The 111,933-nt window shown below is 70.9% G+C and carries 105 protein-coding genes, 4 pseudogenes and 2 riboswitches (1 of these 111 only partly in view); of the genes and pseudogenes, 66 read left to right on the top strand and 43 right to left on the bottom strand.

Going from position 1 to position 111,933, the window contains the following annotated elements:
• Positions 1 to 266, bottom strand: partial view of a DMT family transporter gene (locus AC07EJ_RS11065; RefSeq protein WP_478884088.1) — the 5' end (the start) only. Its footprint begins 787 nt before the window's first position; only the first 266 of its 1,053 coding nucleotides appear in the window; the start codon lies at positions 264 to 266; its stop codon lies beyond the left edge, outside the window.
• 221 nt (positions 267 to 487) lie between these two features.
• Between AC07EJ_RS11065 and AC07EJ_RS11060 the strand changes: the two genes are divergently transcribed.
• The 6 genes from AC07EJ_RS11060 to AC07EJ_RS11035 all read left to right on the top strand — a co-directional run bounded on the left by AC07EJ_RS11060 (position 488) and on the right by AC07EJ_RS11035 (position 9,530).
• Entirely contained in the window at positions 488 to 1,222 is a 735-nt protein-coding gene (locus tag AC07EJ_RS11060) for a (2Fe-2S)-binding protein (RefSeq protein ID WP_478884087.1), read from the top strand.
• Between the two features lie 47 nt (positions 1,223 to 1,269).
• The gene (glgA, locus tag AC07EJ_RS11055) at positions 1,270 to 2,430 is read left to right on the top strand and encodes a glycogen synthase (protein ID WP_478884086.1); all 1,161 of its coding nucleotides are present in this window, start codon (positions 1,270 to 1,272) and stop codon (positions 2,428 to 2,430) included.
• A gap of 87 nt (positions 2,431 to 2,517) precedes the next feature.
• Complete coding sequence (gene glgC, locus AC07EJ_RS11050) at positions 2,518 to 3,738, top strand: glucose-1-phosphate adenylyltransferase (protein ID WP_389484465.1); 1,221 nt, start codon at positions 2,518 to 2,520, stop codon at positions 3,736 to 3,738.
• A 164-nt stretch (positions 3,739 to 3,902) separates the two neighbouring features.
• Positions 3,903 to 6,248, top strand: coding sequence for a GH92 family glycosyl hydrolase (locus tag AC07EJ_RS11045; protein ID WP_478884085.1), 2,346 nt, complete (start codon positions 3,903 to 3,905; stop codon positions 6,246 to 6,248).
• A 159-nt stretch (positions 6,249 to 6,407) separates the two neighbouring features.
• Positions 6,408 to 7,814, top strand: a complete 1,407-nt coding sequence (locus tag AC07EJ_RS11040) for a wax ester/triacylglycerol synthase family O-acyltransferase (protein WP_478884084.1) — start codon at positions 6,408 to 6,410, stop codon at positions 7,812 to 7,814.
• 204 nt (positions 7,815 to 8,018) lie between these two features.
• Positions 8,019 to 9,530 (top strand): SDR family NAD(P)-dependent oxidoreductase, encoded by a 1,512-nt coding sequence (locus AC07EJ_RS11035; RefSeq protein WP_389484473.1) that lies wholly within the window; start codon positions 8,019 to 8,021, stop codon positions 9,528 to 9,530.
• A gap of 12 nt (positions 9,531 to 9,542) precedes the next feature.
• On the opposite strand, the gene AC07EJ_RS11030 is transcribed toward AC07EJ_RS11035, so the two are convergent.
• Both AC07EJ_RS11030 and AC07EJ_RS11025 read right to left on the bottom strand, forming a co-directional pair.
• Positions 9,543 to 10,364, bottom strand: coding sequence for an SDR family oxidoreductase (locus AC07EJ_RS11030; protein WP_389484475.1), 822 nt, complete (start codon positions 10,362 to 10,364; stop codon positions 9,543 to 9,545).
• Positions 10,365 to 10,403: 39 nt separating this feature from the next.
• Positions 10,404 to 10,985, bottom strand: a complete 582-nt coding sequence (locus AC07EJ_RS11025; protein ID WP_393581529.1) for an inositol oxygenase family protein — start codon at positions 10,983 to 10,985, stop codon at positions 10,404 to 10,406.
• Positions 10,986 to 11,154: 169 nt separating this feature from the next.
• On the opposite strand from AC07EJ_RS11025, the gene crcB (AC07EJ_RS11020) reads away from it, so the two are divergent.
• From crcB (AC07EJ_RS11020) to AC07EJ_RS10975, 10 genes are all read left to right on the top strand, one after another.
• Positions 11,155 to 11,640, top strand: coding sequence for a fluoride efflux transporter CrcB (gene crcB / locus AC07EJ_RS11020; protein WP_389484480.1), 486 nt, complete (start codon positions 11,155 to 11,157; stop codon positions 11,638 to 11,640).
• Positions 11,637 to 11,993: a DUF190 domain-containing protein gene (locus AC07EJ_RS11015; RefSeq protein WP_478884083.1), complete on the top strand. Its 357-nt coding sequence runs from the start codon at positions 11,637 to 11,639 to the stop codon at positions 11,991 to 11,993. The genes crcB (AC07EJ_RS11020) and AC07EJ_RS11015 overlap by 4 nt, the downstream gene beginning before the upstream one ends.
• Positions 11,990 to 12,364, top strand: coding sequence for a fluoride efflux transporter CrcB (crcB, locus tag AC07EJ_RS11010; RefSeq protein ID WP_389484485.1), 375 nt, complete (start codon positions 11,990 to 11,992; stop codon positions 12,362 to 12,364). Before AC07EJ_RS11015 ends, crcB (AC07EJ_RS11010) begins: the two co-directional genes overlap by 4 nt.
• 122 nt (positions 12,365 to 12,486) lie before the next feature.
• The gene (locus tag AC07EJ_RS11005; RefSeq protein WP_389484487.1) at positions 12,487 to 13,272 is read left to right on the top strand and encodes a DUF4142 domain-containing protein; all 786 of its coding nucleotides are present in this window, start codon (positions 12,487 to 12,489) and stop codon (positions 13,270 to 13,272) included.
• A 318-nt stretch (positions 13,273 to 13,590) separates the two neighbouring features.
• Complete coding sequence (locus tag AC07EJ_RS11000) at positions 13,591 to 13,764, top strand: hypothetical protein (protein WP_100592955.1); 174 nt, start codon at positions 13,591 to 13,593, stop codon at positions 13,762 to 13,764.
• Positions 13,765 to 13,817: 53 nt separating this feature from the next.
• Positions 13,818 to 14,297 (top strand): GNAT family N-acetyltransferase, encoded by a 480-nt coding sequence (locus AC07EJ_RS10995; protein ID WP_389484489.1) that lies wholly within the window; start codon positions 13,818 to 13,820, stop codon positions 14,295 to 14,297.
• A gap of 247 nt (positions 14,298 to 14,544) precedes the next feature.
• Positions 14,545 to 16,908 carry an alpha-L-fucosidase gene (locus AC07EJ_RS10990; protein WP_478884082.1) on the top strand — a complete coding sequence of 788 codons (2,364 nt, stop codon included), beginning with the start codon at positions 14,545 to 14,547 and terminating at the stop codon, positions 16,906 to 16,908.
• 197 nt (positions 16,909 to 17,105) lie between these two features.
• Complete coding sequence (locus tag AC07EJ_RS10985; protein ID WP_389484494.1) at positions 17,106 to 18,992, top strand: family 20 glycosylhydrolase; 1,887 nt, start codon at positions 17,106 to 17,108, stop codon at positions 18,990 to 18,992.
• Positions 18,993 to 19,025: 33 nt separating this feature from the next.
• Complete coding sequence (locus AC07EJ_RS10980) at positions 19,026 to 20,591, top strand: alpha-L-fucosidase (RefSeq protein ID WP_478884081.1); 1,566 nt, start codon at positions 19,026 to 19,028, stop codon at positions 20,589 to 20,591.
• Positions 20,592 to 20,803: 212 nt separating this feature from the next.
• On the top strand, positions 20,804 to 21,643 hold the full coding sequence (locus tag AC07EJ_RS10975; RefSeq protein WP_478884259.1) for a formylglycine-generating enzyme family protein: 840 nt from the start codon (positions 20,804 to 20,806) through the stop codon (positions 21,641 to 21,643).
• Between the two features lie 24 nt (positions 21,644 to 21,667).
• Here AC07EJ_RS10975 and AC07EJ_RS10970 read toward each other — a convergent pair whose 3' ends face one another.
• Both AC07EJ_RS10970 and AC07EJ_RS10965 read right to left on the bottom strand, forming a co-directional pair.
• Positions 21,668 to 23,320 carry an amidohydrolase gene (locus AC07EJ_RS10970; protein ID WP_389484500.1) on the bottom strand — a complete coding sequence of 551 codons (1,653 nt, stop codon included), beginning with the start codon at positions 23,318 to 23,320 and terminating at the stop codon, positions 21,668 to 21,670.
• Positions 23,321 to 23,361: 41 nt separating this feature from the next.
• Positions 23,362 to 24,840: an APC family permease gene (locus AC07EJ_RS10965; RefSeq protein WP_389484503.1), complete on the bottom strand. Its 1,479-nt coding sequence runs from the start codon at positions 24,838 to 24,840 to the stop codon at positions 23,362 to 23,364.
• A gap of 118 nt (positions 24,841 to 24,958) precedes the next feature.
• On the opposite strand from AC07EJ_RS10965, the gene AC07EJ_RS10960 reads away from it, so the two are divergent.
• Positions 24,959 to 25,651, top strand: coding sequence for a TetR/AcrR family transcriptional regulator (locus AC07EJ_RS10960; protein WP_389484505.1), 693 nt, complete (start codon positions 24,959 to 24,961; stop codon positions 25,649 to 25,651).
• 37 nt (positions 25,652 to 25,688) lie between these two features.
• On the opposite strand, the gene AC07EJ_RS10955 is transcribed toward AC07EJ_RS10960, so the two are convergent.
• The gene (locus AC07EJ_RS10955; protein ID WP_389484507.1) at positions 25,689 to 26,399 is read right to left on the bottom strand and encodes a FadR/GntR family transcriptional regulator; all 711 of its coding nucleotides are present in this window, start codon (positions 26,397 to 26,399) and stop codon (positions 25,689 to 25,691) included.
• Between the two features lie 179 nt (positions 26,400 to 26,578).
• Between AC07EJ_RS10955 and AC07EJ_RS10950 the strand changes: the two genes are divergently transcribed.
• From AC07EJ_RS10950 to AC07EJ_RS10915, 8 genes are read left to right on the top strand one after another with little or no spacing between them, the layout of a single operon-like run.
• Complete coding sequence (locus AC07EJ_RS10950) at positions 26,579 to 27,655, top strand: sugar ABC transporter substrate-binding protein (protein ID WP_100592964.1); 1,077 nt, start codon at positions 26,579 to 26,581, stop codon at positions 27,653 to 27,655.
• Positions 27,652 to 29,181: a sugar ABC transporter ATP-binding protein gene (locus tag AC07EJ_RS10945; protein ID WP_478884080.1), complete on the top strand. Its 1,530-nt coding sequence runs from the start codon at positions 27,652 to 27,654 to the stop codon at positions 29,179 to 29,181. The genes AC07EJ_RS10950 and AC07EJ_RS10945 overlap by 4 nt, the downstream gene beginning before the upstream one ends.
• Entirely contained in the window at positions 29,174 to 30,208 is a 1,035-nt protein-coding gene (locus AC07EJ_RS10940) for an ABC transporter permease (protein WP_389484511.1), read from the top strand. Before AC07EJ_RS10945 ends, AC07EJ_RS10940 begins: the two co-directional genes overlap by 8 nt.
• Before the next feature lie 27 nt (positions 30,209 to 30,235).
• The gene (locus tag AC07EJ_RS10935) at positions 30,236 to 31,591 is read left to right on the top strand and encodes an L-fuconate dehydratase (protein WP_389484514.1); all 1,356 of its coding nucleotides are present in this window, start codon (positions 30,236 to 30,238) and stop codon (positions 31,589 to 31,591) included.
• Positions 31,592 to 31,605: 14 nt separating this feature from the next.
• On the top strand, positions 31,606 to 32,361 hold the full coding sequence (locus AC07EJ_RS10930) for an SDR family NAD(P)-dependent oxidoreductase (protein ID WP_478884258.1): 756 nt from the start codon (positions 31,606 to 31,608) through the stop codon (positions 32,359 to 32,361).
• Positions 32,362 to 32,366: 5 nt separating this feature from the next.
• Positions 32,367 to 33,362: an aldo/keto reductase gene (locus AC07EJ_RS10925; RefSeq protein ID WP_389484516.1), complete on the top strand. Its 996-nt coding sequence runs from the start codon at positions 32,367 to 32,369 to the stop codon at positions 33,360 to 33,362.
• Positions 33,359 to 33,670 carry an L-rhamnose mutarotase gene (locus tag AC07EJ_RS10920; RefSeq protein ID WP_389484518.1) on the top strand — a complete coding sequence of 104 codons (312 nt, stop codon included), beginning with the start codon at positions 33,359 to 33,361 and terminating at the stop codon, positions 33,668 to 33,670. Before AC07EJ_RS10925 ends, AC07EJ_RS10920 begins: the two co-directional genes overlap by 4 nt.
• Positions 33,670 to 34,515, top strand: a complete 846-nt coding sequence (locus AC07EJ_RS10915; RefSeq protein WP_393581519.1) for an amidohydrolase family protein — start codon at positions 33,670 to 33,672, stop codon at positions 34,513 to 34,515. Before AC07EJ_RS10920 ends, AC07EJ_RS10915 begins: the two co-directional genes overlap by 1 nt.
• A gap of 13 nt (positions 34,516 to 34,528) precedes the next feature.
• Here the strand turns inward: AC07EJ_RS10915 and AC07EJ_RS10910 are convergent, their stop codons facing one another.
• Positions 34,529 to 35,959, bottom strand: a complete 1,431-nt coding sequence (locus AC07EJ_RS10910; protein ID WP_478884079.1) for a lipase maturation factor family protein — start codon at positions 35,957 to 35,959, stop codon at positions 34,529 to 34,531.
• Between the two features lie 133 nt (positions 35,960 to 36,092).
• On the opposite strand from AC07EJ_RS10910, the gene AC07EJ_RS10905 reads away from it, so the two are divergent.
• The 3 genes from AC07EJ_RS10905 (at position 36,093) to AC07EJ_RS10895 (ending at position 40,369) form a co-directional block, all read left to right on the top strand.
• The gene (locus tag AC07EJ_RS10905; RefSeq protein WP_389484525.1) at positions 36,093 to 37,220 is read left to right on the top strand and encodes a DUF6777 domain-containing protein; all 1,128 of its coding nucleotides are present in this window, start codon (positions 36,093 to 36,095) and stop codon (positions 37,218 to 37,220) included.
• Between the two features lie 136 nt (positions 37,221 to 37,356).
• On the top strand, positions 37,357 to 39,450 hold the full coding sequence (locus AC07EJ_RS10900) for a SpoIIE family protein phosphatase (protein WP_389484527.1): 2,094 nt from the start codon (positions 37,357 to 37,359) through the stop codon (positions 39,448 to 39,450).
• Positions 39,451 to 39,508: 58 nt separating this feature from the next.
• Complete coding sequence (locus AC07EJ_RS10895) at positions 39,509 to 40,369, top strand: Fpg/Nei family DNA glycosylase (protein ID WP_389484529.1); 861 nt, start codon at positions 39,509 to 39,511, stop codon at positions 40,367 to 40,369.
• Between the two features lie 47 nt (positions 40,370 to 40,416).
• Here the strand turns inward: AC07EJ_RS10895 and AC07EJ_RS10890 are convergent, their stop codons facing one another.
• On the bottom strand, positions 40,417 to 41,067 hold the full coding sequence (locus AC07EJ_RS10890) for a zf-HC2 domain-containing protein (protein ID WP_478884078.1): 651 nt from the start codon (positions 41,065 to 41,067) through the stop codon (positions 40,417 to 40,419).
• A gap of 139 nt (positions 41,068 to 41,206) precedes the next feature.
• On the opposite strand from AC07EJ_RS10890, the gene AC07EJ_RS10885 reads away from it, so the two are divergent.
• The 4 genes from AC07EJ_RS10885 (at position 41,207) to AC07EJ_RS10870 (ending at position 45,146) form a co-directional block, all read left to right on the top strand.
• Positions 41,207 to 41,956: a LytR/AlgR family response regulator transcription factor gene (locus AC07EJ_RS10885; RefSeq protein WP_389484533.1), complete on the top strand. Its 750-nt coding sequence runs from the start codon at positions 41,207 to 41,209 to the stop codon at positions 41,954 to 41,956.
• Positions 41,957 to 42,070: 114 nt separating this feature from the next.
• Positions 42,071 to 42,418 carry a DUF485 domain-containing protein gene (locus AC07EJ_RS10880; RefSeq protein ID WP_389484673.1) on the top strand — a complete coding sequence of 116 codons (348 nt, stop codon included), beginning with the start codon at positions 42,071 to 42,073 and terminating at the stop codon, positions 42,416 to 42,418.
• On the top strand, positions 42,415 to 43,950 hold the full coding sequence (locus tag AC07EJ_RS10875; protein ID WP_389484536.1) for a sodium/solute symporter: 1,536 nt from the start codon (positions 42,415 to 42,417) through the stop codon (positions 43,948 to 43,950). The genes AC07EJ_RS10880 and AC07EJ_RS10875 overlap by 4 nt, the downstream gene beginning before the upstream one ends.
• Positions 43,947 to 45,146 (top strand): sensor histidine kinase, encoded by a 1,200-nt coding sequence (locus AC07EJ_RS10870; protein ID WP_389484538.1) that lies wholly within the window; start codon positions 43,947 to 43,949, stop codon positions 45,144 to 45,146. Before AC07EJ_RS10875 ends, AC07EJ_RS10870 begins: the two co-directional genes overlap by 4 nt.
• Before the next feature lie 37 nt (positions 45,147 to 45,183).
• Here the strand turns inward: AC07EJ_RS10870 and AC07EJ_RS10865 are convergent, their stop codons facing one another.
• Both AC07EJ_RS10865 and AC07EJ_RS10860 read right to left on the bottom strand, forming a co-directional pair.
• Positions 45,184 to 45,702: a hypothetical protein gene (locus tag AC07EJ_RS10865; RefSeq protein ID WP_389484540.1), complete on the bottom strand. Its 519-nt coding sequence runs from the start codon at positions 45,700 to 45,702 to the stop codon at positions 45,184 to 45,186.
• A 145-nt stretch (positions 45,703 to 45,847) separates the two neighbouring features.
• Complete coding sequence (locus AC07EJ_RS10860) at positions 45,848 to 46,402, bottom strand: sigma-70 family RNA polymerase sigma factor (protein WP_389484541.1); 555 nt, start codon at positions 46,400 to 46,402, stop codon at positions 45,848 to 45,850.
• Positions 46,403 to 46,628: 226 nt separating this feature from the next.
• On the opposite strand from AC07EJ_RS10860, the gene AC07EJ_RS10855 reads away from it, so the two are divergent.
• Positions 46,629 to 47,879: a CapA family protein gene (locus AC07EJ_RS10855; RefSeq protein WP_389484543.1), complete on the top strand. Its 1,251-nt coding sequence runs from the start codon at positions 46,629 to 46,631 to the stop codon at positions 47,877 to 47,879.
• 18 nt (positions 47,880 to 47,897) lie between these two features.
• Here the strand turns inward: AC07EJ_RS10855 and AC07EJ_RS10850 are convergent, their stop codons facing one another.
• Together AC07EJ_RS10850 and AC07EJ_RS10845 are read right to left on the bottom strand one after the other, a co-directional pair.
• A complete protein-coding gene (locus AC07EJ_RS10850; protein WP_478884077.1) occupies positions 47,898 to 49,337 on the bottom strand; it encodes an amino acid permease in 1,440 nt (479 codons plus the stop codon).
• A gap of 119 nt (positions 49,338 to 49,456) precedes the next feature.
• Positions 49,457 to 49,918 carry a universal stress protein gene (locus AC07EJ_RS10845; RefSeq protein ID WP_389484547.1) on the bottom strand — a complete coding sequence of 154 codons (462 nt, stop codon included), beginning with the start codon at positions 49,916 to 49,918 and terminating at the stop codon, positions 49,457 to 49,459.
• Between the two features lie 157 nt (positions 49,919 to 50,075).
• On the opposite strand from AC07EJ_RS10845, the gene AC07EJ_RS10840 reads away from it, so the two are divergent.
• Positions 50,076 to 50,912 carry a polysaccharide deacetylase family protein gene (locus AC07EJ_RS10840; RefSeq protein WP_478884076.1) on the top strand — a complete coding sequence of 279 codons (837 nt, stop codon included), beginning with the start codon at positions 50,076 to 50,078 and terminating at the stop codon, positions 50,910 to 50,912.
• A gap of 21 nt (positions 50,913 to 50,933) precedes the next feature.
• Here AC07EJ_RS10840 and AC07EJ_RS10835 read toward each other — a convergent pair whose 3' ends face one another.
• Positions 50,934 to 51,596: a class F sortase gene (locus tag AC07EJ_RS10835; RefSeq protein WP_389484550.1), complete on the bottom strand. Its 663-nt coding sequence runs from the start codon at positions 51,594 to 51,596 to the stop codon at positions 50,934 to 50,936.
• A 166-nt stretch (positions 51,597 to 51,762) separates the two neighbouring features.
• Entirely contained in the window at positions 51,763 to 52,017 is a 255-nt protein-coding gene (locus tag AC07EJ_RS10830; protein ID WP_478884075.1) for a hypothetical protein, read from the bottom strand.
• 65 nt (positions 52,018 to 52,082) lie between these two features.
• On the opposite strand from AC07EJ_RS10830, the gene AC07EJ_RS10825 reads away from it, so the two are divergent.
• Positions 52,083 to 52,295, top strand: coding sequence for a helix-hairpin-helix domain-containing protein (locus AC07EJ_RS10825; protein ID WP_478884074.1), 213 nt, complete (start codon positions 52,083 to 52,085; stop codon positions 52,293 to 52,295).
• Between the two features lie 27 nt (positions 52,296 to 52,322).
• Here the strand turns inward: AC07EJ_RS10825 and AC07EJ_RS10820 are convergent, their stop codons facing one another.
• Positions 52,323 to 53,087 (bottom strand): bestrophin-like domain, encoded by a 765-nt coding sequence (locus AC07EJ_RS10820; RefSeq protein ID WP_389484554.1) that lies wholly within the window; start codon positions 53,085 to 53,087, stop codon positions 52,323 to 52,325.
• Between the two features lie 15 nt (positions 53,088 to 53,102).
• Entirely contained in the window at positions 53,103 to 53,606 is a 504-nt protein-coding gene (locus AC07EJ_RS10815; protein ID WP_478884073.1) for a hypothetical protein, read from the bottom strand.
• Between the two features lie 262 nt (positions 53,607 to 53,868).
• Here AC07EJ_RS10815 and AC07EJ_RS10810 point away from each other — a divergent pair, with 262 nt between their 5' ends.
• The 4 genes from AC07EJ_RS10810 (at position 53,869) to AC07EJ_RS10795 (ending at position 58,770) form a co-directional block, all read left to right on the top strand.
• Positions 53,869 to 54,828 carry an SCO0930 family lipoprotein gene (locus AC07EJ_RS10810; RefSeq protein ID WP_389484559.1) on the top strand — a complete coding sequence of 320 codons (960 nt, stop codon included), beginning with the start codon at positions 53,869 to 53,871 and terminating at the stop codon, positions 54,826 to 54,828.
• Positions 54,829 to 55,083: 255 nt separating this feature from the next.
• A complete protein-coding gene (locus AC07EJ_RS10805; protein ID WP_389484561.1) occupies positions 55,084 to 55,896 on the top strand; it encodes an SAM-dependent methyltransferase in 813 nt (270 codons plus the stop codon).
• Positions 55,893 to 58,037, top strand: coding sequence for a putative bifunctional diguanylate cyclase/phosphodiesterase (locus AC07EJ_RS10800; protein ID WP_389484563.1), 2,145 nt, complete (start codon positions 55,893 to 55,895; stop codon positions 58,035 to 58,037). Before AC07EJ_RS10805 ends, AC07EJ_RS10800 begins: the two co-directional genes overlap by 4 nt.
• Before the next feature lie 7 nt (positions 58,038 to 58,044).
• Positions 58,045 to 58,770, top strand: a complete 726-nt coding sequence (locus AC07EJ_RS10795) for a VOC family protein (RefSeq protein WP_478884072.1) — start codon at positions 58,045 to 58,047, stop codon at positions 58,768 to 58,770.
• 275 nt (positions 58,771 to 59,045) lie between these two features.
• Here the strand turns inward: AC07EJ_RS10795 and AC07EJ_RS10790 are convergent, their stop codons facing one another.
• Positions 59,046 to 59,927 carry a LysR family transcriptional regulator gene (locus AC07EJ_RS10790; protein ID WP_478884071.1) on the bottom strand — a complete coding sequence of 294 codons (882 nt, stop codon included), beginning with the start codon at positions 59,925 to 59,927 and terminating at the stop codon, positions 59,046 to 59,048.
• Between the two features lie 131 nt (positions 59,928 to 60,058).
• Here AC07EJ_RS10790 and AC07EJ_RS10785 point away from each other — a divergent pair, with 131 nt between their 5' ends.
• The 5 genes and pseudogenes from AC07EJ_RS10785 (at position 60,059) to AC07EJ_RS10765 (ending at position 65,386) form a co-directional block, all read left to right on the top strand.
• Positions 60,059 to 60,730: a succinate dehydrogenase gene (locus AC07EJ_RS10785; RefSeq protein ID WP_389484568.1), complete on the top strand. Its 672-nt coding sequence runs from the start codon at positions 60,059 to 60,061 to the stop codon at positions 60,728 to 60,730.
• 3 nt (positions 60,731 to 60,733) lie between these two features.
• Positions 60,734 to 62,683: a fumarate reductase/succinate dehydrogenase flavoprotein subunit gene (locus AC07EJ_RS10780; protein ID WP_389484570.1), complete on the top strand. Its 1,950-nt coding sequence runs from the start codon at positions 60,734 to 60,736 to the stop codon at positions 62,681 to 62,683.
• Positions 62,680 to 63,429: a succinate dehydrogenase/fumarate reductase iron-sulfur subunit gene (locus AC07EJ_RS10775; protein WP_389484572.1), complete on the top strand. Its 750-nt coding sequence runs from the start codon at positions 62,680 to 62,682 to the stop codon at positions 63,427 to 63,429. The genes AC07EJ_RS10780 and AC07EJ_RS10775 overlap by 4 nt, the downstream gene beginning before the upstream one ends.
• Before the next feature lie 323 nt (positions 63,430 to 63,752).
• A pseudogene (locus AC07EJ_RS10770) lies at positions 63,753 to 64,526 on the top strand (GNAT family N-acetyltransferase).
• Positions 64,523 to 65,386, top strand: a complete 864-nt coding sequence (locus AC07EJ_RS10765) for a lysophospholipid acyltransferase family protein (RefSeq protein ID WP_478884070.1) — start codon at positions 64,523 to 64,525, stop codon at positions 65,384 to 65,386. Before AC07EJ_RS10770 ends, AC07EJ_RS10765 begins: the two are co-directional and overlap by 4 nt.
• A 22-nt stretch (positions 65,387 to 65,408) precedes the next feature.
• On the opposite strand, the gene AC07EJ_RS10760 is transcribed toward AC07EJ_RS10765, so the two are convergent.
• Positions 65,409 to 67,766, bottom strand: coding sequence for an ATP-binding cassette domain-containing protein (locus tag AC07EJ_RS10760; RefSeq protein ID WP_478884069.1), 2,358 nt, complete (start codon positions 67,764 to 67,766; stop codon positions 65,409 to 65,411).
• 236 nt (positions 67,767 to 68,002) lie between these two features.
• Positions 68,003 to 69,010: an MsnO8 family LLM class oxidoreductase gene (locus AC07EJ_RS10755; RefSeq protein WP_389484581.1), complete on the bottom strand. Its 1,008-nt coding sequence runs from the start codon at positions 69,008 to 69,010 to the stop codon at positions 68,003 to 68,005.
• Between the two features lie 50 nt (positions 69,011 to 69,060).
• Here AC07EJ_RS10755 and AC07EJ_RS10750 point away from each other — a divergent pair, with 50 nt between their 5' ends.
• On the top strand, positions 69,061 to 69,558 hold the full coding sequence (locus AC07EJ_RS10750) for a phosphatase domain-containing protein (protein WP_478884257.1): 498 nt from the start codon (positions 69,061 to 69,063) through the stop codon (positions 69,556 to 69,558).
• Positions 69,559 to 69,612: 54 nt separating this feature from the next.
• On the opposite strand, the gene AC07EJ_RS10745 is transcribed toward AC07EJ_RS10750, so the two are convergent.
• A complete protein-coding gene (locus AC07EJ_RS10745) occupies positions 69,613 to 69,828 on the bottom strand; it encodes a dodecin (RefSeq protein ID WP_266556220.1) in 216 nt (71 codons plus the stop codon).
• 214 nt (positions 69,829 to 70,042) lie between these two features.
• Here AC07EJ_RS10745 and AC07EJ_RS10740 point away from each other — a divergent pair, with 214 nt between their 5' ends.
• A complete protein-coding gene (locus AC07EJ_RS10740; RefSeq protein ID WP_389484585.1) occupies positions 70,043 to 71,347 on the top strand; it encodes an extracellular solute-binding protein in 1,305 nt (434 codons plus the stop codon).
• A gap of 27 nt (positions 71,348 to 71,374) precedes the next feature.
• Here AC07EJ_RS10740 and egtD read toward each other — a convergent pair whose 3' ends face one another.
• Genes egtD through egtA form a run of 4 tightly spaced genes read right to left on the bottom strand, consistent with a single transcriptional unit; the run spans position 71,375 to position 75,712 of the window.
• A complete protein-coding gene (gene egtD, locus AC07EJ_RS10735; RefSeq protein WP_478884068.1) occupies positions 71,375 to 72,337 on the bottom strand; it encodes an L-histidine N(alpha)-methyltransferase in 963 nt (320 codons plus the stop codon).
• On the bottom strand, positions 72,334 to 73,089 hold the full coding sequence (egtC, locus tag AC07EJ_RS10730; RefSeq protein ID WP_478884067.1) for an ergothioneine biosynthesis protein EgtC: 756 nt from the start codon (positions 73,087 to 73,089) through the stop codon (positions 72,334 to 72,336). Before egtC ends, egtD begins: the two co-directional genes overlap by 4 nt.
• Positions 73,089 to 74,423 (bottom strand): ergothioneine biosynthesis protein EgtB, encoded by a 1,335-nt coding sequence (egtB, locus tag AC07EJ_RS10725; RefSeq protein WP_393581502.1) that lies wholly within the window; start codon positions 74,421 to 74,423, stop codon positions 73,089 to 73,091. Before egtB ends, egtC begins: the two co-directional genes overlap by 1 nt.
• A complete protein-coding gene (gene egtA, locus AC07EJ_RS10720; protein WP_389484595.1) occupies positions 74,420 to 75,712 on the bottom strand; it encodes an ergothioneine biosynthesis glutamate--cysteine ligase EgtA in 1,293 nt (430 codons plus the stop codon). Before egtA ends, egtB begins: the two co-directional genes overlap by 4 nt.
• Positions 75,713 to 75,928: 216 nt before the next feature.
• On the opposite strand from egtA, the gene AC07EJ_RS10715 reads away from it, so the two are divergent.
• On the top strand, positions 75,929 to 76,786 hold the full coding sequence (locus tag AC07EJ_RS10715) for a TIGR02452 family protein (protein ID WP_478884066.1): 858 nt from the start codon (positions 75,929 to 75,931) through the stop codon (positions 76,784 to 76,786).
• Here AC07EJ_RS10715 and AC07EJ_RS10710 read toward each other — a convergent pair.
• Positions 76,761 to 77,219, bottom strand: a complete 459-nt coding sequence (locus tag AC07EJ_RS10710) for a type II toxin-antitoxin system PemK/MazF family toxin (RefSeq protein ID WP_389484599.1) — start codon at positions 77,217 to 77,219, stop codon at positions 76,761 to 76,763. The two genes, AC07EJ_RS10715 and AC07EJ_RS10710, sit on opposite strands and share 26 nt — an antisense overlap.
• Here AC07EJ_RS10710 and AC07EJ_RS10705 point away from each other — a divergent pair.
• On the top strand, positions 77,206 to 77,487 hold the full coding sequence (locus AC07EJ_RS10705) for a hypothetical protein (protein ID WP_478884065.1): 282 nt from the start codon (positions 77,206 to 77,208) through the stop codon (positions 77,485 to 77,487). The genes AC07EJ_RS10710 and AC07EJ_RS10705 overlap by 14 nt on opposite strands.
• 6 nt (positions 77,488 to 77,493) lie before the next feature.
• Here AC07EJ_RS10705 and AC07EJ_RS10700 read toward each other — a convergent pair whose 3' ends face one another.
• Complete coding sequence (locus AC07EJ_RS10700) at positions 77,494 to 78,930, bottom strand: amidase (RefSeq protein WP_478884064.1); 1,437 nt, start codon at positions 78,928 to 78,930, stop codon at positions 77,494 to 77,496.
• 155 nt (positions 78,931 to 79,085) lie between these two features.
• On the opposite strand from AC07EJ_RS10700, the gene AC07EJ_RS10695 reads away from it, so the two are divergent.
• Complete coding sequence (locus AC07EJ_RS10695; protein ID WP_389484608.1) at positions 79,086 to 80,129, top strand: LacI family DNA-binding transcriptional regulator; 1,044 nt, start codon at positions 79,086 to 79,088, stop codon at positions 80,127 to 80,129.
• 113 nt (positions 80,130 to 80,242) lie between these two features.
• Positions 80,243 to 81,679 (top strand): benzaldehyde dehydrogenase, encoded by a 1,437-nt coding sequence (locus AC07EJ_RS10690; protein WP_389484610.1) that lies wholly within the window; start codon positions 80,243 to 80,245, stop codon positions 81,677 to 81,679.
• An 83-nt stretch (positions 81,680 to 81,762) separates the two neighbouring features.
• On the opposite strand, the gene trxA is transcribed toward AC07EJ_RS10690, so the two are convergent.
• Positions 81,763 to 82,176, bottom strand: coding sequence for a thioredoxin (gene trxA / locus AC07EJ_RS10685; protein ID WP_399979372.1), 414 nt, complete (start codon positions 82,174 to 82,176; stop codon positions 81,763 to 81,765).
• A 127-nt stretch (positions 82,177 to 82,303) separates the two neighbouring features.
• On the opposite strand from trxA, the gene AC07EJ_RS10680 reads away from it, so the two are divergent.
• The gene (locus AC07EJ_RS10680; protein WP_389484616.1) at positions 82,304 to 83,728 is read left to right on the top strand and encodes a dihydrolipoyl dehydrogenase family protein; all 1,425 of its coding nucleotides are present in this window, start codon (positions 82,304 to 82,306) and stop codon (positions 83,726 to 83,728) included.
• A 71-nt stretch (positions 83,729 to 83,799) separates the two neighbouring features.
• Here the strand turns inward: AC07EJ_RS10680 and metE are convergent, their stop codons facing one another.
• Positions 83,800 to 86,118 carry a 5-methyltetrahydropteroyltriglutamate--homocysteine S-methyltransferase gene (metE, locus tag AC07EJ_RS10675; protein WP_478884063.1) on the bottom strand — a complete coding sequence of 773 codons (2,319 nt, stop codon included), beginning with the start codon at positions 86,116 to 86,118 and terminating at the stop codon, positions 83,800 to 83,802.
• A 166-nt stretch (positions 86,119 to 86,284) separates the two neighbouring features.
• Positions 86,285 to 86,508: riboswitch (cobalamin riboswitch) on the bottom strand.
• 81 nt (positions 86,509 to 86,589) lie between these two features.
• Positions 86,590 to 86,787: riboswitch (cobalamin riboswitch) on the top strand.
• A gap of 146 nt (positions 86,788 to 86,933) precedes the next feature.
• Here metE and AC07EJ_RS10670 point away from each other — a divergent pair.
• The 6 genes from AC07EJ_RS10670 (at position 86,934) to AC07EJ_RS10645 (ending at position 91,607) form a co-directional block, all read left to right on the top strand.
• Positions 86,934 to 87,926 (top strand): ABC transporter substrate-binding protein, encoded by a 993-nt coding sequence (locus AC07EJ_RS10670; RefSeq protein WP_389484674.1) that lies wholly within the window; start codon positions 86,934 to 86,936, stop codon positions 87,924 to 87,926.
• Positions 87,923 to 88,984 (top strand): FecCD family ABC transporter permease, encoded by a 1,062-nt coding sequence (locus AC07EJ_RS10665; protein WP_389484622.1) that lies wholly within the window; start codon positions 87,923 to 87,925, stop codon positions 88,982 to 88,984. Before AC07EJ_RS10670 ends, AC07EJ_RS10665 begins: the two co-directional genes overlap by 4 nt.
• Complete coding sequence (locus AC07EJ_RS10660; RefSeq protein WP_478884062.1) at positions 88,981 to 89,835, top strand: ABC transporter ATP-binding protein; 855 nt, start codon at positions 88,981 to 88,983, stop codon at positions 89,833 to 89,835. Before AC07EJ_RS10665 ends, AC07EJ_RS10660 begins: the two co-directional genes overlap by 4 nt.
• 274 nt (positions 89,836 to 90,109) lie before the next feature.
• The gene (locus AC07EJ_RS10655) at positions 90,110 to 90,331 is read left to right on the top strand and encodes a CbtB domain-containing protein (protein ID WP_389484628.1); all 222 of its coding nucleotides are present in this window, start codon (positions 90,110 to 90,112) and stop codon (positions 90,329 to 90,331) included.
• A 20-nt stretch (positions 90,332 to 90,351) separates the two neighbouring features.
• Positions 90,352 to 91,110 (top strand): CbtA family protein, encoded by a 759-nt coding sequence (locus AC07EJ_RS10650; RefSeq protein WP_393581493.1) that lies wholly within the window; start codon positions 90,352 to 90,354, stop codon positions 91,108 to 91,110.
• 104 nt (positions 91,111 to 91,214) lie between these two features.
• A complete protein-coding gene (locus AC07EJ_RS10645; RefSeq protein ID WP_389484634.1) occupies positions 91,215 to 91,607 on the top strand; it encodes a hypothetical protein in 393 nt (130 codons plus the stop codon).
• 34 nt (positions 91,608 to 91,641) lie between these two features.
• On the opposite strand, the gene AC07EJ_RS10640 is transcribed toward AC07EJ_RS10645, so the two are convergent.
• From AC07EJ_RS10640 to AC07EJ_RS10630, 3 genes are all read right to left on the bottom strand, one after another.
• Complete coding sequence (locus AC07EJ_RS10640) at positions 91,642 to 92,232, bottom strand: histidine phosphatase family protein (RefSeq protein ID WP_478884061.1); 591 nt, start codon at positions 92,230 to 92,232, stop codon at positions 91,642 to 91,644.
• Between the two features lie 85 nt (positions 92,233 to 92,317).
• Complete coding sequence (locus tag AC07EJ_RS10635; RefSeq protein WP_389484639.1) at positions 92,318 to 93,502, bottom strand: methyltransferase; 1,185 nt, start codon at positions 93,500 to 93,502, stop codon at positions 92,318 to 92,320.
• 154 nt (positions 93,503 to 93,656) lie between these two features.
• Positions 93,657 to 94,010 (bottom strand): tetratricopeptide repeat protein, encoded by a 354-nt coding sequence (locus AC07EJ_RS10630; RefSeq protein WP_389484643.1) that lies wholly within the window; start codon positions 94,008 to 94,010, stop codon positions 93,657 to 93,659.
• A 121-nt stretch (positions 94,011 to 94,131) separates the two neighbouring features.
• Here AC07EJ_RS10630 and AC07EJ_RS10625 point away from each other — a divergent pair, with 121 nt between their 5' ends.
• Positions 94,132 to 95,097, top strand: coding sequence for a pirin family protein (locus AC07EJ_RS10625; RefSeq protein WP_478884060.1), 966 nt, complete (start codon positions 94,132 to 94,134; stop codon positions 95,095 to 95,097).
• A gap of 997 nt (positions 95,098 to 96,094) precedes the next feature.
• Here the strand turns inward: AC07EJ_RS10625 and AC07EJ_RS10620 are convergent.
• Together AC07EJ_RS10620 and AC07EJ_RS10615 are read right to left on the bottom strand one after the other, a co-directional pair.
• Positions 96,095 to 96,973 carry a GNAT family N-acetyltransferase gene (locus tag AC07EJ_RS10620; RefSeq protein WP_389484647.1) on the bottom strand — a complete coding sequence of 293 codons (879 nt, stop codon included), beginning with the start codon at positions 96,971 to 96,973 and terminating at the stop codon, positions 96,095 to 96,097.
• Positions 96,974 to 97,160: 187 nt separating this feature from the next.
• Positions 97,161 to 98,035: pseudogene (locus AC07EJ_RS10615) on the bottom strand (IS5 family transposase).
• Positions 98,036 to 98,457: 422 nt separating this feature from the next.
• Between AC07EJ_RS10615 and AC07EJ_RS10610 the strand changes: the two are divergent.
• Positions 98,458 to 99,642: a PstS family phosphate ABC transporter substrate-binding protein gene (locus tag AC07EJ_RS10610; RefSeq protein ID WP_478884059.1), complete on the top strand. Its 1,185-nt coding sequence runs from the start codon at positions 98,458 to 98,460 to the stop codon at positions 99,640 to 99,642.
• 412 nt (positions 99,643 to 100,054) lie between these two features.
• On the opposite strand, the gene AC07EJ_RS10605 is transcribed toward AC07EJ_RS10610, so the two are convergent.
• The 6 genes from AC07EJ_RS10605 to AC07EJ_RS10580 form a co-directional block, all read right to left on the bottom strand.
• Complete coding sequence (locus AC07EJ_RS10605) at positions 100,055 to 100,513, bottom strand: integrase core domain-containing protein (RefSeq protein ID WP_478884058.1); 459 nt, start codon at positions 100,511 to 100,513, stop codon at positions 100,055 to 100,057.
• A 432-nt stretch (positions 100,514 to 100,945) separates the two neighbouring features.
• The gene (locus tag AC07EJ_RS10600; RefSeq protein WP_389484653.1) at positions 100,946 to 101,959 is read right to left on the bottom strand and encodes an iron-containing redox enzyme family protein; all 1,014 of its coding nucleotides are present in this window, start codon (positions 101,957 to 101,959) and stop codon (positions 100,946 to 100,948) included.
• A 14-nt stretch (positions 101,960 to 101,973) separates the two neighbouring features.
• Positions 101,974 to 102,156, bottom strand: a complete 183-nt coding sequence (locus AC07EJ_RS10595; RefSeq protein WP_393581668.1) for a CDGSH iron-sulfur domain-containing protein — start codon at positions 102,154 to 102,156, stop codon at positions 101,974 to 101,976.
• A gap of 43 nt (positions 102,157 to 102,199) precedes the next feature.
• Positions 102,200 to 102,889, bottom strand: a complete 690-nt coding sequence (locus AC07EJ_RS10590; protein WP_389484657.1) for a HemK2/MTQ2 family protein methyltransferase — start codon at positions 102,887 to 102,889, stop codon at positions 102,200 to 102,202.
• A 544-nt stretch (positions 102,890 to 103,433) separates the two neighbouring features.
• On the bottom strand, positions 103,434 to 103,976 hold the full coding sequence (locus AC07EJ_RS10585; RefSeq protein WP_389484662.1) for a hypothetical protein: 543 nt from the start codon (positions 103,974 to 103,976) through the stop codon (positions 103,434 to 103,436).
• Between the two features lie 159 nt (positions 103,977 to 104,135).
• The gene (locus tag AC07EJ_RS10580) at positions 104,136 to 104,333 is read right to left on the bottom strand and encodes a hypothetical protein (protein WP_389484664.1); all 198 of its coding nucleotides are present in this window, start codon (positions 104,331 to 104,333) and stop codon (positions 104,136 to 104,138) included.
• Between the two features lie 450 nt (positions 104,334 to 104,783).
• Here AC07EJ_RS10580 and AC07EJ_RS10575 point away from each other — a divergent pair.
• Positions 104,784 to 105,022: pseudogene (locus tag AC07EJ_RS10575) on the top strand (sigma factor-like helix-turn-helix DNA-binding protein); the annotation flags it as partial.
• A gap of 311 nt (positions 105,023 to 105,333) precedes the next feature.
• Here the strand turns inward: AC07EJ_RS10575 and AC07EJ_RS10570 are convergent.
• Positions 105,334 to 105,738 (bottom strand): cofilin family protein, encoded by a 405-nt coding sequence (locus AC07EJ_RS10570; RefSeq protein WP_389484666.1) that lies wholly within the window; start codon positions 105,736 to 105,738, stop codon positions 105,334 to 105,336.
• Between the two features lie 1,105 nt (positions 105,739 to 106,843).
• On the opposite strand from AC07EJ_RS10570, the gene AC07EJ_RS10565 reads away from it, so the two are divergent.
• The 3 genes from AC07EJ_RS10565 (at position 106,844) to AC07EJ_RS10555 (ending at position 108,171) form a co-directional block, all read left to right on the top strand.
• Positions 106,844 to 107,407 (top strand): hypothetical protein, encoded by a 564-nt coding sequence (locus AC07EJ_RS10565; protein WP_478884057.1) that lies wholly within the window; start codon positions 106,844 to 106,846, stop codon positions 107,405 to 107,407.
• Between the two features lie 54 nt (positions 107,408 to 107,461).
• Positions 107,462 to 107,944 (top strand): hypothetical protein, encoded by a 483-nt coding sequence (locus AC07EJ_RS10560; protein ID WP_389489113.1) that lies wholly within the window; start codon positions 107,462 to 107,464, stop codon positions 107,942 to 107,944.
• A 71-nt stretch (positions 107,945 to 108,015) separates the two neighbouring features.
• Positions 108,016 to 108,171 carry a DUF6131 family protein gene (locus AC07EJ_RS10555; RefSeq protein ID WP_383891451.1) on the top strand — a complete coding sequence of 52 codons (156 nt, stop codon included), beginning with the start codon at positions 108,016 to 108,018 and terminating at the stop codon, positions 108,169 to 108,171.
• A 31-nt stretch (positions 108,172 to 108,202) separates the two neighbouring features.
• Here the strand turns inward: AC07EJ_RS10555 and AC07EJ_RS10550 are convergent, their stop codons facing one another.
• The 3 genes from AC07EJ_RS10550 to AC07EJ_RS10540 form a co-directional block, all read right to left on the bottom strand.
• Positions 108,203 to 108,496, bottom strand: coding sequence for a DUF6233 domain-containing protein (locus AC07EJ_RS10550; RefSeq protein WP_389489111.1), 294 nt, complete (start codon positions 108,494 to 108,496; stop codon positions 108,203 to 108,205).
• Between the two features lie 357 nt (positions 108,497 to 108,853).
• The gene (locus tag AC07EJ_RS10545; protein ID WP_389489109.1) at positions 108,854 to 109,045 is read right to left on the bottom strand and encodes a hypothetical protein; all 192 of its coding nucleotides are present in this window, start codon (positions 109,043 to 109,045) and stop codon (positions 108,854 to 108,856) included.
• A 30-nt stretch (positions 109,046 to 109,075) separates the two neighbouring features.
• Positions 109,076 to 109,564: an Asp23/Gls24 family envelope stress response protein gene (locus AC07EJ_RS10540; protein ID WP_389489107.1), complete on the bottom strand. Its 489-nt coding sequence runs from the start codon at positions 109,562 to 109,564 to the stop codon at positions 109,076 to 109,078.
• Between the two features lie 753 nt (positions 109,565 to 110,317).
• Here AC07EJ_RS10540 and AC07EJ_RS10535 point away from each other — a divergent pair.
• The 3 genes and pseudogenes from AC07EJ_RS10535 to AC07EJ_RS10525 form a co-directional block, all read left to right on the top strand.
• Positions 110,318 to 110,683 (top strand): hypothetical protein, encoded by a 366-nt coding sequence (locus tag AC07EJ_RS10535; protein ID WP_478884056.1) that lies wholly within the window; start codon positions 110,318 to 110,320, stop codon positions 110,681 to 110,683.
• Positions 110,684 to 110,850: 167 nt separating this feature from the next.
• Entirely contained in the window at positions 110,851 to 111,024 is a 174-nt protein-coding gene (locus tag AC07EJ_RS10530; RefSeq protein WP_383890971.1) for a CsbD family protein, read from the top strand.
• 295 nt (positions 111,025 to 111,319) lie between these two features.
• Positions 111,320 to 111,662, top strand: a pseudogene (locus tag AC07EJ_RS10525) (IS5 family transposase); the annotation flags it as partial.
• Positions 111,663 to 111,933 lie beyond the last annotated feature (271 nt).

Below are 111,933 nucleotides of genomic sequence, written 5' to 3'. Positions count from 1 at the left end.
AAGAGCGCCGCCATCGGCAGCGCGAACACGATCGTCAGCGCGCCCAGGGGCTGCACCAGGCTCAGCGGCCCGTACGCCAGGGCCGCCACGTGCAGGAGTGCTCCCAGACCGTTGAGCGCGACCGCGCACCACCACACCGGGCGGCGCAGCGGCGCGTAAGCGTGCTCGGGCGTGGACACCGCGACGCGTTCCTGGAGGATCGCGCCGCCCGCGTACGCCACCGCGGAGACGAGGGAGAGCAGCACAGCCGGCGTGAGTGCACTCATCGGCCGCTCCTCACTGTGCGGCGGCGCATCCCGTGGTGCGGCCAACGGTCGGTTTCCATGCCTCTACGATCTCTCTTTCCGGCGTTCACGTCGTCGTACCTGAGCACGCATTGGGTCCTACTGCCGATGGAGTACGACCCGCCCCGGGGCCTCCACCCGATGGGGGACACGGGATGCACCCCACCCGTGACCTGCGGACGCCTACTTGCTGTACTGGGGCCGTGACAGTCCACATCGACCTGCGCGAACTCGGCTCCCTCGGCGGATTCTTCGCTCTGCATGAAGCGACGGAAGCGGAGAATGATCTATCTACGCTGGAGTGTGCCTATCAGGTCGGTGCCACGGCCCGCGACCCTCTCGCGTACCGCGTCGCCAAGGTCGCGCGGGCACTCTCCGTGCCCGAACCGCGCGTCGCGGTGTCCGTGGCCCAACTCGGCCTCGCGGCCCGCCTCTGGTCGGTGGCGCTCGGCAGCGCCGCCCTCTACGGGCACGTACCCGACCTCGACCCCGCGCTGCTGCGCTGGAACCCCGACGCCAGTGCGCCCAGCGACCTGTTCCTCGCCGGCACGGGGCAGCTACCCGCCGACAGCGCGCACCTCGCGGAGCTCGTGCTGGGCCGCCACCTGGAACCGCTGTCGGCCGCCCTGCGCGCCCGCTACCGCGTCTCGGCTCCGCTGCTGCGCGGCAACGCGGGGTCCGCGCTCGCCGGCGCCGCCCGCGAGACCAGCCGCTGGGCGCGCCGCGCCGGGCGCCCCGACGTCGCCGCCCGCGCCCGCCTCCTGACCACGGAACTCTTCGCGGACCCCCGCCTCGCCGCGACCGGCACCCGCACCGGCACCGCCTTCCGCCGCACGAGCTGCTGCCTCATCTACCGAGCCCCCGGCGGCGGCCTCTGCGGCGACTGCTGCTTCGAGCGGCCGCCGCAGCACTCTTCCCCACCGGCCGCTTCTGGGTGACCATGAAGGTGCGCGGCCGGGCACGCTACGGACGACGGGGGTGCTGCATGAGAGTTGGGCTGCTGACCCGGGAGTACCCGCCGGACGTCTACGGCGGCGCGGGCGTCCATGTCGAGTTCCTCGCACGGGAGTTACGCCCCCTCGTCGACCTCGACGTGCACACGTGGGGCGAGGGCGGTGCCGAGGGGCTGCGGCGCCACCGCGCGTGGCAGGCGCTCGACGGGGCGAACGACGCACTGCGGACCTTCTCCGTGGACCTGTCCATCGCCGCCGCGCTCGAAGGCCGTGAACTCGTCCACTCCCACACCTGGTACGCCAACCTCGCGGGCCACATGGGCAAGTTGCTCCACGGCATCCCGCACGTCGTGACCGCGCACTCGCTCGAACCCCTGCGCCCCTGGAAGGCCGAGCAACTCGGCGGCGGATACGCCCTGTCGAGCTGGGCCGAACGCACCGCCGTCGAGACGGCCGACGCGGTCATCGCCGTCTCGGGCGCCATGCGCGACGACATCCTGGCCTCCTACCCGGCGATCGACCCGGCGAAGGTCCGCGTCGTCCACAACGGCATCGACTCCGCCCTCTACCGCCCCGACCCCGCCACGGACGTCCTCGCCCGCATCGGCATCGACCAGGACCGCCCGTACGTCGTCTTCGTCGGACGCATCACACGGCAGAAGGGCGTGCCCCATCTCCTCAGGGCCGCAAAGGAGTTGGCCCCGTCTGTACAGCTGGTTCTGTGTGCCGGAGCACCCGACACCCCGGTCATCGGGCGTGAATTCCGCACCCTCGTGGACGAGTTGCGCGCGCTGCGGGACGGCGTCCACTGGATCCCGCAGATGCTGCCCCGTACTGACGTGGTCCAACTCCTCACCCATGCACGGGCGTTCGTCTGCCCTTCGGTGTACGAGCCCCTCGGCATCGTGAACCTGGAGGCGATGGCGTGCGGCACCGCCGTCGTGGCCTCCGACGTCGGCGGCATCCCCGAGGTCGTCGCCGACGGGGCGACCGGCCTCCTCGTGCCCTACGAGGAGCGTGACCCCCAGGCGTTCGAGAGCGGGCTCGCGCAGGCCCTGAACCGGCTGGTGGCCGGCCCCGGCGAGGCGGCCCGCATGGGCGCCGCCGGCCAGGCGCGCGCCCGGCGCGAGTTCGGCTGGGACACCGTGGCCCGGCGCACGGTCGACGTGTACGACGAGATCCTCAAGGCGTAGCGGACCGTGAAGGCGTAGCGGACCGTCGGCAAGGCGAAGCAGATCCTCAAGGCGAAGTAGATCCTCAAGGCGAAGCTGGGGGCTGGTATGCGCGGTGGACCTTCGGTGCTCGGGATCGTGCTGGCGGGCGGGGAGGGCAAGCGGTTGATGCCCCTCACGGCCGACCGGGCGAAACCGGCGGTCACCTTCGGCGGCACGTACCGCCTCGTCGACTTCGTCCTGTCCAACCTCGTCAACGCGGACATCCTGCGCATCTGCGTCCTGACCCAGTACAAGTCCCACTCGCTCGACCGGCACGTCACGACCACCTGGCGCATGTCGAGCCTGCTCGGCAACTACGTCACGCCCGTCCCGGCCCAGCAGCGGCTCGGCCCGCGCTGGTACCTCGGCAGCGCGGACGCCATCCTCCAGTCGCTGAACCTGGTCCACGACGAACAGCCGGACTACATCGCGGTGTTCGGGGCCGACCACGTCTACCGCATGGACCCGCGCCAGATGCTTCAGCAGCACGTCGAGAGCGGCGCGGGCGTCACGGTCGCGGGCATCCGCGTACCCCGCGCGGATGCCTCGGCCTTCGGGATCATCACGCCGGCCGGTGACGGCACACGCGTCGACCGCTTCCTGGAGAAGCCGGCCGACCCGCCCGGCATCCCCGGCTCCCCGCACCAGGTCTTCGCCTCCATGGGCAACTACGTCTTCACCACGAAGACCCTCATCGACGCGTTGCAGCAGGACTCCGAGGTGCCGAACTCCGTTCATGACATGGGCGGTTCGATCCTGCCGATGCTCACCGAGCGCGGCGTCGCCCAGCTCTACGACTTCGACGGCAACCACGTCCCCGGCGAGACGCCCCACGAGCACGGCTACTGGCGCGACGTCGGCACCCTCGACGCGTACTACGAGGCCCACCTCGATCTGCTCTCGGACAAGCCCGCCTTCAACCTCGACAACCGGCGCTGGCCCATCTACACGCACCCCGGGCAGCTGCCGCCCGCCAAGTTCTGCGCGGGCGGCATCGCGGGCCAGTCGATCGTCAGTCCGGGCTGCGTCATCCGCGGCCAGGTCACGCGGTCCGTCCTGTCCCCGGGCGTCACCGTCGAGGAAGGCGCAGTCGTCCAGGGCTCGGTCCTGCACGACAACGTCCGGATCGGCAGGGGCGCCGTGGTGCGCGGAGCCGTACTCGACAAGAACGTGGACGTCCCGCCGGGAGCGACCATCGGCGTCAACCCGGGACGTGACGCCGAGTTGTACACGGTGTCGAAGGGCGGGGTGATCGCGCTCGGGAAGGGCCGACAGGTCGTGGCCTGAAGGTTCCTGATCCAGCGAAAGACCCTCGTCGGCGGATGCCCTGAGCGGTGTCTCGTTCGCAGGCTCCCGCTGTCGTGTCCCTTGACGAGTACACGCACGCGCCAGAAGAATGACCGCGCTGCGCTTTGACAACGTTGTCTAGGACTCTAGGAGGCGGTCTCGCCATGAGATGGACCCAACGGCTGCGCGGAGCGGGGACGGCGGTGGCGGCGGCCGCGCTCCTGGGCGGTGCGCTCGCCGTGCCGTCGGCCCAGGCGGCCGCGACCTCCGACGAGGGCCGGCTCACCGATCTGGTCAACCCGTTCATCGGCACGGAGAACGAGGGCAACACCTACCCGGGCGCCGCCGTGCCCTTCGGCATGGTGCAGTTCTCGCCCGACACCGGCCACAACACGGGTTACGACTACTCGGAGAACCACATCCGCGGCTTCTCCACCGTGCATCTGTCCGGCGTCGGCTGCGGCCTCGGCGGCGATCTGCCGGTGCTGCCCACGACCGGCGACATCACGTCGACCGACTACGCGAAGTACGCGGCCGAGTTCAGCCACGACGACGAGAAGGCGAGCCCGGGGTCGTACAAGGTCGGCCTCAAGACGGGCATCGAGGCGGAGCTGACCGCGACGAAGCGGACCGGCGTGCAGCGCTACACCTTCCCCGCCACCGACAAGGCCAACGTCCTCATCAACGCCGGCCAGTCGCTGCACAAGACCCTGAACACCAAGGTCGAGATCCTCGACAACCGCACCGTGCGGACGGCCATCACCGGCAGCGGCTTCTGCCAGGACACGAAGCCGTACACGGTGTATACGATCACGCACTTCGACCGGCCGTTCACCACGTCGGGCACGTGGAAGGGCGACGCGGTCACCGAGGGCTCGAAGGAGTCGACGGCCGGCGGTGAACGCAGCGGCGCGTATGTGCGCTTCGACACCTCCAAGGACCGCAGTGTCGAGGCGACCACCGCGATCTCGTACGTCGACGCCAAGGGCGCTGCGCTCAACCTCCGTTCCGAGGGCGGCCGTTCGTACGACCGTGTCGAGCACGCCGCGCAGGCCGCGTGGGAGGACCGGCTCGACGACGTCAAGGCGCAGGGCGGCAGCGACACGCTCCGCCGCACCTTCTACTCGTCCCTGTACCGCTCGTTCCTCGCGCCGAACATCGGCAGCGACGTCGACGGCCGCTACACCGGCTGGGACCAGAAGATCCACCGGGCCAAGGGCTACACGTACTACCAGAACTGGTCCCTGTGGGACACCTACCGCACGCAGGCGCAGCTCCTGTCGCTGCTCGCGCCGCGCGAGTCCCGCGACATGGCGATCTCCGTCATCAAGATCGACGAGGAGAGCGGCTGGCTGCCCAAGTGGGGCTACGGCACGGTCGAGACGAACATCATGACGGGTGACCCGGTCACTCCGTTCCTCACCAACGCCTATCAGCAGGGCCTGCTCAAGGGGTATGAGGAGCAGGCGTACCGCGCGCTGAAGAAGAACGCCGACGGGGTCCCGCCCGCCGACTCCGCGCCGGTGGGCCGAGAGGCCAACAAGGAGTACATCGCGGACGGCTTCGCGCCGTACATCAAGGACCGCGCGCATGTGAAGCCGGGCGACTCCGACTACGACCACGGCGCCTCCGCGACCCTGGAGTACGCGCTGTCCGACGCGATGCTCGGGCAGATGGCGAAGGACCTGGGCCACAAGGACGACGCGGCGCGGTACACGCAGCGGGCGCAGAACTACCGGAAGATCTTCGACAGTTCGACGGGCTTCTTCCGGGCGCGGGACGCGGCGGGCACCTTCACGGGCCCGGCCGACCCCGCCAAGAGCGAGGGCTTCCACGAGGGCACGTCCTGGCAGTACCAGTGGCTCGTCCCGCAGGACCTGCCGGGCATGGTCGGCCTGATCGGCGGCACGAAGCCGGCCAACGACCGCCTCGACTCGTTCTTCGCGTACGACCAGCTGGTGCAGGACCCGGCGAAGACCGCCCGCGAGGTGTGGGTGAACGGTCCGTACGACTACTACAACGCGGACAAGTACAACCCGCAGAACGAGCCCGACCTGATCGCGCCGTACACCTACCTCTCGACCGGCCAGCCCTGGAAGACCACCGACGTGGTGCACGCCGCGCTCACGCTCTTCACCGACGCCCCGACGGGCATGACCGGTAATGACGACCTCGGGACCATGTCCGCCTGGAACGTCCTGTCGTCGATCGGTATCTTCCCGGTCCAGCCCGGCACGGACACCTGGGGCCTTTCGACCCCGGTCTTCGAACGGGTGGACGTGACCCTCGACCGGCGCTACTACCCGAAGGGCCGCCTCACGGTGAAGGCTCCGGGGACCTCGGACACGGCGCGGTACATCCAGTCGGCCCAGACCGACGGGACCGCTTTGGGGAAGACGTATCTGACGACGGACGACATCCGCGGGCTGCGGGAGCTGTCCTTCACGGTCGGCGACAAGCCCTCCACCTGGGGCACCTCCGCCGACGCGGCGCCGCCGGCGCTGAAGTAACGCACCACACGCCCCACCGGCACCACGAGACCCGCCCTTTCATCGAAGGGGCGGGTCTTAATCTGTTGTTTACTGTGTGTAGCTTGATCGTACTTGACCGTAATCACTGGAGAGCGGTTGACTGCTTTCCCCCCGTCGTCGAACGCGAGAGCGGCCTCAGTGAACTCTCAGCAGTCCCAGCACACGCGGCCCGCGCCGAGCCCGGACCTCCTCGCACCACTCGACCTGGCGTTCTGGAACATCGAGACCGCCGAACACCCCATGCACCTGGGCGCGTTGGGGGTGTTCGCCGCGGACTCGCCGGGCGACGCCCGGCACGCGGTGGAGCTCCTCGCCGCCCGCGCCCCTGCCGTCCCCGGCCTGCGCATGCGCATCCAGGGGGTACGGATCCCCATCGGCGGCGCGGCACGCGTGCCCGTGCCCGACTTCGACCCGCTCGACCACGTACGGCTGGCCGATCCCACCGCGGACTTCCACGCGGCGGCCGGTGCCCTGATGGAGCGGCCGCTCGACCGGGCGAGGCCCCCGTGGGAGGCCCATGTCCTGCCGGGCGCGGACGGCACCTCGTTCGCCGTCCTGTTCAAGTTCCACCACGCGCTGGCCGACGGGCTGCGGGCGCTGACGCTCGCCGCCGGTGTGATGGACCCGATGGACCTGCCCGTCTCCCGGACGGCGCCCGCCGCCGAGCCGCCCCGTGGATTCCGGCTGCCGTTTCCCGGCATGCACGACCTGCGGCTGGGCGACCTCGACCCGCGCAAGCTCCCCGGCCTCCTGCGGGACAGCGCCTCCAGTGCCGTCACGGCACTCGACATCGGCACCTCCGTCGTCCGCGCCACCTGGGACGTCCACACCTCGCCCGCCTTCTCCTCGAACGCCACGGGCACCCGGCTCACCGAGGGAGTCGTCCTCGAACTCGACGATGTGCACCGGGTGCGCAAGACGGTCGGCGGCACCGTCAACGACGTCCTCATCGCCGTCGTCGCCGGGGCTCTGCGGCGCTGGCTCGAAGAGCGCGGCAACGGCAGCGAAGGGGTGCGCCCGCGGGCCCTGATCCCCGTCTCGCGGCGCCGTCCCCGTACGGCCCACCCCCAGGGCAACCGGCTCTCCGGCTACCTGGTGAAGCTGCCGGTGGACGAGGGGGACCCGCTCGCCCGGCTGCGCTCGGTGCGCACGGCCATGGACCACAACAAGGACGCGGGCCCGCAGCGCGGCGCCGGCGCCGTGGCCCTGCTCGCCGACCACGTGCCGCCGCTCGGGCACCTGCTCGGCGGGCCCGTCGTCGCCCACGCGGCCCGGCTCCTGTTCGACATCCTCGTCACGAGCGTCCCGCTGCCGAGCCTCGGCCTGCGGCTCGGCGGCTGCCCGCTCACCGAGGTCTACCCCCTGGCGCCGCTGGCCCAGGGGCAGTCCCTCGCGGTCGCGGTGTCGACGTACCGGGGGCGTGTCCACTACGGCCTGGTCGCCGACGCGGAAGCGGTCCCCGACCTGGACGTGCTCGCCACCGGCATCCGCGAGGAGCTCGCGGCGCTGGTGCGGGTGTGCGAGACGAAGCGGGGGACGGTCTGACGGCCGTCCCGGTCGCCACCGGCGGCGCCCTTCGGCTGCAGTGGATCAAGGTCCAGGACCGACGTTCCCGGCCGGGCCCGGGAGCGGGATAAACTGCCCACTTGGCGGAATGTCGACAGCAGGTTGTAAGGTTCCGCCTTTTGGGAGTATCCGCGGTCACTCACAGCACGCCGCGGTCCGAGTGACGCGAGGAACGCAGCGGCGATGACGATGACAGAAGACAGCCCGACGGGCGCCACCGACGCCACGGTGGTGTCGCAGGAGTCGTTCGGCCCAGGGATCGACCCCGAGCGGCTCGCCGTCTGCCTGAGCGTGCTCGACGAACTCGACAAGCTGGATGTCGACCACCCCGACGCGATCCAGGTCCGGCGGGCCACGGCCGGCATCTACCGGACCGTGAAGCAGCGCCGCCGCCAGGACCGCCGCGCCGCGAAGACCGCCCACGACAAGGCCGTCACCGAGGCGACCGCGACCGGCTCCGCCGAGCGCATCGACGACGAGACCGAGGGCCTCCTGCCGTCCTCGCGGGTCGAGGAGGGCAAGCTCGCGGGGATACTCCAGCGTCCCCGCTCCTGCTACACCTGCAAGGCCCGGTACGTCGAGGTCGACTACTTCTACCACCAGCTCTGTCCCGAGTGCGCCGCCCTGAACCGCGCCAAGCGCGACATCCACGCCGACCTCTCCGGCAAGCGCGCCCTGCTCACCGGCGGCCGCGCCAAGATCGGCATGTACATCGCGCTGCGCCTGCTGCGTGACGGCGCACACACGACGATCACGACGCGGTTCCCCAAGGACGCCATCCGCCGCTTCAAGGCGATGGACGACTCGGCGGACTGGATGGACCGACTCGAGGTCGTCGGCATCGACCTGCGGGACCCGGCCCAGGCCGTGGCCCTGGCCGAGCAGGTCGCCGAGCAGGGCCCGCTGGACATCCTCATCAACAACGCGACGCAGACCGTACGCCGGCTGCCCTCCGCGTACGCCGCCCTCGTCGACGGCGAGAGCGCCCCGCTGCCGGCCGGCGAGCTGCCCGCCCACCACGTCATCGGCGCGTTCAACTCCGGCGCGGTCGACGGCCTGGCCGCGCTGCCCGCCGGTATCGCCGGCATCGACGCCCAGCAGGTCGCCGATCTCGCCCTGGTCGCGGGCAACGCCAGCGTCGCCCGGCACCGCGACGGCAGCGCCATCGACGCGGGCGGCCTCGTCCCGGACGTCGTCGACAGCAACACCTGGGTGCAGACCATCGACCAGATCTCCCCGGTGGAGCTGCTCGAGACCCAGCTGTGCAACTACACGTCGCCGTTCATCCTGATCAGCGCGCTGCGTCCGGCGATGGCCGACGCCGCGAAGAAGGCGTCGAGCGGGCGCGCCTACGTCGTGAACGTCTCGGCGATGGAGGGCGTCTTCGGCCGCGGCTACAAGGGCGCGGGGCACCCGAACACGAACGCCGCGAAGGCCGCCATGAACATGGTGACGCGGACCAGCGCCCAGGAGATGTTCCAGACCGACGGCATCCTCATGACCTCGGTCGACACCGGCTGGATCACCGACGAGCGCCCTCACTACGACAAGCTGCGCCTCGCCGACGAGGGCTTCCACGCCCCCCTCGACCTGATCGACGGCGCGGCCCGCGTCTACGACCCGGTCGTCCGCGGCGAGGCCGGCGAGGACCTGTACGGCGTCTTCCTGAAGGACTACGCGCCCGGCAAGTGGTAGTGCCGCAGTGCCCTAGCGAGTGTCCGGCAGCCGGTGACGGAGCTGCTGGTGGACGGCATCGGTCAGGCCCGCGGACGCGGCCCTGACCCGGGTTCCGCCGTCCACCAGAAGGTCGGCCCCCGTCACCCAGGCCGCCTCGTCCGACACCAGCCAGCGCACCGCGCCGGCCACGTCCACCGGCTCCCCGATCCGGCCCAGCGGCAGCCCCGCCGCCACGGACGCCTCGGCGTCCTCCCACACGAAGCGCGCCATCTCCGTGCGCACGAGACCGGGTGACACGGAGTTGACCCGCACCAACGGGGCCAGTTCGCCCGCGAGTTGCTGTGTCAGGTGCAGCAGCGCGGCCTTGCTCGTCCCGTAGGCGCCCACGCGCGGGCCGACGTGCCCGGCGCCCTCCGTGCAGATGTTCACCACGGCCCCGCCGTGCTCCGACATCCACGCCCGCCAGGCGCACTGCACGAGCCGCAGCGGCGCCTCCACGTTGACGGCGAACGCCTCGCGCCAGACCTCCGGATCCGCCTCCATCAGCGGCCCGTACGGCTCATTGGTCGCGGCGTTGTTCACCACGATGTCGAGTCGGCCGAAGGCGTCGAGCGCCCGCTCCGTCAGCTCCCACAGATGCGCGGGATCCGCGACGGACCCGGCGAGTCCCGTGGCTTCGGCGCCGCTCTCCGTCAGCGCGGCGACGGTCTCGCGGACCCCGTCCGGATCGCGTGCCGTCACACACACCCGCGCCCCCGCGCCCGCGAGCGCCTCGGCGACGGCCCGGCCGATGCCCCGCGACCCCCCGGTCACGACGGCCACCCTGCCTTCCAGCGAGAGCTCCGAAGTCATGGGGCGTACGGTCTCATGACGGGACGTCAGTCCGACATGTCAACTACGTAGTGATGATGTGAAGTTGGTGGACCGGTACCCCTGCGCGACCAGCTCGGCCACCGGCCGCCAGTCCTCCATCACCCCGGCGTCGAGGCCCACGACCTTGCCCGCGTCGTCCGCCTGACGCAGCGTCACCGCGTCGTCGGCCAGCGGGTCATGAGCGAAGGCCGCCGCCTCCTCGGGCGTCATCGGACCGCCCTGCGCCTCCAGCGTGAGCGCGCTCTGCGGCGACAGTCCGCGCGCCGGGTCCGACGCCGCCAGGTAGCGCTTCGCCGGGACGTGCAGCTGCACGAGGCGCGCGACCCGCTCCCCGAGCAGCCCCCGTACCGCGTCCGCCGCCGTGTCCGCGTGGCCCGCGTCGTCACCCGGCCGCAGCAGATGACCTATGTCGTGGACGAGCCCCGCGAGCTGGAGCTCCTTGTCGCTGGGGTGGCCGCGGCGCAGCAGCGCGGCGGTCTGCAGCGCGTGGTCGTGCAGGTCGACCGGGTCCCCGCTGCGGTCGGGGGTGTCCCACGCGCCGCGGCAGGCGTGCAGAAGATCCATCAGCTCGTCGACGCTGCGCAGCTCGACCCGTGCCATGTGTGGCTCCTCCCTGGACCCGTTCGCCGGTGTCCCGGCAGGACACCATGGCCATCTTTCGCCGGGGACAACGGGACATTAACGGCGCGTCCGGACCGGCGATAAGCTGACCGCGGCAGTGATCTTCAGTGCCGGCGCGGCTGCGGGGCCGAGGAGGAGACGGACACGGATGGCAGGCGGGCAGTCCCCGGCGGTGGACGAACCCAGTGATCCGGACTTCGATCTGCGCGTGCCGGACCAGCGGCGGAGCGGTCTGCGGGCGCAGGGCCCGGTCGTGGCGGTGGTGTCGCTCGGCGGTGCCGTCGGCGCCTGCGCCCGCTACGGCGCCGGGCTCCTGTGGCCCACATCGCCGGGCGCCTTCCCGTGGACGACCCTGGGGGTGAACGCGCTCGGCTGTTTCGTGATCGGCGTGTTCATGGTGATCATCACCGATGTGTGGGCGGCGCACCGCCTGGTGCGGCCGTTCTTCGGCACCGGTGTCCTGGGCGGCTTCACCACGTTCTCCACGTACGCGGTGGACGTCCAGCGGCTGGTGGACGGCGGCCGGGTCCGGACGGGCCTGGTCTATCTCGCGGCGACACTCCTGGTGGCGCTCGCCGCGGTCGCACTCGCGGTGGAGCTGACGCGCCGCGTACTGGCGTGGAGGAAGCGATGACGCGACTGACCGGGCGGGCACTGCGTGTGACGGTCTTCGTCGGTGAGCACGACACCTGGCACCGCAAGCCCCTGTACAGCGAGATCGTGCACCGGGCGCACAAGGCGGGCCTCGCGGGGGCGAGCGTCTTCCGCGGCATCGAGGGGTTCGGGGCGTCGTCCCTGATCCACACCTCGCGGCTGCTCTCGCTCAGCGAGGACCTGCCCGTGGCCGTCGTGATCGTCGACACCGAGGAGCGGGTCCGGGCGTTCCTGCCGGAGCTGGACGAGCTGGTGTCCGAGGGCCTGGTCATGATCGACGACTGCGAGGTCATCCGGTACGTGGGCCGCGAGAACGGCGGAACGCGGGCGTGAACTGGCTCCTCGTGATCGCCGGGGCGATGGTGGGCGCCCCGCTGCGCTATCTCACCGACCGGGCCGTGCAGACCCGCCACGACAGCGTGTTCCCGTGGGGCACGTTCACGGTGAACGTCTGCGGCTGCCTCGTGCTCGGGCTGCTGACCGGCGCTGTCGCCGCGGGCGCGGCCTCGTCGCAGGTGCAGCTCCTCATCGGCACGGGCCTGTGCGGCGCCCTGACGACGTACTCGACGTTCTCCTACGAGACCCTGCGCCTCGGCGAGGACGGGGCGCGGCTCTTCGCCGTGGCCAACGTGGTCGCGAGCGTCATCGCCGGACTCGGCGCCGCCTTCGCGGGGGTCGCCCTCGCGGACGCCCTCTGGGGTTAGCGCCCCTCGGTCGAAAAAGACGGGACGAAAGTCTGAACGCCCCACCCGTCACGTCCGTACCCTCCCGTACCAACAAGTAGCTCGCCCGCGCGGCGAGTTGACGCCGGTATTGGGAGGACTGCTTGCGACGCATCAACGGGACCGCGCTCATCTTCGCCGCTCTGGTCGCCACCCTGGGCGCGCTCGCCTTTCCGATCTGGTCGTACGCCGACCGCTCGGGCACCGGGCCGGCCAATCTGAACGCGGGCAGCGTGGCCACCCAGTGGGGTCCCCTGTCGGCCACCGACCGGGACTTCCTGGTCAAGGTGCGGCTCGCCGGGCTCTGGGAGATCCCGGCCGGCCAGCAGGCGATGGAGCGGGCGCCGACGCAGGCGATCAGGATGGCGGGCGACCACCTCGTCGTCGGCCACACCGACCTCGACAAGCGCGTCCGGTCGGTTGCGGGCCGGCTCGGCGTGGAGCTGCCGAACCAGCCCAACCCTCAGCAGCAGGGCTGGCTCGACCAGCTGACCGCCGCGAGCGGCAAGGACTACGAGAACAAGTTCGCCAACCTGCTGCGCGACTCGCACGGCAAGGTCTTCGCGCTGATCGCCCAGGTCCGCCACACCACCCGCAACACCCTCGTCCGCGAGCTCGCCACCGACGCCAACCAGACCGTCCTCGACCACATCACCATGCTGGAGAACACCGGCGACGTGGACTTCGACGCCATCGCGAACGAGGCGGCGGGCAGCGCCACTGCCAGCCCCACCGGACCGCCGCCCCCGGGAGGTGTGCTGCCGCCCGCCCCGAATCCCGCCGAGCCTTCCGGTTCGCCGTACGTGACGTCCCAGCCGTCGGCCGAGCCGACCGATGATCCGGGGCGATCGATCAACACGGACCGGCCTGATCCAGACGAAGGGCCCTAGCCATCGCCCAGTCGGGTGTCATATCTCCGATGGCCGAATGAATCCCCGGCGACCCTCAGCCGTCTCTCTGGTTTCGGCCCCATCGAGCGGGGCCCTGCTCATATGGGTACTCTGTAGCCGAACGGACAGCACAACGTGGTCCTACCAGCACCCGTGGTCCGTCGCGGGACGGCCTCATCCTGGGCCGCCCAAGCAGGAAACCGGCGCCACCGCGCCCGAACCGGTATCGAAACCAGGCCCGACCGGGCGCCGGACGCCCGACGGGAACGCCGGGCGGGACGCGCCGGACAGGGTTACCCGACACACAAGGAGTGCGCGGTGACACCAGAGAAGACGAATCGCGAGCAGCGCCCCCGAGAACGCACGGAGCGCGCGGGACGACGGCCCGAGAAGCTGGGCAGCCTCGACGTCTGGGCCCGTTCGGCCCCCATCAGGCTCGCGGGCTACGAGGACGACCTCGCCGAGCCCCACATCCTCCCGAGCGTGGACTGACGGGCCCCCGCCCCGTAACGGTCCCTGACCGGCCGCGTGCCAGACTCACGTGCATGCTGATCAGGGACGCAGAGGACAAGGACTGGGCGCAGATCTGGCCGTTCTGGCGGCGGATCGTCCGATCCCGCGAGACGTACGCCTGGGACCCGGACACCCCCGAGGCGCAGGCCCGGACCCTGTGGATGGGTCCGGGCAAGCGCGTGTACGTCGCCGAGGTGGACGGCGCTGTCGTCGGCTCGGCCTACGTCGCGCCGAACTACGGCGGTCCCGCCGCCGGCATCGCGAACGCGGGCTTCATGGTCGACCCCGCCCACGCCGGCCGCGGCATCGGCCGCACCCTTGCCGAGTACGTTCTGGAGCGAGCGAAGGCCGACGGCTACCGCGCCATGGTGTTCAACGCGGTCGTCGAGACCAACCCCGCCGTCGGCCTGTGGACCTCCCTCGGCTTCACGGTCCTGGGCACGGTCCCGGACGCGTTCGAGCACGCCCGGCACGGCCGGGTGGGGCTGCACATCATGTACCGCGCGCTGTGACGCGGCGGCCCCCGACGGTCCCGGGTCCCCGCAGACCGGTGTCGCGCCTTCTTCGCACCCGCTGACAGACGGCCGTTTTCGGACATTCGTCACGGGTGTCCGCTGAGGGATCCGTGCGGATGAGCGGTCATCGGATCACTCTCTCAACTTCCGCCTCTGCGCGGCCCATTGACGTGTCCGCGGACCCCTACCATCATCAGACCTCCGATGAATGCCCAGCCTTGAGCCGCATCAGGGAGTGCTGAGTATGAGTTCGTACCCAAGACGCCAGGTCCTCGGAACAGCGGCGGGCGTGGCCGCCGCGGCCGCGGTGCCGCTCGTCGCCGCCGGACCGGCGGCCGCGTCCGACGCGACGGCCACCGAGCGGACCGCCTCCGCGGACGCCGTCTGGGGCCCCGTCCCCGACCCGGTGCCCGTACCGCTCGATGACCACTTCGACAACGACGGCGTCGACACCTCGGCCGCCCGCGGCGGCGACTTCGACGGCAGCGGCTACACCTTCCCCGGCGAGGAGCTGCCCGCGGGGCGCGTCGAACTCGACGGGATCACCTACGACTTCCCGTCGTCGGCGGCGGGCGCGAAGAACAACATCGTGGCCCTGGGGCAGCGCATCGAGCTGCCCCAGGGCCACTATCTGTCCGCCCTGTTCCTCACCGCGGGCAGCTACGGCAACGCGTCCGGCAGCGCGACCGTCCACTATGCCGACGGCTCCACCACGAGCGCCGGACTCGGCGGCGCCGACTGGTACTCCTCCGGCGGCCCCCTCTCCGTCGCCTACCGCTACAAGCCCGACGGCACCAAGGACACCAGCCGCGTCGGCATCGGCACCAGCGAGATACCCCTCGACGCGCAGCGCGAGGCCGTCGCGATCACCCTGCCCGAGCTCAACCCGGCCGAGGAGAACAAGACCGCCCTGCACGTCTTCGCACTCTCGCTCCAGCCGGCCGCGCAGGGCCGGGCGCTGGCGCTGCGCGACGCGCACTCCACGTTCTCGCTCCTGGAGTCCACCGGCGCGCAGAGCGTCGAGGCGACCGTCGTGAACGCGGGCACCGTCGGCATCGTCACCGCCGACGCCCTCACCGTCAGCGTCGACGTCCCCGGCGCCCGCACCGTCGAGCCCGCCCGCGTCACGCGCCTCGCCCCCGGTGAGCAGGCCCGCGTCCGCGTCGGCATCCGCAACCGCGCGGGCACCGCGCCCGGCACGATCCAGGACGGCAAGGTCGTCGCCACCGGCCGCGGGCAGCAGGCCGCCGCCAGCGCCAGGAAACTCACGCTCGGCGTCCCCGACTACCAGCCGACCGACGCCTCGCTCTCCGGACACCAGGCCCCGTACTGGTTCCACTCCGCGAAGTTCGGCATCTTCATCCACTGGGGCGTCTACTCGGTGCCCGCGTGGGCACCGGTCGGCAAGCAGTACGCCGAGTGGTACTGGGACCAGATGCAGGACCCGAACAACCCGACGTACGCCCATCACAAGGCCACGTACGGCGAGGACTTCGCGTACGACGACTTCATCCCGATGTTCACCGCGAAGAAGTGGGACCCGCGCGCGTGGGTCGAACTGTTCCGGGACGCGGGCGCCCAGTACCACGTCCTCACGTCCAAGCACCACGAGGGCTTCGCGCTCTGGGACACCAAGGTGTCGGACCGCAACTCCGTGAAGATGGGCCCCAAGCGGGACATCATCAAGGAGCTCTTCGACGCGTCCCGCCGCTACACCCCCGAACTGCACCGCGGCCTGTACTTCTCGATGCCCGAGTGGTTCAACCCCGACAACCCGTGGATGGGGCACGCCCCGCGCAACCCGTACACCCTGGAGCCCGTCCCCTACACCGGCTACACCTCCGGCAAGGACTACGTGAAGGGCCTCCAGGCCCCCCAGATGCTGGAACTCATCCACGACTACGACCCGCAGCTCCTGTGGTGCGACATCGGCGGCGTCAACGACTCGCTCAACGTCCTCGCCGAGTTCTTCAACCACGGCAAGAACCGCCCGAAGCCCTACGAGGTGGCCGTCAACAACCGCTCCGGGATCGGCTTCCACGACTTCACGACACCCGAGTACACGACGTACGACAACACCGTCGTCGCCAAGTGGGAGTCCAGCCGCGGACTCGACCCCTACAGCTACGGCTACAACGCCGAGACGCCCGACGACAAGTACATGACCACCGAGGAGGTCGTGCACAGCCTCGTCGACATCGTGTCGAAGAACGGCAACTTCCTCCTCGACATCGGGCCGCGCGCCGACGGCACCATCCCGGAGATCATGCAGACCCGGCTGCGTGAGACGGGCCACTGGCTCAAGGTCAACGGCGAGGCCATCTACGACACCACGTACTGGTCACGGATGGCGCAGCTCGGCGAGGACCTGCGGTTCACGGTCAGGCCGAACAAGGCGTTCTACATCCACTCGCTCGCCGAGCCGGGCGCGACGCTCACGGTCGAGGCCGCGGTGCCGGTCAGGGCCGGGGACAAGGTCACGATGCTCGGCTACGACCGTCCGCTCAACTGGCGTACCACGGGCGGGAAGTTCGTCGTGGACGTACCGGCGGCGGCACGCGCGGCGGGCGAGCACGTGTGGGTGTTCAAGGTGGAGTGGAAGGGCTGAGGCATGACGGGGTGAACCCGTGAGTGAGTGAGGAGTGGGTGAGCGGCGGCGGGCGGGTCGGGGGACTTCCGCCGCCGCCCGTCGCGCGTTCCCTACCCAGTCCTCTGATTCATCCGATGAGTTCTGCGAGATGTCCAAGTGATCGCAGGGAACGATCCATTGACACTCCCTCACGAGGGCTTGAATCATCGGACCTCATGACGGATCCGAGCTACAAGATCGCGCCCCGGCGACGTAGACACCGACTGATCGGCACCGTAGCGGCTTTCCTCCTGCTTGCGGCGCCGGCCCCCCTGGCGCGGGCGGCACCCCAGGACCCCATGCCCCGCACCCTGCCGAGCCTTACCAACTGGACTCCAGGGCAGGGTGGTTACTCCTACGGTCCCGGCGCCCGCCTGGTCGCGCACGACGCCGCCTCGCGCCGCGTCGCCGCCACCCTCGCCGATGACCTGCGGGCCGCGGGCAAGGGCGCCGTGCCGGTCACCGGCGGTCCGTCCCGTGCCGGCGACATCGTGGTCGATGTGGAGCCGTCGAAGAGCGGATCCCTGGGCGCCGAGGGCTACGAACTCCGCGCCGCACAGCGGCTCGAGATCACCGGAGCGGCCGAAGCCGGAGCCTTCTACGGCACCCGCACGCTCCTCCAGCTCCTCGCCCAGGGCGACCAGGTGCCGGCCGGACGCACCGTGGACGTGCCCCGGTACAAGGAACGCGGCGTCGGCGTCTGCGCCTGCTACGTGCACATCTCCACGGACTGGATGGAGAACCTGGTGCGCGACATGGCGTACCACAAGCTCAACCAGCTGCTCGTCGAGCTGAAGGTGAAGAGCGACCGGCACCCCGAGGCCAACACCTGGGGCTACTACACCAAGAGCGAGATCCGCCGCCTCGTCGCGCTCGGCGAGAAGTACCACGTCACCATCGTTCCGGAGATCAACTCCCCGGGGCACATGGACCCCTGGATCGAGAACCGCCCCGACCTCCAGCTCACCGACTCCGACGGCAAGCCGCAGCCGTCCCGCCTCGACATCACCGCACCCGCGGCCTTCGACTACTACAAGAGCCTCATCGACGAGTACGGCGAAGTCTTCCCCGCCAAGTGGTGGCACATGGGCGCCGACGAGTACATGCTCGGTTCGGACTTCGCCAAGTACCCGCAGATCGACGCGTACGCGAAGAAGAAGTACGGCGAGAACGCCACGCCCCAGGACGCGTTCATCGACTTCGTCAACCGTGTTGACGAGTACGCCGCGAGCAAGGGCAAGCGGCTGCGCATCTGGAACGACGGCCTGACCGGCGCCAACACCGTCCCGGTGACGGCCGGCACGACCATCGAGCACTGGCTCGGCGTCAACGTGAAGCCGAGCGAGCTGATCGCGCAGGGCTACCCCGTGATGAACTCCGCCTACGCCCTCTACCTCGTGCGCGGCGGCTTCCACACCGACACGCAGAAGCTCTACGACGAGCAGTGGGATCCGCGCAGCTTCGAGGGCGAGAAGCTCGCCTCCCGCGACGGCATCACCGGCGCCAAGATCAGCCTGTGGCCCGACAACGGGCGGGGCGAGACGGAGAACGAGGTCGCCGCTGCGGCCCGGCTGCCCCTGAGTCACATCGCGCAGGCGACGTGGAGCGACCCGCACCCCGACGCGACATACGCCGGCTTCACCGCACGGGCCGAGGCCGTCGGCCGGGCACCGGGACAGCGCGACCTGACACGGCCGCCCGTTGCCGACGGCACGTACACCCTCGCCGACACGCGCCACCACACCCAGGCGGCCGGCTTCGAGCTCACCCGCACCCCGGACGGCTATCTCACCCTCAAGTCCACCGCGACCGGGAGCTGCCTGGAGACCCGCAGCGGAAAGCTCACCCTCAACGTGCCGCTGCAGCCCGGCTCGGCGGTGACGCAGGAGACCTGCGACGCGAAGAACACCCTTCAGCGCTGGCAGGTGTCCCGCGCCGGCGGTGGCTACGTGCTCACCAACGCCGTCACGCGCATGACCCTCGACGCGACATCCGACGGACGTCTCGTGCAGAACCCGCCCGACCAGCAGACCCCGACCACCTGGACGCTGACCCAGCGCTGAACCGGCGCTGTCCCGAAGGGATCCCACCCGCAGATGACCGTCAGCAGACGACTCTTCATGGCCGCCGCCGTGACCACGGCCGTGGCCGCGTCGAGCAACTCCCTCGCCCTGGCCGCCCCGGCAGCGAGCCGCACCACGGCGGAAGAACCCCACTTCCGCATCCCCATCAGCACCGCGGACTCCCCGGAGGAACTGGTCGCCAAGGCCTCCCGGGTCCGCCCGACGAAGCGTCAGATCGTTTGGCAGAGCCTGGAGAAGACCGCCTTCCTGCACTTCGGCGTGAACACCTTCACCGGCCTCGAATGGGGCACCGGCGACGAGGACCCGAACGTCTTCCAGCCGACGGGTCTCGACACCGACCAGTGGGCACGCGCGCTGCGCGACGGCGGATTCAAGCTCGCCATTCTCACGGTCAAGCACCACGACGGCTTCGTCCTCTACCCGTCCCGCTACACCAAGCACAGTGTCGCGTCGAGCAGTTGGCGCGCAGGACAGGGCGACGTCCTGCGCTCCTTCGCCGGCTCCATGCGCAAGTACGGCATCAAGGTCGGCGTCTACATCTCGCCCGCGGACGAGAACCAGTACCTCGACGGCGTCTACGCGAACGGCAGCGAACGGTCCGCCCGCACCATCCCCACACTCGTCGACGGCGACGACCGGTCGGGTGACAGCCCGCGCACGTTCACGCTCGACGCGACCGACTACGGCGCCCACATGCTCAACCAGCTCTACGAGGTGCTCACCGAGTACGGGCCCGTCGACGAGGTGTGGTTCGACGGCGCGCAGGGCCGCATCCCGCCGGAGAAGGTCGAGACGTACGACTGGGACAGCTGGTACGCGGTGATCCGCGCGCTCGCCCCCGGCGCCACCATGGCGGTGCGCGGACCGGACGTGCGCTGGGTGGGCAACGAGGGCGGGCTGGCGCGCGAGGACGAGTGGAGCGTCGTCCCGGTCAAGGACTCGGGCAACGGAAGCGTCGACTACGCCCTGCGGTACGACGCGCCGGACCAGGGCAGCCGTGACGCGCTCGCGCAGTCGCGCTCCGTGGCCCAGTACCTCCAGTGGTGGCCCGCCGAGTGTGACGTCTCCATCAGGCCCGGATGGTTCTACCACGCGGACCAACAGCCCAAGAGCGTCGACCAGTTGGCCGACATCTGGTTCCGGTCGGTGGGCCGCAACTCCGTGCTGCTGCTCAACATCCCGCCGGACACGGACGGCCTGCTGCCCGCGGCGGACGTGGCACGGCTCAAGGAGTTCCGCGAGCGCATCGACCGCGAACTGCCCGAGGACCTGGTGGACGGCGCCCGCGTGCGCGACGACGGCGAGGGCATCCGTACCGTCGATCTGCGCACGGCCAGGGAGGTCGACCGGATCCGACTCGCCGAGGACATTCGGCACGGGCAGCAGGTGGAGCAGTTCGTCGTGGAGGCGAAGTCCGGCGGCGCCTGGACCGAGGTGGCGCGGGCCGGGACGATCGGCGCGAGCCGGGTCCTGGTCCTGCCGGCGCCGGTGACGGCCCGCGAGTGGCGCCTGCGGATCACGCAGACCCGCACCGGCCCGCACATCGCACGGTTCGGGCTCTACCGCTCCCGGGTCTGAGCCGGGAGACGGGGCGTGGGGTGGCCCGCCGGGCGCGGGCCACCCCACGCGTGCGAGGATCGGCCGCAATCGGTCCAGAGTGTGTACGAGGCGGAACCATGACTGCGGAAGACGTGACCCCGAAGGCCTGCTGCGCCGCGCGCCGTGAAGGCGGCGGCGAGCCGCAGCCCCTGCGCCTCGCCCCGACGGCCCGGCGCGCCTCGGGAAAGGGCATGGCGACCCTGCCCGGCGGCACGTTCCGCATGGGCAACGAGGACGACCGGGCCAACCCCGGCGACGGCGAGGGGCCGGTCCGCGAGGTCACCGTCGGCCCCTTCCGGATCGACGAACACGCCGTCACCAACGCCCAGTTCGCGACCTTCGTCAAGGACACCGGCTTCGTGACCGCCGCCGAGCGCTTCGGCTGGTCGTACGTCTTCGCCGGGTTCCTCGACCCCAGCCTCGCCCGCGCGACGCCCGCTCCCGCAGGCACCCCCTGGTGGCGCGGTGTCGAGGGAGCGACCTGGCGCACCCCGGAGGGCCCCGGCTCGGGCATCGGGGACCGGGCGCGGCACCCCGTGATCCACGTCGGCTGGGACGACGCGAGCGCCTACGCCGCCTGGGCCGGCAAGCGTCTGCCCACGGAGGCCGAGTGGGAGTACGCGGCCCGCGGCGGCCTCGACCAGGCCCGCTACCCGTGGGGCGACGAGCTGACTCCGCGCGGCCACTGGCGCTGCAACATCTGGCAGGGTGAGTTCCCCGTCGTGAACACCGGCGAGGACGGGCACACCGGCACGGCGCCGGTCGACGCCTACCGGCCCAACGCGTACGGCCTTTACAACACCGTCGGCAACGTGTGGGAGTGGGTCGCCGACCGGTTCACCGCCGAGCACCCGGCGGGACCGCTCACCGACCCGCAGGGCCCCGCCGAGGGGGACACGCGGGTGATGCGCGGCGGCTCGTACCTGTGCCACGACTCGTACTGCAACCGCTACCGCGTGGCCGCGCGCACCGCCAACACACCGGACTCCAGCAGTGGGAACTGCGGCTTCCGGTGCGCGGCGGACGTGTAGGGCCTGGTCGGCCCTGGGCCCCGGTCACCCGGCGGCGTACACCCGCTCACCTCCCACGAACGTCTCCAGGACGCGCGTCGCGCCGATCTCCTCGGCGGGACCCGCGAACGGGTCCCGGTCGAGCACGACCAGATCGGCGAGGCGGCCCTGCGTGATCGAGCCGGTCTCGTCGTCCAGGTGATTCACGTAAGCGCTGCCCGCCGTGTACGCGGTGAGCGCCGCGTCCAGGCCGATCCGCTGGCCGGGCAGGAACACCTCGGTTCCGGGGGCCGCGTCGGGCAGGACGCGGTTGACCGCGACATGGATGGCCTCGATGGGGTCCGGGCTGCTCACCGGCCAGTCGCTGCCGGCCGCGAGCGTCGCGCCCGAACGCTGCAGATCGCCGAACGGGTACTGCCACGTGCTGCGTTCCGGACCGAGGAACGGGATCGTCAGCTCGTCCATCTGCGGCTCGTGGGCCGCCCACAGCGCCTGCATGTTCGCCGTCGCGCCCAGTTCCCTGAACCGGCCGATGTCGTCGGGGTGGACCACCTGGAGATGGGCGAGGTGCGGGCGGGTGTCGGTGCGGCCGTTGGCGCGCCGCGCCGCCTCCACCGCGTCGAGCGCCTCGCGCACGGCCCGGTCGCCGAGGGCGTGGAAGTGCACCTGGAAGCCTCGCGCGTCCAGCTCGGTCACGTACTTCTGCAGGTCGAGGGGCGGGACGAAGCTGATGCCGCTGTTGTCGGAGGCGCAGCCGCAGCCGTCCAGGTAGGGGCCGAGGAGGGCCGCCGTGCCGTTCTCGGCCACACCGTCCTGCATGATCTTCACCGTCGTGCAGCGCAGCCGCCCGCGCGTGCCCGCCGTGCGCCGCGCCACCAGCTCCTCGATCTGCTCGGTGCCGCGCGCGCGGTCCCACCACAGCGAGCCGACGACCCGCGCCGTGAGGCGGCCGTCCCCGGCGGTCGCGAGATACGCGTCCGTGGGGTCGGTGAGGTTGGCGTGCTCGCCGAGCAGAGCGTCCTGCCACGCGGTGACGCCCAGGGAGTGCATCAGCGCCTGGGCACGCAGCAGCCCCGTGATCTTCTGCTCCAGGGTGACGGGCGGCAGCAGCCGGCCGATCAGGTTCGCCGCGCCCTCCTGGAGCATGCCGGTCGGAGTGCCGTCGGCGTCGCGCTCGATGCGGCCGTCGGCGGGGTCGGGCGTGCGGGCGTCGATCCCGGCGGCTTGCAGGGCGCGGGAGTTGACCCAGGCACCGTGGTGGTCGCGGTTGACGAGGTAAGCAGGGCGGTCGGGCACGAGGGCGTCGAGCTGGGCGGCCGTGGGCAGGCCGCCGGGGAACGCCTCCATCGACCAGCCGCCGCCGGTGATCCACTCGTCGGCGGGGCGCTCCTGGGCGTACTCGGAGATGCGGCGCCGGTACTCGTCGAGGGTCGTCGCGCCGCTCAGGTCGCACTGGCCGAGCTCCATACCGCCGCCGACCGGATGCGCGTGTGCGTCCTGGAAGCCGGGGATGAGCAACTTGCCCGCCAGGTCCACCACTTCTGTAGCCGGGCCGATGAGATCGCGCACGTCGTCGTGGCCCACGGCGACGATCCGCTCGCCGCGTACGGCCACCGAGGTCGCGCGAGACCGGGCGGGGGAGAGGGTGTGGACCGGGCCGCCGGTGAAGACCAGATCGGCGGGGGCGGTGTGCGGCATTGCCGTAACTCCTTGCTGGGGTAGGGGGATCGGTGTGGTGGTCAGGGCCGGTCGGCGGTGAGGCGGACCGCCTCGGGCGCCGTGCCGCGGCCTGTGGCGAAGTACGGGGAGCGGCGCACGTACTTGGCGTACGCGGCCATCACCACGCCGGACGCGACGATGGCTACCGGTACCGACAGCATGAACCACCCGTTGTCCGGGCTGAGTTCGAAGCGGTCGCTCATCGTCACGTAAGAGCGGGCGAGGTAGACGCCGATGCCGAGGAGTGCAATCCCGCTGACCGCGGGCGCCACGACCGCGCGCAGCGCCCCGGACACCGGCCCGCGGAGGACGGCGCGGAAGCGGACCGCGCAGGCGAGGGCCGTCAGGCCGTAGTAAAGGGCGACGACCAGGCCGATGGAGTTGACGGCGGCGAGGATCATCTCGTTGAGCTTGGGGATGGCCAGGGCGAGCAGGGAGACTCCGGCCGAGATCGACATGATCAGGACGGTGCCCTGGGCGGGGGAGCCATAGCGGGGACTGACGCGCGTCCAGACCTCGCCCATCGTGCGGTCGCGGCCCATGGCGAGCAGGCCGCGGGCCGTCGGGATGACGCTCGACTGGAGCGAGGCCACCGCCGAGAACATCAGCGCGAGCAGCGGCAGCGTCGCCCAGGGCTCGTCGGCGAGCTTCGCGCCCAGGTAGGTGAGGCCCTGCGGGCCCTGGGCGATCAGCTCGGGCAGGCTCATCTCGCGCTGGAAGGCCACGGCCCCGTAGAGGAACATCGCGAGCATCGTGAACAGCGCGATGAAGCCGCCCCGGCCGGCGTCCCGTACGTTCTTCGTCTCCTCGGTGACGCTGAACGCCGCGTCCCAGCCCCAGAAGAAGAACACCGCGAGGACGAGGCCCTGCGCGAACGCCGTGCCGTCGTGGATCGCGAACGGGTTCAGCCACGACCACTGGAAGGCGTGGTCGCCCGACACCAGGGCCCAGCCGCAGAACGCGAGCAGGACCGCGTACTCGAAGACGAGCAGCCAGGTCTGGAGCCGGGTGGCCTTGCGTACGCCGGTGATCGCCGTGTACGTCACGACGGCCAGGACGACGAGGCCGACCACCGTGCTCAGGGCCGTCGAGTTCGGGTCGAGCGTGAGGCCGAGGGCGTGGTGCCAGCCTGCTTTGGTCGCGAACTGGAGGAAGACCGACCCGGTGACGGCGCTCGTGTACGCCATGAAGATCACCGTGCCGATCAGGGTGACCCAGCCGGTGATGAAGCCGGGCCACGGGCCGAGCGACTTGCCGACCCACACATAGCCGCTGCCCATGTTCGGCTCGGAGCGGTTGAGGCGGGCGTACGCGGAGGCGATGCCCAGGATCGGCAGGAACGCCACGAGCAGGACCGCCGGGGCCTGGAGGCCCACCGTCGCGGCGAGCGCGCCCATGCCGATCCCGATGCTGGTGGTGGCGGCGGTGCTGGACGCGGCGATGGCGACGCCGTCGACGACACCGAGAGAACGGCGCAGGCCAGGGGGTTCGCTGCTCATTCGGACACTCCTGAAACCGGAGGAGGGGAGGGAGGGTGCGATCAAACAGGCCTTGTCAATGTTGCGTCAATGGTGTTGACATAAGGGGAACGGGCGGCGCGACGGAAGGGGATTCGGGATGACCGAGGGGCGGATTCCGGTGGAGCGGCGGCGCCGCAAGCCGACCAAGTCGGGGGTGCTGCTCTCCGCCGACCTGATCGTCGACTGCGCGCTGCGCCTCGTCGGGCAGCACGGGCCCGACGCGCTGAGCGTGCGCAGGCTGGGCGCCGCGCTCGGCTGCGACCCCAGCGCGGTGTACCGCTACTTCCACAACACGGACGACCTGCTCCTCGCCGTCGCCGACCGGATCATCGGCGAGAGCATGGCCGGCTTCGAGCCCGGCGACGACTGGGTCGCGAACCTGCGGACCATGGCGCGCCGGATCCACCGCGCCTACAGCGAACACCCCCGGATCGCCGCGCTGGCCGCGTACCGGGTGACCCGCAGGATCAACGAGGTCCGGGCCGTGGAGACGGGGATCGGGCTGCTGCTGAGCGCGGGCTTCGACGGCGCCACGGCCGTGCGGTACTACGCCGCGTTCGTCGACACCGCGCTCGGGCACGCGGCCCTGGACGCCGCCCATCTCGCGCTGCCGCCCGAACGGCGGGCCCAGGACCACAGCGCCTGGACGGAGACGTACCAGTCGCTGCCGGCGGACTCACATCCCCAACTGGCCTCCGTGCGCGAGCACTTGCCCCTCATGGCGCAGGGCTCCTTCGAGACGGCGCTGGAACTGCTGCTCTCGGCGCTGGCGGCCCAGGCGCCGCGCTGAGGGGGCCGGGGGCGCGGGGCCGGGGGCGCCGGGGTGGTCAGGTCGGTTCGGCGTCGAGCTGGCTGCGCATCCAGGCCTCGACCTCGCCCACGTGGGCCGCCGCCGCGGCGCGCGCCGCCTCCGGGTCGCGGGCGACCAGCGCGCGGTGGATACGGGCGTGCTCGCGGCCCGTGCGCTCGAAGGCACCTTCCTCCTGGTAGCCGCGCCAGACGCGCGCCCGGAACGTCCGTGACGAAAGACCCTCCAGGATCGCGGCCATCGTGTCGTTGCCCGCGGCCGTGGCGATCGCCCGGTGGAACGCGAGGTCGTGGGAGAGGATCTCCTCTGGGTCGTCCGTGGCCGCCATCGCCGCCAAGTGCAGCTCCACCTCGGCGAGTTGCTCCGGCGTGATGCGCGCGGCCGCCAGTGCCGTCGCCGTCGACTCGAGCACGCGGCGCACCTCCATCAGCTCCACCAGACGGGACCCGCGCGAGAGGTCGGCGACGACACCGAACGTCTCCAGGAGATCCCCGGCGTTCAACTGCGTGACGTAGATGCCGGATCCGTGCCGCGCCTCCAGGACGCCGAGGACGGTGAGCGCCCTGATCGCCTCGCGCATGGAGCTGCGCGAGATGCCGAGCTGGGTGGCCAGATCGCGCTCCGTGGGCAGCCGCTGCCCCGGCTCGAGCAGTCCCTCGCCGATCATCGCCTTGATCTGCTCGATGGCCCGCTGCGTCACGGTGCCCTTCTGCGGGGCGGTCTGTTCCACGGACGCTCCTCAATATGCCGGGTGCGCCGCAGTCTAGCCAGAGATGTGGTCCGACCACTACGGCTTGAAATGCGGAAAAGTTGGCGACGAGGGGTGTTGTGGCCGCCAAGTGGTCTGATAAATATTTCCGCCATCAGGTACCAGAAGTCGCTCGATCTCGCTCGATGAGGAGCCGTCAGATGGCCGGCAGAACAGTGCGCAAGCGGAACAGGTCGCGGATCGTCGGCGCGGCGGCGGTCGCCGCTTGCGCCGCCCTGGTGCTCACCGCATGCGGCAGCACGAAGGACGACGTCGCCTCCGGCGGCAAGGGCGGCGGCGACGGAAAGGGCAAGGTCGGGGTCATCCTGCCCCTGCTCACCTCGCCGTTCTGGCAGTCGTACAACGACTACGTGCCGAAGATGGCGAAGTCCGAGAGCGTGGACGCGCTCAAGACCGTCAACTCCAACAGTGACCCCTCGCAGCAGATCACGGACATCAACAACCAGCTCAACCAGGGCGTCAAGGGCCTCGTCGTCGCGCCCCTCGACAGCGCCGCGATCTCCGCCGGCCTCGACCAGGCCGAACGCAAGGGCGTCCCCGTCGTCGCCGTGGACGTCGCGCCCGAGAAGGGCAAGGTCGCCATGGTCGTACGCGCCAACAACGTCGCCTACGGCGAGAAGGCCTGCGAATACCTCGGCCAGCAGGTCAAGACGGGCAAGGTCGTCCAGATCATGGGTGACCTCGCCTCCGTGAACGGCCGCGAGCGCTCGCAGGCCTTCCGCGACTGCGTCAAGAAGAAGTACCCGGACCTCAAGGTCCTGGAGATCCCCGCGAAGTGGGAGTCCGACACCGCCGCGTCCAAGCTGGACACCCTCCTCAACGCCAACCCGGACATCAAGGGCATCTACATGCAGGCGGGCGGCGTCTACCTCGCGCCCACCCTGCAGACCCTCAAGTCCAAGGGCCTGCTGAAGAAGACCGGCGAGAAGGGTCACATCACGATCGTCTCGAACGACGGCATCCCGCAGGAGTTCGCCGCGATCCGCAAGGGCCAGATCGACGCGACCGTCTCCCAGCCCGCCGACGCCTACGCCAAGTACGGCATGTACTACATCAAGGCGGCGATGCAGGGGAAGACGTTCAAGCCCGGTCCCACCGACCACGACTCGGAGATCGTCAAGCTGCCCAGCGGCATCCTCGAGGACCAGCTGCCCGCGCCGCTCGTCACCAAGGACAACGTCGACGACCCGAAGCTCTGGGGAAACACGGTCAAATGAGCACCTCGACGACAACCACACCGGCGGTCAGGCCGCTGGTCGAGGCGTCGGGCATCGCCAAGCGGTACGGCCCCACGATCGCCCTGCAGGACGGCTCCCTGACCGTCCTGCCCGGCGAGTCCCACGCCCTCGTGGGCCGCAACGGCGCCGGGAAGTCCACCCTGGTCACGGTCCTCACCGGCCTCCAGGCACCGGACGCGGGCACCCTCCTGTTCGACGGCGAGCCCGCGCCCCCGCTCAGCGACCGCGACGCCTGGCGCGCCAAGGTCGCCTGCGTCTACCAGAAGCCGACCGTCGTACCCGAACTGACGGTCGCCGAGAACCTCTTCATCAACCGGCAGCCCGGCAGCCGCCGCGGCTTCTTCTCCTGGCGCAAGCTCCAGGAGGAGGCCGCCCAGGTCCTCGACACCTGGGACATCCACGTCGACCCCGACGCCCGCACCGCCGACCTCAAGGTCGAGGACCGCCAAATGGTGGAGATCGCCAGGGCGTTGAGCGGCGGCGCCCGCTTCATCGTCCTCGACGAGCCCACCGCACAGCTCGACAACCGCGAGATCGAGCGCCTCTTCACACGCATGCGGGCCCTTCAGGAGTCCGGCGTCACGTTCCTGTTCATCTCGCACCACCTCCAGGAGGTGTACGAGGTCTGCCAGACGGTCACCGTGCTGCGCGACGCCCGCTGGATCACCACGGCGCCCGTCGCGGAACTGCCGCGCGCCGCACTGGTGGAGGCGATGGCCGGCGAGGTCATCGCCGAGGAGCGCGCGGCCGCCCGCGCCGCCGTGGAACACGAGCCCGACGCCGCCGTCCTCCTCGACGCGCGCGGCCTCACCTCGGAGGCGTACCACGACGTCGACCTGACCATTCGCAGCGGCGAGGTCGTCGGGCTGGCGGGATCCAGCGGCAGCGGCAAGATCCAGCTCGCCGAGGCGTTCGCCGGGCTGCACACGCCGACCGCCGGAACGGCCCAACTGGACGGCAGGAAGCTGCCGTTCGGCGATGTGAGCGCCGCGCTCGCCGCGGGTGTCGGCTGCGTGCCGCGCGACCGGCACGAGCAGGGGCTCGTCACCGGCATGACCATCGGCGACAACGCCACCATGAGCGTCCTCGGACGCCTCGGCCGCCACGGCTTCGTCGGCACCGACCGCAAGCGCCGCTTCGCCGCCGACCTGATCGACCGCCTCGACATCCACGCGGAGGGCCCCGACCAGCCCGTGTCCGACCTCTCGGGCGGCAACGCCCAGAAGGTCGTCATGGCCCGCGCCCTCGCCTCCGACCCCCGCCTTCTCGTCCTCATCAACCCCACCGCGGGCGTCGACGTGAAGTCCAAGGAGTCCCTGCTGTCCCGCATGGACAGCGCCCGCGAGGACGGCACCGCGGTCCTCGTCGTCTCCGACGAGCTCGACGACCTGCGCCGCTGCGACCGGGTCCTCGTCCTCTTCCACGGGAAGGTCGTCGCCGAGCACGCGGCCGGCTGGAACGACCACGAGCTGATCGCCTCCATCGAAGGAGTGGACCATGGCTGACACGAAGGCCCCGTCGGCCTTGACCACGACAAAGATCGGAGCGCCCGGAAAGGGGCCCGCCAAGGCCGTACTGCTGCGTCGGGCTCGCGAACTGGCCCTGGTCCCAGCGCTGTTGCTGCTCATGGTGCTCGGAGCGGTCGTCAACGACTCGTTCCTCACCGAGCGCAACCTGATCTCCATCCTCGGCGCGTCCGCCGCCCTCGCGATGGTCGTCCTCGCCGAGTCGCTCGTCCTGATCACGGGCAAGTTCGACCTGTCCCTGGAGTCGGTGGTCGGCATCGCACCCGCCGTCGGCGCCCTGCTCGTCCTGCCGGTCTCCCAGTCCGGATTCGGCACCGAGTTCCCGACCGTGCTCGCACTGCTCGCGATCCTCGTCGTGGGTGCGGCGATCGGGGCCTTCAACGGCATCCTCGTCGTGAAGTTCAAGCTCAACGCCTTCATCGTGACGCTGGCGATGCTGATCGTCCTGCGCGGACTGCTCGTCGGCGCGACCAAGGGCAAGACGCTGTTCGGGATGCCCGACGCGTTCTTCTCCCTCGCCACCACGACGTTCCTGCGCATCCCGATGTCCGTATGGCTGGCCGCCGTCGCCTTCGGCGTGGTGGGCCTCATCCTGAAGTACCACCGGATCGGCCGCGCCCTGTACGCGATCGGCGGCAACGCCGACGCCGCACGCGCGGCGGGAATCCGCGTCGAACGCGTGATGCTCGGCGTGTTCGTCGTCGCGGGCGTCCTCGCCTCGGTCGGCGGGATCATGCAGACCGGCTACGTCGGCGCGATCAGCGCCAACCAGGGCAACAACATGATCTTCACCGTGTTCGCGGCGGCGGTCATCGGCGGCATCAGCCTCGACGGCGGCAAGGGCACCATGTTCGGCGCGCTCACCGGCGTCCTGCTGCTCGGCGTCGTCCAGAACCTGCTGACCCTCGCCCAGGTTCCGTCGTTCTGGATCCAGGCCATCTACGGCGGAATCATCCTCCTCGCCCTGATGATCGCCCGTGTCACGACCGGCCGCGCCCAGGACTGACCCCCGCCTCAGCAAGAAAGGCCACCCGTGTCTCCAACTGCCGCCCGAATCATAGCGGTTGACACTTTCGACATCCGGTTCCCGACTTCCAGGGAGCTGGACGGATCCGACGCCATGAACCCGGACCCCGACTACTCCGCCGCCTACGTCGTGCTCCGCACCGACGCCGCCGACGGGGTCGAGGGGCACGGATTCACGTTCACCATCGGCCGTGGCAACGATGTCCAGGTCGCGGCGATCGACGCTCTGCGGCACCACGTCGTCGGCCGGGGGGTCGACGAACTGTGCGCCGACCCTGGGACGTTGAACCGCGACCTGATCGGTGACAGCCAGCTCCGCTGGCTCGGTCCCGAGAAGGGCGTGATGCACATGGCGATCGGTGCCGTCGTCAACGCCGTGTGGGACCTGGCGGCCAAGCGCGCCCGCAAACCGCTGTGGCAGTTCCTCGCCGACGCGACGCCCGAGTGGCTCGTCTCGCAGATCGACTTCCGCTACATCGCCGACGCGCTCACCCCTGCCGACGCCCTCGCGCTCCTCAGATCGGGCCGTGAGGGCGCGGCCGAGCGCGAGAGCGCTCTGCGCGAGCGCGGGTTCCCCGGCTACACCACCTCGCCCGGCTGGCTCGGCTACTCCGACGAGAAGCTCGGCCGGCTCGCCCGGCAGGCCGTCGCCGACGGCTTCACGCAGATCAAGCTGAAGGTGGGCGCCGATCTCGCCGACGACATCCGGCGCTGCCGCACCGCCCGCTCGGTGATCGGCCCGGACATCCGTATGGCGATCGACGCCAACCAGCGGTGGAACGTCGGCGAGGCCATCGAGTGGACCAAGGCGCTCGCCGAGTTCGACCCGTACTGGGTGGAGGAGCCCACCAGCCCCGACGACGTCCTCGGCCACGCCGCGATCCGCAAGGCCGTCGCCCCCGTGAAGGTCGCCACCGGAGAGCACGTCCAGAACCGCATCATCTTCAAGCAGCTCCTCCAGGCCGGCGCCATCGACATCCTGCAGATCGACGCGGCCCGCGTCGGCGGCGTCAACGAGAACCTCGCCATCCTGCTGCTCGCCGCCAAGTTCGGCGTTCCCGTGTGCCCGCACGCGGGCGGCGTCGGCCTGTGCGAACTCGTCCAGCACCTCTCGATGTTCGACTACGTCGCCGTCGCGGGCACCACGCAGGACCGCGTCATCGAGTACGTCGACCATCTGCACGGCCACTTCATCGACCCCGTCGTGATGCGCGACGGCCACTACACGGCGCCCACCGCGCCCGGCTTCTCCGCCGCGATGCGGTCCGATTCCATCGCGGAGTACACCTACCCCGGCGGCACGTTCTGGGCCGCCGACCTCGCCCGGCAGGGCGTCACCGACCAGAAGGGTGCAGCGGCATGACCGACGCAAGCGACGTGCAGGACTTCGCGGGGCTCAAGGCCCTCGTCACCGGCGGAGCGTCCGGGATCGGCCGGGCCACCGCCGAACTCCTCGCAGCCCGCGGCGCGAGCGTCGCCGTGCTCGACCTCGACCCGGGCGGCGTCGACAAGCCGCTGCGCGGATACACCGCCGACGTTTCGGACGACGCGTCCGTGCGCGCCGCGGTGGCCGCCGCCGTCGCCGACCTCGGCGGGCTCGACGTCCTCGTCAACAACGCGGGCATCGGCGCGCAGGGCAGCGTCGAGGACAACGACGACGAGCAGTGGCACCGCGTCCTCGACGTCAACGTCCTCGGCATCGTCCGCACGACCCGCGCCGCCCTGCCCCACCTTCGGGAGTCGTCGCACGCGGCGATCGTCAACACCTGCTCCATCGCCGCGACGGCCGGCCTCCCACAGCGCGCCCTGTACTCGGCGTCGAAGGGCGCGGTGTACTCCCTGACGCTCGCCATGGCCGCCGACCACGTCCGCGAAGGGGTCCGCATCAACTGCGTCAACCCGGGGACCGTGGACACCCCGTGGGTCGGCCGGCTGCTGTCCGCCGCCCCCGACCCGGCCGCCGAGCGCGCGGCCCTCGCATCCCGTCAGCCCACGGGCCGCCTGGTCTCGGCCGCCGAAGTCGCCGGCGCCATAGCGTACTTGGCGAGCCCGCTGTCCGGCGCCACCACCGGCACCGCCCTCGCTGTCGACGGCGGCATGCAGGGCCTGCGGCTGCGCCCCGCGGGCCAGTGACCGCCATGCGCACCCGCACCCTGGGCCGAAGCGGCGTCGACGTCACGGAGCTGTCCTTCGGTGCCGCCGCCATCGGCAACCTGTACACGCCCGTCACCGACGAGGAGGCCCGGTCCGCCGTCGACGCGGCCTGGGAAACGGGCATCCGCCACTTCGACACGGCGCCGCACTACGGCATCGGCCTGTCCGAGCGGCGCCTCGGCGAGGCACTCGCGGCCCGGGACCGGTCGGCGTACACCGTCTCCACCAAGGCGGGACGCCTCCTCGTACCGGCCGAAGAGAGCGGGGGCGACGACCTGGAGCACGGGTTCGCCGTGCCCGCCACACACCGCCGCGTCTGGGACTTCAGCGCGGAGGGGGTGCGCCGCTCCCTGGAGGACAGCCTGACGCGGCTCGGCCTCGACCGCGTCGACGTCGTCTATCTGCACGACCCGGACGATCACGGCGAGCAGGCGTTCCGCGAGGCCTACCCGGCTCTTGAGCGGCTGCGCGCCGAGGGCGTCGTCGGGGCGATCGGCGCCGGCATGAACCAGGTCGCGATGCTCACCCGGTTCGTCCGAGACACCGATGTGGACGCCGTCCTGTGCGCGGGCCGCTACACCCTGCTCGACCAGGGGGCGCTGGCCGAGCTGCTGCCCGAGGCGCAGGCCCGCGGTACGTCGGTCGTCGTCGGCGGCGTGTTCAACTCCGGTCTCCTCGCGGACCCCCGGCCCGGAGCGACGTACGACTACGCGGTCGCACCCCGCGAAGTCCTCGACCGTGCCTGCCAGTTGAAGGCCGTGGCGCAGCGGCACGGCATCACGCTGCGGGCAGCCGCGCTCGCCTTCCCGTTCGGTCATCCGGCCGTGGCGAGCGTCCTGGTCGGCACCCGCTCGCCGCACGAAGTCCTGGACACGGCACAGCAGTTCGCCGTCGCCGTGCCGGCCGCGTTCTGGAAAGAGGCCCGCGCCGCGGGGTTGCTCGCCGACCACGTCCCCGTACCCGGAGAGGAGCACGCGTGAGAATCGCCCTGCACACCAAGGTCCGCGCCGACCGCGTCGAGGCGTACGAGGCCGCGCACCGCGAGGTCCCGGACGAACTCCGGAAGGCGATCCGCGCGGCCGGTGCCACTTCGTGGACCATCTGGCGCAGCGGGACCGACCTGTTCCACGTCCTGGAGTGCGAGGACTACGCCCGCCTGCTCGCCGAGCTGGACGAGCTCCCGGTGAACATCGCCTGGCAGGCCCGCATGGCCGAGCTCCTCGACGTCGTCCACGACTACTCCGCCGACGGAGCCGACGCGGGCCTGCCCGTCGTCTGGGAGCTGTGATGCCCGTGATCATCGACGCGCACCACCACGTCTGGGACCTCTCCGTACGTGATCAGGACTGGATCACCGGCGAGCAACTCGCCCCGATCCGGCGGGACTTCACGCTGGACGACCTGGCGCCCCTCGCGCGCGAGTCCGGTGTCACGGCCACCGTCCTCGTGCAGACCGTCACCGTGGAGGAGGAGACCCCGGAGTTCCTCGCCCTGGCGCACGACAGTGAACTCGTGGCCGCGGTGATCGGCTGGGCCGACCTCACGCGCCCGGACATCGCCGACACCCTGGCCCGCCTTGCCGAACTCCCGGGCGGGCGCTACCTGAAGGGCATCCGCCACCAGGTCCAGGGGGAGCCCGACCCCGAGTGGCTGCTGCGGGCCGACGTGCGCCGGGGCCTCGCGGCCGTCGCCGACGCCGGTCTTGTGTACGAACTGTTGGTCCTGCCCCATCAGCTCCCGGCCTGCGTGCAGGCGGCCGCCGGTCTGCCCGGACTGACCTTCGTCCTCGACCACTGCGGCAAGCCGCCCGTCGCGTCGGGCGCCACCGAGCCGTGGACGGACGACGTGCGGGCGCTCGCGGCCCTCCCCAACACGGTCTGCAAGCTCTCCGGCCTGGTCACCGAAGCCGACTGGGGCACCTGGACGCCGGGGGCGCTGCGGCCGTACGCCGACACCGTCCTGGAGGCCTTCGGGCCCGACCGCGTGATGTTCGGCTCGGACTGGCCGGTGTGCACCCTCGCGGCGACGTACGGGCAAGTCGTGCAATCCGCAAAGGAGTTGACCGGGCCACTGACCGCTCCCGAGCGCGACGCGGTCTTCGGCGGCACGGCGGCCCGCGTCTACGGGCTCTGACCCCGGGAGGTTGCTACCGGCTCTGAATCCGGGAGGCGGCAAGCCGCGTCGGCCTCAGGAACTCGCGTACGTACGTCCGCTCCCAGCAGGCACCTGTCGCCCGCAGCTCGCGCCAGGTGGTGAAGCGGTAGCGGTAGAGCCGGGCCCGGACGTACGTGGGCGGGGCGTCGGCGGGGAACGGCGAGCGGCGCAGGAGCCGCAACGTGTCGCGGTCGCCGGTCAGGAGCCGCTCCACCAGGCCCCCGAACCAGGACTCCGCGTACATGGGGGACAGCGCCGCGAACCACATCATCCAGTCGAGCCGCAGATGGTAGGGGGCGAACTGGCGTGGCCAGTGTCCCGGATCGCCCGGCTTGCCCTTGAACTCGTAGACCAGCCAAGGGGATTCCTCGCGCGGAACGGGGTCGGTCGTGCCCTCGATCACGATCTCGTGCCGGATGCGCCCGACCGTACCGAAGGCGCCGTAGGCGTTGACCAGGTGCAGGGAATCGTAGGAGCGGTTCATGGACTGGCGCCTGGACAGCAGGTTGCGCGTCGGGTGATAGCTCAGCGCGACGACGAGTGCGGTGACGGCGATGACGACGCACTCGTACCAGAGCGGGGCGGCGGCCGGGTGCGGTGGTTCGCGTAGGAGGGAGAAGTCCACCGCTGTCACGGCGAGCAGGATCGTCAGCCAGTTCAGCCACGAGAAGTTGCCCGACAGGACCAGCCACAGCTGGGTGAGGATCATCAGGCACCCCGCGGCCGTCGCGATCGGCTGCGGGGTGAAGAGGAGGACGGGCACGACGAGTTGGGTCACGTGGTTGGCCCCGGCCTCGACGCGGTGCAGGGGGCGCGGCAGCCGGTGGAAGAACCAGCTCAGCGGGCCCGGCATCGGCTGCGTCTCATGGTGGTAGTAGAGGCATGTCAGTTTCCGCCAGCACTCGTCCCCGCGCATCTTGATCAGTCCCGCGCCGAACTCGACGCGGAAGAGCACCCAGCGCAGGAGCAGCAGCACGAGCAGTGGCGGCGCCACCCGTTCGTTGCCGAGGAAGACGGCGAGGAAGCCCACCTCCAGAAGGAGCGACTCCCAGCCGAACGCGTACCAGGTCTGCCCGACGTTCACGATCGACAGATAGAGCGCCCACGGCACCACCCACAGCGCCATGGCGGCCCACAGGGGCACCAGGTCGGCCAGGCCCGCGACGAGCGTGGCCGACACGGCGGCCCCGCCCCAGGCGAGGACCGCGAAGAACCGGTCCGAGTAGTACGCCCGGAACAGCGTCGGCGCCTGCCGCCACGGCACGCGCTCCAGATAGCGCGGAACCGGCAGCATCCCCCGCTCGCCGATCAGCGCGCGGAACTGCAGGGCCGCCCCCACGAAAGCCACGAGGTACAGCGCCGCCAGACCGCGCTGGAAGATCAGGCGGCCGAGCCAGTACCCGGGCGAGCTGAACCACTCCACTCCTCCAGTGTGACGGAGAGTGAGCGCATTGCGCTTGCGGGATGCTCGACTACGCCGCAAATAATGGGTCAAAGTGCCCATATGTAGGCGGGAGAACACGGTGCGCTCACCGACCAGGACCCTTTTCACAGCCTTGGCGATATCCGCCGCGCTCCTGGTCGCCGGATGCTCGGGAGACAACGGCAGGAGCACGTCGTCCGACAAGGGGGAGCTCTTCCTCCAGCCCGTGGCGGAGGTGGGCCCCGACCCGTTCACCGACTCCACCGCCAGGACCACCGAGACCCCCGCGCCGGTCACTCGGACGCCGCAACTGCCATCACCGGCCGACACCACCTCCGCGACCCCACAGGGCGGTACGCACGCCGTCAAAGGCTCGACCCCGGGCCTCTACGGCGGAACCCAGTCCGTCGGAAGCTGTGACGTCGAGAAGCAGGTCGCCTTCCTCACCTCGGACCCGGACAAGGAACGCGCCTTCGCCGAGGCCTCGGGCATCTCCCAGGCATCCGTCCCCGGCTTCCTGCGCGGCCTCACCCCCGTCGTACTGCGCGTCGACACCCGCGTCACCAACCACGGCTACCGCTCCGGAGAGGCGTCGAGCTTCCAGTCCGTGCTCCAGGCCGGCACCGCCGTACTCGTCGACGATCGCGGGATGCCCCGGGTGCGGTGCGCGTGCGGCAACCCGCTGGCGCCGCCCGTAGCGTTCACGGGGACGCCGAACACCGAGGGACAGGAGTGGTCCGGCTACCGGCCCACCCAGGTCGTGGTCGTCACTCCGGCCCCGAAGACCATCACGAACATCGTCATCGTGAACATCACGAACAACACGTGGATCGAGCGGAAGGTCGGTGACGAGGGGCAGCACGACAAGCGGGTGCCGCCGCCCCCGATGCCGATGCCCAACCCCTCCGACAGTTCCAGTTCACCCTCGTCGTCGTCCACGTCGCCGAGCTCGAACGGCAGCACCAGCCCCTCGGAGTCCTCCAGCAGCACCGGCACCGGCCCTTCGGAGTCCTCCAGCAGCGCCGTCCCCCCGTCGCCACAGCCGCCCTCGTCGCAGGAGTCGGGGCCGACCACGGAGCCCGCGAGCCCGCCGACCAGCGCGCCCGGAGACACCGACACCGCCACGGACTCGCCCCCCGGCGACGGCTCCAGCGACGTCGGCCCGGAGACCGTCCCCGACAGCTCCGAGATCCCTGCTGTTCCCGACATCCCCGACAGCGCCGACCAGCCCGACGGCAGTGGCCTCGTCTTCGACATCTGACGGGCCCTTCCCGGCGCAGCACGCCGCGGCCGCCGCCGCACCGACGGTCGCGGCGCGCCCCGGGGTGCACCCAGGCCCGTCCGGAGCACACCGTGCCCCGCATGCGAGTGATTCGCGCTGCGCCTAGCGTGGCCCCATGGAAGCCGGTACGGGGGGAGGGGAGCCCCTCGACTGCGCCCTGTGCGACAGGGCGGCCGGGGGCACGGCCTGCTGCTTCCTCGCCGAGTTCGGTGGCCACCTGGGCATGGGCAGGTTCGACTGGGACCTCGACACCGGCCTGATGCACATGGACGCCAAGGCCCACGAGATCTTCGACGTACGCCCCGACGAATACGACGGGCGCCCCGAGACCCTCGCCATCCGCGTCCCCCCGACCGAGGCCACCCGGCTCGACGGCGTCGTCTCCACCGCCCTGAAGGACGGCAGCGAGAACTACGGCTCCTACTTCCGCATCAAATGCCGCGACGGCAGGATGCGCTGGACCCACGCCCAGGGCTACATCCGGCGCGACGACACCGGCCGCCCGCGCCGCATCGTGGGCATCGTCCGCGATGCCGCCCAGGAACTCAGCGACAGCACGGCCCGCCGCGAACAGGACGCCCTGCGCCGCCGCCAGACCAGCGTCGTCCAGGGCACCACCGCCGCACTCGCCCACGCCCGCACCGTCCAGGACGTCATCGACGTGCTCAAGGACAGCCACGGCCTCCAGCACCTCGGCGCCACCAGCCTCGTCATGGGCCTCGTCAGAGCCGGACGCATCCACCTCGTCGCGGACGGCCCCGAGGGCAGCTTCGTGCCCGGCACCAAGGTCACGCGGATCGACGAGCCGTACCCCATGGGCGACGTCGTGCGCACCCTCGCGCCCCGCTTCATCGAGTCCCCCGACGACTTCGCCGAGTCCTACCCCATTCTGTGGCCGCACATCACCCAGCTGGAGATCACGGCCGCCGCCTACCTGCCGCTCATCGCGCAGGCCCGCCCCATCGGGGCGCTCGGCCTGCTCTACCACGACAAACGCGGCTTCACCGAGGAGGAGCGCAACGTCCTCGTCGCCCTGGGCAGCAGCATCGCCCAGAGCCTCCAGCGCGCGATGTTCTACGAACAGGAGAAGGACCTCGCCCAGAGCCTCCAGCAGGCCATGCTGCCCCGCACCATCCCCGCCGTGTCCGGCGCCGACATCGCTGTCCGCTACCGCTCGGCCTCCCTCGGTCGCGACATCGGAGGCGACTGGTACGACGTGATCCCGCTGCCCGGCGGACGCGTCGGCGCCGTCATCGGCGACGTCCAGGGACACGACACCCACGCAGCCGCCGTCATGGGACAGCTGCGCATCGTGCTGCGCGCCTACGCCGCCGAAGGGCACACGCCCGCCACCGTCATGGCCCGCGCCTCCGTCTTCCTCCACGAGCTCGACACCGAACGGTTCGCGACCTGCCTGTATGCCGAGGCCGACCTCTCGACCGGGGTCGTCCAGCTCGTGCGGGCCGGGCACCTGGACCCGCTGCTCCGCCTCACCGACGGAACCTGCCGCAGACTGTCCGTCGACGGCGGCCTGCCGCTCGGCCTCTCCGCGGAGTTCGGCCGGCTCGAATACCCGGTCGGGACCGTCGAACTCGATCCGGGCCAGGCCCTGATCCTGTGCACCGACGGCCTCGTCGAGCAGCCGGGCACCGACCTCGACGACGGACTCCAGGCCCTCACGGCCCTCGTCGCCAGCGGCCCCCACGACCTCGGCGACCTCGCGGACCGGCTCTGCGAGAGCGTCGACGAACGCGGCGGGGACGACGACGTCGCGCTCCTCCTGCTGCGCCGCCGCGGCATCGGCGCGCCCCAGTCGGGCGGGCGCCTCCAGCAGCATGTCGCGCCGAACGACCCCGAAGCCCTGCGAGAGGCCCGGCACATGATCAGGGCCGCCGTCCGGGCCTGGGGCTCGGCCGGGCGCGCGGACGAGATCGAGCTCGTCGCCGACGAGATGATCACCAACGCGCTGATGCACACCGACGGCCCCGCGATCGTCACCCTCCGCGTGGTCACCGCGTCCGACCGCAGGCTGCGCGTGGAGGTCGAGGACACCTCCAGCGCGCTGCCGCGCCGGCGCGAGGCGGGCGAGGACGGCGTCTCGGGGCGCGGCCTGCTCCTCGTCGACCGGCTCGCGGACGTGTGGGGCGTGGAGGCGCGGGGGAGCGGCAAGTGCGTGTGGTGCGAGTTCGTCGTGCCGGCCCGCGACTGACCGGGGCCGTGGCGACGGCTCGCCTGGCGGTGTCGGTGCCCGGTGGCACTCTGGACCTATGCCGGAACTTCCCGAGGTCGAAGCGCTGACGGACTTCCTCACCGAGCATCTGGTGGGGCACGAGATCGTCCGCGTCCTGCCCGTCGCCGTGAGCGTCCTCAAGACGTACGACCCGCCGCCCGCCGCCCTGGAGGGCCGCACGGTCACGGGCGTCACGCGGCACGGCAAGTTCCTCGACCTCGACGCGGACGGACTGCACCTCGTCACGCACCTCGCCCGCGCGGGCTGGCTCCACTGGAAGGACCGGCTCCCCGACGGCCCGCCCCGCCCCGGCAAAGGACCGCTCGCCCTGCGCGTCGCCCTGGAGGACGGCGAGGGCTTCGACCTCACCGAGGCGGGCACACAGAAGAGCCTCGCGGTGTACGTCGTCCACGACCCGGCCGACGTCCCGGGCATCGCGAGGCTCGGCCCCGACCCCCTGGCCGACGGCTTCGACGAGGCGCGCTTCGCCGCCCTCCTGGACGGCGAACGGCGGCAGATCAAGGGGGCGCTGCGCGACCAGAGCCTCATCGCCGGCATCGGGAACGCGTACAGCGACGAGATCCTGCACGCCGCGAAGATGTCCCCGTTCAAGCTCGCGTCGAGCCTGACCCCCGACGACGTGTCCGTCCTCTACAAGGCCCTGCGCGGCACGCTGACCGAGGCCGTCGAGCGCTCGCGCGGCCTCGCGGCCGGGCGGCTCAAGGCGGAGAAGAAGAGCGGGCTGCGGGTGCACGGCAGAGCCGGGGAGAAGTGCCCGGTGTGCGGCGACACGATCCGTGAGGTGTCCTTCCACGACTCGTCGCTCCAGTACTGCCCGACCTGCCAGACGGGCGGCAAGCCGCTCGCGGACCGCAGGATGTCGAAGCTCCTGAAGTGACGACCGCTGCGGCGCGCCGCCCGAAGTCCCGTGTCAGGAAGGGAGATTCACCGCATCGGAATGGCCACCAGACGCGTCCCGTCCACGGTCCGCACCTCGAATCCGGCGATCTCCTGAGGGCGCAGCGCCACGGCACTCTGCGTCGTGGTCGCCGCGGCGTCGTGGGCCCGCACGGCCCAACTCGTCACCGTCTGCCGCGAACCGTCCTTGCCGACGGCCACCAGCTCGCACACCCGTGGACCGCGCGCGTCGCGGACCTCGATCCCCAGCGCGGTGCCCCACTCGTGGCCGGACGCCGTCACCGACGCCGACACCCCGGTCCGCGCGTCCCGGGCGTCCAGCCGCACGGCGCCGTCGCCGGACCCGCCCAGGACCGCGACACCAGGCCCCACCACGGCGAGCACGACCGCCGCCGCCATCGCGCACAGCCACCGCCTGCGCCCCGCCCGGCGCACCCGCTCCATCCCCGACACCAGTCCGTCCAGGAGCACGGGCCCCGCCTCGGCCACCGTCTCCACGGCCGGTGGCGTCGCCCGCGCGTACAGCGCCAGAGCCGCGGTCGCGGACCCGAACTCCCCGACCCGCGCCACGCACCCGGGACACTGCCCGAGATGGTCCTCGAAGCGGAAGCGGTCCGCCTCGTCGAGGACGCCCAGCGCATAGGCGCCGGCGTCGCGATGCCGATCCAGGGACCTCATGCCGTTCCTCGCGTCGTACGTGAATGACCTCTGACCGGACGGTGTGTGCCGCTCGACCTCCCGTACGCAACCGGCCGCCGAATCACTCAAGTCCCACCAGGATTGGCCACCGCGGGACGACCACCTACACTCCAGCCGCATGCTGCGCGTACTGGCCGTGGACGACGAGGAACCCGCACTCGCCGAGCTGCTCTACCTGTTGCGGGCGGACCCGCGGGTGCGCGCGGCCGAGGGCGCCACCGACGCGAACGAGGCGCTGCGCCGCATCGGCCGCGCCCTGGACGCGGGAGGCGACGACGCCAACGCCATCGACGTGCTCTTCCTCGACATCCAGATGGCCGGGCTCACGGGCCTCGACGTGGCGCGGCTCCTCGCCGGGTTCGCCAAGCCGCCGATGATCGTCTTCGTCACCGCCCACGAGGACTTCGCCGTGCAGGCCTTCGACCTGAAGGCCGTCGACTACGTCCTCAAGCCCGTCCGCAGGGAACGCCTCGCGGAGGCCGTGCGGCGCGTCGCCGAGCAGGCCGCCGTCGCCCGGCCCGCCGTGGACCTCTCCGCCGACCGGATCCCCGTCGAACTCGGCGGCGTCACCCGCCTCGTGGCCGTCGCCGATATCACGTACGCCGAGGCCCAGGGCGACTACGCGCGCCTGCACACCGCCGACACCAGCCACCTCGTGCGCATCCCGCTGACCACCCTGGAGGAGCGCTGGCAGCCGCACGGGTTCGTCCGGATCCACCGCAGCCACCTGGTCGCCCTGCACCGCATAGACGAACTGCGCCTCGACGGCGGAGGCATGAGCGTGCGGATAGGCGAGGCCGAGCTCGCCGTGAGCCGCCGCCACGCGAGCCGCGTCCGCGAACTCCTGATGCGGCGCGCGGGCGGCTGACCGGAAACCGCGTGACCTGGGCCGATACGCGTCGACCCCTTCCGCTCGGCCCGCACCCCCGCCTACACTCCGGCCGTGTCCGCCAGCGCTGAGCCCGCACCCCGCCGCGAGGTCGTGACCGGCGAGCCGCGCGCGGTGCGCCGGCTGCCCGGCCACCCCACCCAGTGGGAGATCGACGAACAGACGACGCTGGGCGCGGCCTACGTCCGATCCCTGATGCGCAGTCAACTCCGCACCGGACTCACCGCGTTCGCGGTGCTCGCCCTGCCCGTCGTGACCCTGCCCCTCTTCTTCGGCGCCCTGCGCAACACCACCGCCGTCTGGATCGTCCTCGGCTTCGGCTGCTACCCGGTCCTCGTTCTCATCGCCTGGTGGTACGTGCGCCGGGCCGAGCGCAACGAACGCGACTTCGCGCGCCTCGTGCACGGCCGGGCTGTCCGCGACCGGCACGGGGCGCCGTGAACGAGGCGTACGCGATACCCGCCGTGGCCGTGGTCGTCCTGGCCACCGTCCTCATCGGCGGCTTCGGGCTGCGCATCTCCCGCACCACCTCCGACTTCTACGTCGCCTCGCGCACGGTGGGCCCCGGCCTCAACGCCGCGGCGATCAGCGGCGAGTACCTCTCCGCGGCCTCCTTCCTCGGCGTCGCCGGACTGCTGCTCGTGCACGGCCCCGACATGCTCTGGTACCCCGTCGGCTACACCGCCGGATACCTCGTCCTGCTGGTGTTCGTCGCGGCCCCGCTGCGCCGCTCCGGCGCGTACACGCTGCCCGACTTCGCCGAGGGCCGCCTGGAGTCCCGCAGCGTCCGGAGAGTCGTCAGCATGCTCGTGGTCGGGGCCGGCTGGCTCTACCTCGTGCCCCAACTCCAGGGCGCGGGGCTCACGTTGCAGATCCTCACGGGCGCGCCGCGCTGGTTCGGCGGGGCGCTCGTCGCCGCCGTCGTCGTCCTCGCGGTCGCCGCGGGCGGCATGCGCTCCATCACCTTCGTGCAGGCCTTCCAGTACTGGCTGAAGCTGACCGCGCTGCTCGTGCCCGCGTTCTTCCTGGTCCTCGCCTGGCACGGCGACGGCGGCGCCCCGCCGCCCGCCGACGGCATGCCCTGGTCCGGCGCGGGTTCCGGGCAGCCGCTCGCCACCAGCCGCGCGGACCACCCGCTGTACGCGACGTACGGCCTCATCGTCGCCACGTTCCTCGGCACGATGGGCCTGCCGCACGTCGTCGTCCGCTTCTACACCAGCCCGAACGGCCGCGCGGCCCGCCGCACCACCGTCGCCGTGCTCGCCCTCATCGGGCTCTTCTACCTCCTGCCCCCGATCTACGGCTGGCTCGGCAGCCTGTACGCGCCCGAACTGAGCGCCACCCAGGATGCCGACGCGGCCGTCCTGCTCCTGCCGGGGCGAGCCATCGGCGGCCTCGGCGGGGACCTGCTCGGGGCGCTGGTGGCGGGCGGCGCCTTCGCCGCGTTCCTGTCGACCGCCTCGGGTCTGACGATGGCCGTCGCCGGCGTGCTCAGCCAGGACGTCCTGCCGGCCCGCGGCGTACGGCACTTCCGCCTCGCGACGCTCCTCGCGATGACCGTGCCGCTGGGAGGTGCGCTCCTCGTCAGCGGGGTGCCGGTGGCGGACGCCGTCGGCATGGCGTTCGCGGTGTCGGCGTCCTCGTTCTGCCCGCTGCTCGTGCTCGGCATCTGGTGGCGGCGGCTCACCCCGCCCGGCGCGCGGGCAGGGCTGCTCCTCGGCGGCGGCTCCGCGCTCGTCGCGGTCACCCTGACCGTCGCCGGCGTCGCACAGGGCGGCTGGCTGCACACGCTCCTCGCCTGGCCCGCCGTCTGGTCGGTCCCGGTCGGCTTCCTCGCCATGATCCTCGTATCGCTCGCCACCCAGGACTCCGTACCGCCGCACACCAGCGCCACGATGACGCGGCTGCACCTCCCGGAGTCGCTCAGCACCCACGGGACGGTCACCACGGGGGAGCCGGGAGCCCGCCCGTGACCGCCACAGCCGTGCTCCTCGCCCTGTGCCCGCTCCTCCTCGCGGGCGGCTTCGTCCTCGGGCGGCGCACGGCGCACCCCGGCGGACGCAGCGACGTCGGCACGCCCGTGGAACGGGCCACCTTCGACACCCTGCACACCGCCTCGCTCGCCGCGCCGCCGCTGCGGGCCGGGCTCACCGAGGAGTCGGCGCGCAGGTCGGCCCGCAGACTGCGCACGCTGCTCGGCACCGACGCGCTCTGCCTCACCAACCGCACCGCCGTCCTCGCCTGGGACGGCGCGGGGGACCAGCACGGCAAACAGGTCATGGGGCATCTCGAAGGGCTGCTCGACACCGGGCGCAGCGCCGCGTTCGGCTGCGGATGCGGCGCCGTCGACTGCCCGCTGCGCTGGGCCGTGGCCGCCCCGATCGTCACCGAGGGGCGCGTGCTAGGCGCCCTCGTCGCCTACGCGCCCCGCGAGTCGGCCGTCCTCGCCCGCGCCGCCGACGAGGTGGCCCGCTGGATCTCCGTCCAGCTGGAGCTGGCCGAACTCGACCGCTCCCGCACCCGCCTCATCGAGGCCGAGATCAGAGCCCTGCGCGCGCAGATCTCGCCCCACTTCATCTTCAACTCACTCGCCGCCATCGCCTCGTTCGTCCGCACCGACCCCGAGCGGGCCCGCGAACTCCTCCTGGAATTCGCCGACTTCACCCGCTACTCGTTCCGCCGCCACGGTGACTTCACCACGCTCGCCGACGAGCTGCACTCCATCGACCAGTATCTGGCCCTGGTCCGGGCCCGGTTCGGCGACCGGCTCTCGGTCACGCTCCAGATCGCGCCCGAGGTGCTGCCGGTGGCGTTGCCCTTCCTGTGCCTTCAGCCCCTCGTCGAGAACGCCGTGAAGCACGGCCTGGAGGGCGCCGTCACCCGCAGCCGCATCACGATCGGCGCCCGGGACGCGGGCGCGGAGGCGGAGGTCGTCATCGAGGACGACGGGGTCGGCATGGACCCGGGCGCGCTGCGCGCGATCCTGCGCGGCGAGGGCGGCACCTCGACCGGGATCGGCCTCTCGAACGTCGACGAGCGGCTCCGGCAGGTGTTCGGCGACGACTACGGCCTCGTCATCGAGACCGGCACCGGCGCGGGCATGAAGATCACCGTGCGGATCCCCAAATACCGCGCGGGGGTGCACTCTTCGGGCGTCGAGGTCGAATAGCGGGGCAGCAGGGGCCCTGCGAAGAGGCCGCAGGGCCTCAGAACAGATGGATCGCCAGATGGCCGAGCGGCAGCCCCAGTTGCCATGCCGGTGTCCATACCTTCGGTCCGTCGTCCTCCTCGTCGGGCAGCGACCCGCGCCCCGGCACGGAATCCAGGTCCGGCGCGAGCAGCTCCGTCTCCTCCAGCCATCGCCACGCCGCCTCGGCCAGTTCGAGGTCCGGCGAAGGTCTGTTCTCATCGAGTGCCTGCGCCGCCAGGCGTCCCATGTGCTCGCGCACCCAGTGCTGCCACGGCTGGTCGTACGCCGTGAGCGACAGCCAGGTCTCCAGCTGGGACACGACCCGGATGCCGGACAGCTCGCCGTCCGTGTCCGACAGGAAGATCGTCAGTGCGAGTGCATCGCGCCCGGCCCGGAACTCGAAGGACGTGGGCGGCATCAGATCACCGGTGCGCAGCAGCTCATCGGCGATGTACTCGGCGTACAACCACGCCATCGGTACCGTCAGTTCGCCGCCGCCGGCGCCCGATGTGCCTTCCTTGCTCCCGTGCAACATCCCTTCCTGCCTTCCTCCGGTCCGTGCGCTCCGTCGGCCCCCGGGCCCTCGCGCCCGACCGGGCAGGGGAGGACAGCCGATTACTCAATCGAGGACCGGGGCACCGGGCAAGGCGCTTTACCGAGGCTTGACCTGCCGTCCGGTTTCAATGCGGGGCGGCCGGGTTCGCCCCATAGCCCGGGAGCACCCTGCGCAGTGCGCGCAGCGCGTAGTACGCGCGGGATTTCACGGTACCGGGAGGGATGCCGAGCGCGTCGGCCGCCTCGGCCACGGAGGCGCCCCGGAAGTACACCTGCAGGAGCACCGCCCGGTGTTCCGGGCTGAGCGTCGCCACGGCCTCGCGCACATCGAGCGCGGCCGCCGAGCGCTCCGCGTGGTCGGCGCAGACCCGCGCGCCCTCCAGGACCGCGCCGCCGATCTCCGGCGGCCGGGCGAGCCGCGCGCGCCGGGCGTCTATGGCGAGTCTGCGGCCGACGGTGAAGAGCCAGGGCCGCACGGACTCGTAGTCGGCGTGCAGCGCCTCCGGGTGCTGCCAGGCGCGCACGAACGTCTCCTGGACCAGGTCTTCCGCCCGCTGCCGGTCGCCGTCGCACAGCCGCAGGAGGAAGGAGAGGAGCGGCCTGCCGTGCTCGCGCTGGAGCTCGGCCAGCACGTGTTCTGCCGTTCCGGCGGGTCCTTCGGTTTTCATGGCGGTCGTCATGGCCGTATGGCAGCGCAGCGCACGCCGCAGGCCCAGAGCGCGGGCAGCGGTCTGCGACGGGCGGTCGATGCCGTCGGCGAGCGGTGCGGCGAACGGGGCCGACAGGGGCGGAACATGACGCCGTTCCAGCGACTGCGGCGGTATGGAGCCTTGACTCGGTCCGGTGCCCGTACGTGTATGCGTGTGTCAAAAATCACCCTATTCACCGATTGATGGAGCTTGGCCGATGACGCACCGCACACGGAGCACGAGACGCACCCAGCACACAGGACGCTCACGGCACGCGCAGCGCTCGTGGCACACACGGCAGGGCGCGGCGGTCCTGGCGGCCGCGCTGATCGCGGCGGGCGCGGGCTGCGCGGCGCCCGAGGGCGGCACGCATCGCGCGGCGCCCCGCGGCACGGACAGCCCGGCGCCGTCGGCCGCGGGCGGCGCCATCGGCGTGCAGCGCGATTTCACTCTCGTCGCCTCCGGTGACGTACTGCCGCACGCGTCGATCATCAAGAAGGCGAACACCGACGCGGGAGGCGACGGCTACGACTTCGAGCCGATGCTGGCCGGCGTGAAACCGGTCGTCTCCAAGGCGAACCTGGCGATCTGCCACATGGAGACGGTCTACGGCGCCAACGGCCACTACACCGGCTACCCGAACTTCAAGTCGCCGCCCGAGGTGGCCGAAGGGCTGCGTGCCACGGGCTACGACGCGTGTTCCACGGCCTCGAACCACACCCTTGACGACGGTGCCGCCGGTATCGACCGCACCCTCGACACCTTGGACCGCGCGGGCATCGGTCACGTGGGCTCCGCCCGCACGGCCGCCGAGGCGGGCAGACCCGGGTGGCTGAGCGCCGGCGGCGCCAAGGTCGCCCACCTCGCGTACACGCACGACACGAACGGCCGCCCGCTGCCCAAAGGGCGGCCGTGGGCCGTGAACATGATCGACGGTCAGAAGATCGTCGACGATGCGCGGGCGGCCCGGAAGGCGGGCGCGGACGTGGTCGTCGTCTCCCTGAACTGGGGCACCGAGTGGCAGGAAGAGCCGGACGAGGACCAGCTGAGCCTCGGTGAGGATCTCACCGCGTCGCGCACGGACGGCCGCCCCGACATCGACCTGATCCTCGGCACGCACGCGCACGTCCCGCAGGCGTACGAGAAGGTCAACGGCACCTGGGTGGTCTACGGCATGGGCGATCAGATCGCCGGCGAGATGTTCGACGGCGAGGGCGCCAAGGATCCGCGCGGCAACGACGGCACCATCGGCCGCTTCACCTTCGCGCCCCCGGCGAAGCCGGGCGGGCGCTGGGAGGTGCGCAAGGCCGAGTTCCTCCCCCAGTGGTTCAACGTCGGCTCGGGCCGCGTCATCAACGTCAACCAGGCCATCCACGACGGCCTCGGCCTGGCGGAAGTCCGCGACCGGATCCGCCAGGCCGTCCTCAGCAGAGGCGCGGCCGAGGACGGCCTGACGATGGGCAGGTAGACGACGGGCAGGTGGAGGTCAGGACTTCGTCGGCGGGTCCGTCTTCGCCAGCTCCGACCTCTTGTACGAGTAGCCGAAGTAGATGACGAGCCCGATGGCGAACCACACGGCGAACCGCACCCACGTCTGCCACTGCAGGAACGTGATCAGCCAGATCGAGAAGATGACCCCGAGGGCGGGTACCACCGGCATACCCGGCGTACGGAACGTGCGGGGCAGGTCGGGCTTCTTGTAGCGCAGCACGATCACTGCGACGCACACCACGCCGAACGCCAGCAGGATGCCGATGTTGGTCAGCTCGGCCGCCTCCCCGATCGGCAGGAACCCGGCGATGAGAGCCGACGCGCACCCGACGATCCACGTCACGCGCGTCGGCACGTGCCGGGTCGGATGGGTCTTCGCGAACCACTTGGGCAGCAGCCCGTCGCGGCTCATCGAGAACCACACACGGGTGACGCCCAGCATGAACGTGAACATCACGGTGAGGATGCCGATGATCGCGCCCACCGCGATGACATCCGCGAGACCGCTCAGGCCGACCGACTTGAAGGCGGTCGAGAAGCCGCTTTCCGGGTCGATGTCCTTGTAGTTCTGCATGCCGGTCAGGACCAGGCAGGCCAGCACGTACAGGACCATCGAGATCGCGAGCGAGTAGAGGATCGCCTTCGGCATGTGGTGCTGCGCGTCCTTGGACTCCTCGGCCGCCGTCGACATGGCGTCGTAACCGAAGACCGCGAAGAAGACCGTGGCCGCTCCGGTGAACGCGCCGCTGACCCCGAAGGGGAAGAACGGCGTGTAGTTGGCCGTGTTGATGTGGAAGAAGCCCACGGCGATGACGACCACCACCACCAGGACCTTCAGGACCACCACGATGGTCTCGAAGCGCGCCGCGTTCTTGATGCCGAGCGTCAGCAGATACGCGATCAGCAGACACAGCAGGGCGGCGAACAGGTCGACCTTGTGACCGTCGCCCGTGCCCGGCGCGCCCAGCATCCAGTTCGGCAGGTCGAGCCCCATCTCGCCGAGCAGGAAGCCGAAGTAGCCGGAGATGCCGATGGCGACCACCGCCACGATCGCCGTGTACTCGAGGAGCAGGTCCCAGCCGATGAACCAGCCGACCAGCTCGCCGAGGACCGCGTACCCGTACGTGTAGGCGGACCCCGCCTTCGGGATGAGGCCGGCGAACTCCGCGTACGACAGCGCGGCGGCCGCGCTCGCGACGCCCGCGATGAGGAACGAGACCAGGACCGCGGGCCCCGCCGTGCCGTTGGCGACCGTGCCGGCGAGGGTGAAGATGCCGGCGCCGATGATGCCGCCGACCCCGATCGCGGTGAGCTGCCACAGGCCGAGGGAGCGGGTGAGCTGCTGCTCGCTGCTGCCCTCGGCCTCCTCGATGTGTTCGATGGGCTTGCGGCGAAGTACGCCCTGCCCCATCCGAAGTCCTCTGAGACCGGCCATGGGCTCCACCTCTTCGCGGACGGCAGTCGGCTGACGGGCGATCATGATGGCCCAGCCGCGGCGGCGACGGAAGACGGCACGCTCTAGGGGGTGTGAGGGTTCGCGTGAGGTTCAGGTGGTCACGGGACCACGGTGACGGGCCAGCGCCCGGCCTTCACCAGCCGGATCGCGACCGACCCGACGATGCGGTGTCCGGCCTGCTCGGACGCGCCGACGATCACGGCATCCGCCTTCAGCTCGTCCGCGGCGGTGACCAGGCCGTTGTACGGGTCGCCGCGGAAGGTGTGGAACTCCCAGCGCACCTCGAATATGCCCTTCACCCGCTCCGCCGCCTCCCTGATCTCGGCGATCAGACCCTCGGCGATCTCGTCCGTGGTGTCGGCCACGGGGACGCCGAGCGCGGCGCCGGTGGCCATGACGGGCTGGACGTACACGACGGCGAGGAGGGCGCGTTGGCGGCGGGCGAGGCCGCCGGCGTAGGACGCGGCGCGCAGCGAGGAGTCGGAGCCGTCCACTCCGACCACGATCACCTTGGGGCCGTCCGTACCGCGTTCGAACTGGTGTGGCTGCTCTGCGTTCACAGCGGTGAGGCTAGCGGAAACCCCAGGTCCCACAGGTGCTGGGGGCGACACGACCGGTACCGGTCCGCCGCGGGCCTGCTGGTCCCATCGGGTGCTTTCGGGCGGCGGCGCGGCGTTGGAATGCGGCCCGCAGTGGTCGCCGTGCGACGCATTGGTCATGAAATCGGATCAGATCAATCCAGGGCGGCGGGCCTTGTTCCGCGGCGCCGCGCTCCTCGGCCTCACCGCCGTCGCCGGCTGTACCGGCACCGGCCGCGCCGGCGCCCCCCGCTCGGCCGCCCCCGCCGCGGGAGGACCGCAGGCGGCCAAGGTGATGCGGCCCTCCACGTACCGCCTCCAGCCCCTGGCCGGATACGGCCCGCCGCACGCGGCGCCCGCGCGGCTGGAGGTACGGCGTGAGCCGATCCTCCGGATGGACACCCACGACAGGAGCATGGTCCTCACCTTCGACGACGGACCCGACCCCCGCTACACCCCGCACATCCTGCGGACGCTGCGTGAACACGACGTCCGAGCCATGTTCTTCGTCTGCGGGGAACAGGTCGAGTGGAACCAGGACCTGCTGCGCGAGATGGCCGACGACGGGCACGTCGTCGGCAACCACACCTGGACCCATCCCCTCCTGACCACGATGTCGCGCTCGGCCATGCGCTCCGAGATCGAGCGGACCTGCGAGATCATCGACGACACGATCGGCGAGCCGCCCGCCTGGTTCCGCGCGCCGTACGGAGCCTGGAACCGCAACGCCTTCCGGATCGGCGCCGAGCTCGGCATGGAACCCTTCGCCTGGACGCTGGACACCAACGACTGGACGGAGCCGGGCACCCGCGCCATCGTCCGGGCGGTCCGGGCCGAGGCGGCCCCCGGCGTGGTGGTCCTCAGCCATGACGCGGGCGGCAACCGCTCCCAGAGTGTTGCCGCCCTGCGCACCTATCTGCCGGAACTCCTCGACTCGGGCTACCGCATCATGGTGCCCAGGCGCCGGGCAGCCTGAGCCGGGTTTTCGCCCGCCGGGTCAGCGGACCTCGACCAGGCGGGCGAAGACGACGACATTCCCGTCGTAGCCGTTCTGCTTGGAGAATCCGCCGCCGCACGTGATCACCCTCAGTTCGGGCGCACCGGTGCTGCCGTAGACGCGGTTCCCCGGGAAATTCGCCTTCTCGAATACCTGGATGCCGTAGATCTCGAACACGGCGGTCTTCTGGTCCTTGCGCAGGACCTGGACGTGGTTTCCCTTTTTGAGCGAGCCGAGGCCGTAGAAGACCGCGGGCCCCTGCTGGTTGTCGACGTGACCGTCGATGACCGCGGTGCCCTTCTCGCCCGGAGACACGCCACCGGTGAACCAGCCCGCGAGATTCGGGTCCTCGGGCGGTGGGGCTTCCACCCAGCCGTCCGGGTCGACCCCCACGGGCGTGACCGGGGCGTCCACCTGGATCGCCGGGATCTCAACCCGGCTGGCCGCGGAGAACGGCAGCGGCTTCGGCGCCGTTGCGCCGGACGTGGACGGGGAGCGGAGATCCGCCGCCGCGGCCGACGCGGGCTGCGGGGGACCGGTGTCGAATTCCCCCGTTCCATTGCGAATCAGCGCGAGTCCGGTGAGCAGAACCAGCGCTATCACGCCCCACGGCGCGCGCTTCTTCTGCGTACCCTGCTCGTCGGCCGGCTGGGACGAAGGCATTCGTTCACCCCTCTCGACGCGGCGGCGAGACCGCGTCACTTGCGCTTACGAAAAAACTAAGCGCGGCGCACGCGACGGGCCACAGCGCAGGGGCGAACGGGTGGCGACCATGAGTGCGGTGCGCCATCCGAGTCCGCATCGCCAACAGTTTCTGAAAGTCCGCCGGTCAGGTGACAGGGCGGTGCGATGACGGCTCGTCGGATCCCGTCGTGTGCCACATGTGCGGGCCCGCGCCGCGCCACTCGACCAGATGGGGATCGTCGAGCGTCATGTCGGACTCGCCGAGCCCGGCCTCGCGCAGCAGCCGGATCAGGTCCTGATCACTGTGCGCGAGCCCGACGGCCCGCCCCCGCACGGTGACATGCCGCCCGCCCTCGGGTGCGGGAGGGTGTACGACGATGGGGGTGTGCCAGGCAGTCATGGCACCAGAGTGCGTCTCCGGGGCGCCGGGCGCAGTCCGCGCCCTACTGGGAGAGGCAGGCAGTGATGACGGACAGCACCGCACCCACCGGTTTTCCGCGCGGTATCGGCGCTCCGGCGCTGCGCGCGCTCAACGCGGCCGGATACACGGAACTCGCCCAGCTCGTGGGCGTGCCCGTGAACGAGCTGAAGGCCCTGCACGGGATGGGGCCCAAGGCACTGCGGGTCCTCGGCGAGGCGCTGGCCGAACAAGGGCTGGCGCTGGGCGGGCCGCGCTGACCGGGAGGTGAGCGCGGCCCGCCGGCCTCAGCCTGCGGCGTGCGGGAACAGCATGAGGAACGGTTCCACGGTGGCCGCGACCCCGCGGCTGTACGGCGCGTCGAGGTCCCAGACCAGGAAGAGCAGGAACGCGATCAGCGCCGAGAAGAGCCCGGCGAGGACCAGTTCGCGTGCCGTTCTGCGGATCTGGAGTGCGAAGACCATCCCGATCGTGACGAGCCCTCCCGCGATCAGACCGAACCAGACCACGCCCGGCATCGTGGCGCCGGTGGAGTCCGCGCGCGCGTTGCGGGCGTCGTCCGCGGCGGTGATCTGGTCGAGCAGCGGCTGGTAGGCCTGCGCCTCGAAGTCCGTCTTCGGTTGGTAGTCGGTGACGTCGTGGCGCACCTTGTCGAGGAGCCGGGTCCCCTCGGCGGTGAGATGGCCCTTGTTCTTCATCGTGCGCCACTCGGTGGTGACGACATGGCTGACATAGGTGTCGACATCCGAGCGGATACGGGTCCTGACCTCCGTGGGATAGACGCGGACGCGTTCATGGATCTCGTGCAGGGCCTGCGCCTCGTTGCGCACGTGGTCCTGGGCGGCGCTGCGGCCCTCCCAGACGCCCGCGATGGCGAGGCCCAGGACGATCGCGTACACCACGCCGATCATCATCGTCATGTACTCGATGACGTCCGGGGTCTCGCTCGGGTCGTCGTCGTCACCGATCCGGCGCTGCTGAAGGACGGTCACGACGAGGACGACCGCGCACGCGGCCACCATCGCGAGAGTGAGAACAAGCCATTCCGACATCGGGACCTCCGGTGGTCAGCGCGGGCGCAGCGCGGCGACGGCGAGCACCGCGGGCGCGGTGATGAGCAGGGTGAGCGAGACCAGGGAAGGCCCGCCGCTCGGCGGCGCCTTACGGGGCGCGGGGCGGTATTCGGGATAACTGACCGGAGTCGGCGAGGGCTTGGGGCGCACCGTCGGCTTCGGGGCGGGCGGCGGCGGTGCCTTCACGGGCGGTGGCGGAGGAGGCGGAGGAGGTGGTGGCGGAGGGGGCGGTGGTGGTGGGGGCGGTGGTTTGGGGGCCGGGGGCGGCGGGGGCTTCCGTGGCGGTGGCTTGACAGGGCCCGCCCGGCAGACGACGCCGTCACCGGCGCGGGCTATCGCATCGCCGCCTTTGCCGATCGAGGCGTACGCGCAGTTGTCGGCAGGGGTCAGTGCGGCCGCCGTGGCACCGGCCGCGGGCGAGCCCAGCAGCCAGGCCAGCGCGAGCACCGCCACCACCCGTGTGACCAGGGTCGACCTGGCCCCTCTGGATCCGTACACGACGGAGATCATGGGCGGCGCGAGGCGCTGCCACGCCCCGGCCGCCGCGGATTGGTCCGAAGGTGGGGAGATGGGGGGGCGCCAGGTTTGCCCGCGGCCTCCGGAGCGCACGCCGGTCCGCCCCGGATACGTCCCTCGCCCCCCTCGCCGAAAAGAAAATTTCCGCCCCGTTGAACGCACCCGCCGTCGCCGCGCGTACCTAGGGCCATGTGCGGCCCCTTCCGGGATCGCACAACACCCAAGCAAACAGCGGGAGTTGGCAATGAACACCTGGCGGAGCGCCTCACTCGTAGCGACAGCTGCGGCCCTGCTGGCGCTGACGACGGCGTGCGGTCAGGACCAGGGCGACCAGTCGCCCAACGGCCAGTCCGTGGGCAACGCCGCCCCGGCGCAGGGCGGTTACGGCAACGGGGACGCGTACGGCGGCTCGGACGGCTACGGATCCGGGGACGCGAAGGACGCGGGGGCGGCCAAGGCGAAACCGGCCGGGCAGCTCGCGACCTGGGACAGCAAGAAGCTCGGCCAGGTCCTCACGGACAGTGCGGGCTTCACGATGTACCGCTTCGACAAGGACACCGCGCAGCCGCCCAAGTCGAACTGTGACGACGCCTGTCTCAAGGCGTGGCCCGTGGTCCCCGCGGACGGCGCCGAGGCCGCGCCCGGCGTCGACCAGTCGCTGCTCGGCGAGGTCACCGCGGCCGACGGCACCAAGCAGCTGACCATCGACGGCTGGCCCATGTACCGGTACGCGATGGACACCAAGCCGGGCGACGCGAAGGGGCAGGGCGTCGGGGGCGTGTGGTACGCCGCCGCGCCCGACGGAAAGAAGGCGAGCCCCGCCGCCGCGCAGCCCGCCGACCTGGCCGGCCTGTCCACGCGCAAGGACCCGAAGCTCGGCGAGATCGTCGTCGACAAGAACGGTATGACCGTCTACCGGTTCCTCAAGGACTCGGCGTGGCCCATCAAGTCGAACTGCGTCGACACCTGCGCGGAGAACTGGCCGGCCGTCGCGCCCGTGGCGAAGAACGACACGAAGGGCATCCTCAAGAAGGGCTTCATGACGTACAACCGTCCCGACGGCGGCAAGCAGCAGACGATCAACTGCTGGCCGATCTACACCTACTCCGGTGACAAGAAGCCCGGCGACACCAATGGGCAGGGCGTGGGCGGCACTTGGTACGCCGCTTCGCCCGAGGGAAAGCCCGTGGGAGCGCCCAAGTAGGGGCACCGCGTAGAGTCTGCGACGGATTTGGCGAATCGCCGGTCTGTTCCCCCCGTGGTGACGCGGAGGGAACAGGCCGGTTCTTTTCCGTTGCAACAGAGAGGGTTTCGGGGTGATTTCGGATCATTGCCATTCGGCACTTGCCGGAGGCAGTGACCGAGAACGGACGGTCAATTTCCGTTTTGACTCGCTCCTTTGGCGGGCGATCAGTAGCCTCAGCTCGAACACCGGCTCGCCTACGCCTTGGAGACATTGATGGAGCGTCCCGCCTGGGCCCCTCAGGGCATCGACATCTCGGTGCCCAGTGTGTCCCGGATCTACGACTACTACCTGGGCGGTTCGCACAACTTCGAGGTGGACCGGGAGGCGGCCCGCAAGGCGATGGAGTTCCTGCCGGGGCTCCCGAAGATCATGCAGGCGAATCGTGCCTTCATGCGCCGGGCGGTGCGTTACGCGGTCCAGGAGGGCATCACCCAGTTCCTGGACATCGGATCCGGAATCCCCACTTTCGGCAATGCCCACGAGGTGGCCCAGGCGGCCGACCCCGAAGCACGCGTCGTGTACGTCGACCACGACCCGGTCGCCGTCGCGCACAGCCGGGCCGTCCTCGACGGCAACGAGCGCGCGGCCGTCGTGGCAGCCGATCTGCGCAAGCCCCGGGAGATCCTCGCGGCCCCCGAGGTCGGTGAACTCCTCGACCTGGACAAGCCGGTCGCCCTGCTCCTCGTCGCCGTCCTGCACTTCGTCGAGGACGCGGACGACCCGCAGGCCGCGGTCGCCGAGCTGCGGGACGCCCTCGCGCCGGGCAGCCTCCTGATCGTCACGCACGCCGCGTACGAGGGCATCCCCGTGCCCGCCGCGCGCGCCGCGGGAACGGTCGACGTGTACAAGAACATCCGCAACCCGCTGGTCATGCGCTCGCGCGAGGAGATCGCGCGGTTCTTCGAGGGATACGAGATGGCGGAACCCGGACTCGTGCAGATGCCCGACTGGCGCCCGGAGAACGCGCCCGCGGACGAGGACCCCTACGCCTTCTCGGGGTACGCCGGCGTGGGGCGCAAGGCGTGAGCGGCGAACCGGACGGACCCGAGGACAGACTGCGCAGGTTCGCCGCCATCTGGAGCCGGGCGATCTTCCCGGTGACGGCGACCTCCCTGACCCGGATCGAGTTCGAGAAGGAACTCATGCCGCTCGCGCGGCGGCTGCGGGACGCACTCGGCGAGCGGACCCTCGACGCGCCCGCGGCCCAGGCCGTCGGCGCGGCACTGATCGACGTGCACTGCACCGACCCCGAGGCGCTCACCCGCACCCTCGACGTCGTCGACGCCTACCTGGTCCTGTACTGCCGACCCGACGAGGACCGGCGCGAGGAAGAGCTGCGGGCGCGCTGCGCACGGCTCCAGCACTCCGTCGCGGCGGGCTTCGCCCAGGCCCTGCGCGAGCGGACCCTCGCCGAGCAGGAGGCCATCTCACGGGCCGCCCTGAGCGCGCGCAGCGCGGTCGCCGAGGCGCTGCACGCGAGCGAGGCCCGGTTCCGCGCGGTGTTCCACGGTGCGGCCATCGGCATCGGCATAGCCGACCTGGAGGGCACGGTCCTGGAGGCCAACGACGCGCTGGTGCGCATGTTCGGCGGCGCCGAGAACCTGGTGCGCGGCCGCAACGTCGTGGAATGGACCCACCCCGACGACGCGCCGCACGTGTGGCGCCTCTACGAGGAACTGGTGCGCGGCGAGCGCGAGCACTACCGCGTGGAGAAGGCGTTCCACCGCCCCGACGGCACCTCCCTGTGGACGAACCTGACCGTCTCCCTCCTGCGGGACGCCGACGGCGTGCCGCAGTACCAGCTGGCGCTGATGGAGGACACCACCGAGCGCCGCCTCCTGAACCTGCGGCTGCGCTACGAGGCCACCCACGACGCGCTCACCGGGCTCCCCAACAGGACTCTGTTCTTCGAGCGCCTGGAGAAGGCGCTCGCGGCCGGCGACGGCATGCGCTTCGGCCTGTGCTACCTCGACCTCGACGGCTTCAAGACCATCAACGACAGCCTCGGCCACGCGGCGGGCGACCGGCTCCTCGTCGAGGTCGCCGACCGTCTCCAGGCCTGCGCCACCGCACCCGGCGAGATGGTGGCGAGGCTCGGCGGCGACGAGTTCGTCGCACTGACCACCGGCCGGGATACCGCGGCCGAGGTCGACGACCTGGCCGGGCGCATCATGCACGCGCTGGCCGCCCCCATCCGCATCGACGGGCGCGAGCTGACCGTGCGCGGGTCCATCGGCATCGTGGAGGGGCCCGCGGCGGGGGAGCGCAGCCCCGCGGAGGTGCTGCGCAGCGCCGACATCACCATGTACCGGGCCAAGTCGGCGGGCGGCAACCGCTACGAGCTCGCGGACCCCGAGGCCGACGCGCGCGCCATCACCCGGCACGGCCTCACGACCGCGCTGCCCGCGGCCCTGGAGCGGGGCGAGTTCTTCATTGAGTACCAGCCGCTCGTGCGCCTCGGCGACGGCAGCGTGCGGGGCGCCGAGGCGCTGGTGCGGTGGCTGCATCCGCAGCACGGGGTGCTCGGGCCCGACCAGTTCATCCCCCTCGCCGAGGACACGGGCCTCATCGTGCCCCTCGGGCGGTGGGTCCTGGAGGAGTCCGTACGGCAGGCCCGGGTCTGGCAGGAGCGTTACGAGGACGCCGGTCCCCTGCGCATCAACGTGAATCTGTCCCCGATGCAGCTCACCCACCCCGGCCTCGTCTCCGACACGGTCGACATCCTGGAGCGCTTCGGACTCGAACCCGGCGCCCTGTGCCTGGAGGTCACCGAGTCGGCCCTGATCGGCGCGGACGACGATCTCCTCAAGCCGCTGCGGCGGCTCGCCGAGATGGGCGTGGACATCGCGCTCGACGACTTCGGTACCGGCTACTCGAACCTCGCGAACCTGCGCCGGCTGCCGGTGAGCGTCCTCAAGCTGGACCGCTCCTTCACTCAGGGAATGCAGCGCTACCCTGCCGACCGCGTCGACCTGAAGATCGTCGAGGGCATCGTCGGGCTCGCGCACAGCCTCGACCTCTCGGTCACCGTGGAGGGCGTGGAGACGGGCGCGCAGGCCGAGCAGCTGCGTGACCTGGGCTGCGACACCGCGCAGGGCTGGTACTACGCGCGCCCGGGCCCGCCGGACCGCCTGCACGAGCTCGCCCTGTGCGACGCGACGGGGTGAGGGCCCGGTGATCCGCTGGGCGTACGCCTTCATCGACCGGCCGGAGGCGCACTTCGGGGCAGCCTGCGACTTCTGGACGCGGGTCACGGGGACGCGGCTGTCCGCGCCCCGCGGCGACCGGGACGAGTTCGCGACGCTGCTGCCGGGCGGCGCCGCCGATCCGTACCTCAAGGCGCAGGCGGTCACCGGCCCCGGCGGTGCGCACCTGGACTTCGCGGTGGACGACCTCGCTCAGACAGCGGGATCGGCGCGCCGCCTCGGTGCGACACCTGTCCACTCCGAAGAGGGCCTCGACGTACTGCGCTCACCTGGCGGCCAGCTGTTCTGCCTGGTCCCGTGGTCCGGCGAGCACCGACGCCCCGACCCCGTCACGGCCCCCGACGGGACGAAGAGCCGCCTGGACCAGGTCTGCGTGGACCTGGCCCCGGCGGTGTACGAGGCGGAGATCGACTTCTGGACCGGATTCACCGCATGGACCTCGTCGCCGGGCACGCTCCCGGAGTTCCACACGATCCGCCCTCCGGCGGAACTCCCGGTACGAATCCTGCTGCAACGCCTCACGACAGCACGCCCCACCGGCGCCCACCTGGACCTGGCCTGCACAGACATCGAAGCGACGCGCACCTGGCACGAATCGCTGGGCGCAAAACTCCTCGCAAGGGGCAGCCACTGGCTGGTCCTACAGGACCCCACGGCAACGCCCTACTGCCTGACGTCCAGACCTCCCAAGTAACCAACAGTCCCCCACGCCCAGAGCCACGGCACGACCGGGGACGAGGCACGACCAGGGGCACGGCACGATCAGGGGCGCGGGGAACTGCGCAAAAACGACGACGGCCCGCACCCGAAATCGTCCCCCCAGCCCCACGACCAGGGGCGCGGGGAACTGCGCAAACCCCACGAACGACCGGCACCCGACAAAACGCCCCAGCCCTCACGACCAGGGGCGCGGGGAACTGCGCAAACCCCCAAAGACGACCCGCACACATCCCCCGCCAAAAAATCGCGTCACCGCTCAAGCAGCATCCGCTGAAGCTCCCGCGCAGCCCGCGGCGGAGCCACATCGCTGCGATGGGCCAGCGCGATCGTCCGGTGCAGCCCGGGACGGGCCAGCGGAGTCACCCGCAGATCGGCCCCCGCCCGCGTGGCGACCATGTGCGGCACGACGGCCACCCCCAGCCCCGCCCGCACAAATCCCAGCACCGCATCCATCTCGCCGCCCTCCACCGCGAAATCCGGTTCGAACCCCTCCGCCCGACATGCGGCAACGGTCAGTTCCCGCAGGTCATAGCCGTGCCGGAACATCACGAGACGCTCGCCCTCAAGGTCGGCGATGTGCACGGACCGCCCTCGCCCCGGGCGCGGCGCGTCCGGCGACGAGACGACCACCAGGTTCTCACGCAGCAGCTCCACGGTCGTCAGCGCGGGCGCCGGCGCGGGCAGCGGCAGCACCACGAGCGCCAGATCCAGCGCGCCGCGCGCGAGTTCGCGTACGAGGTCGAGGGAGCCGCCCTCCTCGATCATCAGCCGGATGCCGGGATACCGGTCGTGAAAGGTGCGGAGCACGTCGGGCAGCAGACCCGTGCACAGCGAGGGCGTGGCACCGAGCCGCACCCGGCCGCTCTTGAGCTGCGCCAGCTCCTGCACCTCCTGCCGTGCCGTGTCCGCGTCGGCGAGGATGCGGCGGGCCAGCGGCAGGAGCGCCTCGCCCGCGTCGGTGAGCGTGATGTTCCCGCGGGCGCGCAGGAAGAGATCCGCGCCCAGCTCCCGCTCCAGGGACCGGATCTGCTGGGACAGCGACGGCTGGGCGACATGGACGACCTCGGCGGCCCGGGTGAAGTGCCGGGTCTCGGCGACCGCGACGAAGTATTGGAGCTGCTGGAACTGCATGACCCCCACGGTAATCGCTCGATAGCCTGTGCCTATGGAAATGAGCCGGACCATGTCTTGGACCGATCGGGCCCTTCGGCTCTAGCGTGCGTGACATGGCTTTGGCAACACGGACGGACCGACGGCCGTCCATGACGCGTACGCTCTGGGACTCGTCCGTCGGCAAGAAGACAGTGATGGCCGTCAGCGGCCTGATCATGCTGCTCTACTTGGTCGTCCACATGATCGGCAACCTGAAGATCTTCTTCGGGTCTGGCGAGTTCAACCACTACGCCCACTGGCTGCGCACGGTCGGTGAGCCGTTCATGCACTACGAGTGGACGCTGTGGCTCGTCCGCGTCGTGCTCGTGGTCGCCGTCGTCGCACACGCCACATCCGCGTACCAGCTGAGCCGGCGCGACATCAGGGCCCGGCCGGCCAAGTACGTGCACAAGAAGGCGCGTTCGAGCTACGCCACGCGCACGATGCGCTGGGGCGGCATCATCCTCGCGCTGTTCATCGTGTGGCACCTCCTCGACCTGACGACCGGCACCGCGCACCCGGGCGGCTTCCAGCCGGGCCACCCGTACCAGAACGTGATCGACACCTTCTCCACCTGGTACGGCAACGTCGTCTACATCGTCGCGATGCTCGCGCTCGGCCTGCACGTCCAGCACGGCTTCTGGAGCGCGGCGCAGACCCTCGGCGTGGGCAGCGCGACCCGCAACCGCGTCCTGAAGACCATCGCCAATGTTCTCGCGCTGCTGCTCACGGCCGGCTTCATCGCCGTACCCGTGGGCGTCATGACCGGAGTGGTGAGCTGACCCATGAATTCCTACGCGGAGTACACGACCGGAGAGCCGGTCGTCGACACCAAGGCCCCCGAGGGCCCCGTCAACGAGCGCTGGGACACCCGCCGCTTCGAGGCGAAGCTGGTCAACCCGGCCAACCGCCGCAAGCACACCGTGATCGTCGTCGGCACCGGCCTGGCCGGGGGCTCCGCGGGCGCCACGCTCGCCGAACAGGGCTACCACGTCGTCCAGTTCTGCTACCAGGACTCCCCGCGCCGCGCCCACTCGATCGCCGCGCAGGGCGGCATCAACGCCGCGAAGAACTACCGCAACGACGGCGACTCCGTCCACCGCCTCTTCTACGACACGGTCAAGGGCGGCGACTTCCGCGCCCGTGAGTCGAACGTCCACCGCCTCGCGCAGATCTCCGTCGAGATCATCGACCAGTGCGTCGCGCAGGGCGTCCCGTTCGCCCGCGAGTACGGCGGCCTGCTCGACACCCGCTCCTTCGGCGGCGTACAGGTCTCCCGTACGTTCTACGCCCGCGGCCAGACTGGCCAGCAGCTCCTCCTCGGCGCGTACCAGGCGCTGTCGCGGCAGATCGCCGCCGGGAACATCGAGATGCACGCGCGCACCGAGATGCTCGACGTGATCGTCGTCGACGGCAAGGCGCGCGGCATCGTCGCCCGCGACCTGATCACCGGGAAGATCGACACGTACTTCGCCGACGCCGTCGTCCTCGCGTCCGGCGGCTACGGCAACGTCTTCTACCTCTCGACGAACGCCATGAACTCCAACGCGACGGCCGTGTGGCGGGCCCATCGCCGCGGCGCCTACTTCGCGAACCCCTGCTTCACCCAGATCCACCCCACGTGCATCCCGCGCACCGGCGACCACCAGTCGAAGCTGACGCTGATGAGTGAGTCGCTGCGCAACGACGGCCGGATCTGGGTCCCGAAGGCCCAGGGCGACGACCGCCCGCCGAACAAGATCCCCGAGGACGAGCGCGACTACTACCTGGAGCGCATCTACCCGGCGTTCGGCAACCTCGTGCCCCGCGACATCGCCTCGCGCGCCGCGAAGAACGTGTGCGACGAAGGCAGGGGAGTGGGCCCCGGCGGCCAGGGCGTGTACCTCGACTTCGCCGACGCGATCAGCCGCATGGGCAAGAAGGCCGTCGAGGAGAAGTACGGCAACCTCTTCGACATGTACGCACGGATCACCGCGGAGAACCCGTACGAGGTGCCGATGCGGATCTACCCCGCCGTGCACTACACGATGGGCGGCCTGTGGGTCGACTACGACCTCCAGACCACGATCCCGGGCCTGTTCGCGGTCGGTGAGGCCAACTTCTCCGACCACGGCGCGAACCGCCTGGGCGCGAGCGCACTCATGCAGGGGCTGGCCGACGGCTACTTCGTGCTCCCGTCGACCATCAACGACTATCTCGCGCGCAACCCCCACCACGAAGAGGTGAGCGCCGAACACCCCACGGTCCAGGAGGTGCTGGCCGAGACCGAGGACCGGCTCCACCTCCTCCTCGCCGTCGACGGCGACCGCACCCCCGACTCCTTCCACCGTGAACTCGGCGAACTCATGTGGGAGTTCTGCGGCATGGCCCGTACGGACGAAGGCCTGCGCAAGGCCCTCGACCGGATCCCGCAGATCCGCGAGGAGTTCTGGCGCCGCATCAAGGTGCCGGGCACCGGCGAGGAGTTCAACCAGTCGCTGGAGAAGGCCAACCGCATCGTCGACTACCTGGAGCTCGCCGAGCTCATGTGCCTCGACGCCCTGCACCGCGCCGAGTCCTGCGGCGGCCACTTCCGCGAGGAGTCCCAGACCCCGGACGGCGAGGCCGCCCGCCGCGACGAGGAGTTCTCCTACGCGGCCGCCTGGGAGTTCACTGCCACCGGTGACGCCCCCGTCCTGCACAAGGAAGACCTCGTCTTCGAGTACGTCCACCCCACCCAGCGGAGCTACGCATGAAGCTCACCCTGCGCGTCTGGCGCCAGAAGAACGCCGACGCCGAAGGCGCCATGTCCACGTACGACGTGGACGGGATCTCGCAGGACATGTCGTTCCTGGAGATGCTCGACACGCTCAACGAGGAGCTCATCCTCAAGGGCGACGACCCCGTCGCGTTCGACCACGACTGCCGTGAGGGCATCTGCGGGGCCTGCTCGCTCGTCATCAACGGCGACGCGCACGGCCCCGAGCGGACCACGACCTGCCAGCTCCACATGCGGTCCTTCCAGGACGGCGACACCATCGACATCGAGCCGTGGCGCGCCTCCGCCTTCCCCGTGGTGAAGGACCTCGTCGTCGACCGCACCGCCTTCGACCGGATCATCCAGGCCGGCGGCTACATCAGCGCGCCGACCGGGGCCGCGCCCGAGGCGCACGCGACGCCCGTGCCCAAGCCCGACGCGGACTTCGCGTTCGAGCACGCCGAGTGCATCGGCTGCGGTGCGTGCGTGGCGGCCTGCCCGAACGGCTCGGCGATGCTGTTCACCTCGGCGAAGGTCAACCACCTCAACGTCCTGCCGCAGGGCGCGCCCGAGCGCGAGACCCGTGTCCTCGACATGGTCGGGCAGATGGACGCCGAGGGCTTCGGCGGCTGCACGCTGACCGGCGAGTGCGCGACGGCGTGCCCGAAGGGGATCCCGCTGCCGTCGATCGCCGCCATGAACAAGGAGTGGCTGCGGGCGACCCGCAAGGTCAGCAGGAGCTGAAGCCGTACGGCTGACGCATGAGAGACGTCCCGCGGCACAGCGCCGACGGGCGGGACCGGGAGTGGTGCTCAACCCCCGGTCCCGTCAGGCTTTCCCGTCCCGTCCCGTCCCGTCCCGTCCCGTCCCGTCCCGTCCCGGACCGTGTCCGGGTTCGTGCCCGGCTGCCCCTCCGGGCTTCTGGCATTCAACATCCGCACATCCGGGATCCCGCTGGCGGCCACGCGCACGCCAGCGGACGGCGGAAGAACGTAACCGGACAGGCCGCGCTCCCCAGCGGCCCTGTCCGCCGACGTGCCGCTGAGGCCCCTGTCCCGGAGAGAGCCATGACCGTCCCCACCCTCGCCCCCGCCGCGCCGCCCGCCGCAGGGACCCCCCACTACACCGTCACCCTGGCACGCGACGAGCCCGACGTCAGGGCCGCGCAGCGGCTGCGCCACGACGTCTTCGCCCGGGAGATGGGCGCCCTGCTCACCACGCCCGAACCCGGCCTCGACATCGACGCCTTCGACGCGTACTGCGACCACCTGCTGGTCCGTGACACCACCACCGGACAGGTCGTCGGCACCTACCGGCTGCTGCCGCCCGAGCGCGCCGCGGTCGCGGGGCGGCTCTACTCGGAGGGCGAGTTCGACCTCGGCCCGCTCGCCGCGATCCGCCCCGGCCTCGTCGAGGTCGGCCGCTCCTGAGTCCACCCCGACCACCGCGACGGCGCCGTCATAGGCCTGATCTGGGCGGGCATCGCGCGCTACATGGAGCGCGGTGGTCACGAGTGGCTGGCCGGCTGCTGCTCCCTGCCGCTCGCCGACGGCGGACAGCTCGCCGCGGGTACCTGGGACCGGGTGCGGGACAAGTACCTCGCGCCCGAGGAGTTCCGCGTACGCCCCCGGCTGCCCTGGTCGTCCGAGGGCGTCGAGCGCCAGGGACGCACCGAGCTGCCGCCACTCCTGCGCGGCTATCTGCGGCTCGGCGCCTGGGTGTGCGGAGAGCCGGCCCACGACCCGGACTTCGGCGTCGCCGACCTGTACGTACTGCTGTCGATGCGCAACGTCAACCCGCGCTACATGCGGCACTTCCTCTCGCTCGCCCCGGCCTGGTGAGCGCCTGGCTGCCCAGCGCGCCCTGCACCCCGCAGAGCTGCGCCCAGACGGGGGGAGCCGTGACGGGCGCGCCGCGCGCCGTGCTCCGGCTCCTGGCACTCGTGTGCGTCACGGCCCTCGGCGTCGCCCTGACACCCCTGGTGGGACGCTGCCCGTCCCGGGTGCGCGACGCCCTGGTCAGACGCTGGTGCCGGGGCGTGGTGCGGGCGGTGGGGGTGCGCGTACGGATCACGGGGGCCGTCGTGCCGGCCGGGGGAGTGCTGGTCGTGGCCAATCACATCTCGTGGCTCGACATACCGCTGACCACTGTCGCCCGCCCGGCCCGCATGCTCGCCAAGCGGGAGGTGCGCTCCTGGGCCGTGGCCGGGCCGATCGCCAAGCGGGGCGGCACGCTCTTCATCGAGCGGGACCGGCTGCGGGCCCTGCCCGACACCGTCGCGCGGATCGCCGACGCCCTGCGCGCCGGTGCCGCCGTCGTCGCGTTCCCGGAGGGCAGTACGTGGTGCGGCCGCGCCCAGGGCCCCTTCCGGCGTGCCGTGTTCCAGGCCGCCCTGGACGCCGGCGTGCCGGTCCAGCCGGTGCGGATCTCCTACCGGACCGCCGGGGGAGCGCCCAGCACGGCGCCCGCGTTCGTCGGCGACGACCCGCTGCTCGCGTCCCTGTGGCGGATCGCCATGGCGCGCGGTGTGGTCGCCGAGATGGAGGTGCTGCCCGTGATCGTTTCGGGCAGCCATCCCCACCGCAAGAGCCTCGCGGAGGCGGCGGAGACCGTCATCGTCCGCGGGGGCGGCTTCGGCGACGGGCCGCGCATCCCGCACCCGATGCCCGGCGGTGACCGGGTCGCCGCGCGGGCCGCTTGAGAGGTGGCCCGGCCGCGACAGGTCACAGGGCCAGCGCGCGGGCCAGATAGGCAGCCGTACGGCTGCCTTCGGCCCGCGCCACCTCCGCGGGCGGGCCCTGGGCGACGACGTGTCCGCCCTCGTCGCCGCCGCCGGGTCCCATGTCGATGACCCAGTCGGCGCCGGCCACGACCGTCATGTCGTGCTCGACGACGACCACCGAACTGCCCGCGTCGACGAGACCGTGCAGCTGCCGCATCAGGACCTCGGTGTCGGCGGGGTGCAGACCTGCCGTGGGCTCGTCGAAGAGATAGAGGGTGTGGCCGCGCCGTACCCGCTGCAACTCGCCTGCCAGCTTGATGCGTTGGGCCTCGCCGCCGGACAGCTCGGTGGCGGGCTGGCCGAGCCGCAGATAGCCGAGGCCCACGTCCAGGAGAGTGCGCAGACTGCGTACGACGGCCGGGGCGTCGTCGCCCGCCTCCTCGAAGAACGCGGCGGCACCCTCCACCGTCATGTCGAGGACCTCCGCGATGTTCTTTCCCCGGTAGGTGACCTGGAGGGTCGCGGAGTTGTAGCGCGCGCCGCCGCAGTCCGGGCAGGGCGCGTACGTGCTGGGCAGGAAGAGGAGCTCGACGCTGACGAAGCCCTCACCCTGGCAGGTCTCGCACCGGCCTCCGGCCACGTTGAAGGAGAAGCGCCCCACCCCGTACTTGCGGGCCTTCGCCTCGTCGGTGGCCGCGAACACCTTCCGCACGACGTCGAACAGGCCTGTGTACGTGGCCAGGTTGGAGCGCGGCGTGCGCCCGATCGGCTTCTGGTCGACCACCACGAGGCGGCCCACGCCCTCCAGTTCCTCGGTGATCGAGCCGATGAGCGTGGACTTCCCCGAGCCGGAGACGCCGGTGACGGCCGTGAACGTGGAGAGCGGTACGTCCACCGACACGTCGCGCAGATTGTGCCGGGTCACCGGGCCGACCCTCAGCCGTCCGCGCGGCTCCCGCACCGTGCGCGCGGGCAACCTCTCGCGGCCGAAGAGGAAGCGCGCCGTAGCCGAGTCCGGGACGGACGCCAGGTCCGCCACGGGACCGCTGTGCAGGACGCGGCCGCCGTGCTCGCCCGCGAGCGGGCCGACGTCGACGAGCCAGTCGGCCTTGCGGACGACATCCATGTGGTGCTCGACGACGAACACCGAGTTGCCGGCCGCCTTGAGCCGGTCGAGGACCGTGAGGAGCGACTCCGTGTCGGCCGGGTGCAGGCCCGCCGACGGCTCGTCGAGCACGTAGACCACACCGAAGAGGCCGGAGCGCAACTGCGTTGCCAGGCGCAGGCGTTGGAGCTCGCCGGCGGACAGCGTGGGCGTGGCGCGGTCCAGGCTGAGGTAGCCGAGGCCGAGCTCGATGACGGTGGCGATCCGGGCCAGGAGGTCGCCGGTGAGCACGCGCGCGGTCTCGGACACTTCGCCCGGGACGTCGAGGATCTTCGCCAGGTCCGCGAGCGGCAGACGCGCGAGATCCGCGATGGAACGGCCGCCGAAGGTCACCGCGAGCGACTCGGCCCGCAACCGCGCCCCGCCGCACACCGGACAGGGCGCGCTGTCGAGGAACCGCTCCGCCTTCGTGCGCAGCGTCTGGCTCTTGGAGTCCGCGAACGTCTTGAGGACGTAGCGGTTCGCGCTCATGTACGTGCCCTGGTACGGGCGTTGGATCCGACCCACGTCGCGGACGGGGTGCACGGTGACGACGGGCTGGTCGTCCGTGAAGAGGATCCAGTCCCGTTCGTCCTGCGGCAGTTCACGCCAAGGCCGGTCGACATCGTGCCCGAGCGCGTCCAGGACGTCGCGCAGGTTCTTGCCCTGCCAGGCACCCGGCCACGCGGCGATCGCGCCCTCGCGGATGGACAGGGACGGATCGGGCACGAGGAGCGCCTCCGTCGTGCGGTGCACCACACCGAGCCCGTGACAGTCGGGGCACGCCCCGGCCGCCGTGTTCGGTGAGAAGGCGTCGGAGTCCAGCCGCTCCGCGCCCGGCGGATAGTCGCCCGCACGCGAGAACAGCATGCGCAGCGAGTTCGAGAGCGTCGTCACCGTGCCGACCGACGAGCGGGACGTGGGGGAGGAGCGGCGCTGCTGGAGCGAGACGGCCGGCGGAAGACCGGTGATCTCGCCGACCTTGGGGGCGCCCACCTGGTGAATGAGGCGGCGCGCGTACGGGGCCACGGACTCGAAGTAGCGGCGCTGCGCCTCGGCGTAGATCGTGCCGAACGCGAGCGAGGACTTCCCCGAGCCGGAGACCCCCGTGAAGACGGCGAGCACGTCGCGCGGGATGTCCACGTCGACGCCCCGCAGGTTGTGCTCACGGGCACCCCGCACACGGACGAACGGATCGTGGTCGGGCTCGTGCATGGTGCGGGCTCCGTAAGGTGGCTCGGATGCGGTGTCACGCGGGGGCAAACCCTACGATTCTAGGTCGTGTCCGCAAAGTCCCGTCGTCCGCCCGGAGGGCGGGCGCCGCGGCATCTGGTGCGTGCTCTCGGCGTGCCGGGTGCAAGCCCTCGTACTGGATGCACTTGGGCTTACGCCCGGTGCGGCGAGAGTGCGTGCCAGGCGTCGCGGTGCAGACGGGACTTTGCGGACACGACCTAGGCACCCCGCAGCCCCGCGACCCGGGCGAGCCCGCGGTAGGACTCCAGGAGGCCCTCGCGGTCGTAAGAGCTGGTGGTGACCAGGACCTCCCGCGCGCCGCTCTCCTTGATCAGGGTCTCCAGCTCGTCCGCGACCTGGTCCTCTGTGCCGGCGATGTGCCCGCGCAGCCCGGATTCGTAGAAGTCCCGCTCCTTCGCCGTCATCGTCAGCGCCGCCACCCGCTCGGCGGGCGCCAGCGGCGGGAACGTGCCGTGGGTGCGGGAGTACGCCATCGACCAGGCCTCCGGGATCAGCAGGCGGTGGGCCGCCTCCGGGGTCCGGGCGACCGCGACCGTCCCCGAGACGACGACGTACGGCTCGCTCGCCCACGCGGACGGGCGGAACGCCGCACGGTAGTGGTCGATGCCGCGCAGCATCTTCTCGCGGTTCCTGAGGTCGCCGATCACCATCGGGAGCCCGGCCTCGGCGGCGATCGTCGCGCCCTCGCCCATGGCGAGCACGAACGGCGGGACGGTCAGCCCCTCCGCGGGGCGTGCGCGTACCCCGGTCGAGGAGCTCCCCCGGAAGAAGTCGAGCAGTTCGGCGAGCTGTGCCGCGAAGTCGTCGGCATCGTCCTTGTCCCGCCCGAGCGCCTTGCGCACCCCGCCGGTGAAGCCCACCGAACGGCCGAGACCCATGTCGATCCGCCCGGGGAACAGCGACTCCAGGACCCCGAACTGCTCGGCCACCACCAGGGGTTGATGGTTGGGCAGCATCACGCCGCCCGTGCCGACCCGGATGGTGCGGGTGGCGGCCGCGACCGCCGCGGCGAGCACGGTCGGCGCGGAGCCCGCGACGCCCGGCACCCCGTGGTGCTCCGCCACCCAGACGCGGTGGTAGCCGAGCGCGTCGAGTTCGCGCGCGAAGCGCACGGTGTCGCGCAGCGCCTCCGGCCCGTCGTGCCCCTCGCGGGTACGCGAACGGTCCAGGACGGAGAACTTGGTCGATGCGATCACTGAGCTCACACACCGTTCAACGTCTGTGCCGCGCCAGGATTCCCTACCCTTGGCGTGTGATCGACAACAGCGGACCTCTCGCCAGACCCCTCGCCGTGTTCGACCTCGACAACACCCTCGCCGACACGGCCCACCGGCAGCGTTTCCTGGAGCGCACCCCGCGTGACTGGCCGGGCTTCTTCGCTGCCGCCCCTGACGATCCGCCGCTCGCGCGCGGCGTCGAGCTCGCGCTGGAGAGCGCCCGTGACTGCGAGGTCGTCTACCTCACGGGCAGGCCGGAGCGGTGCCGCGCCGACACCGTGGCCTGGCTCGCCGAACAGGGCCTGCCCGAAGGGCGCGTCTGGATGCGCCGCAACGACGACCGCAGGCCCGCGCGCCGCACCAAACTGGAGACGCTGCGCACGCTGTCCCGTGGCCGGGAGGTGCGCGTGCTGGTCGACGACGACGAGCTCGTGTGCGACGAGGCCGAACGGGCGGGCTTCACCGTCGTACGCGCCCGCTGGGCGAGCGGGTCCGAGGCGCTGAAGGACGCCCAGGAGCGCGAGGGCCGGACCTGAACGGACCGGGCGCGCGGGTTCAGGGCCGGACCTGAGTGGCCCCGGCGCGCACGCTCAGGCTTCGTCCTCCAGCCGGAAGCCGACCTTCAGGCCGACCTGGTAGTGCTCGATCTGCCCGTTCTCGATGTGGCCGCGTACCTGGCACACCTCGAACCAGTCCAGGCCGCGCAGCGTCTGTGAGGCGCGGGTGATGCCGTTGCGGATGGCCTGGTCGACTCCCTCGTGGGAGGTGCCGACGATCTCTGTGACCCGGTACGTGTGATCGGACATGAAGGCCTCCTCGGCCCGTGCGGTGGACGTCCCTCCACGGTGCCTCAGGTCACCGCGGACCGCGAGCGAGAGGGCAACTGTTCGACTTTCCGGCCGTCACCCCCTTGACCGTTCGATTGGTCCATACCAAAATCCAGCCACACCCGTGCGAGCATCACGCTCATCCCCCACGTCGGGCCGCCCCTCCCTGTCCGCAGGCAGAAAGTGACCCCACGTGAAGCACCGCCGCACCACCGCGTCCCTCATCCCCCTCGCCCTCCTGTCCGCCTCGCTGCTCACGGGCTGCGGCTATCTGCCGGGCGGGGGCGAGGAGCAGCGCACGGTGACCGTCTGGCTGATGAAGGACAGCGCGTCGGACGCGTTCCTGAAGCGGTTCACGAAGAGTTTCGAGGACAAGAACCCCGGCCTGCTCCTGGACATCCGCATCCAGGAGTGGACCGGCATCGGCGAGAAGGTGACCGCGGCCCTGGGCCAGGCGGAGGGCGACCCGGCGAGCGGAAACGCCACGGACGGACCGGCCCCGGACGTCATCGAGGTCGGCAACACCCAGGTGCCCCAGTACGTCGACGAGGGCGGACTGCTCGACCTCAGCCTGGAGTCCGCGCGCGACTTCGGCATGGACGACTGGCTGCCCGGACTCGCCGAGCCCGGCATGTTCCACTCCCGCCAGTACGGCATCCCCTGGTACGCGGCCAACCGAGTGGTGATCTACAACAAGGACCTGTTCGCGAAGGCGGGCATCAAGCGGCCGCCCCGCACCCGTGCCGAGTGGCTCGCCGACACGCGGCGCCTCAACACCCATGGTGACCAGGGCGTCTACCTCGCCGGCCAGGACTGGTACACGCTCGCCGGATTCATCTGGGACGAGGGCGGCGACCTCGCGACGGAGGACGGCGGAATCTGGGAGGGCAGCCTCCAGTCACCGGCGGCGCTGCGCGGCATGGAGTTCTACCGGCAGCTCCAGGCGCTCGGCCAGGGGCCCAAGGACGCCGACGAGGAACACCCGCCGCAGTCGGGCGAGTTCGCGAAGGGCGACGTCGGCCAGATCATCGCCGTGCCCGGCGTCGCCCAGGCCGTCGAGGAGCAGAACCCCGAACTCAAGGGAAAGCTGGGCTACTTCCCGATCCCGGGCAGGACGGCGGCCAAGCCGGGCTCCGTCTTCACCGGCGGCTCCGACCTGGTCGTGCCCGAGAACACCGACGACCGCGACGGAGCCGTCGCGGTCGTCAAGGCCCTGGCCGGCGAGAAGTGGCAGAAGGACCTGGCCAGGACCATGAACTACGTGCCCAACAAGACGACGCTCAGCGATGCCGTAGCTGCGGAGCCGGGCGTGGCCGCGATGGCCGCGGGCGCCGCACGCGGCCGGGCCACGCCCGTGTCCCCGCTCTGGGCGAGGGTCGAGGCGGACAACCCGATCAAGGCGTACATGTCGGAGGTACTCGCCGGGGCCGACCCGGCCGAGGAGGCCGGGAAGGCTTCCCGCCGGATCACCAAGGAGCTGGACGGCAGCGGGTCGTGACCCGACCGTCGCCGGGCGCCCCGCCCGTCAGTCCACCCGGCTGAGCGAGAGCGCGAAGCGGTTCTGCGCGTCCGTCCACCAGTGCGTCATGCGCAGCCCCGCGCCCGCCAGTTCGGCCCGCACGCCTTCCTCGCGGAACTTCGCCGAGATCTCGGTGCGGATCTCCTCCCCGTCCTCGAAGTCGACCGCGAGGCCCAGCGCAGCGATCTTGACGGTCTGCGCGGCCGTGGAGCGCAGCCGCATCTCGATCCACTCGTTCTCCGCGTCCCACAGGGCGACGTGCTCGAAGGAGCCGGGGTCGAAGTCGGCTCCCAGGTCCCGGTTGATGACACTGAGCACGTTCTTGTTGAACGCGGCCGTCACGCCCGCCGCGTCGTCGTACGCCGCGACGAGGACCGACTCGTCCTTCACCAGGTCCGTGCCGAGCAGCAGCATGTCGCCGGGCCGCAGCAGGGCGCGTACGGAGGCCAGGAACGCCGCGCGTTCGCCCGGCAGAAGGTTGCCGATGGTGCCGCCGAGGAACGCGGCCAGGCGCGGCCCCGGGGAGTCCGGCAGGGTGAGCCCGAGCGTGAAGTCGGCGATCAGCGCATGGATGTTCAGGCCGGGCCGTTCGGCGCCGAGCGCATCGGCGGCGCCCCGCAGCGCGCTCTCGCTGACGTCCACGGGGACGTACGTCTCCAGGTCCGGCAGGTCGTCGAGCAGGTGGCGGGTCTTGTCCGACGAGCCGGAGCCCAGTTCGACCAGGGTGCGGGCGCCGGTGGCGTCGGCGATCTCCTGGGACCGGGCCAGCAGGATCTCCCGCTCGGCACGCGTCGGGTAATACTCGGGCAGGGTCGTGATCTCGTCGAACAGCTCGCTGCCGCGCGCGTCGTAGAACCACTTGGGCGGCAGCGTCTTCGGCGTGCCGGTCAGGCCGCTGAGGACATCGGCCCGCAGGGCGGCGCCGGTGGCGTCCTCGGGCAGGGTGCGGGTCAGTTGGTACGGGCTCACGCGGTGGGCTCCTTGAGCGGGGTCAGCAGGACGTCGGTGCGGCTCGCGGCGAGCAGGGTGCGGTCGGGCACCTCGCGCCATTGCGGATCGTCGTCGTAGGGCTCGGAGGCGACGACGGTGCGGCGGCCGGGTTCGGTGAGATACCAGAGGCTGTCGCCCCAGGCGGTCGCCGTTATCGACTCGCCGTCGGTGAGCAGGAGGTTGAGCCGGGACCCCGGGGCCGCCTCGGCGACCTCCAGGACGGTGTCGGCCAGGGCCTGCCCCTGGTCGTCGCCCGAGCGCAGCCGGTGCAGCAGCAGCGCCCATACGAACGCCGAGTCGCAGCGCGCCTCCATGGAGAGCAGGTCGACGGGCGGCAGCGCTGTGGTGAGCGGGGCCAGGGAGCGCGGCCAGCCGGTCACCGCGCCGTTGTGGGAGAACAGCCACGGACCGGAGGCGAACGGCGCCGCCGCCGCCTCGCCGTCCGCGCCGCCGAGCGTGGCGTCGCGAACCGCGGCGAGCACGGCGCCCGAGCGCACGACCCGCGCGAGGTCGGCGAACGACTGGTCGCCCCAGATGGGCCCGGCCCTGCGGTAGCGCGCGGGCACCGGGTCCCCGTCCGCGTACCAGCCCACGCCGAAGCCGTCGGCGTTCACGGTCCCGTGCCGCTGGCGGCGCGGTTCCCAGGACTGGCGCAGCAGGCTGTGCGGCGGCGCCACGAGCACGTCGCCGAGCGGCACCGCGGGGCCCAGACAGGCCAGGTGCCGGCACATCAGGCACCCTCCCCGTCGCGCGCCGTGCGGAAGCCGGCGAAGATCTGCCGGCGCACCGGATAGTCCCAGTTGCGGAACGTACCGCGGCACGCCACCGTGCCCACGGCGAACGAACCGCCGCGCAGCACCTTGTGGTCCGGCCCGAAGAACACCTCCGAATACTCCCGGTAAGGGAAGGCCACGAACCCCGGGTACGGCAGGAAGTCGCTCGACGTCCACTCCCACACGTCGCCGATCAACTGCCGTACGCCCAGCGGTGATTCACCCGCCGGATAGCTGCCCGCCGGGGCGGGGCGCAGGTGGCGCTGGCCGAGGTTCGCGCGTTCCGCCGTCGGGTCCGAGTCGCCCCACGGGAAGCGCATCGACCGCCCGGACGCCGGATCGAAGCGGGCCGCCTTCTCCCACTCGGCCTCGCTGGGCAGACGCCGTCCCGCCCAGCGCGCGTAGGCGTCGGCCTCGTACCAGCTGACGTGCACGACGGGCTCGTCCGGCGGGACCGCCTCGGTCACCCCGAAGCGGCGTCGCAGCCACTGGCCCGCATCACGCCGCCAGAACAGCGGCGACCGCAGGCCGTTCTCCCGCACGAGGGCCCAGCCCTCGGGTGTCCACCAGCGGGAGTCGTCGTAACCGCCGTCCTCCATGAACGCCAGATACGCGCCGTTCGTCACCGGAGCGGTGTCGATGTGGAACGGCGGGACGAGACGCGCGTGCGCGGGGCGCTCGTTGTCCAGCGCCCACGGCTCGGTGGTCGTCCCCATCGTGAACGGGCCGCCGGGCACCAGGACTTCGGACGGCCCGCGGAACGCCGGAGAGACGGGGCCGGGATCGGGGGCGGTGAGCGCCGGTGCGCCCGCCCGGAGCTGATGGGTGATCAGCATCGTCTCGTCGTGCTGCTGTTCGTGCTGGGCGATCATCCCGAAGGCGAACCCCGCCTCGGTCAGCCGGGTGCCGTTGAAGGGCGTGCTCTCCAGGACGTCGAGCGCGCGGCCCCGCACCTCGGCCGCGTAACCGCGCGCCTCCTTCGGGGCGAGCAGCGGCAGCTTGGGGCGCTCGGAGCGCGGGTGCTCGAACGCGTCGTACAGCGGGTCGATCTCCGGGCGCATCGCCTCACGGCCCGCGACCGCCCGCAGGAGCCACTGCTCCTCCTGGTTGCCGATGTGCGCCAGGTCCCACACCAGCGGCGACATCAACGGCGAGTGCTGCGCGGTCAGTTCGGGCCCCTCGACGCAGCTCGTGAGGAGCGTCGTGCGGTCCCGCGCGGTGAGCAGCGCGGTCCGCGCGCGCTCCCGCAGCGCCTCGGGGTCCGGGGCGGTGTCTTCGCTCTGTGCGGTCATGAGGTGACGGTCCTCCCGGGGGCGGGGGCATCGATGTGGTCGAGCACGTCGTCGGCGGGGCACCGGCCGCGCACGACATAGCGGTCCATGAAGGCGGAGACGGCGGCGAGCACCTTGGGTGAAGCGCCGAGCCTCGGCAGCGCGTCGAGCGCCGCCGCGAAGCAGGTCACGGCCGCCTCGGCGAGCTCGGGGTCCGAAGGCCCGTGCCGCGCCGCGTCCCGCCACAGCTGATTGTGCGGCGCGGGCAGCGGGCCCGCCCGTTCGGACAGCGGCTTCACGGTGCGGTACGCGGTCTCCGCGGCCTCCGGGTCGTCGAACAGCGCGGTCGTCACGGCGAGCGGCACGATCCAGCCGTCGTCGCCCGGCTGCGCGTCGATCATGCGCAGTTCCAGGTGGCCGCGCGGGCGCACCGGAGGGAACAGGGTGGACAGGTGGTATTCGACGTCACCGCGCGTGACGGGCCGGGGCCCGCCGGTACGCAGCCACGTCCGCAGGGACATGCCGTCCGGCACGTCCCACGGCCCGCTGTCCTTGCGGACGCACATCACCGGCGCGTCCAGGACGTGCCGGGCCCATGCCTCGCGCGGCTCGGCATCGAGGGGCGGCGCCCCCGACCGGCCCGGGTCGATCTCCTCCCATACGGCCTGGCGGGTGGAGCGCCAGCCGGTCGGACGCCCACCCAGCATCGGTGAGTTGGCGAACGCCGAGACCAGGACGGCGCCGAGCAGATGCGAGAGCCGCCAGCGCCTGCCGTGGCCGAGCGGCCCCGGCTCCTCGTGCCCGGCGTCGAGGCAGACCTGCACGGACGCCGACGAGCACATCATGGCGCGGCCCGCGGGACCGGCCCGGTCGAGCCAGATCTCCATGGCGTCGTAGCGCGGCGCGTGGAGCAGCCGCCGCGGTGGACGCCAGGGGTCCGTGCCGAGCCCGGTCAGCGCGAAGCCACGGGCGGCGAGTGCGGTGCGGACCGCCGTCAGATCGGCCGAGACGGCCGAGACGCAGTCCATGAGCGACGCGGCGGGCAGGGAGCTGAGCTCCAGCTGGCCGCCGGGTTCGACGGTGAGCGCCGAGCTGAGGGGCAGGGCGCCCAATGCGGCGTACGCCGCGTCGAGCCGCTCGGGTGGCAGGGGCAGCCGCGGCCTGCGCGGCTCGTGGACGAGCCATTCCACTTCGACACCCACGGTGCGGGGCGGTCCGGTCTTGAAACAGATCCCGCGGACCAGCGCCTCGACCTCGGCCTCGGTGACCAGGGCCGCCGTGCCGAGCTCAGTACAGTCTCCCTCGGGCATGTTCAGGATCCTCCTGACTCTGTTCGCCTTCATCGTCCCCGGTAGGGGCCATGCCGTCGACTCGGCGGGATGGGCCGGGCCGGGGCGGTGCTCGTACCACCCAAAACCCTCACGGCGAATCGCACAAGAGTGCCCCTCGGGCGGTGAAAATCTGTTGCTCGTGGCGTCGCGCGGCGCACATCATGCGTTCATGAGGACGACCACGGGGGAGCGGGCGTGAGCGCCCGGCTGCGGGGGATCGCGCAGCAGACGGAGGACATCGTCGCGGCGGGGAGGTACACGGCGCCGGGCGGCGCGGTCGTGCCGATCGCGGACGCGGTGGCGGCGGCGCGGGCCGCGACCCGCACGTACGGACCGGCTCCGGTTGATGTGCCCGAGCCCGGACCGCCCGCGGCTACAGCGGTCGAGGTCACCGGCGAGTCCAGCCTGGAGGCCGCGCGCCGCCTGGTCACCGCCGGTCAGGACCCGGTCGCCGTCCTGAACTTCGCCTCGGCCCGCAATCCCGGCGGCGGCTATCTCAACGGCGCCCAGGCCCAGGAAGAGGCCGTGTGCCGGGCCTCGGCCCTGTACACGTGCCTGCTGCGGGCCCGCGACTTCTACGACCACCACCGCGAGAACCGCGACGCGTTCTACACGGACCGCGTGATCCATTCACCAGGGGTCCCCGTCTTCCGGGACGACCGCGGACGGCTGCTCGACGAGCCGTATGCCGTCGGCTTCCTCACCTCACCGGCGCCGAACGCGGGCGTCATACGCCGCCGCACCCCGGAGCGGGCAGGCGAGATCGCGGGGGCCCTCGCGGCACGGGCCGAGCGGGTCCTGGAGACGGCCGCGGCCCACGGCTACCGGCGTCTCGTGCTCGGCGCCTGGGGCTGCGGCGTGTTCCAGAACGAGCCGGCACAGGTCGCCGCCGCGTTCCGGGCGCTCCTCGACGGGGGCGGCCGGTTCGCGGGCCGCTTCGACCACATCGTGTTCGGCGTCCTGGACCGCACGCCGGACGCGCGGACCAGGACGGCCTTCGAGCGGGCCTTCGCGGGCCCGCCGGCGGTCAGCGCCAGCCGTACCGCTCCCTGAGGCGCAGCACCACGAGATTGAAGCGCATGCGGTCCAGGGCGCACGCCTCGCGCCGCATGCCCCGCTCGTGGACCCGCAGGACCCGGTCGATCGCCACCCACGAGTCGCGGCCCGCGGTGTCCCACGGCCCGCTGCCGATCGGCACCCAGTCCCTGTCGTGAGCGTGCTGCTTGCTCGACAGCTGTACGGCGAGAAGCGTGCCGGCGGCCTCCCTGGCGACGACGAGCACGGGGCGGTCCTTGCCGCGGCCGTCGTTCTCCTCGAACGGCACCCACGTCCAGACGATCTCACCGGGATCGGGGTCGCCGTCGTGGGCGGGCGCGTACTCGGTGCGCACCCGGCCCACCTCGCGCGGCGCGGCCTCGACCGTGGCGGTGGCGCCGGCGCGGCCGGGGTGCTCGTGGGCATGCGGGTCATCGATGAAGGCAGTCACGCGGGTCACGTTAGGGCCTGTCTGGCCCAACCCGCAGAGCGGGCCCGGACGGTGGGACACAGGCTCGGCGCAACTCGACCCCGTCTCGCAGACCCCGCACTTCAGTTACGAAGAGGACGACACCGTCCGCACGGTCTGGTACCAGGGCGCGCGCGGCACCGAGGCGCACCTGCCCGTGCTGCGCCGCTACGGGGTGCGCAACACGGTGCTGTGGGCCCTCGATTTCGAGGACCCGGGCCTGTGGGGAGTGCTCGCCCGCGGTACGTGACCCGCGCTAGGAACCGATGTGCGCCCCCTGAGGGCTGTCGGGCCACTTCTCGAACCACCGCTGATCCGCCTCGAGTTGGGCCGCGAGCGAGACGAGCCGCGGCTCGCTGTTCGCGGGGCCGAGCAGCTGGGCGCCGACGGGCAGCCCGTCGCCGGTGAAGCCCGCGGGTACGTTCACGCCGGGCCAGCCCAGGACGTTCCACGGCCACGCGTACGGACATGCCGCGATCATCGCCCGGTCGGTGCGCCAGCCGCCCAGTGACGCCATCGCGCCGATGAGCGGTGGAGCAGTGGCCGTCGTCGGCGCGAGGACCACGTCGTACGTGTCGAAGACCGCTCCGACCCGGCGCTGGAGTGAGCCCTCGGCGCGCCGGGCGAGCCGCAGCGGAGCGCCGCCGAGGACCCGCCCCATCCTTACGGACTCACGGGTCCGTGGGTCGAGCAGCGCCGGGTCGGGGACGTCGCGCAGCCGCTCCGCGACGCCCGCGGTGGCGCGCGGCACGAACGCGAGGCCGATCTGCCCGTAGCGCGGGTCGGCCTCCTCCACCTCGTGCCCGAGCGCGGCGAGCCGGTCCGCGAGCGCGACGACCCGGGCCCGCACAACCGGGTCCAGGCGCTTGGGAGTTGCGGTGAACGGCATGCGCAGGGAGAGCGCGATGCGCAGCTTTCCCGGCTCGTCGCGCGCCGCCTGCGCCGCCCCTATCCGCGGCGGACGGTGCAGGTCGCCGTCGTGTGAACCGCTCGCCGCGTCCAGGAGCAGCGCCGCGTCCTCCACGGTCCTGCCGAGCGTGCCGTTCACGGTGATCCCGTGGAAGGCCTCCGCCCAGGGCCACGTGGAGATCCGGCCGCGCTGCGGCTTGATGCCGACGAGGTGCGTCCATGCGGCGGGGATACGGATGCTGCCCGCCCCGTCCGAGCCGAGCGCGGCCGATACGATGCCCGCGGCGACGGCGGCCGCCGAGCCGCCGGACGAACCGCCGGGCGTGTGCCCGTGATTCCACGGGTTGCGGGTGTCGCCGAACGCGGGACCCTCGGTGAACGGCCACTGCCCCAGCTCGCACGTGTTCGTCTTGCCGATCACGATCGCGCCCGCCGCGCGCAGACGGCGTACGGCCTCCGCGTCCTCGGTCTTCGGCGGGAAGGCGCCGGGGCAGCCGAACGCGGTCGGCTCGCCCGCCACGTCCATGTCGTCCTTCACGGCCAGCGGCACGCCGAGCAGCGGCCGACTGCCCCCTGACGAGCCTTCGCCCGCCGCGCGCTCGCGGTCCGCGGCGTCCGCCTCGGCGAGCGCGGCCTCCCCGCGGACCGTGCGGAACGCGTTCAGGGCGGGCTGCGTCGCTTCGATGCGCTTCAAGGCCTCCTCGACGAGGATGCGCGACGACACGTCCCCGTCGGCGAGCGCGCGGGCGGTCGCGGCGAGCCCGGCGGCACGGTCGGACGCCATGCGGCCACCTCCTCGTACGGAACTTCGGGGCTTCGGAATTTCGGGACTTCGGGGCTTCGAACGGCTTGCGTGCACGCACGCTAGCGGTCGTCGGCGCGAACCGGTATGCCCGGCAGGGAGCCCGGCCGCAGCCGTCTGGAAAGATGCCGTGGGTCATGGTGCAGATACCGAAGCCGCAGTCCGCCCGGAAGCCACGGGAGTCCGCCGCGCCGAGCCCGGCGCCGACGAGCGCCGACGTCGCCCGGCTCGCCGGGGTCTCGCGCGCCACCGTCAGCTACGTCCTGAACAACACCAGTGCCGTCAGAATCAGCGAACCCACCCGGCGCCGCGTCCACGAGGCCGCGAAGGAGCTCGGCTACGTGCCGCACGCCGCGGCCCGCAGCCTGCGCGCCGGACACACCCGCATCGTCCTGATGCCCGCCCCGAGCGTCCCCGTCGGACCGCTCTACAACACGTTCTTCAACGACCTCCAGTGGGCGCTGAGCCGCCTCGACTACACCGTCGTGCAGTACGGCAGCGTGAGTCTGCGCGGCGACGACGCTGCACGTGCCTGGGCGGAGCTGCGCCCGGTCGCCGTGCTCACACCTCCCGACCTGGGCACCCAGGGCGTCGAGGTGCTCCGCCGCTCCGGCGCCAGGGCCGTCATCACGCTCGGCCCGGAGCGCGCGGAGGGCGCGCACGCGCTGCTCATGGACCATCGCGAGGTCGGTCGCAGCGCGGGCGCCCACCTCGTCGAACGTGGCCGGCGCCGCATCGGCGTCGTGCTGCCGACGGAGCCGGGCCTCGACCACTTCGCGCGGCCGCGCCTCGAAGGCGTACGGAACGCGGTCCTCGGCACCGGCGCCGAGGTCTTCGGGCTGCCCCTCACGTACGACGAGGAGTCGGCGTCCCAACTGGTGCCGAGAATCAGGGAGTTGGAGCTCGACGCCGTGTTCGCGTACAACGACGAGTACGCGATGCTCCTGATGCGGGCGCTCCAGGACGCGGGCGTCGGCATCCCGGGGGAGACTGCTGTCATCGGCGCCGACGACCTGATGCTCGGGCGGCTGCTGCGGCCCCGGCTGAGCACGGTCCGTATCGAGCTGCCGTCCGGGCAGGAGCTCGCCGCGCTCGTCGACCGTCTGGTACGCGACCCGGGCGCCGTGACCGAGTCGCACGACATGCTCCGGGCCCGCGTCGTGGCACGGCAGTCGACCTGACGGCCGGGGTCCCGAGTGGCCCGCGCGACTAGGATGTTGCGCGCTCAACAACATGGGTCGGTGCGCCGCCCGGCGTGCCGCCCCGGAGATCAGTGACCGATCGGAGATCCGGCATGTCCCTGCTCGACCCGAAGACCTGGCAGGCCCGCCCGCTGTCGGGCGAGGAGCACGCGGTCACGGAGCCCGCCACGGGCGAGCGCCTCGCCACCGTCACGCTCGCCTCCCCTGACGACGTCCGCACCGCCGCGAAGGCCGCCGCCGCGGCCCAGGGCGACTGGGCCCGCCGGCCCCACTTCGCGCGCGCCGCCGTCCTGCGCCGCGCGGGCGACCTGTTCACCGAGCACGCCGACGAGCTGCGCACCTGGCTCGTGCGCGAGTCGGGATCCATCCCGGGCAAGGCCGACTTCGAGCTGCACGTCGCCGCCCAGGAGTGCTACGAGGCCGCCGCCCTCGCGTCCCGGCCCATCGGCCAGGTCCTGTCCAGCGAGGCGCCCCGCCTCTCGTACACGCGCCGCGTCCCGGCCGGTGTCGTCGGCGTCATCGCCCCGTTCAACGCCCCGCTCATCCTCTCCATCCGCTCCGTCGCCCCGGCCCTCGCGCTCGGCAACGCCGTCGTCCTCAAGCCGGACCCGCGCACGGCGGTCTGCGGCGGGCTCGCCCTGGCGGCCGTTCTCGCCGCCGCGGGTCTGCCCCAGGACGTCCTCCACGTGCTGCCCGGCGGGGCGGACGCGGGCCAGGCGCTCGTCGCCGACCCGGACGTCCCCGTCATCTCCTTCACCGGCTCCACAGGCGCGGGCCGGGCCGTCGGCGAGGCCGCGGGGCGCCATCTCAAGCGCGCGCACCTGGAACTCGGCGGCAACTCCGCCCTGATCGTCCTGGCGGACGCCGACCTCGACGCCGCCATCTCCACCGCGGCCTGGGGCTCCTTCTTCCATCAGGGCCAGATCTGCATGACGACCGGCCGCCACCTCGTCCACGCCTCGCTCTACGAGGAGTACGTCGAACGGCTCGCCGCGAAGGCCGACTCCCTCGCCGTCGGCGACCCGCACCGCGAACAGGTCCACCTCGGCCCCGTCATCGACGCGGCCCAACTCGCCAAGATCCACGGCCTGGTGGAGGCCAGCACCGCCACGGGGGCGAAGCTCGCCGCGGGCGGCACGCACCGCGACCTCTTCTACCGGCCGACGGTCCTCGCGGGCGTGGACGACAGCACCCCCGCGTACGCCGAGGAGGTCTTCGGCCCCGTCGCACCCGTCCGGTCCTTCGCCGACGCCGACGAGGCGGCGGCGCTGGCCGCCGCGAGCCCGTACGGCCTCTCCCTGGGCATCCTCACCCGCGACCCGGCGCGCGGCCTCGACCTCGCCGAACGCATCCCCACCGGCATCGTCCACATCAACGACCAGACGGTGAACGACGAGGCGGTCGCCCCGTTCGGCGGGGTCGCCGCGTCCGGCACAGGCGCCCGCTTCGGCGGCGAGGCGAACATCGAGGCGTTCACCGAGACCCGGTGGACGACGGTGCGCGGCGACGTGGCGGGCTATCCGTTCTGACCGCCCCGCGCCCGGGAGTGTGAAAAGGCCGCCGGGCCCGTACGGAAGTACGGACCCGGCGGCCGTCGGTATGGGGGGTGTCGTCAGGCCTGCGCGCTGTCCGCGCCGCCCGCGCCGTCCTCGCCCGCCTTGGCCTGCTGCTCGGCGATCGACTTGCGCACCTCGTCCATGTCCAGCTTCCTGGCCTGGCCGATCACGTCGTCCAGGGCCTCCTGCGGAAGCGCCCCGGGCTGGGCGAACACGGCGACCTGGTCGCGGACGATCATCAGCGTCGGGATCGACTGGATACCGAACGCCGACGCGAGCTCCGGCTGCGCCTCCGTGTCGATCTTGCCGAAGACCAGGTCCGGGTTGGCCTCCGCGGCCTTCTCGTAGACGGGCGCGAACTGCTTGCACGGCCCGCACCACGACGCCCAGAAGTCGATCAGCACGAACCCGTTGTCCGTGACCGTCTGGTCGAAGTTCTCCTTGGTGAGCTCCACGGTGGTGCTGCTCATGATGTGCCCTCTTCCTGCTTCCTGGTTGCGGTGCTGAAGCCGCTGTTCACAACGGTCCCGGTATTGGACGTATTCCGCGCACGTACCCGTGTGGCCACGGCGCACACCTACGACCAGACTGGGTCCCATGACGGATGAGAACACGTACGACGTGGTGGTTCTGGGCGCCGGGCCGGTCGGGGAGAACGTCGCGGACCGGGCACGCGCGGCGGGCCTCAGCGCGGCGGTGGTGGAGAGCGAGCTGGTCGGCGGCGAGTGCTCCTACTGGGCGTGCATGCCGAGCAAGGCCCTGCTGCGCCCGGTCATCGCCCAGGCCGACGCGAGGCGCCTGCCGGGCCTGCAGCAGTCCGTGCAGGGTCCGCTGGACGCGCCGGCGGTCCTCGCTCGCCGTGACGAGTACACCTCACACTGGAAGGACGACGGCCAGGTGAGCTGGCTGGAGTCCATCGGTGCCGACCTCTACCGGGGCAAGGGCCGCCTCGCGGGCCCCCGCCGGGTCACCGTCACCGGGCCCGACGGCACCGAGCACGTCCTCACGGCCCGCCACGCCGTCGCGGTCTGCACGGGCACGCGCGCCGCGCTCCCCGACCTCCCCGGCCTGGCCGACGTCGAGCCGTGGACGAGCCGCGAGGCCACCAGTGCCCAGAAGGTGCCCGGCCGCCTCGTCGTGGTCGGCGGCGGAGTCGTCGCCGCGGAAATGGCCACGGCCTGGCAGGCCCTCGGCTCGCAGGTCACGATGCTCGTACGGGGCACGGGGCTGCTGCCCCGGATGGAACCCTTCGCCGGCGAGCTCGTCACCCAGGCCCTCGTCGAGGCCGGCGCGGAAGTGCGCACCGGAGTCTCCGTGAAGGGGGTCACCCGGGAGGGCGGCACCGTCGTCACCACCCTGGACGACGGTTCGACCCTGGAGTCCGACGAGATCCTCTTCGCCACGGGCCGCGCGCCCCGCACGGAAGACATCGGCCTGGAGACCGTCGGCCTCGAACCCGGCTCGTGGCTCCCCGTCGACGACAGCCTCCGCGTCGAGGGCAGCACCTGGCTGTACGCGGTCGGGGACGTGAACCATCGCGCGCTCCTCACCCACCAGGGCAAGTACCAGGCCCGCATCGCGGGCGCGGCCATCGCGGCCCGCGCGCAGGGCGTCCCGCTCCTGGAGACGGACCGCTGGGGCGCCCACGCGGCGACCGCCGACCACTCCGCCGTCCCGCAGGTCGTCTTCACCGACCCCGAGGCCGGCTCGGCGGGCCTCACCCTCGCGGAGGCCGAGGCGGCAGGTCACCGCGTCCGCGCCGTCGACTACGACATCGCCTCGGTGGCGGGCGCCGGCCTGTACGGCGACGGCTACCGCGGCCGGGCCCGCATGATCGTCGACCTCGACCGCGAGATCCTCCTGGGCGTGACCTTCGTCGGTCCGGGCGTCGGCGAACTCATCCACTCCGCGACGGTCGCGGTCGCGGGCGAGGTCCCCATCGACCGCCTGTGGCACGCGGTCCCGTCCTATCCGACGGTGAGTGAGGTGTGGCTGAGGCTGCTGGAGACGTACCGCGGCTGAGGGATGTCCCTCTGTGCGTGGCTGTCCGGGCGGGACACGATGCCCTCCGCCCGGACAGTCTCACCCCAAGGTCAGGACGCCGAGAGTTCCCCGCGGACCGTACGGGCCGCCGCGACCAGGTTCTCCAGGGAGGCGCGGGTCTCGGGCCAGCCGCGCGTCTTCAGCCCGCAGTCGGGGTTTACCCACAGCCGCTCGGCGGGGATCGCCTCGAGCCCCTTGCGCAGCAGGGCCGCCGCCTCATCGGTGCCGGGCACGCGCGGCGAGTGGATGTCGTACACGCCGGGCCCGGCCTCGCGCGGGTAGCCGTGGGCGGCCAGCTCGCGCGCGACCTGCATGTGCGACCGGGCCGCCTCCAGGCTGATCACGTCGGCGTCGAGATCGTCGATGGCCTGCACGATGTGCCCGAACTCGGCGTAACACATGTGGGTGTGCACCTGCGTGTCCGGCCGCACACCGCTCGTGCTGAGCCGGAACGCCTCGGTCGCCCACGCGAGGTAGGCGGGGCGGTCGGCCGCACGGAGCGGCAGGGTCTCGCGCAGGGCCGGCTCATCGACCTGGATCACCGAAGCCCCCGCCGCCTCAAGGTCGTTCACCTCGTCCCGCAGGGCCAGGGCGACCTGGCGCGCGGTGTCGGCCAGCGGCTGGTCGTCGCGGACGAAGGACCACGCGAGCATGGTGACGGGCCCGGTCAGCATGCCCTTGACCGGGCGGCCGGTGAGCGACTGGGCGTACGCCGTCCAGCGCACCGTCATCGGTTCGGGGCGCGAGATGTCACCGGCGAGGATCGGCGGACGGACATAGCGCGTGCCGTACGACTGCACCCAGCCGTGCTGCGTGGCCAGATAGCCGGTGAGCTGCTCGGCGAAATACTGCACCATGTCGTTGCGTTCGGGCTCCCCGTGCACCAGGACGTCGATACCGGCCTTCTCCTGGAAGGCGATCACCTCCTGGATCTCGGCCCTGACCCGCTCCTCGTACGCGGCCTCGTCGATCCGCCCCGCCCGCAGTCCCGCGCGTGCGGTGCGCAGCTCCGCCGTCTGCGGGAACGAACCGATGGTCGTGGTCGGCAGCAGCGGGAGGCCGAGGCTGCCGCGCTGGGCCGCCGCCCGCTGCGCGTACGGCTGCGCGCGGCGGGCGTCGGCCGCCGTGACCGCCGCCGCGCGAGCCCGGACCTGCGGGTCGCGGGTCAGGGTGGACGTGGTCCGGGAGGCCAGGTCGGCGCGGTTGGCGGCGAGTTGGGCCGAGATCGCGTGGGTGCCCTGCGTGAGACCGCGCGCGAGGGTGGCGATCTCGGCGGTCTTCTGGCGCGCGAAGGCGAGCCAGCGCAGGATCTGCGGATCGAGGTCCCGCTCGAGAGCCGCGTCGACGGGGACGTGCAGGAGGGAGCACGAGGCGGCCACGTCGACCCGGTCGGCCAGGCCGAGCAGGGTTCCGAGCGTGGCCAGCGACTTCTCCAGGTCGTCGACCCAGATGTTGCGGCCGTTGACGACGCCCGCGACCAGGCGCTTGCCGGGCAGCCCGCCGACGGCGCCGAGGGCGTCCAGGTTGGCGGCGGCGGCCTCGGTGAAGTCGAGGGCCAGCCCCTCGACCGGAGCCCCGGCGAGGACGGGCAGGGCGTCACCGAGCCGGTCGAAGTACGAGGCGACCAGCATCTTGGGCCGCTCGGTGAGGGCGCCGAGGTCGCGGTAGGCGCGCCCGGCGGCGTTGAGTTCGGCAGGCGTGCGGTCCTCGACGAGGGCGGGCTCGTCCAGCTGCACCCACTCGGCGCCCGCCTCGCGCAGGTCGGCGAGGACTTCGGCGTACACCGGCAGCAGACGGTCGAGCAGGGTCAGCGGCTCGAAGCCGGCGGCCACCCCGGGCGCGGGCTTGGCGAGCAGCAGATAGGTGACCGGGCCGACGAGAACGGGCCGGGCCGACAGGCCCAGGGCGAGGGCCTCCTTGAGCTCGGCAACCTGCTTGGTGGAGTCGGCCGTGAACTCCGCCCCCGGCCCCAACTCCGGTACGAGATAGTGGTAGTTGGTGTCGAACCACTTCGTCATCTCCAGCGGCGCCACGTCCTGTGTGCCGCGCGCCATGGCGAAGTAGCCGTCCAGCGCGTCGGCCTCGACGGCCGGGATGTGCCGCTCGGGGACGGCGCCGACCATGACCGTGGCGTCCAGGACGTGGTCGTAGAGCGAGAAGTCGCCGGTGGGGACTTCGCCGATGCCCGCGTCGGCGAGTTCGAGCCAGTTCGCGCGGCGCAGGCCGGCGGCGGTGGCGCGGAGGGTGTCGGCGTCGACGTGGCCCTTCCAGTAGCCCTCGATCGCCTTCTTGAGTTCGCGGGCAGAGCCCTGGCGGGGGTAGCCGTACACGGTGGCCCGTGCTGCCGCGGCTGCGGACTTGGTGGTCACGGAGATCTCCTTCGCGAGACGAATCCCTGAGATCCCGGAGAGGGGACGAGAGCGCGAAGGGTGACACGGACCGGACGGTGCGGTCGCGTACGGCAGGGCACGCGCGCCCGTTCGGTGTGTACGCCGACCCGCCCTCGAGGTCACCGGGATTTCCGCGCACGAATGGCTCGCACGCGGGCAACGGGCAGGTCTTCGGACTCGCGGGCACGTCCACCCGATGTCGGGCGGACACCTACTGGCCGTCGCTTCCCAGCCCGATCCATCGGGCCAGTGCGTGTGACGGCGGTCGTTCCAGCTCACCGCTGCGGGGCAGTCCCGGATTCCCACCGGGTTCCCTCTTACGACGCTCCCGTCTGGCGGACGGGGCGAACCAGCTGCACCGGTCACCCTACGCACGCGGAACGGTCCGACGCGAGCCGGACCCCAGGGGGCCCGGTCGCTTTCGGGCGCCGTGGTAGCTTTCCAAGACCAGTCGAACTCATGCCCGTCTGCCCCGCATTGCGGGAGCTCGGACAGGTATGTGTCAGGGAATCCGGTGCGAATCCGGAGCTGACGCGCAGCGGTGAGGGTGACGGGCGAGGCATCGGCCACTGGACGGCACACGGTCCGGGAAGGCGCCTCGTCCGGGTGATCCCGAGTCCGAAGACCTGCTGGCAGCCTTCGTGGGCCCCGGTCGGGGCGGCGGGGGAGACCGTGCGACCGGGCTCCGCGCATGAGCCCTCGACATCGAGGAAGTCCCCGTGTTCTTCGCGAACTCCGCCACACCCCATGGCTCGCGTCGCCTCATATCCCGTGCCGCGCTCTGTCTCGCCGGGATGTTCGCCCTGGCCGCCTGCGGCAGCGGCGGATCCGCCCGCACACCGGCAGCGCAAGGCAGCGCCGACGGATATCCCGTCGTACTCGACAACTGCGGTGCGCGGGTCGAGGTGAAGGCGGCCCCCGAGCGCGCCGTCTCCCTCGACCAGGGCTCGACCGAGATCATGTTCGCCCTCGGCCTCGGCGACCGCATGGCCGGCACCGGAACCTGGACCGACCCGGTGATGAAGGGACTTGAGAAGGAGAACGCGAAGGTCGAGCGGCTCGCCGACCGCTACCCGTCGTTCGAGAAGGTCCTGGACGCCGAGCCCGACTTCGTCGCCGCGTCGTTCGGCGCCACGCTGAGCAAGGGCGGAGTGGCGACACGCGACCAGTTCGCGAAACTGGGTGTACCGGCGTACCTCTCGCCCTCCGACTGCGCCGGCAAGGACAACAGCGGCGGCGGGGACGGCGCCCGCACCGAGACCCTGGGCATGGAGACCGTGTACGGCGAAGTCCGCGATCTCGCCGCGGTCTTCGACGTGCGCGAACGGGGAGAACGGCTCGTCTCCGCACTCAAAGCCCGGGTCAAGAAGGCCACCGGCGGCATCGACGCCTCCCGGACGACACTCCTGTACTGGTTCGCCAACTCCGACTCCCCTTATATGGCGGGCTGTTGCGGCGCCCCCGGCGTCATCACACGCGAGGTCGGAGCGAAGAACGTCTTCGACGACACCCGTGACGAATGGCCGCAGATCAACTGGGAGACGGTCGCCGACCGGGACCCGGACGTCCTCGTCATCGGCGACCTGACACGCCGCTCACAGACCGCCGAATCCGCCGCCAAGAAGATCGAGTTCCTGGAGTCCAACGCGGTGACCAAGAACATGACCGCGGTGAAGAAGAGGCGGTACGTGCTGCTCAGCGGGCAGGCCATGAACCCGACCATCCGTACGGTGGAAGGCGTGGAGCAAGTCGCCGCGAAAATACGGGCGTTCGGCCTCGCGGGATGAGCGTGGAAGCGGCGCCGTCTCCGGCCGCCGGGAAGCGGCCACAGGTGGTGCGCGGCGCGCTCGCCTGGCCGGCGGGCTTCGCGGTCCTCATCGCCTCCGTGGCCCTGGCCATCACCATCGGCCCGGCCGACATCGGCATGACCGACGTCTGGTCGGCCGTGGTCTCCCATCTCGGCCTGGGTGAACCGGAGTTGACCCCCATCCGCGACGGCATCGTGTGGAACCTGCGGCTGCCGCGCACCCTGCTGGCCGCCGTGTGCGGCGCGGGGCTCGCGGTGTGCGGAGCCGTGATGCAGTCACTGCTGCGCAACCCGCTCGCCGACCCCTTCGTCCTCGGCGTCTCCTCCGGCGCTTCGACCGGTGCGGTCATGGTCGTCGTACTCGGCGTGGGCGGCGGCGCCCTGTCGGTCTCGGGCGGCGCCTTCCTCGGCGCGATCCTCTCCTTCGCGCTGGTCCTGGCGCTCAGCCAGGCCCTCGGCGGCTCCACCGACCGCGTGGTGCTGTCCGGGGTGGCCGCCATGCAGCTGTTCTCCGCACTCACCTCCGTCGTCGTACTGACGGCGGCGGACGCCGAGACGACGCGCGGCGTCCTGTTCTGGCTGCTCGGCTCGCTCAGCGGGGCGGGCTGGAGCGACGTCCACCTGTGCCTGGCGCTGCTCGTGGCGGCGCTCGTGATCTGCGTAGGACACGCCCGCACGCTCGACGCCTTCGCGTTCGGACAGGACGCGGCCGCGTCACTCGGCGTGCACGTGGCCCGCACGCGCCTGGTCCTGCTGTGCACGACCGCCCTGCTCACGGCGGCACTGGTCAGCTCGGCCGGTGCGATCGGCTTCGTCGGCCTGGTCCTGCCGCACGCGGCGCGGGCCCTGGCCGGTCCGGGCCACGCCCGGCTGCTGCCCGTGACCGCCCTGGCCGGTGCGGTCTTCCTCGTGTGGGTGGACACTCTCGCCCGCACGGCCCTCGACCCGCAGGAGGTGCCGGTCGGCGTGGTGACCTCGCTGATCGGCGTACCGGCCTTCGTCCTCGTCCTGTACCGCACCCGGAGCCTGCGCAGATGACCCAGCCCGCTACCGGCATACCCGCCACCGGCACACCCGCTCCTGGCCCGGCCACCACCGGCCCAGCCACCGCCGACGGGCTGCGGGCCGACCGCGTCCGCCGCGAGACCGGTGGACACCTCATCCTGGACGGCGTCAGCGTGCACCCCGCCCCCGGAGGCATCACGGGCCTCATCGGGCCCAACGGCTCGGGCAAGACGACACTCCTGCGGCTCCTCGCGGGCACCCTCACCCCCCAGGCCGGAGTGGTGACCCTGGACGGCTCACCGCTGAGCACCGTCGGCCGCAGGGAGTTCGCACGCCGTGTCGCCGTGGTCGAGCAACAGGCCGACACGCAAGTCGAGGTGACCGTCGAGGACGTCGTACGTCTGGGCCGCATCCCGCACCGCAGGGCATGGATGCCGCCGTCGGCGCAGGACGAGGAGGCCGTACGTGCCGCGCTCGCCCGCACCGATCTCACCGACCGGGCGCACCGGCTCTGGTGCACCCTGTCCGGCGGCGAGCGCCAGCGGGTCCAGATCGCCCGGGCCCTGGCGCAGCGGCCGCGTGAACTCCTCCTGGACGAACCGACCAACCACCTGGACATCCAACATCAGTTGGACCTACTCGACCTGCTCGCCGAACTCCGGCTCACCAGCGTCATAGCCCTGCACGACCTCAATCTGGCTGCGATGTACTGCGACCAGCTCGTCGTGCTCCGGGAGGGACGGGTGGTCGCGGCCGGCGCCCCCGCGGACGTACTCACCGAAGAGCTCATCACGAGGGTCTACGGAGTGCGCGCGACCGTCCTCCCGACCACGGAGCCGGGCGAGCGCCCGTACATCCGCTTCCTGAGAACGTCCGCTCCCTGAGACGGCGCAGCCTTACCGCACACCAGGGTTTCCCGGCGCCGGCCATGACCAAGATCACTGCACACGGCCCGGTCTTGGCCGCACGCCCCTTACGCGGTACGGTCTGACCGATATTGACGATGGCAACGCGGAAGCCGGTGGGAATCCGGCACGGTCGCGCCACTGTGAGACGAGCTACTCGCCCGGCCGGGCAAGGAGCTCGCGAGTCAGACCCGCAGCTGTCGTACTTGTGCACCACCGAGATGGGACGCGAACTCCCAGAGGAGGTCCTGCCATGGCGCAGACCGTCGCTCAGCCGACAGCCACCACCCCCGTTCTTCCGGCAAAGCTGCCCCTGAAGGCGATTGCCCCCTGGGCGCTCTTCTTCGGCATCCTGATGCTGGTCCTGCTCTACTTCGTCGGCGCCGAACAGGGCGCCACGGCCGTCGTCTCCGGCGAGGGCGTTCATGAATGGGTGCACGACGCCCGCCACCTGCTCGGCTTCCCCTGCCACTGACGAGGGACGCCGCAAAGCTCATGAACTCTGCAACAGTGAGAAACCTCCTCGTACGCGGCATGGTCGCCGGCCTGGGTGCCGGTCTGCTCGCATTGGTCGTCGCCTATCTCCTCGGCGAACCCAGCGTCGACAGCGCCATCGGCTACGAGGAGGCCCACGCACCCGCGCACCATCACGAGGTCGAACTCGTCAGCCGCAGCATGCAGTCCACCGGCGGCCTCGCCACCGGCATCCTGCTCTACGGCGTCGCCTTCGGCGGCATAGCCGCCCTCGCGTACTGCTTCGCGCTCGGCCGCGTCGGCCGCTTCGCACCCCGGGCCACGGCACTCCTGCTCTCCGGTACGGCCCTGCTCGCCGTGTACGTCGTGCCGTTCCTGAAGTACCCCGCCAACCCGCCGTCCGTCGGCGATCCCGGCACCATCAGCAAGCGCACGACGCTGTACTTCCTGATGATGCTGCTCAGCGTGCTCCTCGCCGTCGCGGCGGTGATCATCGGGAAACGGCTCGCTCCCCGCCTGGGCACCTGGTACGCCACCGTGGCCGCGGTCGCGTTCTTCGTCCTCGCGATCGGGCTCGCGTACGCGTTCCTGCCGGTCATCAACGAGGTGCCGAAGGACTTCCCTGCCACGCTGCTGTGGCGGTTCCGCACCTCGGCCCTCGCCATCCAGCTCACCCTGTGGACCGGATTCGGCCTGCTCTTCGGTGAGTTGGCGCAGCGCCAGCTCGCCCCGCGCGCCAGAGCGGTCCCGTCCGGCGAGGCGACTCCCGTACCCCACTGAGAGAACCGCGCCACAAGCCCGGACCCAGACAGGCGATCAAGCGCAGAGGGCCGCCGGAACCATCCGGTCGGCCCTCTCGCTTTCTTCCGAGGGCGGAGACCCGCGTGGCCAGACACCCCCAGCCGCGGCACATCACACTCGGCGGCCGCGAGGCGGTCGCGCTGACCCTGGAGGAATACGAGCAACTGATCGCCAGCAGACGGCAGATCGGCGGTCAGAGCGCGCGTGTACGAGTCCTGGCGCAGCGGGCGAAGGAGAGCGAGGAGCTGCTGAGGGAGATCGAGTCACTGGTCGGCTGCCCGTCGCACGGGTGCCACGGCCCGCGGGACCGACGGGGGAGCGAGGGTCCGGACGGCGAGGCGGGCGAACCCGTGGGAGCGACGGACAGCGACTGCCTGCGGTGTGCGCTCGCGGCACTGCTCCTGCAGCATCGGGCATCAACGGGCGGGTCGCCGGAGGCAGTTGGCGCAGAATGCTGCTCACCCCCGAGCCAGTAGGGGCGAGCAGGAGCGAGTAGGGGTCTACGGAGGGTCAGCTCCCGGCGCCGTCCTCCGGCGTCCCGAGCGTCCGCCCGAGCCGAATGTTCCAGCGCCCGGAGCGCCCGCTGACATCGGTCGCGGTCAGGGGCGGTACGTCGAGCCGCCAGAACGCCGATCCGGGCGCGTCGAGGATCGTGACGGCCACCGCCCTCACCACCTCCGGCTCCACGACGGCGAGCGTCCGGCCGTCGACCTCCGCCGAAGCGTCCAGCCAGCGCGCGACCCGGTCGCGCAGGGCACGTACGGACTCCCCGCCGTGTGGCGCGGCGCCGGGGTCGGAGAGCCAGCGGGCGATGCCGGCCGGGTCCTCGGCACTCACCTCGTCGAGCGTCAGGCCCCGCCAACGGCCCACGTCGAGCCCGGCCAGCTCCGGGGCTTCGACGGCGACGAGTCCGAGGGCCGTCGCCGTCTCCTGGCAGCGCACCGTGGGGGAGACGAGCAGCCGCTCGGCCGCGGGCAGGGAGTCGGCCGCCGCCCGGGTCCGAGCCGCGGCGCTCGCGTCGAGCGAACACCCGTCATCGAATTGGGCCTCCCGCAGCGACCGGCTCGTGGCGGCTGAGATCAAGGTGACGCGGCTGGTCACGGGTTCGGTCCTGTCCTCGATGTGTTGGGCGACAGGAGGACGCGCGCCATGCCCGCGCGTCCCCCCCTCCTGGTGCTCGGCCCGCCTATGAACGCGGCTGGCGCTCCTTCTTGACGGCGCGCAGGACCACGAACTTCGGGTCGCTGGCGATGAGTTCACTGTTGCCGAACAGGCGCCGCAGCTTCACGTGGTAGCCGAGGTGGCGATTGCCGATGACCCACAACTCACCGCCCGGACGCAGCGCGTCGCGCGCGTCGGCGAACATCCGCATGGCCGTGGCGGCGGTCGTCGCCTGGTGCGAGTGGAACGGCGGATTGTTCAGGACCAGGTCCGCGCTGCCTGCGGGCAACTCCGCGAGACCGTCACCCACGAGGAACTCCGCCCTCGCCTCGGGGTGTTCCGAGGGGTCGATGTTCGCCCGGTAGGTCGCCTCGGCCGACGCCACCGCCTGGAACGACTCGTCCGTGAAGACGATCTCGGCGCGCGGGTTCTCCAGCGCCATCGCCGTACCGACGACGCCGTTGCCGCAGCCCAGGTCCACGACGCGCTCGGCGCCCTCGCTGCGGGGCAGGTGCTGGAGCAGGAACCGGGTGCCGATGTCGAGGCGCTCGGCGCAGAACACACCGGCGTGATTGGTGACGGTGCGGCCCGACACGGGGCCGACACCGTCGGGCAGGGCGTACGTGTGCGGCCACGGGTTCCGCGGTCGCGCGAGCGCCGGGAGCGGCGTGGTGAAGATGAGCCGCGCCTTCTTCTCGGCGAGCGACGTGCGGGTCGGGCCGATGATCCGCTCGAACAGCTTCAGCGTCGAGGTGTGGATCTCCTTGACCATGCCCGTCCCGATCACCACGGTGTCGTCGTGGACGGCGGGCGCGATGCGGTGCAGCTGGTCCTCGAGCAGCGCCAGGCTCTTGGGGACGCGTACGAGCAGGACGTCCACGCGCTCCGGCGGGGTGTCCTGGGTGGTCAGCAGGCGTACTGCGGTGTCGTCGAAGCCGGCCCGGTCGAGATTGGCGCGGGTCGCGCGCTGCCCGAGGTACGAGTCGGAGATCACGGTCGGCCGGTCACAGTGCCCGGCCAGGGCGGTGGCGAGGGCGCCCCACCGGTCGCCGATCACGACCACCGACCCCGAAAGATCGGTGGCGCTGTCGGCGAGATGCCGCAGCAGGTACTCGTCCGCGGCATCCCACGCGCGCAGCGGGTCGTGGGAATCCTCAGGGAAGCGGGCGAGGTCGAACTCGCCCCATGACGTCTCGAAACGGTTGCTCATCGTCCTGCCAGGCTAGCGGAGCCGCAGATCAGCGGAGCCGGGGCGGGGCCGACCGGCCCCGGCCGTACGGCCGGGGCGCCGTGCCCTCCCCGGCCGTATCGCTCAAGCGCCGCCCTCGGCCGTATCGCTGAAGCCCCGAACCTGGCCGTCCGTCTCAGGCGTCACCGAAGTCGCCCGCGAACGCGGCCGCCATCCGCAGATGGGGTCCCGCCTCCTCGTGGCGGCCCTGGCGCTCCAGGGTGCGGCCCAGCATCAGGCGGGCGTAGTGCTCGACCGGATCGCGCTCCACGACGGTGCGCAGCTCGGCCTCGGCGCGGCCCAGCTGGGCCGAGTGGTAGTACGCGCGGGCCAGCAGCAGCCGCGCCGCCACCTGCTCGGGGATCTCGGCGACCAGGTCGTCGAGAATCTGCGCCGCGAGCGTGTACTCCTTGGCGTCGAAGAACTGCCGGGCGCGCTCCCAGCGCTCCGCGGGGGTGCCCTGCGTGTAGTAGTCGGTCGTGTTCACCACTGGTGCCTCCTCGACCGCTGTCAACGGCACGGACCCGGCGCATATTCCGTCCTGGTGAGCGCATGGATCCACCCGTAGGCGTGCCTGACGGGACGGCTTGCGCGGGGCTAGGTTGTGAGGCATGAGCAATCTTGATCGCGAGGCCGTACCAACCGTGTGCGGCGGCCGCGGCTTCGTCGTGGCGGAGCCCGTACGTGAACTCCTCTCGCCCCGGCGCGTGAAGCTCGGCGAGTCCACCGAGGTCCGCAGGCTGCTTCCGAACCTCGGCCGCCGCATGGTCGGCGCGTGGGCCTTCGTCGATCACTACGGGCCCGACGACATCGCCGACGAACCCGGTATGCAGGTGCCGCCCCACCCCCACATGGGCCTGCAGACGGTGAGCTGGCTGCACGAGGGGGAGGTCCTGCACCGCGACTCCACGGGCAGCCTCCAGACGATCAGGCCCCGCGAACTGGGACTCATGACGTCCGGCCGGGCCATCAGCCACTCCGAGGAGAGCCCGCTCCCGCACGCCCGCTTTCTGCACGGCGCGCAGCTGTGGGTCGCCCTGCCCGATAGCCACCGCCACACCGACCCCCACTTCGAGCACCATGCCGACCTGCCCACGGTCACGGCCCCCGGCCTCAGCGCGACCCTGATCCTCGGCGAGCTCGACGGTGCCCGGTCACCGGGCACGACGTACACGCCGATCGTCGGGGCGGACCTCACGCTCACGCGCGGCGCGGATCTGAGCATCCCCCTCGAACCGGACTTCGAGTACGCGGTCCTGTCCATGTCGGGCGATGCCAATGTCGACGGCGTCCCTGTCCTGCCCGGTTCCATGCTCTACCTGGGCTGCGGCCGCACCGAACTCCCCCTGCGCGCCGGGTCGGACGCGTCCCTGATGCTCCTCGGCGGCGAGCCGTTCGACGAGGAACTGGTCATGTGGTGGAACTTCATCGGACGGTCGAACGAGGATATCGCACAAGCGCGTTCGGACTGGATGACTGGCACTCGCTTCGGCGAGGTCAAGGGGTTCGACGGGGGCCGGCTGCCTGCCCCCGAACTCCCTTCAGTACCCCTGAAGCGGCGGGGGAGGGTGCGCTGATCTGCGCGGATCCCCGAGCGGACCGGGGCGCTGTCAGCGTAGAGCTCGCTGCCGGAGGGGGTTGATCAAATGCTGTGCCGAGATCCTCCCTCCCGGTGCGTGGGGAGGGGCCTGGAGTGCAGGGTGTGATCTTGTGTGAGCAGGTTTAGCAAACCTAATGCTGACCCAATGCTGACCTTTCTGATGGGGCGTCAGGCCACTCTCGTGTCCCCGCGGTCAGGGGTTCAGTGTGCCTGGGCGTCGTCGCCAGTGGGGGCCGATCACCTCATTGCTAACCCCTGGCATGGCTGAGGTCGAGATAGGGCACCCAGGGGCTCCGGCGGTCGTGACCGGGCATGCCTGTGAGCGGTGTGGTTGGAGACACTCAACAACCCCAGTGATCTCTATTGCTGCCGGTGAAGCGGTGGAGTCGCGCGATAGGAACTGCTGCTCCGGGAATAGTCAGGATCTTGGCCCGCTGGCTGCTGGCCTTGTCCTGTGGGTTGGAGGCGTCCCCCGCCGCTGGGTCCTATCGGTGGGCGGTTGGCGTGATTTCTGCGGGTCGTGGCCCACTGAGTGATGCCGCGATCCGGACTCCTGGAATCCGATTGGTCGGCCCGGGCCGATGGCCCTGGACGGGCAGGGTGCCCGCCCGGGTACCTGTGGCGGACTGGATTCGGGACGGTGCGTGTCCGCCGTAGCCCTGTCCGCGCATGGGCGGAATCGGCACCTCGACAGTTTCCCGATGACGCATCATGTGGAGTGCGTGGCGATTCTGGAGCCTGCGGAGAAAGGTTGCTGACCTGTGGTTTCGCCGGGTATGCACTATGTGCTTTGTGGGTGTTACGGGCGATATCTTGACGCTGAAATGACGCTCTTCGAGGCGTCTTGACGCTCGTTCTGATGGGTCGTCAACCGTTTCGAGTCGCTGGTCAGACCCTCTGTTGACTAGGGCGTGTTGTGAAAGTGCCGACGGGCCGGACGAGGTGATGCCCAGGTCCGGCCCGTCCGCTCGTCTCTACAGGTCGCGCTGATACTGCAGTGTCGTGTGCGTGGGCACGTAGCCGAGGCTGTCGCTGATGCGTCTCATGTGCGTGTTGCTGTCGGCAGTGTCGGTCAGGAGGCCGCCGAGGTCTGGATAGCGCCCGTGGGCTTGTCGGATCGACTCAGCCTTCATCCATCGGCCGAGACCGTGTCCGCGGTGCTCGGGCAGGACGCCGGTGCCGTAGTGCTGGCCATCACCCGTGCCATTGCCGGGGACGACGAGTTCGGTGAACCCGACGATCGAGTCATCGCAGGTGTCGATGGCGACGACGGTGTGCAACTGGTCGCCGCGCTGTTCGACGGCCTTCGCCGCAGCCCGGACCCGGTCCACGTCCCAGGCCACGGTGCCGTAGTCGGTGTCGTCCATGGGCATGTCGTCCATGGCCCGGCGTGAGGCGGCAAACGTCTGGGCGAGGGTGTCAGGGACGGTTCCCTGCCATGACGTCAGCCGGTAGCCGGGATGCGGACGCTCGATAATCTCGGCGAGGGCGATGGCGTCCACGTCGGCCAGTGGCAAGCGGGCGAACCTCAAGGTGAGGACCTTGCGGAAGCCGCGGGCCGGCAGGAAGTGGTCGCCGGGCGATCCGGCCTGGGCCTGCACGCTGACGCAGCGTCGGGCGTTGTCCCGGGCGGCGGCCACGGCCGTGTCGAGGAGCCGGGAGCCGACGCCCTTGCGGCGCTCCACGGGATGAACGTGGAGGGTCAGTTCGGCCAGGTGCGCTTGTCCGCCATCGAACAGGCGCAGAAAGGCCGTCCCGACGGGGATGGAATCGGCGTCAGACGCCAACCATGCAAGGCGTCGGCTGTGTGCCCCGCGAGCAGGGTCGGTCAGTGGGGTGATGCGAAACGACAAGGTGTCTCCGTCGTGAGGAGGTGGCAAAGGTCAGTACGCGGGCTCAACTGCTGGGCACTCCTGTGCATGTGCTCCACACCTCCTCGTCGACAGCGCCGGTCCGGATCAACATGGACGGCTGGGAGAACTTAGCTGGCCTATCGGTTCCTCGGCAAAGGGTTACCTGAAGACTGGTGCGGCCATGGGGTCACAGCCACTCATTGATGGCCGCGACCAGCACGGTTGCTTCGTAGCGGACGGCGAGTTTGTCGTATCTCGTGGCCACGGCCCGGTGGCGCTTGAGGCGATTGATCCCGCATTCGACCGCGTGCCAATCGCGGTAATCGGCCTTGTCGAACTTCGGCGGCCGACCGCCGCGGGAGCCGAGCTTCTTACGGTTGCGGACCTGGTCCTTCTTCTCCGGGATCGTGCACCGGATCCCACGTCGGCGCAGGTAGGCACGGTTCTTCCGGGAGCCGTACGCCTTGTCGGCCCGCACTCTGTCCGGCCGCTTGCGTGGACGCCCCAGCCCCTGCCGTGGCACCCGGATCTTCTCCAGGACCGGTCCGAACTGCGGGGAATCCCCGCGCTGCCCGGCCGTGATCACAATCGACATGGGCTTCTGCCCCTGCTCGACCGCGAGGTGGACCTTGGTGGTCAGCCCACCTCGCGAGCGCCCGAGACCGTGGTCGTCCGGCTCGACCTCAACGCCGCGGGGCGGCTCCTTCTGAAGATCCCCCTTTTGACCGCTCCAGCGGCGTGCTGGTGGGCCCGGCGCACCGTCGAGTCGACACTGACATCCCAGGTGATCAGGTCCTTCGCGTCCGCCTGGGCCTGCAGTTCGGTGAAGACTCGCTTCCACGTGCCATCGCGCTGGCGGCGCCGGAACAGGTCGTAGACCCGATCCCACGGCCCTTACCGCTCGGGCACATCCCGCCAGGGCGTCCCGGTCCGCGTCCGCCACCGTATGCCGTCGATCAACTTCCGCCTCGGCCATATCGGCGGCCGGCCAGGCTTCTTGCCCTTCGGCAACAACAGCTTCAGCCTGGCCCACTGCTCGTCCGTCAGATCTCCACGCGCCACAGCGCGTGATCATTCCACGACCAAGATCGACTTTCGCGACACGCCTTAGTAGCGGAACCGTTCCCGGGACCGGGCAAATCCTTCTGCGCCAAGCTCTGGCACCTCCCCACTCCCTAGCAGAACGCCGTCGGAGTCGGCCCAAGTCGTACGACCGCGCGCCTGGGCAGAGACCGTACGGACGCGCAGAACGAGCAGAAAGACGACCTAGGGGAATTTCCCGCACCGGCGTGGACCCGCGCGGAGGCCCGAACCTATCGTCCCGTTCGACACCGCAGCACCACCGCATCCCTGTCCCCCAGCCCACCAATCCCCAGCCTTCGGTCGCGAGCGTACTGCGGGCTCACCGGCCCATTCCCCGCATCGCTCGGCCGCCCGGATGGATCCGCTTCGGGAGAGCATTCATGAGACGCACAGTTCGTACAGTGACCGCACTGGCCATCGCCGCCACGCTCGCGACGGCGGGCACCCTCACCAGCGTGGCCAGCTCCGACAACTCGGCCGAGCATCTGACCGGTTGGGCCATCGCTCCGCAGAAACCGGTGACCCCGCAGACCGACGAGCAGGATGCGTACAACCAGGCCCACGGCCGCCCTCTCCCCGCCCCCGAGCTCCTGCAGCCCACCCTCGACGCCTCGCTCGCGAACTACCGCGCCAAGCCGAAGAACTCCCTGCACGGAGACTACGAATGCGGCGCCTCCGACGTCCTCGCCGACCTCTCCAAGAGGTGGATCAAGGAGTTCGAGAAGCGATACCCCAAAGTCCACATCGCAGTGAACCCGCCCTACGCGGGCAGCCTCGGTGCCCTCGAACTGATCAAGGGCAACCTCGACTGTGCCTTCGTCTCCCGCGAGCTGAAGCCCACCGACATCCAGGGGTTCCACGACGCCTTCGGCTACGACCCGCTGAGCATCCCCATCTCCGGCGGCAGTTACCGGCACTACGGCTTCCTGGACTCCGTCGGGTTCATCGTCAACAAGGACAACCCGATCGACAAGCTCTCCTTCGCACAGCTCGACGCCGCCCTGTCCACCACCCGCAACCGTGGCGGGGCTGCCGCCAAGACCTGGGGGGACCTCGGCGCCACGGGTGAGTGGGCCGACAAGCCGATCCACATCGTCGGCATCCAGCCGTGGAACGGGTTCGAGGAGTTCGTACGGCAGCGGGTCCTCAACAGTGACGGCAAACGGGGCGAGTGGCGCCCTGGAGCGGCAAGCGGCTCCACCGCGGCCGACCCGAACGTGCACTGGGAGAAGACGGTCTTCAACATCGCCAAGGACGTCAAGGACGACCCGTACGCCATCGGCTACACCGGCATGGCCTACGTCGACCAGCCGGTCAAGGTGCTCTCCCTCAGCCGTGACGCCAACGGCCCGGCCTACGCCCCCACTTACGAAAACGTCGCCTCGGCCGCCTACCCGCTGAGCCGCCTCACGTACCTGAACGTCAACAAGCGGCCGGGCAAGCAGCTGGACCCCGTCATGGAAGAACTCACCCGCTTCATCCTCAGCAAGCAGGGCCAGGAGACGGTCGGCGGGCAGCAGGCATTCCTGCCCCTCCGCTCCGACCAGGCCACAGCGAGCCTCAAGGCGCTCGACAACGCCCCCTGAGAAGAGCCCGGATGTGGATGGGGCCCTGCTGCGCACAGCAGCCGGGCCCCATCCAGCGGCAGGCCTCAGACGCGACTCGGACGTGGACGTCCAGCCAGGTGAGCGGGCAACCTCCATGGGGAGGTCCGAGATCCCTGATCGTGGGGAGTCTGCGGTTGCGGGCCGCCCGACACGCGTTCTGACCCGCCATAGGGCCCGCGTTCAAGATGTCTTCCAACTACCTGGCCTTTCTCGGGCTGTCAGCCGCACTGTGCTGCTACAAACGCTTTCGCCAACTAGCCATGTAGGACACGGTCTTAGCGCCAGTGAGTGTCGAGCTGCGTGACAACGCCGACGAACAAGGGCGGACGAGCAAGTGGCGACCAGAAGGCGTCTGACATCCTGTGGGGGCTCGGAAAGTCGTCGCTGCAGGTCAAGCGGCATAGCGGTACTCGTTGATGACGCTGCCAAGGACGCGGGTGCGCAGGAGTCTGCTGCCTTCGAGTGCGTGCACGGCGATGGGCTGTTGGTCGGTGCCTGGCGGTAGTTGGTTGCGGGCCCGGTGGGGGCGGTGCTTGTTGTAGTGCCGTTCGTAGGCGGCCAGGACCTGTCGGGCGTGGGCCTTGTTCGTGGTGAGGACATGGTCGAGGACCTCGCGCCGGATGCTGCCGATCACCCGCTCGTAGTGGGCGTTCATCCGAGGGGTCTGCGGCGCGCTCATGAGGATCTCCATCCCCTCGGCCTCGAAGACGGCGTTGGAGGTCTGCCCGTACTTGCCGTCGCGGTCACGCAGCAGGAAGCACAGGAACTCCCTGCGTGTGCCCAGGTCGATGGCAAGGTTCCGGGCCTGCTGCACCACCCAGGGGTGTGCGGTGACGCCGGTGATGTGCATGCGCCTGGTGCGGTGTTCGAGGAACGCCGTCGGGTACTGCCTGTGTCCGACGGGGGTGTCGAGATGGAGGATGTCGACGGCGTTGATGCCCTGGGCCTGGTTGGTGAGGGACTCCCTCCAGGCCGGGCCGGTATGGCGCGGGGCGGGTCGATGCCTGCAGCGTGCAGGAACTCCCAGACCGTGGACGCGGCGATTGGGGGCCCGAGTGGGGTCAGCTCGCCGTGGCTTCTTGAGCGCCGCCCTGGTCGGCGGGCGTCCTGTGCGGGTGCGCCGGGCTCTGTGGTCCCACTTCGCCGCGATGAACCTGCGATGCCGGGCCAGCAGCGTGCCAGGCGTGACGGGGAAGATCTCGCGCCGGCGGCGACGGGATATCAGGTCGGAGAGGGCGGCCAGCCAGAGCCGGTCCTATCTTCGGCAGGCGCAGGACAGCTGCTATAGCGGCATGCGTAGCGCGCTGCGCTGATCGCGCCAGGCTTCCAAGAGCTGTCGTCCGAGGTGTTCTTCCAGGAGGACGGTGGCTTGGACGCCGAAGGCGATGTCTGGCTCGAGCATGGGTTCGCTTGCTCTCAGCCCGCCGATGACATCGCGACGCACTACCTGTTCGTGGACCGCGTCGGCCTCCACGTGCTCGTCGTAGAAGCGGGCCGCGGCCGGTCCCGCGCCGGTACGCCGCAGGGCCGAGGCCAGTCGCCGCGAGCTGGGGGGCGACGTTACTTCGACAGCGGCGAAGTGCCCGACCAGGGCTCCGCGCAGAGCACGGTGGAGGCCGAACAGAGACATGACGTTGACGGTGGCCAGGGCTTCCGCTGGAGCCGTTTCGACATAGTGCCCGTAGGCGGTGCGCAGGCCGAGGTCCGTCATGAGGTCGGCGAAGAGCTGGGCGTGGATGTCCTCCGGGTGTCCCGCGCCGAACTCGTCGAACTCGACGGCCACCATGGCGGCTTTGGCGCGGCCGTGCAGACGGGGGAGGACCCAGGCGTGGGGGTCGGCTTCCTTTAGGTGATAGAGGGAGCGCACGGCCGCGTACTCCCTGAGCTGCTCCAACGTGCCGTCCCTCTGCAGGTAGTGGCTGACGCTCGACTCGTCGTGACCGACGGGTTCCACCAGAAGCGGGGCAAGGGCCTCGTCGGCATCGGTCCGTGGCGGCACGTCCGTGCGCAGCGCGTCGAGGAAGCGCTGTTCGAGCAGACCGCGCAGGGCGAGCAGCTCCGGATTCCACTCGTGTTCGTCGCTGACGCCGTCGAAGCCCTGGTAATGCAGCTCGTAGAGAACGTAGAGAGCGAGCTGGAGATCGTCTCCGTATGGGTCGACGGTGCGCGGCAATGCAAGCGGCAGTGGCGCCGTGGCGGCGCCGCCGAGCGCTTTGAGGACTGCGGTCGACAATTCGCCCCGGGGCTGGGGGAGTGGGGGGCTGTGACCGCGTGGCTCCTGGCCGTCCGGATGCATGAGGGGGTCCTTCCTCAGGCCTCGGAGTCCGATGCGGGCGGGCGTGCGTGGTCGGTCTGGGGTTTCGTGCGGCGCCGGTGGCTGGTGTCGCACCACGGGTAGTTACGGCTTCGCTGGCACGTGCAGATCGCGACGGTGAAGCGTTGCGAGACGAATACGGTGCCGTCGTCAACTACTACTTCTACGGGGCCCTCCACCAGCAAGGGGCCGTCAGGATCGACGGTGACGTGGCGTGCGCGTTCAGAACTTCTCGGCACGGATGACCACCAGCTCTTCCCAGCTCTCCTCGCCCACAAGTCCTCGGCGACGCAGCCATGCCGTCCGGGAGCGCAGGACCGGACCGAAGGGGATGCGGGCTCGATCGACGACTACAGGGTGGAGTCCTGTGCCGGCGAGCCGCTCGAGTGTGGCCTCGGTGCCGGACAGTGCCGACTGCACGAGCAGCAGGACTCCGCCCGGCCGCAAGGCTGCGGGGGTGGCGTCACAGATACGGTCCACCAAGGCACGTCCGTCGGGTCCCGCGTCCCACGAGCGTGCCTTGCCGCGACACGGCAGGCCGATCGAAGGGCAGGGCACGTACGGCGGATTGCTGACGATGATGTCGAATGAGCGACCTTGGAGCGCGCTGGCCAGGTCTCCGCGGCGGACGGTGACGTGATGCCGTGACAGGCGCGCGTTGAGACGCGCGGCCCACACAGCACGCCACGAGATGTCGACAGCGGTCACACGGGCTCCCATGCGCGCGGCCTGGATGGCGAGCGCTCCGCTGCCTGTCCCCAGATCCAGCACACCGGTGGTGGGCCCTATGTTCTCCCCGTGCAGCGCTTGGACGAGTATCTGGGTGTCACTCTGCGGTGCGTACACGCCGGGCGGCGTGAGCAAGCGGGGCGGGCGCGACGGAGCCGGTGCTGACTGGGCCTGTGCGGTCATCGGATTCCACTCCGTGTGGACATTGTGCGTGACTACTGTGGCACCGGGTGCCCTGTGGGGTGAGATCCACACGTGCGGCCTCTTGTGGTGGATGTGGTTGTGCTGCCGAAGCGGCGCTGTGTTGCGGCGGCACCTCAAGCATTCCTCCCCGCGGGCGGGCCGGCTCCCCAGCACGACATACCGCCGCCGTCGCCCCGCTACCGGAGCGGGGGCGCGAGCCGGACCCGCCCGGCTGCTGTGCCGCTGCGAACGACGCGAACCGTCGTCCACCTGTGTGTCACCGCGTTCCGTCGTCGAGTCGCGCAGCTACGTGTTCCCCAAGGGGCAGCTTCGTCAACGCCGTCGGAATCACGTGACTGGACCAAAGCGGAGCGAACACAAGAGGCGTCATGGACTGGGTGTGGCTGCAAAAGAGTCGTCGCAAGCCGGGACGGGGGCGGCCGAGCCCCTGCCAGGGTGGCCCGACACCGTCCGGTGACGTTCAGTCGGGCATAGGGCGGCAATGTAGGCCGGGTTCGGCCGCTGCGGCAGGATCAGGGACTTCTCAGCGTGCGTCCTGGGCGAAGGCGGCTTCCGCGGCACGGGCACGCAGGTTCTCCAGGGTGGCCGCCTGGCTGTCGGCCCGCTCCAGGAGGCTGTGCAGTTGGCGGGCCAGGTCTTCAGCGAGGTCGGGGATTATGGCCAGGCCTCGCCACAGACACGCTTTGCCTTCCACTCCCAATTGCAGGGTCTCCAGCTCGACCAGGGTGTTCAGTCGCGTGCGGCCCAGTGCGCTGCCGTGGGGCATGAGGCGGGCAAGTTTCTCGCCGAGCCAGCCGGCGCCGATCTTGTAGTGCTTCACCGGGACGGCCAGCTCGGACATGATGTCCAGGAGGGCGGAACGGTCCTGGTCGATCTCTTGAGCCAGATCATCCAGCGTCTCGCCGAGCGCGTGTGGCGCCGAGCGCTCGGCCTCGGCCAGGTGGCGGCAGAGCGCCACCCCGGCCGTGGCCCCGGCCAGGTGGTCATTGAGGTACAGAGCCAGCAGCGTCTCCCCGTCCTGTTGGCCGTGTTCTTGCGTCGTCGTGGATTTGGCGAGGTCTTTCACGGCTTCTCCTCTCGTGCCCCGGTCGGGACATGCAGGGGCGTGGCCTGGGGCTTACACGGCACGGTGCCCCGGTACCCATCTTCCGATCCGCGGGCCGTCGGCGCCCGCCCAAAGCCGCGGAGAGGCCCTCCCGGTGCCGCTGGCATGGCCGGGCTGCCCTTACGGGGCCGGGGTCAGGGTGGCGGTCAGTCCGTTGAAGAGGATGTCGAGTCCATGTTCGAGTTCGGCGGCGCCGTCGTAGGCGGCCAGGACCGAGGCCAGGCTGCGAAGCGGCGGGAATTCTCTGATGGGCAGCCGGTGCAGGCCGAGGCGGAGCAGGTCGTCGGTCTCCTCAGGGTTGTCGACGAGTTCCTGCATGCCCGGCCTGGTGGAGGTGGTGCGGGAAGGTGAAGGCCTGGGCCGCTCGCGCGGCGGGTTCACCACCAACGCTCCACCTGAGCCCGACGGCCGCTCCCGCCCGCTCTCCCTGATCGTCACACCACGGCAGCGGGCTGACCGCACCCAGGTCAAGCCGGTGCATGAGCGAATCCGTGTTCCCCGGTCCGGGCCGCGCAGCCCACGCAAGGAGCCTGTCAGCGTCGCGGCCGACAAGGCTTACAGCAACGGCTCCTGCCGCCAGCGCGGCACCGGCACACCATCCCGGAGAAGACCTACAGTCAGGCTGGCCGATGGCGCGAAGACTCACGCGGCAGGCGGCCACCCGGCTCGACGGGGAGCGGTACAAGTGACTCCGAGTGGGCCGCCCGGCGTGGGCTCGTCGGGTGGGGGCCTGCCCCGTCTCCGGTACCCGGGAGTGATCCAACCGCGCTGGGCGCGCTCGATGGCGCCTACGACATCGTCACCGCGAAGCCGCCAAGACCGGCCTGGAGCACCTTCCCGAGCGCGAGCGCTCCATCCTGTACATGCGGTTCTTCGAGGACCTGACGCACAGCCGGATCGCGTAGGAGTTCGGGTTCTCACAGATGAACAACGTCTCCCGTCTCATCCAGAACAGTTGCACGCGCGTTCGTGAGGAAGCCAGCCCTGACTGGATCGCGGGAGTGTGATCAGGCGGCGTGATGTGAGTGGGTCCCGACGTCAGACCCCGGTGTAGCCGAGGGCAAATGGTGGGGGTCGAGATCAATCACACAGTGTGCGCGACACCCCGCGCTTTCGTAGCGGTCTCGTGACCGGCCGGACCTACAGCCTCGTTAACCGGGCAGGTCGTCGAGGCTGCCGGCCGGTACAGCGGGTGCGGGGCCGGGGGAGGGGAGGCCGCAGCACCTGTCCCGTCACGACACGGACTCATCGCTCCAGCGAGCGGCCAGCGCCGCGGAGATCGGCTTACCAGGCACAGGCAGAGCCTCTTGGAGCCGGGCTACGCCCGGGCGGCGCGTACGAGCCGGTTGTACTCCAGGTCGGACTGGCTCATGGCCTCGACGGAAAGGTCGACGCCGCCAAGCTGATTTCTGAGGGCGACGTACACCGCGGCGTGTGCTGCTCCCTGCTCGGGACTGATGCCTTGTGGCGACCAGGAGATCAGGACAATGGCCTGTATGCGACCGCCGTCCCGGTCGGCGAAGTGCAGAGCATAGGCCACGAGGCGTGGATCGGACGGCAGGGCTTTGAGGAGCTCGTCGTGAGTCAGGTTCCCCTCGAAGTCCACGATGAGGGTGTCCAGGTTGTCGTTGAGTCGATACAGCACGGTGGTGATGTGTCGGCTGGTTTTGAGCTCGTTGAAGGCGTCGATGCAGCGGACTTCCACTGAGATAGCACTGGTCACGACGGCACCTTCCGATCATGGGCTGGATGTTCGGAGAGCTCAACGAATCCTTGATTAGGAGGTTGTGGACAGGGACGGTTCGGCAGTACCTAGGTCCAGGGCGGGGGCCGCTAGCGGCGCAGACTTACGGGCCGACCTTCTGGTTTCGGGGGTCCCTGGCCAGGCCCGCGGGGGCCCTTGGGAGCTGTCGGGTACCCACCCGAGCCCGCAGCGGCCATGCGGATCTATTCGCGCGGCCGTTTCTCCGGCACGCTTTTTGGTAGCAGGGCGGGGACGCCGGCTACATCGAGTACCCGAGCCACCAGTACTGGACGCGGAACCGGCCTGCCTACCTATGAACTCGCCCCCGGTTGGTCCGGTCCACTCGCGTCCGTGGAAACCATCCTGCTCCAACACCAGCCGTGTCGCGGGTTCTTGGAAGCGGCCCGGCTGGCCCAGAGGGCGTGTTCGTCGACGGCGTCGGCCAGACTGGGGTCGTATTCGCGGGAGCCGATGGGCGAGGCCGGTCGGGTCTGTAGTGCCACCGACGTAGCCGCGCTTGCCGGGAATGGTGTCGGCCTGTTCGGCGCGGAGCTCGCCGAAGGGGAGTTGCTTGCGGCGGCTGACGGCGAGGGTGGCCATGGCCACGGCTGCCTTGGATGTGCCTGGCCGGCCCCCGCTGGTGGGGTCTCACCCGACACTGCCGGTATCGAGGAGAACGAGCAGCCCGCCGAGCGCCACTTACACCACCCAACCCGCCCGCGGCGCACGGCGTCGGTCACGGCCGTGCTCCCGTGGCCGGCTGCTCTGTCCGCGGCAATGTCGTCGACGAGTTCGAGGGTCTCCTCGTGTACGTCGTCCAGCATCGCGGTGAGTGCCGTCCCGGCCCGGCGGGTCAGTTCCACCACACCCTGCACATAACGTCCCGGGCTGTCCGTCCCCGGGACGTTGGGCGGAGCGGGACTGTCGTACGCCCGCACACCCCAGGCACGGCCGATGCCATGGCACTTGGCGAGTGTGGCACTGTCTGCTGCCAGTCGCATGCCGCACCACCGGCATGTATCGCTCACATTGAGAGAAAAAGCTAAAATGAGCACGATTGGCGCATTGAGGGAGGTTCGGCCTCATGTTGAATGGGACACTTCTGGCGATCATCATTGCCGTCGTGGTGGTGGTGGTAGCGCTGCTCGCAGTGGCGGGCTCTCTGCTTGTGCGCCGTCGCCGTCTGCGCGAGCGTTTCGGTCCGGAGTACGAGCGAACGATCGAGGACTCGGACAGTCGCAGGGCTGGTGAAAGCGAGCTCAGAGCACGAGAGAAGCACCACGACTCGCTGGACATCAAGCCCTTGAACAGTGGCGCCCGGGACCGATACAGCCGGGACTGGACCAATGTCCAGCAAGAGTTCGTGGACCGGCCTGAAGACGCGGTGCACGATGCGGACCATCTGGTGACTTCTCTGATGCGCGAGCGGGGCTATCCCACCGAGGACTTCGACCAACAGCTCAAGGATCTCTCGGTCGAACACGGGCGCACGCTGGAGCACTACCGGGCAGCCCACGAAATGGAAGCGCAAAGCACTGAGCATAAGGCGACCACCGAGCAGCTACGGGGCGCCATGGTGCACTACCGCGCTCTGTTCGACGAGTTGCTCTCCAACGGCGGCGGCCAAGCCCGCCACGCCCGCGCCTGAACGACCTCACCCTCGTTGGATGGGGCCATACACGCGGCCAGGGACGGAGGAGACATGCAGAGCGACGGCACTTCTGACCGATCGAGCGGGCTGTCAACGGAGGACCTCGCCCAGACCCCGGACCGTACCGACCGACCACAGGACGAAGCCGTAGAAGGGCGGAGCGAGGCTCCTGCCTTCCCCGGCGAGAGCAGCCCCGTTGCGTCGGCCGAACACTCCGAGACCGCGGACGAGAAGACGGAAACGGACGCGCCGACCGAGGAGGAAGCCACCGAGCTCCTCAGCGCGGAGGACGAGGAGGTCTTCCGCTCACGCTGGGGAGAGATCCAGAGCAAGTTCGTGGACGATCCGCGTGACGCCGTGCATTCCGCTGACGCGTTGGTCGCGGACGTCATGCAGACCCTGGCCTCGACGTTCGCCGATCGCAAACAGGAGCTCGAAGAGCAGTGGAGCCGGGGCGAGCGGGCGGACACCGAAGACCTGCGCGTGGCTCTGCGCCACTATCGGTCGTTCTTCAACCGTCTGCTCACTGCCTGAACAGCTGCGGAGCCCGACTGGGTGGGAGCAGCTGAAAAAAGAGGAATCGGAAGCGGCCAAGGGGCGTGACCATGATCATTCTAGGCGTTATCTTGCTCGTCATCGGCTTCGTCGCGAACATCGCGATCTTGTGGACGATCGGCATCATCCTCGTCGCAATCGGAGCCATTTTCTTCCTTCTCGGCGCCCTGGGGCACGGGGTCGGAGGCCGGCGACATTACTGGTAGGCCGGGCAAGATTCGCCCTGCATCTCCGCATTCAGTAGCTGGCGCGACAACCGGTCGCGGTGCTGTGGGTCCCGACAGCACCCGAATGGCCGGTCCGTGCATGCGGTGCGGGTGTGGGTCTCGGAGGATTTCCGCAGAGCCCCGCCCGGTCTCCCTCCCTTCCTTCAGGCTGGGCGGGCCTCTCATTCCAGAACGCCGAGTTCGGTGTCGGGCCGGCAGTGAGGGCCCGCAGTGCCTGGTCCCGGTCGACGCCGCGGGAGCGCTTGCCCGCGATGTGGCAGCCGCCGAGGTGGACGTACGCGGGGTCGCGGCGGTCGAGGCCCATTTCAATGAGTCAGCCCGGGTCCGGCGGCCGGTGCTCCTGGCCGTACCGCTGTTCAGCGTCGCGGCGTTCGGTGTCCGCAATCGTGCGCGGGACGTGTTCCAGGGACATAGCTGGCCACGTCTCCAGAGTGCGGAGACGCGGCAGATCCGGCGGCAAGTCGTTCGCGTGTTTGAGCCTGTGACTCCGGGGCCGACCTCCCAGCCCGCGCCTTCACTGTCCTGTGACACCGAACCTTGAGCGTGTGCCGGACTCGCTGAATCCGCGCAGTGCCTCACAAGCCGCCCGATCGGCGACACGGATCACAGCGCGCCCGCCTGCGGGCACGGCCTGAGCGGCGGCCTCTGGCTGGGGCACCGGTCACCGTCGCCGGTCGACGCGCTCGCGGGACCGGAAGAAGTGACCGAGCTCCAGGTCCCCGTCCACGAACCGCCCGGCGACGAATCCGACGGCGCCCAGCGCCGCCACCAGGAGAAAGGCCCCGAAGCCGCCGAAGTACCCGGCGAAGCCGAGCGCCATCCCGGCAACCAAGCCCACCATGGCCATGCTCATCGTGCGCTCCTTCGTGCTCCATCGGACCCGCTATCGCAGCCGTGTCTGCTCTTCCTCTTCTTCTTCCTCCTCGTCGGGAAGCTTCACGTCGCTGACCGCGATGTTGACTTCGACGACTTCCAGGCCCGCCATCCACTCGACGGCGGAGATCACGCTCTCTCGCACGGCGCCGGCCACATTCGTGATCGAGACGCCGTAGTCGATGATGATCTCCAGATCGATCGCCGTCTGCGTCTCGCCGACTTCGACCTTGACTCCGCGCGAGACGGATTTGGTCGTGCCGGGCACACGTTCCCGTGCGGTCCCGAAGGCCCGGGAGATGCCGCTGCCCATCGCATGGACACCGACCACATCGCGGGCCGCCATGCCAGCAATCTTCTCGACCACACCATCGGCGATGGTGGTTTGGCCCCGCGTGCCGGGGTCGCCGCGCTTCACGCCGGCGTTCTTCCTGGCGCCCTCGCCCGTGGATTCCGCGCTGGAGGCCTCGGGCCGGTTCTGCTGTCCGGTATCGGTCATAGCCAGTCGTCCCTTCCCAGAAGAGGAGCCTGCAGCCCGCTTTTCCACCTTAGGTCCGTTTGGCCGGCACTGCTCCAGGGATACGGGAGGCGTGGGACCGCCCCACCGAACAGATGGCATGAGCAGCCGCAACGGGGTAGTTCCGGCGGTCTGGGCGCATCACGACAGCGAACGAACAAAGAACGCGGTGAGAGAAGTGGGAGAGCCGATGACGGGTGACGGATGGACCAGGGTCGTACGGCAGCAACTCGGCCTGGGTCGACTGCTGCCGCTCGGCGTGCCCGAGAACGGGTCCTGGATCACCGAACAAGCGGCCAGCGGAGTACTGAGCCGCGCCGCCTGCGGAGTATCCGGGATTCGGCCGGACACGCTGCGGATCCGCCTGGCCGACCCGGAAGGAGCGCGGGAGCCAAGTACTGACCGGCAGGACAAACACGGAAATCGCGCCCGCGCGTTCGGCTCACGGCAACTGCTGGCCACCACAAACAGGGACTCGAAGGCCAATGGCACCGCGGCGAGGAGGTCGCCACCGAGGATCTGCGCCTGGCCCTGCGCCAATGCCGGTCCTTCTTCAACCGCCTGCTCAGCGCCTGACCACCGCCCAGGCCCCACGCCCCGTCCAGCCGATCACTGCGGGCACCTCGACAAGGCGCATCATGACCGGATTCTCGCTACTGGGGTGCAGAGTCGTCACCGTGGCTATGTGGACGGTGCGGTTCTACTGTAGGAGGGGGTAGATCCTCGGAGCGCGTCATGATCGTCATCCTCGGACTCATCATCTTCATCGCCGCGGTGGTCGTCGGCGTGGCGGGTGCCCTCACCAACAGCGCCAGCGGTCATGAACTCACCGGCGGGTTCTCGGTATTCGGCCACGAGATGATCGGCTCTACCGGCACGCTGTTCCTGTACGGCATTGTTGTGGGAGCGGTGGCCCTGTTCGGGCTGACTGCTCTTGACCGGTGTGCGCCGCCACTCTTCTCGCCGAGGCAGCGTCTCGCGCCGCGGACTGAAGCAGTCCCGCGGCGATACGGCCGCTGCAGGGCGAGACAGCCGCGACGACCGGGTCGACCAACGTGCGGACAACGCGAATGCGCGGGGGAACGACTCACTCCACGGTGATCGCACTTCCGCCTTGGACGGTGGTCGTCGGAGCAAACGGCACTTGTTCGGGCACCGATCCGCCGCCCAGTAGGCGTGCCGCCGCACAGGCATATCGCCGACTGGCGGGTGCAATGGATGCCTTTCCCACCGAAGTCCAGCAGACAACTCACCCAGGGTGGTTCCCCATGAGTATCGGCAAGAAGATCGCGCACAAAGCCGAAGCGATGAAGGGCGGTGCCAAGAAGACAACCGGCCGCGCCACCGGCAACCGGAGCCTGCAGGCCGAAGGCCGCGGAGACCAACTCAAGGGCAACATCAAGCAGGCCGGGGCAAAGATCAAGGACGCCTTCAAACACTGACCCTTCCACCCCGAGACCAGGCAGCCCACGCCGAAGCGTGTCGGCGTGGGCTGCGCCAGTCGGGCTGACCACGCCACCGGGCTGACACCGGGCAACGTCGTCTTCGCGTGCGGACTGCGTGAGTGGACGGCGAATCGCGAGCCCTCAGAGCTGACGACCAGACGTTGGCCCGCCTTCATTCGCCGCTCACAGTCACTGGGACCGGGCCCACGGTAGCGCCGGGCGGCCGGGGAAACGGTTAGGACCTGTCCGGCCGATCATGTGACTAGTCCGTTTCCAGGTCGTTGCTGTGTACATGGGGCGGGGTGAGCTGACAGGCGCCGAGTGGGAACGGCTGCGGCCGTTCCTGCCGGTCAGCAGCAGGCGTTGTGGCAGGTGGCGGGGGCCATCGGCAGGTGATCGACGGGATTCTGCATCGCCTGCGGACCGGGGTGCACTGGCGTGACCTGCCTGAACGGTACGGGCTGTGGAAGACGGTTTACGAACGCCACCGTCTGTGGTCTGCCGACGGCACCTGGGAACACCTCCTCCAGCAGGTCCAGGCGGCAGCCGACGCCGCGGGTGAGGTCGACTGGGACATCTCGGTCGACTGCACCATCGTCCGCGCACACCAGCACGCGGCCGACGCCCGCACCAAAATGCGCGGGGACTACTGTGGCGGCTCAGCGCTGTTTGAACGGTGGGGGAGCAGCGGGACGACGATGTCGTAGCTCGGTGGGTACCTCCGCCCGGCGGCGCCAGCCAGCCTGACCCGCCTGCCCATGCCCAGTCGCACCGTGTCTGGCGGATTGCTCCCGGATCGGCCAGGGCCTGCCTGACCGTCACTGGTCGGCACACTGCGACCGCGTCCGCCTCGGGCTCCCGCCTGGCAGCGCTTCATGATCCAACACCTGAGGGTGGGGGCGCCTC

Source organism: Streptomyces sp. NPDC045026 (assembly GCF_056432625.1).
This window is presented reverse-complemented; position numbering and strand designations above follow the sequence as displayed.

Excerpts from the sequence above, each read along its gene's own strand:
- glgA (WP_478884086.1), top strand. The coding sequence starts at position 1,270 with ATGAGAGTTGGGCTGCTGACCCGGGAGTACCCGCCGGACGTCTACGGC.
- glgC (WP_389484465.1), top strand. The coding sequence starts at position 2,518 with ATGCGCGGTGGACCTTCGGTGCTCGGGATCGTGCTGGCGGGCGGGGAG.
- AC07EJ_RS11045 (WP_478884085.1), top strand. The coding sequence starts at position 3,903 with ATGAGATGGACCCAACGGCTGCGCGGAGCGGGGACGGCGGTGGCGGCG.
- AC07EJ_RS11035 (WP_389484473.1), top strand. The coding sequence starts at position 8,019 with ATGACGATGACAGAAGACAGCCCGACGGGCGCCACCGACGCCACGGTG.
- AC07EJ_RS11030 (WP_389484475.1), bottom strand. The coding sequence starts at position 10,364 with ATGACTTCGGAGCTCTCGCTGGAAGGCAGGGTGGCCGTCGTGACCGGG.
- AC07EJ_RS11025 (WP_393581529.1), bottom strand. The coding sequence starts at position 10,985 with ATGGCACGGGTCGAGCTGCGCAGCGTCGACGAGCTGATGGATCTTCTG.
- crcB (WP_389484480.1), top strand. The coding sequence starts at position 11,155 with ATGGCAGGCGGGCAGTCCCCGGCGGTGGACGAACCCAGTGATCCGGAC.
- AC07EJ_RS11015 (WP_478884083.1), top strand. The coding sequence starts at position 11,637 with ATGACGCGACTGACCGGGCGGGCACTGCGTGTGACGGTCTTCGTCGGT.
- AC07EJ_RS10995 (WP_389484489.1), top strand. The coding sequence starts at position 13,818 with ATGCTGATCAGGGACGCAGAGGACAAGGACTGGGCGCAGATCTGGCCG.
- AC07EJ_RS10990 (WP_478884082.1), top strand. The coding sequence starts at position 14,545 with ATGAGTTCGTACCCAAGACGCCAGGTCCTCGGAACAGCGGCGGGCGTG.
- AC07EJ_RS10985 (WP_389484494.1), top strand. The coding sequence starts at position 17,106 with ATGACGGATCCGAGCTACAAGATCGCGCCCCGGCGACGTAGACACCGA.
- AC07EJ_RS10980 (WP_478884081.1), top strand. The coding sequence starts at position 19,026 with ATGACCGTCAGCAGACGACTCTTCATGGCCGCCGCCGTGACCACGGCC.
- AC07EJ_RS10975 (WP_478884259.1), top strand. The coding sequence starts at position 20,804 with ATGGCGACCCTGCCCGGCGGCACGTTCCGCATGGGCAACGAGGACGAC.
- AC07EJ_RS10970 (WP_389484500.1), bottom strand. The coding sequence starts at position 23,320 with ATGCCGCACACCGCCCCCGCCGATCTGGTCTTCACCGGCGGCCCGGTC.
- AC07EJ_RS10965 (WP_389484503.1), bottom strand. The coding sequence starts at position 24,840 with ATGAGCAGCGAACCCCCTGGCCTGCGCCGTTCTCTCGGTGTCGTCGAC.
- AC07EJ_RS10960 (WP_389484505.1), top strand. The coding sequence starts at position 24,959 with ATGACCGAGGGGCGGATTCCGGTGGAGCGGCGGCGCCGCAAGCCGACC.
- AC07EJ_RS10950 (WP_100592964.1), top strand. The coding sequence starts at position 26,579 with ATGGCCGGCAGAACAGTGCGCAAGCGGAACAGGTCGCGGATCGTCGGC.
- AC07EJ_RS10945 (WP_478884080.1), top strand. The coding sequence starts at position 27,652 with ATGAGCACCTCGACGACAACCACACCGGCGGTCAGGCCGCTGGTCGAG.
- AC07EJ_RS10940 (WP_389484511.1), top strand. The coding sequence starts at position 29,174 with ATGGCTGACACGAAGGCCCCGTCGGCCTTGACCACGACAAAGATCGGA.
- AC07EJ_RS10925 (WP_389484516.1), top strand. The coding sequence starts at position 32,367 with ATGCGCACCCGCACCCTGGGCCGAAGCGGCGTCGACGTCACGGAGCTG.
- AC07EJ_RS10915 (WP_393581519.1), top strand. The coding sequence starts at position 33,670 with ATGCCCGTGATCATCGACGCGCACCACCACGTCTGGGACCTCTCCGTA.
- AC07EJ_RS10900 (WP_389484527.1), top strand. The coding sequence starts at position 37,357 with ATGGAAGCCGGTACGGGGGGAGGGGAGCCCCTCGACTGCGCCCTGTGC.
- AC07EJ_RS10895 (WP_389484529.1), top strand. The coding sequence starts at position 39,509 with ATGCCGGAACTTCCCGAGGTCGAAGCGCTGACGGACTTCCTCACCGAG.
- AC07EJ_RS10890 (WP_478884078.1), bottom strand. The coding sequence starts at position 41,067 with ATGAGGTCCCTGGATCGGCATCGCGACGCCGGCGCCTATGCGCTGGGC.
- AC07EJ_RS10885 (WP_389484533.1), top strand. The coding sequence starts at position 41,207 with ATGCTGCGCGTACTGGCCGTGGACGACGAGGAACCCGCACTCGCCGAG.
- AC07EJ_RS10865 (WP_389484540.1), bottom strand. The coding sequence starts at position 45,702 with ATGTTGCACGGGAGCAAGGAAGGCACATCGGGCGCCGGCGGCGGCGAA.
- AC07EJ_RS10860 (WP_389484541.1), bottom strand. The coding sequence starts at position 46,402 with ATGACGACCGCCATGAAAACCGAAGGACCCGCCGGAACGGCAGAACAC.
- AC07EJ_RS10855 (WP_389484543.1), top strand. The coding sequence starts at position 46,629 with ATGACGCACCGCACACGGAGCACGAGACGCACCCAGCACACAGGACGC.
- AC07EJ_RS10850 (WP_478884077.1), bottom strand. The coding sequence starts at position 49,337 with ATGGCCGGTCTCAGAGGACTTCGGATGGGGCAGGGCGTACTTCGCCGC.
- AC07EJ_RS10840 (WP_478884076.1), top strand. The coding sequence starts at position 50,076 with ATGAAATCGGATCAGATCAATCCAGGGCGGCGGGCCTTGTTCCGCGGC.
- AC07EJ_RS10835 (WP_389484550.1), bottom strand. The coding sequence starts at position 51,596 with ATGCCTTCGTCCCAGCCGGCCGACGAGCAGGGTACGCAGAAGAAGCGC.
- AC07EJ_RS10830 (WP_478884075.1), bottom strand. The coding sequence starts at position 52,017 with ATGACTGCCTGGCACACCCCCATCGTCGTACACCCTCCCGCACCCGAG.
- AC07EJ_RS10825 (WP_478884074.1), top strand. The coding sequence starts at position 52,083 with ATGACGGACAGCACCGCACCCACCGGTTTTCCGCGCGGTATCGGCGCT.
- AC07EJ_RS10820 (WP_389484554.1), bottom strand. The coding sequence starts at position 53,087 with ATGTCGGAATGGCTTGTTCTCACTCTCGCGATGGTGGCCGCGTGCGCG.
- AC07EJ_RS10810 (WP_389484559.1), top strand. The coding sequence starts at position 53,869 with ATGAACACCTGGCGGAGCGCCTCACTCGTAGCGACAGCTGCGGCCCTG.
- AC07EJ_RS10805 (WP_389484561.1), top strand. The coding sequence starts at position 55,084 with ATGGAGCGTCCCGCCTGGGCCCCTCAGGGCATCGACATCTCGGTGCCC.
- AC07EJ_RS10790 (WP_478884071.1), bottom strand. The coding sequence starts at position 59,927 with ATGCAGTTCCAGCAGCTCCAATACTTCGTCGCGGTCGCCGAGACCCGG.
- AC07EJ_RS10785 (WP_389484568.1), top strand. The coding sequence starts at position 60,059 with ATGACGCGTACGCTCTGGGACTCGTCCGTCGGCAAGAAGACAGTGATG.
- AC07EJ_RS10780 (WP_389484570.1), top strand. The coding sequence starts at position 60,734 with ATGAATTCCTACGCGGAGTACACGACCGGAGAGCCGGTCGTCGACACC.
- AC07EJ_RS10775 (WP_389484572.1), top strand. The coding sequence starts at position 62,680 with ATGAAGCTCACCCTGCGCGTCTGGCGCCAGAAGAACGCCGACGCCGAA.
- AC07EJ_RS10760 (WP_478884069.1), bottom strand. The coding sequence starts at position 67,766 with ATGCACGAGCCCGACCACGATCCGTTCGTCCGTGTGCGGGGTGCCCGT.
- AC07EJ_RS10745 (WP_266556220.1), bottom strand. The coding sequence starts at position 69,828 with ATGTCCGATCACACGTACCGGGTCACAGAGATCGTCGGCACCTCCCAC.
- egtC (WP_478884067.1), bottom strand. The coding sequence starts at position 73,089 with ATGTGCCGGCACCTGGCCTGTCTGGGCCCCGCGGTGCCGCTCGGCGAC.
- egtB (WP_393581502.1), bottom strand. The coding sequence starts at position 74,423 with ATGACCGCACAGAGCGAAGACACCGCCCCGGACCCCGAGGCGCTGCGG.
- egtA (WP_389484595.1), bottom strand. The coding sequence starts at position 75,712 with ATGCCCGAGGGAGACTGTACTGAGCTCGGCACGGCGGCCCTGGTCACC.
- AC07EJ_RS10705 (WP_478884065.1), top strand. The coding sequence starts at position 77,206 with ATGAAGGCAGTCACGCGGGTCACGTTAGGGCCTGTCTGGCCCAACCCG.
- AC07EJ_RS10700 (WP_478884064.1), bottom strand. The coding sequence starts at position 78,930 with ATGGCGTCCGACCGTGCCGCCGGGCTCGCCGCGACCGCCCGCGCGCTC.
- AC07EJ_RS10695 (WP_389484608.1), top strand. The coding sequence starts at position 79,086 with ATGGTGCAGATACCGAAGCCGCAGTCCGCCCGGAAGCCACGGGAGTCC.
- AC07EJ_RS10690 (WP_389484610.1), top strand. The coding sequence starts at position 80,243 with ATGTCCCTGCTCGACCCGAAGACCTGGCAGGCCCGCCCGCTGTCGGGC.
- trxA (WP_399979372.1), bottom strand. The coding sequence starts at position 82,176 with ATGAGCAGCACCACCGTGGAGCTCACCAAGGAGAACTTCGACCAGACG.
- AC07EJ_RS10680 (WP_389484616.1), top strand. The coding sequence starts at position 82,304 with ATGACGGATGAGAACACGTACGACGTGGTGGTTCTGGGCGCCGGGCCG.
- AC07EJ_RS10670 (WP_389484674.1), top strand. The coding sequence starts at position 86,934 with ATGTTCGCCCTGGCCGCCTGCGGCAGCGGCGGATCCGCCCGCACACCG.
- AC07EJ_RS10665 (WP_389484622.1), top strand. The coding sequence starts at position 87,923 with ATGAGCGTGGAAGCGGCGCCGTCTCCGGCCGCCGGGAAGCGGCCACAG.
- AC07EJ_RS10660 (WP_478884062.1), top strand. The coding sequence starts at position 88,981 with ATGACCCAGCCCGCTACCGGCATACCCGCCACCGGCACACCCGCTCCT.
- AC07EJ_RS10655 (WP_389484628.1), top strand. The coding sequence starts at position 90,110 with ATGGCGCAGACCGTCGCTCAGCCGACAGCCACCACCCCCGTTCTTCCG.
- AC07EJ_RS10650 (WP_393581493.1), top strand. The coding sequence starts at position 90,352 with ATGAACTCTGCAACAGTGAGAAACCTCCTCGTACGCGGCATGGTCGCC.
- AC07EJ_RS10635 (WP_389484639.1), bottom strand. The coding sequence starts at position 93,502 with ATGAGCAACCGTTTCGAGACGTCATGGGGCGAGTTCGACCTCGCCCGC.
- AC07EJ_RS10625 (WP_478884060.1), top strand. The coding sequence starts at position 94,132 with ATGAGCAATCTTGATCGCGAGGCCGTACCAACCGTGTGCGGCGGCCGC.
- AC07EJ_RS10605 (WP_478884058.1), bottom strand. The coding sequence starts at position 100,513 with ATGCACATCACCGGCGTCACCGCACACCCCTGGGTGGTGCAGCAGGCC.
- AC07EJ_RS10600 (WP_389484653.1), bottom strand. The coding sequence starts at position 101,959 with ATGCATCCGGACGGCCAGGAGCCACGCGGTCACAGCCCCCCACTCCCC.
- AC07EJ_RS10590 (WP_389484657.1), bottom strand. The coding sequence starts at position 102,889 with ATGACCGCACAGGCCCAGTCAGCACCGGCTCCGTCGCGCCCGCCCCGC.
- AC07EJ_RS10580 (WP_389484664.1), bottom strand. The coding sequence starts at position 104,333 with ATGCAGGAACTCGTCGACAACCCTGAGGAGACCGACGACCTGCTCCGC.
- AC07EJ_RS10565 (WP_478884057.1), top strand. The coding sequence starts at position 106,844 with ATGTTGAATGGGACACTTCTGGCGATCATCATTGCCGTCGTGGTGGTG.
- AC07EJ_RS10560 (WP_389489113.1), top strand. The coding sequence starts at position 107,462 with ATGCAGAGCGACGGCACTTCTGACCGATCGAGCGGGCTGTCAACGGAG.
- AC07EJ_RS10555 (WP_383891451.1), top strand. The coding sequence starts at position 108,016 with ATGATCATTCTAGGCGTTATCTTGCTCGTCATCGGCTTCGTCGCGAAC.
- AC07EJ_RS10550 (WP_389489111.1), bottom strand. The coding sequence starts at position 108,496 with ATGGGCCTCGACCGCCGCGACCCCGCGTACGTCCACCTCGGCGGCTGC.
- AC07EJ_RS10545 (WP_389489109.1), bottom strand. The coding sequence starts at position 109,045 with ATGAGCATGGCCATGGTGGGCTTGGTTGCCGGGATGGCGCTCGGCTTC.
- AC07EJ_RS10540 (WP_389489107.1), bottom strand. The coding sequence starts at position 109,564 with ATGACCGATACCGGACAGCAGAACCGGCCCGAGGCCTCCAGCGCGGAA.
- AC07EJ_RS10535 (WP_478884056.1), top strand. The coding sequence starts at position 110,318 with ATGATCGTCATCCTCGGACTCATCATCTTCATCGCCGCGGTGGTCGTC.
- AC07EJ_RS10530 (WP_383890971.1), top strand. The coding sequence starts at position 110,851 with ATGAGTATCGGCAAGAAGATCGCGCACAAAGCCGAAGCGATGAAGGGC.